Here is a 113,372-nt window from a genome sequence, read left to right as displayed (position 1 = left end):
TTCCCCGGACGCAGGCTCCTGGTCATCCGGTGGAGCGCGAGCCGGGGCATGGCCTTCTCGGCCTCGACGGCGAGTGCCTTGGCGTACTCGGAAACCCGCTCGGAGGACGCCCCGCGCACGGCGGCGAGCAGATGCAACCCCTTCGAGCCGGAGGTCTTGGCGTAGGTCTCGAGGCCGTCGCGCGCGAGCCGCTCCCGCAACCACAGGGCGACCTCACAGCACTGGACGATGCTCGCCGGCGCCCCCGGATCGAGGTCGAACACGATCCGGTCGGCCTCGTCCGGAGTGTCGACGAGCCACTGGTGGGCGTGGAACTCCGTCACGAGGTTCGCCGACCACATCAGGCTCGGCAGATCCTGCACCAGGACCATCCGTGAGGGTCCCTCGACCCGTGGCACCTCGGCGGTGGTGACCCAGTCGGGCGTACCCGGCGGCACGTTCTTCGTGAAGAACACCTGCCCTTCCGGGCCGTCCGGATACCGCAGGAAGGACACCGCCCGATCACGCAGATGGGGCAACAGGACCTCGGCGACGGTCGCGTAGTAGTGCAGCACCTCGCCCTTGGTGAAGCCGGTGGCGGGATACAGCACCTTCTCCAGATTGCTGAGAGCGAGCCGTCGCCCCTCCACCACTGTGATAGGCGCCATACGATAAGAATCCCACGCAAACCATGACGAACACTCCCGAGCGTGACCGGAAGGGTGCTGCACGTGAGATCCATATGGAACGGCGCCATCTCGTTCGGCCTGGTCAGCATTCCGATCAAGCTGGTGAATGCCACCGAGAGCCACTCGATCTCCTTCCGCCAGATCCACACCGAGGACGGCGGCCGCATCCGTTACCGCAAGTTCTGCGAACTGGAGGACCGGGAGGTCACCCAGGGGGAGATCGGCAAGGGTTACGAGGACGCGGACGGCACGATCATCCCGATCACCGAGGAGGACCTGTCGAGCCTGCCGCTCCCCACGGCGAAGACGATCGAGATCGTCGCCTTCGTCCCGGCCGACCGGATCGACCCGCTCCAGATGGACGCCGCGTACTACCTCCAGGCGAGCGGTGCCCCCGCGGCGAAGCCGTACACCCTGCTGCGCGAGGCGCTGAAGCGCAGCAACAAGGTGGCGATCGCCAAGTTCGCCCTGCGCGGCAGGGAACGGCTGGGCATGCTCAGGGTCGTCGGCGAGGCCATCGCCATGCACGGCCTGCTGTGGCCGGACGAGGTCCGCGCGCCCGAGGGCCTGGCCCCCGACACCGACGTGACCGTCCGTGACCAGGAACTGGACCTGGCGGACGCGCTGATGGACACCCTGGGCGAGGTCGACCTGGAGGACCTGCACGACGAGTACCGCGAGGCCGTGGAGGAGGTCATCGCCGCGAAGGCCGCCGGCGAGGCCCCGCCCCAATCCCCGGAACCGGCCACGGGCGGCAAGGTCCTGGACCTGATGGCGGCCCTGGAGAGCAGCGTCCGCGCGGCCCGCGAGTCCCGGGGAGAGGACGCCGAGCACGCCGAGGTCAAGTCGCTCCCACAGCGCAAGACGGCCCGGGCGACCCCCAAGCAGACCGGCGGCAAGAAGTCGACGTCCACGGCGAAGAAGACAGCGGCCAAGAAGACCACGGCGGCGAAGAAGTCGACGGCCAAGTCGGGCCAGGGACAGGGGACTGCGAAGAAGGCGGCGTCGAAGAGCACCGCGAAGAAGACACCGGCGAAGAAGTCGACGTCTCGCAAGCGCTCGGCCTGACATGGAGGGTTGGGAAGCCCGGCGCTGACACGGACCGGCTGGACCGGCGGGAGGCCCCGGCGCTCGTCGAGGGTGCCCTCCACCCCCAGGGGGAGGAGGGCACACCGTACGCTGCCCGCAGCCCCAGGGCTGAGACCAGCTGAAGCAGGTAGCCCTCGGGTCAGGCCACCCGCCTGCCCTCCTGCTGCTCGGACTCGTCCTCCTCCTCGTCCGGCAGATGGACGTCGCCAACGGCGATGTTGACTTCCACGACCTCGAGGCCGGTCATCCGCTCCACCGCGTTGACGACGTTGGTCCGGATGTCCGCGGCGGTGTCGGCGATGGCGGCCCCGTACTCGACGACCACGTCGAGATCGACGGCGGCCTGGCGTTCGCCGACCTCCACCTTCACCCCCTGGGTGACCCCGCCACCCCCGCCCGGCACCCGCTGACGCACAGCCCCGAAGGCCCTGGTCATTCCTCCGCCGAGGGTGTACACCTCGGGAATCTCCCGGGCCGCCATGCCCGCGATCTTCGCGACGACCAGGTCGGCGATGGTGGTGTTCCCACGGGTGCCGGGAGCGCCCTTCCCGCCCTGCGATGTCGCCCTGTCCTGCCTGCCCGCTGTGTTACTGCGCTGAGTGGTCTCCGTCATGACCGTCACCTCGATGATCGGTGAGGGGGTGAGCAGCGTCGTTCTTCTCCACGGTAGAACAATGGTGCGTATGGGGCGAAAGTGGCACTTTCCCCCTTGTCGCGCTTCACCCGTCCCGGGTGAGGCCCACCGCGTCTTGCCGTGGGCACGCTGAGAACGGCAGGGCCCGGCGGGCGGCCACCCTCACCGGACGAGACGGGAACGAGGGGAACGATGGGAACGAGGAGGCCGGCATGACCACCACGCACCCGGGAAGCGCCCGCACGTCCCTGCGGGAATGGGCCACCGGCGTGACCGTCTTCGCGGCCATCATGCTCATGATCGGCGGCATTCTCGACATCATGCGCGGCATCGCGGAGATCGCGGACGACGACATCTTCGTCTCGACGCGGAACTACGTCTTCGAGTTCAACCTCACCGCCTGGGGCTGGATCCACCTGGCCCTGGGCGTACTCGCCTTCGTCGTCAGCTTCGGCCTGTTCATGGCATCGACCTGGGCCCGCGTCCTCGGCGTGGGCATCGCGGGCCTCGTCATCCTCTCCAACTTCCTCTCCCTGCCCTACTACCCGGTCTGGTCGATCGTGATGATCGCCATCTCGGGCTTCATCATCTGGGCGCTGTGTGCGATGCGGAAGGATGACGCCTTCGTCCCGTTCGAGAGCCCGACGAGCAGATGAGGTCCGATCCTTCTTCGCCCGTCCGGGTTACCTGTAGCGGTAGGGGCGCCACTCGGGCCGCTCTGTCTCCAACTCGATTCCGTGCGCACTGATGAATTCCATGACCGCGGCCTCCATCGCCCTGGTGAAGACCATGTCGAACAGCCGGGCGATGAAAGCGCCGAGATAGAGGATCGTGGAGAAGAGGCACCCGAGGAGGGTCGCCACGGCCAGCCAGGCCCCGTCTCCGCCCTCCCGTCTGGCCGACCACTCGAGAAGGGCGAAGATGGTCACCGCCGACAGCAGGGCCACTCCCAGGGAGAGGAAAGCCCGCGTGAGGCGGGCCTTGTTCGCGAGCATCGCCAACAGGAACGGACGCCGGAAGAACTGGTTGAGCCGGTCGAATTCCTCGTCGAGAGTGGGATGGTTGCGGGTCTCGTACTCCGCGTCCCACCAGGCCTCCGCGATCTCGCGCCAGACGTCACGGAAGTCCAGACTGTACTGAAACCTGCTGAAGTGGCGGTTCCTGAGGACGCGATCGGGGATGGTGTACCCGAGATTGATGGCCCGGTCGGAGAACCGGACCACCCGGGCCACTCCCGTATGGATGACGTGACCCAGTTTCACGGAGCGCCCGACATTGTCCGTCGTGATCGCGTAGAACTCCACGAGCGACGCGAGCAGCAGCGCGGCCGCGATGCTGGTGGCGATGGCGGCGTAGTCCTGGCTCATCTGATATCGAGCCGTCGCGGAGGTGAGTGCGTCTCCCAAGCGTGTCCTCCCCCGGACCCAGACGGGAGGCGAAGCCTGAACGCCCACCGGCAACTCGGGCCATTGTGGCAGCCGTTGTCACGCCGCCGACCGCCATCGGCGGCGCTGCGTGGGTACCGCCGGGGCGATGTCGTCCTCGGACCTCAGCATCGCGCGGGCAGCGTCGATGAGGAGGGCCAGCTTCTCGTTCAGTTTCTCCTGGTTCTCCGCCACTTCCGAAGGGAACTGAGGGCGCAGGACATACGCCGTCACGGAGACCGCTTGTGGGACAGTGGCGTTCGTGGCGGCCCGAACGGCCGCCATCGCGTCCGTGAACCGGTCGGGACGTCCGCTCGCATCGACAGCGCGCAAGGCGTCGAGCGCGTTGAGTGCTCGGCCGGCAAGTCTGGATTGATGCCGATTCGGGCTGAGAGCCTGGTTGTTCAAGTCGTCCGTGAAGTACGTTCCCGGCCCGGCGATTTCGGCAAAGGCCGTCATGGAGTCGAGGGTTTCCGCCACTTCCCCCGCTGCGCGTAAGACGGCGAGGGGGACGACCAACTCGATCTCTGCTCGCTTCTGCGCCACGTCCTGCCGTGCCTCGCGCAACTGGACGTCCAGGCCGTCCTCGACAGCGTTCTGCTTGTAGAACATCTCGGACAGGCGCCGCGCTTCACGCACACTCTGGATGAACGCGGCGACCTGAATCTGCCGGACGGTCCACAAGGCGGCCACCCGCTGGGCCTCCGCCGCGATCCGCGCCGCCTCACGGGCTGCCGCAGCCTGATCCCGGCCGCCATTCGCCTGGATCCTCGCGCCGATCACACTGCCGACGAGGCCGCCGACGACAGCGATGCCGGCCACCAAGGCGGCAAAGATCTCGGGATTGCTCTCGAAGTACCGCCTGAACGCATCCACCGGCACATCATGCCGAACCTGCCATCGCGAGATGTTGAACGGCCCGAGGGCGACCCTGTCCTGCCCGGGGTGAAGCGTGTGTGGCTGACGGCGAGATGTCGGACAGGCGTCCGCCTGCACCCCGCCGCCATCACAATGCCGTCGTGCCGTCGGCCAGAGACGGCTGCGACTGCAGGCATGTGACGGGGGTGCGAGAGCCCTCAGGGTCGGGAGGGTGACGTTTCCCGCGCATTCCCCACTCGAGAAGGAATGCGAAGCACCGGGGACCAACCCACGCACAGCCCACGGCACCGAACACACGCCCGCTCCGGGCCGCACACGCCTGCACATACGCGAAGACCCCGTCCCAGCGAAAGCGCTGATGGCGGGGTCTTTGGGCACCTAATCCAAGGTGCCCCCGGCAGGATTCGAACCTGCGCACACGGCTCCGGAGGCCGTTGCTCTATCCCCTGAGCTACGGGGGCGTGTTCGTCGCGTTGCTCGCGGCGACGGGTAGAACACTACCAGCTCCCTCGGTGTGGTCATGAACGGGTTTCCGCTGCCGGGAGCGGGGGTGTGAGTCGCTCGTGCGGGGTGGAAGTGGGGAAAACCCGGACGCGATGGCCGGGGTCGACCTACTCTCGAGTTGTGCCAGGCGTGTCGGGTCGGGTGCTTGTTGTGGACGACAACAAGGTCATCCGGCAGTTGATCAGGGTCAACCTCGAGCTGGAGGGGCTGGAGGTCGTGACCGCGGCCGATGGTGCCGAGTGTCTTGATGTCGTTCATCAGGTGCGGCCCGATGTGGTGACCCTCGACGTCGTCATGCCGCGGCTGGACGGGCTCAGGACCGCCGCCCGGCTGCGGGCCGATCCCCGTACCCGCGACATGCCCCTCGCCATCGTCAGCGCCTGCGGTCATCCCGAGATCGAGGCCGGGCTCGAAGTGGGCGTCGACGCGTTTCTCTCCAAGCCCTTCGAGCCGGCCGAACTGGTGCGGATGGTGCGCCAGTTGGTCGAGCGGGCCCGGGGCGAGGGCCGGGAGCGCGGTGGCAGCCCCGACGCCGGTGGTGATGCCGCCCCGGTGAAGGAAGTGGATCAACCCGCCGTGCCGTAGCCAGCCGTAGCCCGTCGCCCGTTCATGGCCATGGCCGTAGTCATGATGGCCATGCCCGTAGTCATGGGGGAGTGACCCGAGCGCCGGCCCTTGCAGCAGCGCGCCCTCGGCGGGCGCCCTGTCCGCTTCCCGGACCAGCGGTCAGGCCGCCGTTGGTGTAGAGGACCTGCCCGTCGATCCAGCGGGTCGGACCAGCCCCCCCTCAACAGGCGCCGCGACCGCGACCGTATCCCCGGGCAGGCCACCCCCCCCCGTGCGCATCCCGGACCCGCCCGCCCCGAACACGTGCCACGACCGCGACCACGACCGTATCCCCGGACAAGCCACCCCCCGTCCACATCCCGGACCGTACGGAAACCGGCTCGCATACCCACCCCCTCCCTCCCATACGCTTGTCCCGTGACCCCCGTCGAGCTCTCCCGCACCGTGCTGCACGCCGTGCGCCGCGCTGTCGACGAGGGTGAGCTCAGCGTGACCGTTCCGGAGCGGGCCGTGGTCACTCCGCCGCGGCCGGGCGGGTGTGGCGACTACGCCACGAACGTCGCCCTCCAGCTGGCCGCCGCGGCCGGGCAGCCGCCGCGGCGTGTCGCCGAGATCCTGCGTGCCCGGCTCCTCGACGAGCAGCGGTTCACCGACGTCGTCGTCACCGGGCCCGGCTTCCTCAACTTCAGCCTGCGCGGCACCGCCTCCGCCGACCTCGTCGAGGAGGTCCTGCGGCGCGGGTCGCGCTACGGGCACGCGACGACCGGTTTCAGCGGGACCGCCGTAAGGATCTCGTGCCCGGCAGAGGTGCGTGCCGTCGTGGTCGCGGACGCCGTGAGCCGGGTGGTGCGCAGCCAGGGGGACTATGCCCGGGTCGAGTGCGAGGGGCGGCCCGCCCCGGAATGGCAGTCCGTCCTCGGGGCGGACGTCACCACCCGGGGGCCGCGCATCGCCGACACCTACGTCCGTGTCGCCCCCGTCCCCGCTCCCGCCGACCCCCTGCCCCTCGGCCGGGACGCCGCCCGCTGGGCGCTGCTGCACCCCGCCGCCCACGACCGGCCCCGGATCCCCGGCGACCACCTCGTCCAGCGGGAGGGCAACCCCCTCTTCCGCGTCCGGTACGCCCACGCCCGCACCCGGGCGCTCCTGCGCAACGCCGCCGACCTCGGCTTCCACCCCGAGCCCGGTCCCGTGAGCGAAGCCGACGCGCTGACCGCCCTGATCGGCGACCACCCCCGCGTCCTCGCCGCCACCGCCACGCATCACACCCCCGATCGCCTGGCCCGGCACCTCCTCGCCGTCGCCGATGCCGCGATGCCCCTGCTCCCCGCCGTGCTGCCCCTCGGTGAGGAGAAACCCTCGGCCGCCCACCGTGCCCGGCTCGCGCTCGCCGACGCCGCCGGGACGGTGCTGGCCGGCGGCCTGTCCCTGCTCGGCATCGACGCTCCCGACCATCTCTGAGAGACACGAACAGATCATGAGCCGTTCCGCCCACCCCGCCGGGCCCCGTCACGCCGATGTCCTCCCCGAGGGCCACTACTCCGCCCCGCCCGCCGATCTCAACGCGCTGGACCCCAAGGTGTGGGCCCAGACCGTGACGCGTGGCGAGGACGGAGTCGTGACCGTCGGTGGCATCCCCGTCACCCGGATCGCCGAGGAGTACGGCACGCCCGCCTACGTCCTGGACGAGGCCGACTTCCGGGCCCGCGCGCGAGCCTGGCGTACCGCCTTCGGGGCCGAAGCCGACGTCTTCTACGCCGGCAAGGCCTTCCTCTCCCGCGCCGTGGTGCGCTGGCTCGACGAGGAAGGGCTGAACGTCGACGTCTGCTCGGGCGGCGAGCTGGCCACCGCCCTCTCCGCCGGCATGCCCGCCGACCGCATCGCCTTCCACGGCAACAACAAGTCGGTCGACGAGATCACCCGGGCCGTCGAGGCCGGGGTCGGGCACATCGTCCTCGACTCCTTCCAGGAGATCGTCCGCGTCGCCCACATCGCGCAGAGCCTCGGCACGCGGCAGAAGGTCCTCATCCGCATCACCGTCGGCGTCGAGGCCCACACCCACGAGTTCATCGCCACGGCCCACGAGGACCAGAAGTTCGGTATCCCGCTGGCCGGCGGGCAGGCCGCCGAGGCCGTACGCCGGGCGCTGCAGCTCGACGGGCTCGAGCTGGTCGGCATCCACAGCCACATCGGGTCGCAGATCTTCGACATGTCCGGGTTCGAGGTGGCCGCGCACCGGGTCGTCTCGCTGCTGAAGGCCGTCCGCGACGAGCACGGCGTCGAGCTGCCCGAGATCGACCTCGGCGGCGGGCTCGGCATCGCGTACACCAGCGACGACGACCCCCGCGAGCCGCACGAGATCGCCAAGGCGCTCACCGAGATCGTCACGAGGGAGTGCGAGGCCGCCAAGCTGCGCACGCCGCGCATCTCCGTCGAGCCGGGGCGCGCCATCGTCGGCCCGACCGCCTTCACGCTCTACGAGGTCGGCACCATCAAGCCCCTCGACGGGCTGCGGACGTACGTCTCGGTCGACGGCGGCATGTCGGACAACATCCGCACAGCGCTGTACGACGCCGAGTACAGCGTCGCGCTCGTCTCCCGCACCTCCGACGCCGAGCCGATGCTCGCCCGTGTCGTCGGCAAGCACTGCGAGAGCGGGGACATCGTGGTCAAGGACGCCTTCCTGCCGTCCGACCTGGCACCGGGTGACCTCATCGCCGTACCGGCGACGGGTGCCTACTGCCGGTCCATGGCCAGCAACTACAACCACGTGCTCCGCCCGCCGGTCGTCGCCGTCGACGGCGGTGAGGCGCGGGTGATCGTCCGCCGCGAGACGGAGGAGGACCTGCTGCGTCTCGACGTCGGCTGAACGACAAAAGGCCGAAAGCCGAAGCAAGCGGGTGGCGGAAGATCTCCTGTCTGCCGCCCCCGCGAAAATGAAATAGACGTCTCACGATCCGGACCGGGGGCAGAAACTCCCGTCCGGTGAGTGAGACTGGTTCCACCGTAGACGGTAAAGAGGAAACGAGGTCGGATGATGCGTACGCGTCCGCTGAAGGTGGCGCTGCTGGGCTGTGGAGTGGTCGGCTCAGAGGTGGCGCGCATCATGACGACGCACGCCGACGACCTCACGGCCCGGATCGGGGCCCCGGTGGAGCTCGCGGGGGTGGCCGTACGCCGCCCCGACCGGGTGCGCGAGGGCATCGCCCCCGAGCTCGTCACCACCGACGCCACCGCCCTCGTCAAACGCGGCGACATCGACGTGGTGGTCGAGGTCATCGGCGGCATCGAGCCCGCGCGCGGCCTCATCACCACCGCCTTCGAGCACGGCGCCTCCGTCGTCTCCGCCAACAAGGCACTGCTCGCCCAGGACGGGGCGGCCCTGCACGCCGTCGCCGAGCAGCACGGCAAGGACCTCTACTACGAGGCCGCCGTCGCCGGTGCCATCCCGCTGCTGCGGCCGCTGCGCGAGTCCCTCGCCGGCGACAAGATCAACCGGGTGATGGGCATCGTCAACGGCACCACGAACTTCATCCTCGACAAGATGGACTCCACCGGCGCCGGCTACCAGGAGGCCCTCGACGAGGCCACCGCCCTGGGGTATGCGGAGGCCGACCCGACCGCCGACGTCGAGGGCTTCGACGCCGCCGCCAAGGCCGCGATCCTCGCCGGCATCGCCTTCCACACGCGCGTGCGCCTCGACGACGTCTACCGCGAGGGCATGACCGAGGTGACCGCGGCCGACTTCGCCTCCGCGAAGGAGATGGGCTGCACCATCAAGCTGCTCGCCATCTGCGAGCGGGCCGAGGACGGGGCGTCCGTCACCGCGCGCGTGCACCCGGCCATGATCCCGCTGAGCCACCCGCTGGCCTCCGTCCGCGGCGCCTACAACGCCGTGTTCGTCGAGTCCGACGCCGCCGGGCAGCTCATGTTCTACGGCCCCGGAGCGGGCGGTTCCCCCACCGCCTCCGCCGTACTCGGCGACCTCGTCGCCGTCTGCCGCAACCGGATCGGCGGCGCGACCGGACCGGGCGATTCCGCCTACGCCGCGCTGCCGGTGTCCCCGATGGGTGACGTCGTCACGCGGTACCACATCAGCCTCGACGTGGCCGACAAACCGGGCGTTCTCGCCCAGGTCGCGACCGTCTTCGCCGAGCACGGAGTCTCGATCGATACGGTTCGCCAGTCGGGGAAGGACGGCGAGGCCTCCCTCGTCGTCGTCACGCACCGTGCGTCCGACGCGGCCCTCACCGGGACCGTCGAGGCGTTGCGCAAGCTCGACACCGTGCGTGGTGTCGCCAGCATCATGCGGGTTGAAGGAGAGTAACCAGCAATGACCCACCAGTGGCGCGGAATCATCGAGGAGTACCGGGACCGGCTGCCCGTCTCCGACAGCACGCCGGTCGTGACACTCCGCGAGGGCGGTACGCCCCTCGTGCCCGCGCAGGTGCTCTCCGAGCGCACGGGCTGCGAGGTCCACCTCAAGGTGGAGGGCGCGAACCCCACCGGGTCCTTCAAGGACCGCGGCATGACCATGGCCATCACCCGGGCCAAGGAGGAGGGCGCGAAGGCCGTCATCTGCGCCTCCACCGGCAACACGTCGGCCTCCGCCGCCGCGTACGCCGTGCGGGCCGGGATGGTCTGTGCCGTGCTCGTGCCGCAGGGCAAGATCGCGCTCGGCAAGATGGGCCAGGCCCTCGTGCACGGCGCGAAGATCCTCCAGGTCGACGGCAACTTCGACGACTGCCTCACGCTCGCCCGCGGCCTGAGCGACAACTACCCCGTGTCGCTGGTCAATTCGGTCAACCCGGTACGTATCGAGGGTCAGAAGACGGCGGCCTTCGAGATCGTGGACATGCTCGGCGACGCGCCCGACATCCACGTCCTGCCGGTCGGCAACGCGGGCAACATCACGGCCTATTGGAAGGGCTACACGGAGTACGCCGCCGACGGCGTGGCGACCCGGAAGCCGCGGATGTGGGGCTTCCAGGCCTCCGGCAGCGCCCCGATCGTGCGTGGCGAGGTCGTCAAGGACCCCTCGACCATCGCCACGGCCATCCGCATCGGCAACCCGGCCTCCTGGCAGTTCGCGCTCGCCGCGCGGGACGAGTCGGGCGGCTCCATCGACGAGGTGACGGACCGTGAGATCCTGCGCGCCTACCGGCTGTTGGCGTCGCAGGAGGGCGTCTTCGTCGAGCCGGCGTCCGCCGCGTCCGTCGCCGGTCTGCTGAAGGCCGCCGAGCAGGGCAAGGTCGACCCGGGGCAGCGGATCGTGTGCACCGTCACCGGCAACGGGCTGAAGGACCCCGACTGGGCCGTCGCCGGTGCTCCGCAGCCGGTCACCGTGCCCGTCGACGCGGCGGCCGCCGCGGAGCGCCTCGGCCTGGCCTGACCTGCGGCGACGCGTCGAGCGCCGGTGCAACGCCGGACACGGTCCGGCGCAAGACGGCGCTGGCCCTGGGGCGTTCCCTACGGGGGGTGCACAGGGGGCTTACGACACGCATCGTGCGCCTCCTGTGCGCCCTATGTCGCCACAGAACCTTCCTTCGATAGGCTGTACTGAACCCGCCCGCCGCATATGCCTCCGCACGGAGCGCGGTGCCACGCCGTCTCCGCGGCCGGGACAGCGGCCGGCCATCGCGGCCGGCAGCGGCCCCCGGGGTTCTCGTACGCCATCGAATGTCCACTGAACGTCATTCGACAATCACCGCAGCTCAAGGAGAGTCATCGAGCGATGGCCGGTCCAGCGTTCCGCGCCGCCGCCGTCCGGGTGCGCGTCCCCGCCACCAGCGCCAACCTCGGCCCGGGCTTCGACGCCCTCGGCCTCGCGCTGGGCTTGTACGACGACGTGGTCGTCCGGGTGGCCGACTCCGGGCTGCACATCGACATCGCGGGTGAGGGAAGCGAGACGCTCCCGCGCGACGAGCAGCACCTTCTCGTGCGTTCCCTGCGCACCGCCTTCGACCTGCTGGGCGGACAGCCGCGCGGTCTGGAAATCGTCTGCGCCAACCGCATTCCGCACGGCCGGGGCCTCGGCTCCTCCTCGGCCGCCATCTGCGCCGGGATCGTCGCCGCCCGCGCCGTCACCATAGGGGCCGACGCCAAGCTCGACGACACGGCGCTGCTGGAGCTCGCCACCGAGATCGAGGGCCACCCCGACAACGTCGCGGCGTGCCTGCTCGGCGGCTTCACGCTGTCCTGGATGGAGGCCGGCGCCGCCCGCGCGATCAGGATGGACCCCGCCGATTCCATCGTTCCGGTGGTTTTCGTCCCCGGGAAGCCGGTCCTGACCGAGACGGCGCGCGGCCTGCTCCCGCGCACCGTTCCGCACGTCGACGCAGCCACCAACGCGGGCCGGGCCGCCCTGCTCGTCGAAGCCATGACGCGCCGCCCGGAGCTGCTGCTGCCCGCCACCGAGGACCGTCTGCACCAGGAGTACCGCGCACCGGCCATGCCCGAGAGCGCGGCACTGGTGGAGCGGCTGCGGGGCGACGGCATCCCCGCGGTGATCTCCGGGGCCGGACCCACGGTCATGGCCCTGGCCGACGCGGAGACCGCGGACAAGGTCGAGGCCCTGGCGGGCGCGGAATGGGCCGCGAACCGGCTGCGCCTCGATCAGCAGGGCGCGAGCGTGCTGCCGCTCGCCGCCTCCGGTGACATCTGAAACGGCGCGGTTGCCGGATTTCGAGAGGGGGAATGTTTGTTGGATCCGGTAGTGTTAACCTCAAGTCTGCACCCGACCCCACCATGGCGAGGTGCCTTGTGTCCCCGTCCGGGACAGACATTCTTCCGGGAGCCCCCCAAGCCGCACTGTGTTCTGTACGTCGGACCGTACGCCGTACAAGGGCACTGAGCGGGGCGCAGGGCATGCTCCGGAACCGGTGCGACCACGCCGCGTGACACTGACACTGGGTGCCACGGCTCAAGGAAGCGCCATCACCAGATTCCTCCGCCGCTTAGGCGGACCACCGCCCCGGCACGGTTCACACCACACGGACCGAAGTCGGACAGCACAACCGGTCGCCGAGCCAGACAGGCCGACGTCCGCTCCAGGGAAGGACCCTTCGTGAGCGACACCACCGATCTGATGGGCGCACGTGTCGAGGAGACCGCTGCCGCGCCCGCCACGGACGCCTCCGCGCCTGCCACCGGTGCCGGCTCCCGGCGGCGCCGCGGTACCGGCCTCGAGGGCATGGTGCTGGCCGAACTGCAGCAGGTCGCATCCGGCCTCGGCATCAGGGGCACCGCGCGTATGCGCAAGAGCCAGCTGATCGAGGTCATCAAGGAGGCACAGGCGTCCGGCGGCGCCGCTCCGGCAGCGAAGGCCGACGCGCCCGCCGAGACCAAGCCCAAGCGCCGCGCCACCTCGCGGACCCGTACGGGCGACAACGCCGAGAAGGCGGACAAGAAGGCGGACGCGAAGGAGGCCTCCCAGGCCCCCGCGGACAAGGCCGACAAGGCCGTGGCCCAGCAGCAGATCGAGATCCCCGGCCAGCCGGCCGGCGGCCCCTCCCGCGACGGGGGAGACGAGGCGCCCGAGCGCCGCCGTCGCCGGGCCACCGCCGAAGCCGGAGCCCCGGCTTCCGCTGCCGCGGAGACCATCGTCGCCGAGGCGAAGAACGACACCAAGGCCGAGACGTCCGCGCAGTCGCAGCAGCAGTCCCAGGGCAACGACGCCAAGTCCGACGCCGGTGACGGCGGCGAGGGCCGTCGTCGCGACCGCCGTGGCCGGGACCGTGACCGGGACCGCGACCGTGACCGGGACCGTGACCGCCGTGGTGGCAAGGGCGACGATCAGCAGGGCGGCGGCGGCCAGCGCGGCCAGCAGCAGAGTCAGGGCGGCGGCCGCCAGGACCGTGGCCAGCAGCAGCAGGACGACGACGACTTCGAGGGCGGGCGTCGTGGCCGTCGCGGGCGCTACCGCGACCGCCGGGGCCGTCGCGGCCGTGACGACGTCCAGGAGCCGCAGATCACCGAGGACGACGTCCTGATCCCCGTCGCGGGCATCCTGGACATCCTCGACAACTACGCGTTCATCCGCACGTCGGGCTACCTGCCCGGCCCGAACGACGTGTACGTCTCCCTCGCCCAGGTCCGCAAGAACGGCCTGCGCAAGGGTGACCACGTCACCGGTGCCGTGCGCCAGCCCAAGGACGGCGAGCGGCGCGAGAAGTTCAACGCGCTGGTGCGGCTCGACTCCGTCAACGGCATGGCGCCCGAATCGGGCCGCGGGCGGCCGGAGTTCAACAAGCTGACGCCGCTGTACCCGCAGGACCGGCTCCGTCTGGAGACGGACCCGGGCGTCCTCACCACCCGCATCATCGACCTCGTCGCGCCGATCGGTAAGGGCCAGCGTGGTCTGATCGTGGCCCCGCCGAAGACCGGCAAGACCATGATCATGCAGGCGATCGCCAACGCGATCACCCACAACAACCCCGAGTGCCACCTGATGGTCGTCCTCGTCGACGAGCGTCCGGAAGAGGTCACCGACATGCAGCGGTCGGTGAAGGGCGAGGTCATCTCCTCGACCTTCGACCGCCCGGCCGAGGACCACACCACCGTCGCCGAGCTGGCCATCGAGCGCGCCAAGCGCCTGGTGGAGCTGGGGCACGACGTGGTCGTCCTGCTCGACTCGATCACCCGTCTGGGCCGCGCGTACAACCTCGCCGCCCCGGCCTCCGGCCGCATCCTGTCCGGTGGTGTCGACTCGACGGCGCTGTACCCGCCGAAGCGCTTCTTCGGTGCGGCCCGCAACATCGAGGACGGCGGCTCGCTGACGATCCTCGCCACCGCCCTGGTGGACACCGGGTCCCGCATGGACGAGGTGATCTTCGAGGAGTTCAAGGGCACCGGCAACGCCGAGCTGAAGCTCGACCGGAAGCTCGCCGACAAGCGCATCTTCCCGGCGGTGGACGTCGACGCGTCCGGCACCCGCAAGGAAGAGATCCTGCTCGCCCCCGACGAGCTCGCCATCGTCTGGAAGCTGCGCCGGGTGCTGCACGCGCTCGACCAGCAGCAGGCGGTGGAGCTGCTTCTCGACAAGATGAAGCAGACGAAGTCGAACGCCGAGTTCCTGATGCAGATCCAGAAGACCACTCCGACGCCGGGCAACGGCGACTGAGGCAGGTCGACCGAGTAAGCACTGCACAAGAGGGCCGTTCCCCGAACCGGGGGCGGCCCTCTGTGGTGTTCGTGTGCGGGTAGGATCACGCTCTCTTCGAACTTGTGATCCCGAGGGGGGACATACGTGGGTACACCCATGCCCGGGGGCGGTCGGCACAGACGCCGGATACGCATAGCACTGCCCGTCGCCGCGGCCGGTGTCGCCGCCGCCGTGGCCGGCGCGCTGCTGACGACCTCCGCCGGTGCGACCACCCCGCTGCCGGAGCCGAAGGTCAGGCCCGCCGCCGACTCGCCGTCGTCCGCCGAGCTGGAGAAGCGCGTCGCGGGCGCCATGGCCGGTGACGACGTCGCCGGAAAGACGAGCAAGGCCGCGCTCACCGCGGGCACCGTCGCCGGCAGCATCGACCCGAAGGTCATCGGCGGCAACGAGACCACCATCAGCACGGCCCCGTGGATGGCGCAGCTCCTCTACTTCGACGACCGGGGCACCTCCAGCACCGGCGACGACATCGGCTTCTTCTGCGGCGGCGCCGTCGTCGCGCCGACGAAGATCCTCACCGCCGCGCACTGCGTCAAGGGCTACAACTGGAACGCCAACGGCGCCGTCGTCACCGGCACTTCCAAGCTGCCCTCGGACAACGGCACCGACCTGCACGGCGGTACCGCCACGGCGGTCTGGCGGCAGTGGAACCACCCGTCGTACAACCCGACGACCATCGACAACGACATCGCGGTACTGACGCTCGACACACCGGTCAAGGCCACGCCGATCCGGATGACGACGTCCGGTGACACCGCGTCGTACAAGGCCGGGGTCAGCGCCAAGGTCTACGGCTGGGGCCGCACCAGCTCCACCAGCGACGACATCTCCGAGACGCTGAAGACCGCCACGCTGCCCATGCAGTCCGACACGACCTGCTCCGGCGCGTACGGCAGGGACTACGTCAAGGGCCACATGGTCTGCGCGGGCAAGCCCGCCACCGGCAGCGACGCCGGCACCGTCTCGGCGTGCAACGGCGACTCCGGCGGTCCCCTGGTCGTGAACAACCGGATTGTCGGTGTCGTGTCCTGGGGCGTCACCGACTGCGTCGCCAAGGGCGCCTACAGCGTCTTCAGCAAGGTCAGCACGTACGTCGGCGCCGCCTACCCGCGTGTCGACGACGCCAACCTCAGCGGCGACAGCAAGGCCGACCTGTGGGTGCGCAACGCCTCCACCAAGACCGGCTACTCCAAGGACTCCACGGGCACGTCGTTCGCCGCCCGCCAGTCCTGGGGCAACTGGAACGGCGTGAACGTCGTCCTGCAGACGGACCTCGACCGCGACGGTTACCAGGACCTCGTCTACCGGCGCAGCAGTGACGGCGACGTCTTCTGGGCATCCGGCCGTACGGGCACCACCAAGCAGATCGCCGACAACTGGAAGACCCGCACCCGGATCATCACCCCCGGTGACGTCACCGGCGACTACCTGCCCGACCTGCTCTCGGTCGACTCCGCGGGCGTCCTGTGGATCTACCCGGGCAAGGGCAACGGCACCTTCGCGTCCCGCGTGAAGGTCGGCTCCGGCTGGAACCAGTACAACTCCGTGCGCGGCAAGGGCGACTTCAACGGGGACGGCAAGACCGACCTGATCGCCCGCAGCACGTCGGGCAGCTACCTCTACCTCTACAAGGGCACCGGCAAGGCCGGCTCGGGCGCCTTCTCGGCCCGGGTCAAGGTGCGCACGTGGGACGGCTACAACGCCTTCGACGCGCCCGGCGACGTCACCGGCGACGGCAAGGCCGACTTCCTGGCCCGCACCCCCGGGGGCACGCTCTACCTGTACGCGGGCACCGGCAAGGGGACGAGCGAGATCTTTGCCACAAGGAAGTCCGTCGGCACCGATTTCAAGCAGTACGACATCTTCGGCTGAAACCGCAGGTGAGCGAGGCTCACCCCGCTGTGACGAACACGCACTGTGCCCACCGCCGCACGCGGTGGGCACAGTCCGTTGTGCAACCCTTTCCCGAGTTTCCCCGTCTGACCAGGTGGGGCGACGATGGTGCGAGGAAGGGTCTTCTCCGGCCACGCCTGGCACTGACCGCAGGGGGTAACCGACCGTAGAAGAGCTGAGGAGTACATGTCTGCCGAGAGCACACCGGGTCCGGGTATACCGGGCGATACCGGCACCAACGGAGCACGTCACCGCGGCAAGGGCAAGCGCCGCAAGCCCCAGCGGCGACGCAAGGGCTTGATGATCACGGCCTGGACCGCCGCGGGCATCGTCGTGGTGGGCGGCGCCGGCGCCGGGTACCTGTACTTCAAGCTCAACGGCAACCTCAAGAGCGTCGACATCGACCAGGCCCTCGGCACGGACCGGCCCAAGAAGGCCGACAACGGCTCGGAGAACATCCTGGTCCTCGGCTCGGACACCCGCTCCGGCAGCAACAAGAAGCTCGGCGGCGGCACCGACGACGGCAGCGCCCGCTCCGACACGGCGATGATCGTGCACATCTACAAGGGTCACAAGAAGGCCAGCGTGGTCTCGATCCCGCGCGACACCCTCATCGACCGGCCCGCCTGCACGGACACCCAGGGCGACGAGCACCCCGCCGCGCAGAACGCGATGTTCAACTCCGCGTACTCCACCGGCGGGGCCGCCTGCGCCGTGAAGACCGTCGAGTCGATCACCGACCTGCGCATGGACCACTACCTCGAGGTCGACTTCGCGGGCTTCCAGAAACTCATCGACGACCTCGGCGGCGTCGAGATCACCACGACCAAGAGCATCGACGACCCCGACAGTCATCTGAAGCTCAAGGCCGGCACCCACACGCTCGACGGCAAGCAGGCCCTCGGCCTGGTCCGCACCAGACACGGCGTCGGCGACGGCTCCGACCTGGGCCGCATCCAGCTCCAGCAGGCCTTCATCAAGGCCCTGGTCAACCAGATCAAGGACGTCGGCGTCTTCTCGAACCCGAAGAAGCTGCTCGACCTCGCGGAAACCGCGACCAAGACGGTGACGGCCGACTCCGACCTCGGCTCGGTCAACAAGCTCGCGTCCTTCGCGAACGGGCTCAAGGGCATCAGCCCGTCCAACATGCACATGATCACGATGCCGGTGGCCTACGACCCGGCCGACCCCAACCGCGTCCTCCTCCAGAAGAAGAAGGCCGACCAGATCTGGAAGGCCCTGGAGAACGACAGGCCGATCCCGAAGTCGGCGACGTCGGGATCGGCGACAGGTGAGGCCAAGGGGGTCGTGACCGCCCCGTGAGGGGCGGGGCCGGCCCGCGGGGAATAGATCACAACAACCCCCGGTTTTGGGAGTAGGCCCCAGTCCTGGCAGACTGGTACGTCGGCTCCGGTTCACGCTCCCGCACCCCGCGTCAGCGACCCGGCGCCCTCCCGAACCTAGGAGACACCTTGAAGCGCGACATCCACCCCGAGTACGTCGAGACGCAGGTCAGCTGCACCTGTGGCGCGTCGTTCACCACCCGCAGCACCATCGAGTCCGGCACCATCCGCGCCGATGTCTGCTCCGAGTGCCACCCGTTCTACACGGGCAAGCAGAAGATCCTCGACACCGGTGGCCGTGTGGCCCGCTTCGAGGCCCGCTTCGGCAAGGCCGCCGGCTCCAAGAAGTAGCGAGCCTCAATTCGCCGGTCCACGGCCGCGCCCCCTCACCGGGCGCGCCGGGACCGGCGTTTTTGGTCGCCCGCCCTTCACACCCGTCCGTACACAGGAGCCCAAGATGTTCGAGGCCGTCGAGGAACTCGTCGCCGAGCACGCCGACCTGGAGAAGAAGCTCGCCGACCCGTCGGTCCACGCCGACCAGGCCAACGCGCGCAAGCTGAACAAGCGTTACGCCGAGCTCACCCCCATCGTCGCCACCTACCGCTCCTGGACGCAGACGGGCGACGACATCGGGACCGCGCGCGAACTGGCCGCCGACGACCCCGACTTCGCCGCCGAGGTCAAGGAGCTGGAGCAGCAGCGCGAGGAGCTCACGGAGAAGCTGCGTCTCCTGCTCGTCCCGCGCGACCCCAGCGACGACAAGGACGTCATCCTCGAGATCAAGGCGGGCGCGGGCGGCGACGAGTCGGCGCTGTTCGCCGGCGACCTGCTGCGCATGTACCTGCGCTACGCCGAGCGCGTCGGCTGGAAGACCGAGATCATCGACGCCACCGAGTCCGAGCTGGGCGGCTACAAGGACGTCCAGGTCGCCGTGAAGACCAAGGGCGGCCAGGGGGCCACCGAGCCCGGCCAGGGCGTCTGGGCGCGGCTGAAGTACGAGGGCGGCGTGCACCGCGTGCAGCGCGTGCCCGCGACGGAGTCCCAGGGCCGTATCCACACCTCCGCGGCCGGTGTGCTCGTCACGCCCGAGGCCGAGGAGGTCGACGTCGAGATCAACATGAACGACCTGCGGATCGACGTCTACCGCTCCTCCGGACCCGGCGGCCAGTCCGTCAACACCACCGATTCCGCCGTGCGCATCACGCACCTTCCCACCGGAGTCGTCGCCTCCTGCCAGAACGAGAAGAGCCAGCTGCAGAACAAGGAGCAGGCGATGCGTATCCTGCGCTCCAGGCTGCTCGCAGCGGCGCAGGAGGAAGCGGAGCGGGAGGCCGCCGACGCCCGTCGCAGCCAGGTCCGCACCGTCGACCGCTCCGAGAAGATCCGCACGTACAACTTCCCGGAGAACCGCCTCTCGGACCACCGTGTCGGCTTCAAGGCGTACAACCTGGACCAGGTCCTGGACGGCGACCTCGACGCGGTGATCCAGGCCTGCGTCGACGCGGACTCCGCGGCGAAGCTGGCGGCCGCGTAAGGCAGGCACGAGCACGTACGAGTGATCACGTACGAGTAATACGGAGGACTTGCGTGCAGCAGTCATTTGGGGGGCGACCCCCAAGCCCCCGCAGCGTGCTGCTCGCGGAGGTGGCCCAGGCCACCCAGCGGCTCGCCGACGCCGGCGTGCCCTCGCCGCGTACCGACGCGGAGGAGCTCGCCGCGTTCGTGCACGGCGTCAAGCGCGGCGAGCTGCATTCCGTCAAGGACTCCGACTTCGACGCCCGCTACTGGGAGGTCATCGCCCGCCGCGAGGCCCGCGAACCGCTCCAGCACATCACCGGGCGCGCCTACTTCCGCTACCTGGAACTCCAGGTCGGGCCAGGGGTGTTCGTGCCGCGGCCCGAGACGGAGTCCGTGGTCGGCTGGGCCATAGACGCCGTACGGGCCATGGACGTCGTCGAGCCGTGCATCGTCGACCTGTGCACCGGCTCCGGCGCCATCGCGCTGGCCCTCGCCCAGGAGGTGCCGCGCTCGCGCGTGCACGCCGTGGAACTGTCCGAGGACGCCCTGCGGTGGACCCGCAAGAACGTCGAGGGGTCCAGGGTCGACCTGCGGCAGGGCAACGCCCTCACCGCCTTCCCCGACCTGGACGGCCAGGTCGACCTGGTCATCACCAACCCGCCGTACATCCCGCTCACCGAGTGGGAGTACGTCGCCCCCGAGGCACGGGACTACGACCCCGACATGGCCCTCTTCTCCGGCGAGGACGGCCTGGACCTCATCCGCGGCCTGGAACGCACCGCGCACCGGCTGCTGCGCCCGGGCGGTGTGGTCGTCGTCGAGCACGCGGACACCCAGGGCGGCCAGGTGCCGTGGATCTTCACCGAGGAGCGGGGCTGGGCCGACGCGGCCGACCACCCGGACCTCAACAACCGCCCGCGCTTCGCCACGGCCCGCAAGGCGCTGCCGTGAGCACACCGGGCACCCCGCGTTCCTCGCGGACTTCATCCCAGCAGCACGTGTACGAGGAGGCCAGCTAAAGATGGCACGGCGATACGACACCAACGACGCGACCGACCGTGTGACCGGTCTGCGCGAGGCAGCGTCCGCCGTCCGCCGTGGCGAGCTCGTGGTGCTGCCGACGGACACGGTGTACGGCATCGGCGCCGACGCGTTCTCCTCGGAGGCGGTCGCCGACCTGCTGGACGCGAAGGGCCGGGGCCGCAACATGCCCACCCCCGTCCTCATCGGCTCCCCGAACACGCTGCACGGCCTGGTCACGGACTTCTCCGAGCTGGCCTGGGAGCTGGTCGACGCCTTCTGGCCGGGCGCGCTGACGCTCGTCGCCCGGCACCAGCCGTCCCTCCAGTGGGATCTCGGGGACACCCGTGGCACGGTCGCCGTGCGCATGCCGCTGCACCCGGTCGCCATCGAGCTGCTCACCGAGGTCGGCCCCATGGCCGTCTCCTCCGCCAACCTGACCGGCCACCCGGCGCCGGAGGACTGCGACGCCGCGCAGGAGATGCTCGGCGACTCCGTCTCCGTCTACCTCGACGGGGGCCCGACCCCCGGCATCGTGCCGTCGTCGATCGTCGACGTGACCCGTGAGGTGCCGCTGCTGCTGCGCGCGGGTGCCCTCTCGGCGGACGAGCTGCGAAAGGTCGTACCCGACCTCGAGGTGGCGAATTGACGGCCCCTGGATCGGGGCGTGGCATAGGCAACGGGGAAAGCGCGGCGGAGATCACGACGACCTTCGTGGGACTTCCGCGCGACAGCTTCCGCATCCTCCACGTCAGCACCGGCAACGTGTGCCGCTCGCCCATCACCGAGCGGCTGACCCGCCATGCCGTGCGGGAGCGGCTCGGGATCCTGGGCGGCGGGCTGATCGTCGAGAGCGCCGGCACCTGGGGCCACGAGGGCGCGCCCATGGAGTCCCACGCGGAGACCGTCCTGGCCGACTTCGGCGCGGACGCCTCCGGCTTCACCGGGCGCGAGCTCCTCGACGAGCACGTGATCCGCGCCGACCTGGTGCTGACCGCGACCCGGGACCATCGGGCGCAGGTCATCTCCATGGGGCACTCGGCGGGCCTGCGCACCTTCACGCTCAAGGAGTTCACCCGCCTGGTCAAGGCCATCGACCCGGCGACCCTGCCGCCCCTGGAGGAGGGCGTGGTCCTCCGCGCGCGTGCCCTGGTCCGCGCCGCGGCCGCTCTACGCGGGTGGCTGCTCGCTCCCACCGCCGAGGCGGACGAGGTCTACGACCCCTACGGCGCGCCCCTGACGTTCTTCCGTTCCATCGGGGACGAGATACACCAGGCACTCGATCCGGTCGTCACGGCCCTCACCGGCGTCCCCGCAAAGACGTAACAGCCGAGCGCTCCGCAGGCCCCGGGCCTACATTGGTCGTACGTGTCACCGTCGACGCCCGGAGCCCACCATGACGGTCACCCCTGCCATCGAGGCCGACGTCCTGCGCCGCCAGGACCCCGAGCTCGCCGACATCCTGCTCGGGGAGCGGGAGCGGCAGTCGACGACGCTCCAGCTGATCGCCGCCGAGAACTTCACGTCCCCGGCCGTGCTGGCCGCGCTCGGGTCCCCCCTCGCCAACAAGTACGCCGAGGGCTACCCGGGGGCGCGGCACCACGGCGGCTGCGAGATCGTCGACGTCGCCGAACGCGTCGCGGTCGACCGGGCCACGGCACTGTTCGGCGCCGACCACGCCAACGTCCAGGCGCATTCGGGCTCTTCGGCGGTGCTCGCCGCCTACGCCGCCCTGCTCCGCCCCGGCGACACCGTCCTCGCGCTCGGCCTGCCCCACGGCGGGCACCTCACGCACGGTTCGCCCGCCAACTTCTCCGGCCGCTGGTTCGACTTCGTCGGATACGGCGTGGAGGCCGAGTCCGGGTTCATCGACCACGAGCAGGTGCGCACGCTGGCCCGCACGCGCCGGCCCAAGGCGATCGTGTGCGGCTCGATCGCCTACCCCCGGCACATCGACTACGCGTTCTTCCGCGAGGTCGCCGACGAGGTGGGCGCGTACCTCATCGCGGACGCCGCGCACCCCCTCGGCCTCGTCGCCGGGGGAGCGGCCCCGAATCCGGTGCCGTACGCGGACATCGTCTGTGGGACCACCCACAAGGTGCTGCGGGGCCCGCGCGGCGGCATGATCCTGTGCCGCGCGGAGCTCGCCGAGCGGGTCGACCGGGCCGTGTTCCCTTTCACACAGGGTGGTGCGCAGATGCACACCATCGCCGCCAAGGCGGTCGCGTTCGGGGAGGCGGCAACACCGGCGTTCGCCGCGTACGCCCATCAGGTGGTGGCGAACGCGCGGGTTCTGGCGGCCCGGCTGGCCGCGGCGGGCATGGTCGTCACCACGGGCGGCACGGACACCCATCTGATCACCGCCGACCCGGCGCCGCTCGGCGTCGACGGACGCACCGCCCGGGGCCGTCTGGCCGCGGCGGGCCTGGTCATGGACTGTTGTGCGCTGCCGCACGGCGACGCCCGGGGACTCAGGCTCGGCACGGCCGCGATCACCACGCAGGGCATGGGCGAGGCGGAGATGGTCCGGATCGCCGAGCTGCTCACCGGGGTGCTGCGGGGCGTGACGGAGACCTCGAGAGCCCGTGAAGATGTTCGGGAGCTGGCCGGTCGATTTCCGCCGTATCCCGCTTGAGTCGGGGTAAGCGCATCAGGGTGCACAGCCACTCGTGCAACCATCGTCGCTACCCGGAAGTCCCCACTCATATGCGCGCATCGCTAGGGTGTGGGGCTGAGATGGCCAGCGAGACCTGTGGGGAAGCCCGTGCGTGAATACCTCCTGACGCTCTGCATCACGGCCGCGGTGACGTATCTGCTGACAGGGCCGGTACGGAAGTTCGCGATCGTGGCCGGAGCGATGCCGGAGATCCGGGCACGTGACGTGCACCGGGAGCCCACTCCGCGCCTCGGCGGTATCGCGATGTTCTTCGGTCTGTGCGCGGGCCTGCTGGTCGCCGACCACCTGACCAACCTCAACCAGGTCTTCGAGACGTCGAACGAACCCCGGGCGCTGCTGTCCGGAGCGGCCCTGATCTGGTTGATCGGGGTGCTGGACGACAAGTTCGAGATCGACGCCCTGATCAAGCTGGGCGGCCAGATGATCGCCGCGGGCGTGATGGTCGTGCAAGGTCTGACGATCCTGTGGCTGCCGGTCCCGGGCGTCGGCTCGGTCGCGCTCACCCAGTGGCAGGGCACCCTGCTCACGGTCGCGCTGGTCGTCATCACCATCAACGCGGTCAACTTCGTCGACGGCCTGGACGGCCTCGCGGCGGGCATGGTCTGCATCGCGGCCACGGCGTTCTTCCTGTACGCCTACCGCATCTGGTACTCGTACGGCATCGAGGCCGCCGCTCCGGCCACTCTCTTCTCGGCGATCCTGATGGGTATGTGCCTGGGCTTCCTGCCGCACAACATGCACCCGGCGCGGATCTTCATGGGCGACTCGGGCTCGATGCTGATCGGCCTGGTCCTGGCCGCCGGCGCGATCTCCGTCACGGGCCAGGTCGACCCGGACGCGCTCAACCTGTACGTGGGGTCCGAGAAGGAGGCCGTGCACCAGACGGTCCCCGTCTACATCCCGCTGCTGCTGCCGCTGACGATCATCGCGGTGCCGGCCGCCGACCTCATCCTGGCGATCGTGCGCCGCACCTGGCGGGGCCAGTCCCCGTTCGCCGCCGACCGCGGCCACCTGCACCACCGGCTCCTGGAGATCGGCCACTCGCACAGCCGCGCGGTGCTGATCATGTACTTCTGGTCGGCGCTGATCGCCTTCGGCGCGCTCGCCTACTCGGTCAACTCGGCGTCCATGTGGATCGTGCTGGGTGTGGTGTTCCTGAGCGCGATCGGGCTGCTCCTGCTTCTGCTGCCGCGCTTCACGCCGCGCGCCCCGCGCTGGATGGAGCGCTTCGTGCCGCCGCGCTACCGGCGTCGCGGCGCGGTCGCGGCCCTCTCACCCGAGGCCTCCACCCCGGCGTCGACGGCGGACCAGCCCGCTGCGGCCGGGGCCGAGAACCGCACGCCCGTGGTGTCCGGGGTTTCCGGCGTCAACGGGGCGACCGCCATCGGACCCCGTTCGCGTCTGGCCGATCGGCGCAAGGCGGGGACAAGGTAAGAATCTGACTAGAGCATTGCCAAGTCGTGGGGTTGCGATGGGGGTGCGAAGCATCCCAATATCAGACATGTCGGCACTGTTCTCGCTCAGACGCGCAGGTTCACTCTCATGTGTGAGAGTCCGCACACCTTCAGGTAAAGACTGCATCAAATAGTTTGTGATACGGTTCACGAGAACCCCCGGATAGAGCCGAAGGACCGCAGTGCGACGGTCCATTGGTGTGAGGTCTCCACTCAGCCCGGGACTACGCTCGTCCATGACGACACCCCTGCCCCCTGCGAAAGCGGAGTTGCCGCCATGCCGTCCAATGACGCCCGGATCCTGGCCCAGGCTGCCGTCCCCACGGCCGCCGTCGGTGCTGTTGCCGCCGTCGTCAGTGGTGTGGTCGCCGGTGGCAAGGGAGCGATCGGGGCGGTCGTCGCAACACTCATTGTGATCCTCTTCATGGGGATCGGCCTCTATGTCTTGCAGCGCACTGCCAAATCGCTTCCGCACCTGTTCCAGGCGATGGGCCTCATGCTCTACGCGGCGCAGATTCTGCTGCTGTTCATCTTCGTCGCCGCGTTCAAGAACACGACGCTGTTCAACCCCAAGGCCTTTGCCATCACGCTTGTTGTCGGCACCCTCGCTTGGATCGCCGCACAGACGCGTGCCCACATGAAGGCCAAGATCCTTTACGTCGAGCCCGATTCGACGAAGGGCGAGAAGCCCGAAAAGTCGGGGCACTCGTCGTGAGGGATAGGGCCGGGATAAAGAGGCATGAGATCTCCTGCTATCGTCCGGTGCCAACTGCGGCATCGCGGGCGCGGGCATCTGAGCTGACGCCTGCTCCATCGCGAGGCGAGATGCCCCCCAGCCGCCCCCACATCCGTAACACCAGTCCCGTGCCGAACCGCGGCTCCGTGCCGCGCCGACACAACGAGGTTGCCGTACCCATGCGTCACGCCGAAGGAGCCCGTGGTGAGTGCTGACCAGACCCAGCTCGCCTTTGACTGGAGCTGTCGGATCATGTCCGACAACGGGTGTGGTTTTCCGGCTCCGGGCCTGCACTCGTTCCTCTTCAAGCCGATTGGCACCGTCGGGGGGTACGAGTTCAACAAGGTGATGCTGCTCGCCATCATCACCACCATCGTTGTCATCGGCTTCTTCTGGGCGGCCTTCGGCAAGGCCAAGGTGGTGCCGGGCAAGCTGCAGATGGTCGGCGAGGCCGGATACGACTTCGTCCGCCGCGGCATCGTCTACGAGACCCTCGGCAAGAAGGAGGGCGAGAAGTACGTCCCCCTGATGGTCTCGCTGTTCTTCTTCATCTGGATCATGAACATCTGGTCCGTGATCCCGCTCGCGCAGTTCCCGGTGTCGTCGATCATCGCCTACCCGGCCGTCCTGGCCGCGGTGGTGTACGTGACGTGGGTCGGACTGACCTTCAAGCGCCACGGCTTCGTCGGGTTCTTCAAGAACGTCACCGGCTACGACAAGTCGCTCGGCCCGGTGCTGCCGCTCGTGATGGTCATCGAGTTCTTCTCGAACCTGCTCGTCCGCCCGTTCACGCACGCGGTGCGACTGTTCGCCAACATGTTCGCCGGCCACCTGATGCTGGTCATGTTCACCGTCGCGTCCTGGTACCTGCTGAACAGCTGGATGATCCCGGCGGCCGGTGTCTCCTTCGTCATGGCCACGGTCATGATCGTCTTCGAGCTTTTCGTGCAGGCCGTCCAGGCGTACGTCTTCGTACTCCTCGCCTGCACATACGTCCAGGGCGCTCTCGCCGAGCATCACTGAGCCCCCACCACTCTCAGCCCCCAGAACGTCCGGTGGCCAACCCCCATCGGTCCTGAAAGAGAAGGAAGATTCAGCATGGCTGCCCTTGAGACCCTCGCCGCCGTCGAAGGCAACCTCGGCTCCATCGGTTACGGCCTTGCCGCCATCGGCCCCGGCGTCGGCGTCGGCATCATCTTCGGCAACGGCACCCAGGCCCTGGCCCGCCAGCCCGAGGCGGCCGGTCTGATCCGTGCCAACCAGATCCTCGGTTTCGCGTTCTGTGAGGCGCTCGCCCTCATCGGCATCGTCATGCCGTTCGTCTACTAAGAGACGTTCGGGACGATCGAAACCTTTCAACGGAAGGCACTGATGTGATCGCCAACCTGGTGCAGCTGGCGGCCGAGGAGAAGCAGAACCCGCTTATTCCTCCGGGCCCCGAGCTGCTCATCGGCACCATCGCCTTCGCCATCGTGTTCTTCTTCTTCTGGAAGAAGCTGCTTCCGAACATCAACAAGGTTCTGGAGGAGCGCCGCGCGGCGATCGAAGGCGGTATCGAAGAGGCCGAGACCATGAAGGTCGAGGCCCAGAGCGTCCTTGAGCAGTACAAGGCACAGCTCGCCGAGGCCCGGCACGAGGCCGCGCGCCTGCGCCAGGAGGCGCAGGAGCAGGGTGCCACGCTCATCGCCGAGATGCGGGCCGAGGGCCAGCGTCAGCGCGAGGAGATCGTCGCCGCCGGCCACTCCCAGATCGAGGCCGACCGCAAGGCCGCCGCTTCCGCGCTGCGCCAGGACGTCGGCAAGCTCGCCACCGACCTGGCCGGCAAGCTCGTCGGGGAGTCCCTCGAGGACCACGCCCGCCAGAGCCGCGTGATCGACCGGTTCCTCGACGAGCTCGAGGAGAAGGCCGAGGCCGGGCGATGAACGGAGCGAGCCGCGAGGCCCTGGCAGCCGCACGTGAGCGTCTCGACGCGCTGACGGACTCGACGTCCGTGAACGCGGCTTCGCTCGCCGACGAGCTGGCCGCCGTCACCGCGCTGCTCGACCGCGAGGTGTCGCTGCGTCGGGTCCTCACCGACCCGGCGCAGGCCGCAGAGGCCAAGGCAGAGCTGGCCCAGCGCCTGCTCGGCACCCAGGTCAGCGGCCCTGCCGCCGACCTGGTGGCCGGCATGGTGCGCTCCCGCTGGTCGCAGTCGCGCGACCTGGTGGACGCCCTGGAGGTGCTGGCCGACACCGCCGACCTCACCGCCGCGCAGCAGGCCGGCAAGCTCGACGACGTCGAGGACGAGCTGTTCCGGTTCGGCCGGATCGTCTCCGGCAGCACCGAGCTGCGGGCCGCGCTGACCGACCGCAAGGCCACCACCTCGGCCAAGAGCGAGCTGCTGCGCAGCCTGCTCGGCGGCAGGGCCCAGTCGGCCACCGAGCGTCTGGTCACGCGCCTTGTGACCGCGCCGCGGGGACGTAGCCTGGAGACGGGACTCGAGTCCCTGTCCAAGCTCGCCGCCGAACGCCGGGACCGCATGGTCGCCATCGTGACCTCGGCGGTACCGCTGAGCGACCCGCAGAAGCAGCGCCTGGGCGACGCCCTCGCGAAGCTCTACGGCCGCCGGATGCACCTCAACCTGGACGTGGACCCCGAGGTCCTCGGCGGTATCCGGGTGCAGGTCGGTGACGAGGTCATCAACGGCTCCCTCGCGGACCGCATCGAGGACGCCAGCCGCCGGCTCGCCGGCTGAGCAGCAACTCAATAGGCAGTACGTACTTACGACGGCCCTGGTTGGGCCGTGCAGAAGAATCCTGGGGGTCGCCCCCAGACCCCCAAAGTGAAACTTCGGGCCCAACAAGGAGAGCAGGGAACCCAGATGGCGGAGCTCACGATCCGGCCGGAGGAGATCCGGGACGCGCTGGAGAACTTCGTCCAGGCGTACAAGCCGGACGCGGCCTCGCGCGAGGAGGTCGGTACGGTCACCTTCGCCGGTGACGGCATCGCGAAGGTCGAGGGCCTGCCCTCGGTCATGGCCAACGAGCTGCTGAAGTTCGAGGACGGCAGCCTCGGTCTCGCCCTCAACCTCGAGGAGCGCGAGATCGGCTGCGTCGTCCTCGGTGAGTTCAGCGGCATCGAGGAGGGTCAGCCGGTCTCCCGCACCGGTGAGGTTCTCTCCGTCGCGGTGGGCGAGGGCTACCTCGGCCGCGTGGTGGACCCCCTCGGCAACCCGATCGACGGCCTCGGCGAGATCGAGACCGAGGACCGCCGCGCCCTGGAGCTGCAGGCCCCGGGCGTCATGGTCCGCAAGTCGGTGCACGAGCCGATGGAGACGGGCTACAAGGCCGTCGACGCGATGACTCCGATCGGCCGTGGCCAGCGTCAGCTGATCATCGGTGACCGCCAGACCGGCAAGACCGCCCTGGCCGTCGACACGATCATCAACCAGCGCGACAACTGGCGTACGGGCGACCCGAACAAGCAGGTCCGCTGCATCTACGTCGCCATCGGCCAGAAGGGCTCCACGATCGCCGGTGTGCGCGGCGCTCTGGAGGAGGCCGGCGCGCTGGAGTACACGACCATCGTCGCCGCCCCGGCGTCCGACCCGGCCGGCTTCAAGTACCTGGCGCCGTACACCGGTTCGGCCATCGGCCAGCACTGGATGTACCAGGGCAAGCACGTCCTGATCATCTTCGACGACCTGTCGAAGCAGGCCGACGCCTACCGCGCCGTGTCGCTGCTGCTGCGCCGCCCGCCGGGCCGTGAGGCCTACCCGGGTGACGTCTTCTACCTGCACTCCCGTCTGCTGGAGCGCTGCGCCAAGCTCTCCGACGAGATGGGTGCCGGCTCGATGACCGGTCTGCCGATCGTCGAGACGAAGGCCAACGACGTCTCGGCGTTCATCCCGACCAACGTCATCTCCATCACCGACGGCCAGTGCTTCCTGGAGTCGGACCTGTTCAACGCCGGTCAGCGCCCCGCGCTGAACGTCGGTATCTCCGTCTCCCGCGTCGGTGGTTCCGCCCAGCACAAGGCGATGAAGCAGGTCTCCGGCCGTCTGCGCGTGGACCTCGCCCAGTTCCGTGAGCTGGAGGCGTTCGCCGCCTTCGGTTCCGACCTGGACGCCGCGTCCAAGGCGCAGCTGGAGCGTGGTCAGCGCATGGTCGAGCTGCTGAAGCAGGCGCAGTACCAGCCGATGGCCACCGAGGACCAGGTCGTCTCCGTCTGGGCCGGCACCACCGGCAAGATGGACGACGTCCCCGTCGTCGACATCCGCCGCTTCGAGAAGGAGCTGCTGGAGTACCTGCACCGCAAGGAGCAGGGCCTGATGACCTCCATCCGCGAGGGCGGCAAGATGTCCGACGACACCCTCCAGGCCGTCGCCGACGCCATCGTGGAGTTCAAGAAGCAGTTCGAGACCGCCGACGGCAAGCTGCTCGGCGAGGACACCCCGGCTGCCGGTAAGTGACGACGGAAGGGACCTGACTCATGGGAGCCCAGCTCCGGGTCTACAAGCGTCGCATCCGATCCGTCACCGCGACCAAGAAGATCACCAAGGCGATGGAGATGATCGCCGCCTCGCGCGTCGTCAAGGCGCAGCGCAAGGTGGCGGCCTCCACCCCGTACGCGACCGAGCTCACCCGGGCGGTCACGGCGGTCGCCGGCGGATCCAACACCAAGCACCCGCTCACGACTGAGCCGGAGAACCCGACCCGCGCCGCGGTCCTGCTCCTCACGAGCGACCGCGGGCTGGCCGGCGCCTTCAACTCCAACGCCATCAAGGCCGCGGAGAAGCTCACGGCGCAGCTCGAGGCCGAGGGCAAGGAGGTCGTCAGCTACATCGTCGGCCGCCGCGGTGTCGCCCACTACAACTTCCGCGAGCGCAAGATCGCGGAGTCGTTCACGGGCTTCACCGACGAGCCGTCGTACGCGGACGCCAAGAAGGTCGCGGCCCCGCTGATCGAGGCCATCGAGACGGAGACGGCCGAGGGCGGCGTGGACGAGCTCCACATCGTCTACACCGAGTTCGTGTCGATGATGACGCAGACGGCGATCGAGGCGCGGCTGCTGCCGCTCAGCCTCGACGAGGTCGCGGCGGAGGCCAAGCCCAAGGGCGAGATCCTCCCGCTGTTCGACTTCGAGCCCTCGGCGGAGGACGTCCTCGACGCCCTGCTGCCGCGCTACGTCGAGAGCCGCATCTACAACGCGCTGCTCCAGTCGGCCGCCTCCAAGCACGCCGCCACGCGGCGAGCGATGAAGTCGGCCACCGACAACGCCGGAGAGCTCATCGAGACGCTCACCCGGCTTGCCAACCAGGCCCGCCAGGCCGAAATCACCCAGGAAATCAGCGAGATCGTCGGTGGCGCCAGTGCCCTGGCCGACGCGACCGCGGGGAGTGACCGATAAATGACCACCACTGTTGAGACGGCCACGGCGACGGGCCGCGTCGCGCGGGTCATCGGCCCGGTCGTCGACGTGGAGTTCCCCGTCGACGCGATGCCCGAGATCTACAACGCCCTTCACGTCGAGGTCGCCGACCCGGCGCTCGCGGGCGAGAAGAAGACGCTGACCCTGGAGGTCGCCCAGCACCTGGGTGACGGCCTGGTCCGCGCCATCTCCATGCAGCCCACCGACGGTCTGGTCCGCCAGGCCCCGGTGACCGACACGGGCGCGGGCATCACCGTCCCCGTCGGCGACTTCACCAAGGGCAAGGTGTTCAACACCCTCGGTGAGGTGCTGAACAGCGACGAGGTCCACGAGGGCGAGCGCTGGTCCATCCACCGCAAGGCCCCCGCGTTCGACCAGCTCGAGTCGAAGACCGAGATGTTCGAGACGGGCCTGAAGGTCGTCGACCTGCTCACCCCGTACGTCAAGGGCGGCAAGATCGGTCTGTTCGGTGGTGCCGGTGTCGGCAAGACCGTGCTGATCCAGGAAATGATCATGCGTGTCGCCAACCTCCACGAGGGCGTCTCCGTCTTTGCGGGCGTCGGCGAGCGCACCCGTGAGGGCAACGACCTCATCGCGGAGATGGAAGAGTCCGGCGTTCTGGACAAGACCGCCCTGGTCTTCGGCCAGATGGACGAGCCCCCGGGCACCCGTCTGCGCGTGGCCCTGGCCGGCCTGACGATGGCGGAGTACTTCCGTGACGTCCAGAAGCAGGACGTGCTGTTCTTCATCGACAACATCTTCCGCTTCACCCAGGCCGGTTCCGAGGTGTCGACCCTGCTCGGCCGTATGCCCTCCGCGGTGGGCTACCAGCCGAACCTGGCCGACGAGATGGGCACCCTCCAGGAGCGCATCACCTCGACCCGTGGTCACTCGATCACCTCGATGCAGGCGATCTACGTCCCCGCGGACGACCTGACCGACCCGGCCCCGGCCACCACCTTCGCCCACCTCGACGCGACGACGGTTCTCTCCCGTCCGATCTCCGAGAAGGGCATCTACCCGGCCGTGGACCCGCTGGACTCGACGTCCCGCATCCTCGACCCGCGGTACATCACGGCGGAGCACTACAACGCCGCGATGCGCGTGAAGAACATCCTGCAGAAGTACAAGGACCTGCAGGACATCATCGCGATCCTCGGTATCGACGAGCTCGGCGAGGAGGACAAGCTCGTCGTCCACCGTGCCCGTCGCGTGGAGCGCTTCCTGTCCCAGAACACCCACGCCGCCAAGCAGTTCACCGGCGTGGACGGTTCGGACGTGCCGCTGGACGAGTCGATCGCCGCGTTCAACGCGATCTGCGACGGCGAGTACGACCACTTCCCGGAGCAGGCGTTCTTCATGTGCGGTGGTCTCGAGGACCTGAAGAACAACGCCAAGGAGCTCGGCGTCTCCTGAGCCCCGTGCTCGTCGGAGGGGGCGGGGTTCGTCCCGCCCCCTCTGTCACGCCTACTAGACTTGTAACCAACACCCGGCACTCCCGCCGGGTGGTGACCCGAGGAGCCACCCTTGGCTGCTGAGCTGCACGTCGCGTTGGTCGCGGCCGACCGTGAGGTCTGGTCCGGCCAGGCCACCCTGGTCGTCGCGCGCACCACGTCCGGCGACATCGGCGTCATGCCCGGTCACCAGCCGCTGCTCGGTGTGCTGGAGTCGGGCCCGGTGACCATCCGTACGAGCGAGGGCGGGACGGTCGTCGCCGCTGTGCACGGCGGATTCATCTCGTTCGCGGACGACAAGCTCTCCCTCCTGGCGGAGGTCGCCGAGCTGTCGGACGAGATCGATGTCCAGCGCGCGGAGCAGGAGCTCGAGCGCGCGAAGGCGGAGGACGACGCGGACGCCCAGCGCCGCGCGGACGTCCGTCTGCGGGCTGCCACGGCGGCGCGCTGACCCCGTCCGCCGTGTGATGACGTCACTCAGCCGCGGCTGGGTACCGGAGAGATCCGGACCCAGCCGCGGCTGAGGCGGATGTGGGTGATTTTTACGTTCCGTTACCTAGGAGACGAGGAGGTCGGTGTCGATGGTCCTCGCTCTGACTGTGTGCGGAATCGTGGTGGCCCTCGTGGTGGTGGGCCTGTTCGTCTTCGGCCTGCGCCGCCGGCTGATCCAGCGGTCGGGCGGCACGTTCGACGCCAGCCTGCGCTGGGACGCCCCGGCCGAGGGTGACACCAACGGCAAGGGCTGGGCGTACGGGGTGGCCCGCTACAACGGCGACCGGGTCGAGTGGTATCGCGTCTTCTCGTACTCGCCGCGTCCGCGCCGCGTCCTGGAGCGTTCCGCGATCGAGGTGGCCGGCCGCCGCGTCCCGGAGGGCGAGGAGGAGCTGGCGCTGCTCTCCGACCATGTGATCCTGGCCTGTCTGCACCGGGGCACGCGTCTCGAGCTCGCGATGAGCGAAGACGCGCTGACCGGTTTCCTCGCGTGGCTTGAGGCAGCCCCGCCCGGTCAGCGCGTCAATGTGGCCTAGGGTCTACGACCCTTCGAACTTTTCTTTGATCCGGCCTACTTCAGGCCGCTGTCGATGGCGTTCGCCAGCTCTCCGTTCGCGGTGTCACCGCTGAACTCCCAGAAGAACGCGCCGCCCAGGCCCTGGTTCTTGGCCCAGCTCATCTTGCCCGCGATCGTGGCCGGGGTGTCGTACGACCACCAGTTGCTGCCACAGTGCGCGTACGCCGTGCCGGCGATGGTGCCGGTGGCCGGGCAGGAGTTCTTCAGGACCTTGTAGTCCTCGATGCCCGCCTCGTACGTGCCCGGAGCCGCGCCGGTCGCCGATCCGCCCGGGGCGGACTGGGTGACGCCGGTCCAGCCGCGGCCGTAGAAGCCGATACCGAGCAGCAGCTTCTTCGCGGGGACGCCCTTCGCCTTCAGCTTGGCGATCGCGTCGGCCGAGTTGAAGCCCTCCTGCGGGATCCCCGGGTAGGACGTGAGCGGGGAGTGCGGGGCGGTCGGGCCGTCCTTGTCGAAGGCGCCGAAGTAGTCGTACGTCATCACGTTGTACCAGTCGAGGTGCTGGGCGGCGCCACCGTAGTCGGCCGCGTCGATCTTGCCGCCGGAGGAGCCGTCGGCGGTGATGGCCGCGGTGACGAGGTAGTTCGGGCCGAACTCGGTGCGCAGCGCCGACATCAGGTTCCTGAAGGCGGCGGGGCCGGAGGTGTCGCAGCTCAGACCGCAGGCGTTCGGGTACTCCCAGTCGATGTCGATGCCGTCGAAGACGTCGGCCCAGCGCGGGTCCTCCACGACGGCCTTGCAGGACTTGGCGAACGCGGCGGCGTTGGCCGCGGCCTGGCCGAAGCCGCCGGAGTAGGTCCAGCCGCCGAAGGAGTACAGCACCTTGATGTGCGGGTACTTGGCCTTCAGCTGGCGCAGCTGGTTGAAGTTTCCGCGCAGCGGCTGGTCCCAGGTGTCGGCGGTGCCGCTGACGGACTGGTCGGCCGTGTAGGCCTTGTCGTAGGCGGCGTAGGTGTCGTCGACGGTGCACTGCCCGTTCTTGACGTTGCCGAAGGCGTAGTTGATGTGGGTGATCTTCGACGCCGTGCCCGAGGTCACCAGGTTCTTGACGTGGTAGTTGCGGCCGTAGACGCCCCACTCGGTGAAGTAGCCGAGCTTGACCTTGTCGCCGGTGGGCGGCTCGGTGGTGCCGCCGGTGGTGCGGACCCGGACGGCGCCGCTGACCGGGCCGGTCTGGTCGGCGGTGTCACGGGCCTGGACGGAGTAGGAGTAGTCGGTGCCGGCGGTGAGGCCGGTGTTGGTGTACGAGGTGCCCGTCACGGTCGCGACCTTGGTGCCGTCGCGCAGGACGTCGTAGTTCTTGACGCCCTTGTCGTCGGTGGCGGCGGACCAGGACAGCTTCACCGAGGTGTTGGTGATGTCCGAGGCGGTCGGGGTGCCCGGGGCGCTCGGCGCGCTGTCGCCGGGTTCCGTGGTGCCGCCGTCGCAACTGCCGCCGTTGAGCTTGCAGTTCGCGGGGGAGCCGGTGCCGCTGCCGTTGAAGCCGAAGGAGATGGAGGCGCCGGGGGCGAGGGTGCCGTTCCAGGACTTGTTCTTCGCGGTCCAGTGGGTGCCGGAGGAGGTGACGTCGGCGTCCCAGGCGGAGGTGACGGAGGTACCGGAGGGGAAGTCCCACTCGACGGTCCAGGAACTGAGGGCCGTGGTGCCGGTGTTCTTCACCGTCCACTTGCCCTCGAAGCCGGAGCCCCAGTCCTGGGTCTTGGCGTAGGAAGCGGTGGCGGACGTCGCGGCCTGGGCCGGGCTCGCCAGGCCGACGAGGCCGGCCAGCGGGAGCAACAGGGTCGCGAACCCTGCCGCGGCTCTGTGTCTGAAGCGCATGCTGCGCCTCCTTGATGGAGTTGTGGGGGCGTGACTGAGCCTCACGCCCACTCATGGTGCGGTGAGAATAGAAAGGTCTGGACCACCGGTCAATAGGTCTGGACCACCATGCCCCGGGATCGGTTCAGATCCCCAACTCCTGAGCCAGCACCGCCGCTTGCACGCGACTGCGCAGCTCCAGCTTCCCCAGCAACCGGCTGACATGGGTCTTCACGGTCGCCTCGGCCATGTCCAGCCGCTCCGCGATGCCCGCGTTGGACAGGCCCTCGCCCAGGCAGGCCAGCACCTCGCGTTCGCGCCGGGTGAGCCGGTCCAGCACGGCCGGATCGGCCGCCGGCTCGCGGGCCGGCTTCGCGGCGAACTCCGCGATCAGCCGCCGCGTGACCGCCGGGGCGATCAGCCCCTCCCCGCGCGCGACCGTCCGCACCGCCTCCAGCAGCTCCCTCGCCTCGGTGTTCTTCAGCAGGAAACCGGACGCGCCCGCCCGCAGCGCCCCGAAGACGTACTCGTCGAGGTCGAAGGTGGTCAGCACCAGCACGTCGGCGAGCCGCTCCGCGACGACCTGCCGGGTCGCCGACACCCCGTCCAGGCGCGGCATCTGAACGTCCATCAGCACCAGGTCCGGCCGCAGCTCCCGGGCCAGCGCCACCGCCTGCTCGCCGTCCGCGGCCTCGCCGACCACCTCGATGTCGGGCGCGCTGCCCAGGATCAGGACCAGGCCGGCGCGGACGGCGGACTGATCCTCGGCGACCAGGACGCGGATCATGCGGTGTCTCCTTCGACGGTGTCGTGCACGGGGAGGGTGGCGCGTACCGCCCAGATCTTGCCGTCGGGCGAGTCCTCGGGGCCCGCCTCGAAGGTGCCGTCGAGCAACGCGGCGCGCTCCCGCATGCCGACGAGACCGGCCCCCGAGCCGGGGGCGCTCGGCCCGTCCCGGTCGCCGTAGGGACTGGTGATCCGGACGGTCAGCACGCCGTCGCGGCGGCCGAGGGACACGGCGACGCGGCCGGGGCCGGCGTGCTTGAGGGCGTTCGTCAGGGACTCCTGGACGATGCGGTAGGCGGCGAGCTCGACCGGCGCCGGAACCTTGCCCTGTCCGGCTTCGAGGGTCACGTCCAGGCCGTTGGTGCGCGCGCTGTCGACCAGGGCGCCCAGTCCGTCGAGGGTGGGCGCGGCGACGGGCTCGGTGTCGCCGCTGTCGTCGCGGAGGATCCCGATCAGCCGCCGCATCTCCGCGAGCCCCGCCACGCTGTTCTCACGGATGACCACCAGAGCCTCCTGGGAGGTCTTCGGATCCTCCAGGGAGAGGGCGGCGGTGGAGTGGATGGCGATCGCGGACAGGTGGTTGGCGACCATGTCGTGCAGCTCGCGCGCCATCCGGGCCCGTTCGGCGGTGACGGCCTGGGTGCGGTCCATCTCGGCGAGCAGCGCGGTCTGTTCGGCGCGCAGCCGGGCCGCCACGGCGGCGTCGCGATGATTGCGGACGATCAGTCCGGTGGCGGCCGGCCCGAACGCCACGATGCCGGTGACCACGCCGATCAGCAGCGCCTCGGGCTCACGCCAGACCGCGAACGGCACCACGGTCCCGGCGACCGCCAGCAGGCCGGTGATCCGGGGGATGCGGTGGGCCGAGGCGGGCGGGCCGTACAGGACGGCCGCGTACATCAGGTCCGTGTACATCAGGATCGTGACCAGGTTGCCCTGGGTGAGGACGTCCAGGACGATCGCGGCGGTGCCGATCAGCAGGGCGGTGCGCGGGGCGCTTCGCCGCAGCAGCTCGCAGCCGGCCATGACGAACAGCGGCAGCAGCACCGGCCAGCGGCCGGGCAGCAGCACGTACACCTCGGTGGCCGGACGGGTGGCCAGACCGAGCGCCCACAGCAGCAGCCCGCCGAGCAGACTGCCCAGGGCGATGTACACGTCGAAACGGCGTGGGCGGGGGAGTCGTACGGCCATGCCACCATCCAACACGGCCGCCACCCGCATCGCGTGATCCCCGCGTAGGGTCCCCGACTGCATCTTTCGATGTACCGCGGGTTCGTCAGTGGCGACGACGATCCGGGCCGCGCCGACCGGGAGCCTTGAAGGGTGACCGAGAGGAGCGAACCGTGATCGTCGCCTTGATCGCCGCCTGCGAGATCGGCTTCTGGGTGCTGCTGGCCGCCGGACTGGCCACCCGCTACCTGCTGAAGATGCCGCGCACCGGCCTGGCGCTGCTGTTGTGCGAGCCGCTGCTGGAGGTCGTCCTGCTGGTCGCCACCGCGCTGGACCTGAAGAACGGAGCCGAGCCGAACTGGACGCACGGCTTGGCCGCGCTGTACATCGGCTACACCGTCGGGCACGGCCACCGCACCGTGAAGTGGCTCGACGGCCACGCGGCCCACCGGCTCGGCGGCGCCCCGCCCCCGCCCAAGCCCCCGGGCTACGGCATGGCCCGGGCGCGCCACGAGGGCGCGGTGTGGCTGGGCACGCTGACCGGCGCCGTCGTCGCGACCGTGCTGCTCCAGCTGGCCATCTGGTACGTCGACGACCCGAGCCGCGTCACCTCCCTGGAGAGCTGGCGCTGGGTGGCCTGGCGCACGGCCGGGATCCACGGCCTGATCGCGCTGAGCTATGCGATCTGGCCGCGGCGGGCTCCCGCGGGGGAGTCCGAGGTGTCACCGGAGAAGGAGAAGGAAGGGGTGCGCCGATGAGCCGCGCGCGCCGGAATCTCCAGGAGGGCATCGTCACCTTCGCGGCGGGCCTGGGGCTGTGGCTGTTCGCCGGTGACGTGGACGTGCCCCTGGTGACCCTCACGAAGACGGGGGTGGTGCTGATGTGCGTGGGCGGTGCGCTCGCCGCGGCGGGTCTGTGGCAGGCGGCGCGCCGGGGGTCCTGAGTACCGCCTGCCGCGTGCAGGTCCGTCGTGGCCGGTCGCGCCCACGCGGCGGAGCCGCATATCGAATCAGCCCCGCGCCCCCTCCGGGGCGCTTCTACCGCTCCCCGCCCGGCACCCACAGCACGTCCCCGACCTCCTTGTTCGCCGTCCTCGCGAGGATGAAGAGGAGGTCGGACAGGCGGTTGAGGTAGGTCGCCGTCAGGGGGTTCATCACCTCGGCGTGGACCTCCAGCGCCGCCCACGTCGAGCGTTCGGCCCGGCGTACGACCGTGCAGGCCTGGTGGAGCAGGGCCGCGCCGGGGGTGCCGCCGGGGAGGATGAAGGAGCGGAGCTTCTCGACCTCGGCCAGGAAGCGGTCGCAGTCCGCCTCCAGCTTGTCGATGTAGAACTGCTCGACCCGCAGGGGCGGGAACTCGGGGTTCTCCACCACCGGCGTCGACAGGTCCGCGCCCACGTCGAAGAGGTCGTTCTGGACGCGGGTGAGGACCGTGACGATCTCCTCGTCCAGGCCGCCCAGCGCGATGGCCGTGCCGATCGCCGCGTTCGCCTCGTTGGCGTCGGCGTACGCGGAGATCCGCAGGTCGGTCTTGGCGACCCGGCTCATGTCGCCGAGGGCGGTGGTGCCCTGGTCGCCGGTCCTGGTGTAGATGCGCGTCAGATTGACCATGTGGCCAGCGTAGTTAGGCTCAGGCCGTTCGGAACACGCGTGTGCCCACTGTCACGGACAGCGCCGTGAGGCCGGCGGCCACCAGCGCGCCGTAGAGCATGTGGGATGTGGCGTAGTCGCCGACGTACGCGTCCCGCACCGCGTCCACCAGATAGCGGAACGGCATGAGATGCGAGAGGGCGTCCAGCCAGGCCGGTCCCAGGGTCATCGGCAGCATCAGGCCCGACAGCAGCATGGACGGCATGGTCAGCGCGTTGATCGCCGGGCCGAAGCTCTGCGGGGTGTCCATCCTCATCGCCAGCGCGTACGACAGGGCGGCCAGCGAGAGCGTGAGCAGGGCGACGAAGGCGAAGCCGATCAGCACCCCGGCCAGGGGTGCCCGCAGGCCCATCGCCACCGCGGCCAGCACCAGCAGCACGGCCTGGAAGACGAACACCGTGGCGTCCCGCAGCACCCGGCCGAGCAGCAGGGCCAGCCGGCTGACCGGGGTGACGCGCATGCGCTCGACCACGCCGTGGCCCTTCTCGATGATGATCGAGAAGCCCGCGAAGGACGCCCCGAACAGGCCGAGTTGGAGCAGCAGACCGGGGACGAGCACCTGCCAGGAGCTGCCTCCCGCGCCGAGCGGCAGGTCCGTGAGCAGCGGGCCGAAGAACAGCAGGTACAGCAGCGGCATGAGCACGCCGAAGAGCAGCGCGAAGCGCGAGCGGAGGGATTGCCGGAGGTAGCGCCCGTAGACGAGGGCGGTGTCGTGCAGCAGCATCGTGAGTCCTCTGAATGAGCTGGGTCCTAGACGGCGACCGGGGTCTGGTCGGCCGGCGCGGCGCTGCGGCCTGTGATGGCGAGGAACGTCTCCTGGAGCGAGGCGTCGAGCGAGCCGCCGTGGCGCAGCTTCAGCGCGCTCGGGGTGCCCTCGGCGACGACCACGCCGTGGTCCACGACGACCAGCCGGTCGGAGAGGGCGTCGGCCTCGTCGAGGTAGTGCGTGGTCAGGAACACCGTCGTGCCGTGCTCGTCGCGCAGCCGGCGCACCAGGTCCCACAGGTCGGCACGGCTGCCGGGGTCGAGACCGGTCGTCGGCTCGTCCAGGAACAGCACCTTCGGGCGGTGGGTGAGCGCCATCGCGATGTCCAGCCGCCGCCGCTGACCGCCGGAGAGCGCGCCGCACTTGCGGTCGAGGAGCCCGGTGAGGTCCAGGTCGCGGGCCAGTTCCCCGGCGCGCTCGACGGCCTGCCCCCTGGTCAGCCGGTACAGCCGCCCCTGGGTGACCAGTTCCTCCCGCACGCTGATCTGCGGATCGACCCCGCCGGACTGCGCCACGTAGCCGCAGGCCCGCCGCACCCCGGTCGCGTCCGTCGCCAGGTCGCACCCCGCGACGGTGGCGGCGCCGCCGGTCGGTGCCAGCAGGGTCGTCAGCATCCGCAGGGTCGTCGTCTTGCCGGCCCCGTTCGGGCCGAGGAAGCCGAGGATCTCGCCCTCGCGGACGGTCAGGTCGATCGAGCGCACGGCCTCCACGGGGCCGTTCTTGGTCAGGAAGGTACGGGCCAGCCCGGCCGTACTGATGATTGCCATGACCCAAGAAAAACAGAGTCTCTTAAAGTTTGCAATGACCCCAAGTTTTCAGCGCCCCCAGGGAAGCTAGGATTCGGACATGGCTGAGGGGCTCAGGGAACGGAAGAAGCGCGAGACCAGGCAGCGCATCTCGGACATCGCCACCGGGCTCTTCCTGGAGCACGGGTTCGTGACGGTGACGATCGCCGACGTGGCGGAAGCGGCCGACGTCTCCGTGAACACCGTCTACAACTACTTCCCGGCCAAGGAGGACCTCTTCTTCGACCGGTCCCAGGGCGTCGTCGACCGGCTCTCGCGCTGGGTGCGCGGCCGGGACGCGGGGGAGTCGGCCACCCGGGCGGTGCTGCGCGAGCTGCGCGCCGAGATCGAGGCCGTCTCGCCCCGTATGGGCCTCATCGAGGGCTACGACCGTTTCATGCGCTGCATCGAAGAGGCACCACCGCTGCGCTCCCGGCTGTGGAGCATGCAGCAGGAGCTCCAGGACCACCTGGAGGCGACCCTCCGCGAGGAGACCGGCGCCACCGCCGGCGACCCATTGCCCGGCCTGATCGCCGGTCAGATCTGCTGGGTCCACGGCACCCTTTTCGTCGCGATCGGCCGCGAGATGGTCAAGGGGCGCAACCCGGACGAAGTGTCACGGGAGATGCTCGTCGTTCTCGACGACATCGAGGAGCTGTTGGGCGAGAAGGTGCTCAACTACGCCGTACGTGGCGCCGCGTGACCCCTCCTGGTGTGATGTCCGTCATGTGAGACGTGACGCGCATTACTTACTGGTCACACAGCCCCTCACGAGCGCTAGTGTCCGGCCGAGAAGCAGACATAAGCAGCGCGTCAGGGGAGTCGCACAGTGGCACGGAAGCTCGCCGTCATCGGAGCCGGCCTCATGGGATCCGGCATCGCCCAGGTCTCCGCACAGGCGGGCTGGGAGGTGGTCCTGCGGGACGTCACCGACGAGGCACTGACGCGGGGCACCGACGGCATCAAGGCGTCGTACGACAAGTTCGTCGCCAAGGGCAAGCTGGAGGCGCACGACGCCGACGCCGCCCTGGCCCGCATCACCGCGACCACCGACCTGGACGCCGCGGCCGACGCGGACGTCGTCGTCGAGGCCGTCTTCGAGAAGCTCGAGGTCAAGCACGAGATCTTCCGTGCGCTCGACAAGATCGTGAAGGACGACGCGGTCCTCGCCTCCAACACCTCCGCCATCCCGATCACCAAGATCGCGGCGGCGACGGAGCGCCCGGAGCGGGTCGTCGGCACGCACTTCTTCTCGCCGGTGCCGATGATGCAGCTGTGCGAACTCGTCCGCGGCTACAAGACCAGCGACGAAACCCTCGCCACGGCCCGGGAGTTCGCCGAGTCGGTCGGCAAGACCTGCATCGTCGTCAACCGCGACGTCGCCGGGTTCGTGACGACCCGCCTCATCTGCGCCCTGGTCGTCGAGGCCGCGAAGCTGCAGGAGTCGGGCGTGGCGAGCGCCGAGGACATCGACCTCGCCTGCAAGCTGGGCTTCGGTCACGCCATGGGCCCGCTGGCGACGGCGGACCTGACGGGCGTCGACATCCTGCTGCACGCCACGAACAACATCTACACCGAGTCCCAGGACGAGAAGTTCGCGGCTCCCGAGTCGATGCGCCGGATGGTTGACGCCGGTGACATCGGACGCAAGAGCGGGCAGGGCTTCTACAAGCACTGAAACCGCACATGCCCAGGGCCCGTCACACGCCAGGGTGAATTCGGTATCGGTTCGCTTACAAGAAGCAACCTCTGACACCTCCACACAGTCAGAGGTTGCATCACCCACATCGGAACGCGGAGCACGATTCGCACGCACGGGGAGCGCATATGTACATCAGGGGCGACCACGCCGAGCTGGTCGTCGGGGGCCGCCTCGACGTCCGGAGCGCGGCGGACGCCCGTACGGTCCTGCACTCGGCCGTCGACGACGGAGTCGGAGACCTGGTGCTGGACCTGTCCGAACTGGACTCCTGGGACGCCACCGGACTGGGCGTGATCATGGGAGCCCACCGGCGGGCCGGCCGCTGCGGCCGGCGCCTGGTGCTGCGCGGAGTACCGCCGCAGATGCAGCGCCTGCTGGTGGCCACCCGCCTGCACCGGATCCTGGCGATCGAGGGCGGCATCGGGGTGGAGACCCTTCCCCGCGTGTGACGCCTCCCGCGGGTGTGAGCCGGGCGACCGGGGAGACCCGGACGCACGTCGTCGAATCGTGCGACGCGCACAATCCTCACGAGACCGTGACGTTACGGACGGCGCGGTACCCCGGACTGTCGTAGATACTGTGCGAAGGTTTAGGGTTCGGCTGCCCGCTGCCTTGACACCCTTCGAGCGGGACCGGACCAGAAGCGACAGCGCGGTGTGCAGCAAGGCCGGGAGGGGCTTTTCCAAGCACACACACGCTTTTGGGGGGCTTGACCTATGGATCCTGACAACCAGGGACCCGAGGAGTACGGCCACGACGGTGACGGCCCCGCGCCGCGCCAGCGCCCTCCCAGGGAATCCCTCACACCCGACTTCGCGCAGCACGCGCCGGCGCTCGCCCGCACCGTGCAGCTCGTCTCCGGCGACTTCCTGCTGACCGTCAACCCCGTCGACGGCAGCGAGATAGAGGCCTGCCCGCCCACCGAACGGCCCTCCCGGCCCGTCAAGCTCACCGAGGCCGAACGCGCCGAGGCCGAGCGCGCGGCCCGCCCGCCCGTTCCGCCCGGCCCCGCGCTGCCGGCCCTGCCGCTGCTGGCCCGCCAGGACGAACGCGAGCGCCTGGTGCGCCTCCTCGCCCGCGGCCGCTCCACACGCCTCACCGGCGCGCCCGGCTCCGGCCGCACCCGCCTGCTCGACCTCGTCGCCGAGGACTGCTCCGACCTCGCCCCCGACGGCGTCGTCCGCCTCAACGGCTTCGGACGCACCTCCGGCGACCTGCTGTACGACCTGTTCCACGCGGTGTACAGCGCCCCCCTGCACCGCCCGGACCGGGACGAGCTCCTCACCCATGTGCGGGAGATCGGCGCGGTCGTCGTCCTCGACGACCTGGAGTTCGGCGGCGCCGCGCTCGACGAGCTGCTGGAGGCCACCCCCGAGTGCGCCTTCCTGCTCGGCGCCACCCCGGACGTGCCGGCCCCCTCCGCCGACGCCGGCGTCGAGGAGGTCCTCCTCGGCGGACTGGAGCGCGCGGCCGGCCTCGACCTGCTGGAACACGCCGTCGGCCGGACCCTCACCGAGGACGAGTCGAACTGGGCGGGCGACCTCTGGTTCGAGTCCGAGGGCCTGCCGCTGCGCTTCGTCCAGGCCGGTGCCCTGCTCCGGCAGCGCGACCGGCTGCGCGCCGGCACCGGCGCCGTCGACGAGTTCGGCGTCTTCGCGGACGCGCCCCCGGCCGACCCCGCCGAGGCCTACGACCTCGGCGACGACGTGCCGCTGCCCGCGCTCGGCGAGGCCGCCGCGCCCGCCCCGCTGCTCGCGTCCCGGCTGAGCGCCTCCGCCCGCGCCACCCTGCGGTTCGCCGTCGCCCTCGGCGGCGAGGTCCCGCACCAGGCGCATCTGCCCGCCCTGGTCGGCGACACCCACGCGGACGCCGCACTCGGTGAACTGGCCGCCTGCGGCCTGGTCTCCCCGGTCGGCTCCCGCTACCGCCTCGCGGCCGGCGTTCCGGCCCAGCTGGAGGCCGCCGGGTACGCCGACGAGGCCGAGGCCGGCGCCCGCAGCGCCGCCCAGCACTACTCCTGGTGGGCCGGGCACCCCTCGGTCACCCCCGAGCGGGTGTGCGCCGAGGCCGACGCCGTCCTCGCCGCCCTGGCCCTCATCGGACCCGCCACCCGGCCGCCCGCCGAGGGCGAGGAGAGCGCGGCCGTGCACCTGGCCCGCACCGCCGCCCCCGCGTTCGCCGCCGGACTGCACTGGAGCGCGTGGGAACGCGCCCTGCGCTCCGGCGCCGAGGCCGCCCGGCTCGCCGGGGACGTCGGCGAAGAGGCCTACTTCCACCACGAGCTCGGCGTCCTCGCCCTGTGCGGGGGCCAGCTCGACCGGGCCCGTGCCGAACTGGAGGCCTCCATCGGCCTGCGCGGCGCTCTCGCCGACAAGCGGGGCACCGTCGCCGGCCGTCGCGCCCTCGCTCTGGTCGCCGACCGCTCGGGCACACCCATCGGGCTCGGGCCGACCGCGGGGGAGGAGGTGCCCGACACCCGTGACGAGGAGTCGGCGTCGCCGCCCGGCGGGGTTCCGGCGGCCTTCCCGACGCTCCAGAAGCCGGCCTCCCCGACCCTGGTCACCCACCGCAGTTCGCCCGCGCCCTCGCGGGGGGCCCGCGGCGGCCTCAAGGGGCTCGCCCGGCGCAACCTCGTGGCCGCCGGCGCCGGTGCCCTGCTCGTGGCCGTCCTGGGCACGGTGGTGACGCTCGGCGCGACCTCCGACAACGACGCGAACCCGCCGTCCGACCAGGTCGGCGTCAACCCTTCGGCCAGCCAGGACATCAACGACGGCAGCCTCGGCGCGGACCGGCCGGCGAACGACGGTGACGGTGACAACGGCGAGCCGGCCCCGCGCCCGACGGACCCGGGCCCCGACGGCACACTCGGGACGTCGGACGACCCGACGCCGACGGACTCGCCGAGCGGTTCGCAGGACCCGAGCGATTCGGCGTCGCCGTCGAAGCCGCCGACGTCCTCGAAGCCGCCCACGTCCAAGCCGCCGGTGACGTCGAAGCCGCCGACCTCCAAGCCGCCGACGTCGAAGCCGCCGACGTCCGAGCCGCCCACCTCGCAGCCGCCGACCTCCGAGCCGCCCACCTCGGAGCCACCGACGACCAGCCCGTCCACCTCCGACTCGGCCAGCGGCCCGGCGCCCAGCGCTCCCACGAGCACCTCGGCGAGCGCGCCGCAGAGCAGCACCGGCACGCCGAGCAGCCCGGAGACGGTGATCTGACACCCGTACACACGCACAGGGCCGGGTCCGCGGAACGGACCCGGCCCTGTGCGTCGTCGTAGGGCTGTCAGAACAGCCGCAGCTTGTCGTCCTCGATGCCCCGCAGCGCGTCGTAGTCGAGGACCTGGCAGCCGATGCCGCGGTCGGTCGCGAGGACGCGGGCCTGGGGCTTGATCTCCTGGGCCGCGAAGACACCGCGCACCGGGGCGAGATGGGGATCGCGGTTCAGCAGCTCCAGATAGCGCGTGAGCTGCTCCACGCCGTCGATCTCACCGCGCCGCTTGATCTCCACCGCGACGGTCTTGCCGTCGGCGTCCCGGCACAGGATGTCGACCGGCCCGATGGCCGTCGGGTACTCGCGGCGGATCAGCGTGTAGCCGTCGCCGAGTGTCTCGATGCGGTCGGCGAGCAGCTCCTGGAGGTGCGCTTCCACGCCGTCCTTGATCAGGCCGGGATCGACACCCAGTTCGTGCGAGGAGTCGTGGAGGACTTCCTCCATCGTGATGATGAGCTTCTCTCCCGCCTTGTTGACGACGGTCCAGACGCCCTCCTCCTCGCCGGTGCCCTCCTTCAACGTGCAGGGCGGCGACATCCAGTTCAGAGGCTTGTAGGCCCGGTCGTCGGCGTGGATCGAGACGCTGCCGTCCGCCTTCACCAGGATCAGGCGCGGGGCCGAGGGAAGGTGGGCGGTGAGCCGCCCGGCGTAGTCCACGGAGCAGCGGGCAATGACGAGACGCATGGTCGGCAACGCTACTCGACGGGCACCTGTCCACGCGATTCGCCCTGGAAAACACGTGTTCGGTAATGGCCGATTGTGTGCATGGTGTGCTCATCGGGAGTGTCTCATCTGCGCATTTTCCTGGTGCGGTCACCGTACGTTGCTTACCGTATGAACGGGAGGTCGCGGTGCGTGTACGCAGCGTGTCCGGCGTCGCGAACTCCCCTATCTGTCCGGCAACCCCTGCTCGTCGGGGGTGCGAGAGGAGAACTCATGTCGCTCGACGTCTCACCGGCCCTACTCGAACAGGCCGAGCGAGGCGAGGTCGACGAAGCGGAATTCGTCGACTGCGTCCGGACCTCCCTGCCTTATGCGTGGGAGATGATCAGCTCACTGGTGGCCCAGCTGAAGGTGGACGGCGGCGCGTTCGCCGACAACCAGACGCCCCCGCCGGACGAGCAGGCACGCGGTCAGCTGCTGCGTGCGCTTGCGAGTGACGCGATACGCGGCGCGCTGCAACGGCACTTCGGTGTGCGCCTTGCCTTCCAGAACTGCCACCGGGTGGCCGTGTTCCCGCTTGACTCCTCGGTCGACGAGAAGCTGGACCGCTTCACCTCGGTCCGCAGTCAGGTGCTGAACCAGTCACCCGAGTTCAGGGACTGCTGACGCGGCGCCACTGCTTGCCGCTCCGTACGCGGGAGGTGCAGTTCTGTACCGGAGCGGCAAGCCCCCAGGAATCCACCACGCTCTCAGACGAGTTGGGGGAGCACCTCGACGCCCAGCCGCCGCACGTTCTCCTCGGTCGCCGCCAGGTCCCCGGAGCCCTCGACGAGCAGCGCGAAGCGGGAGATGCCCGTCCGCTCGCTGGTCGCCGCCAGCCGGTCCGCGCACAGCCGCGGCGTGCCCACCGGGTGCAGCCCGCAGAGCAGTTCGGTGTACGCCAGCGGGTCGCGCATCCGGCGCGTGCGCCCGTCGACCGTGACATGCGCCTCCAGGCCCTGCTTCAGCCAGCCCGGCATCGCCTTCATCAGCGTCTCCGCCGCGTCGACCCGCCGGTCCGCGATCTGGCAGACGCCGGCCGAGACATGGGACGCGCCCAGGATCTCCTCCGGCGACCGGCCGCTGGCCCGCGCGTGCTGCCGCCACAGCGCGACCATCTCAGCCTTCTCCTCGTCGCCCACGTGCATCCCGAGCAGCATCGACAGACCCCGCTCGGCGGCGAGCCGCACGCTCGCCGGCGAGGTGCAGGCCACGACGACCTCGGGCCCCGCGGCCTCCGTCAGGGCCTCCGACGGCCGCGGCACCACCGGGACTTCACGGAAGCGGAAGCGCTCCCCGTCGGCCGCCACGGACGACTCGCGCAGCCACCGCACCAGAAGCTCCAGGGACTCCGGGAACCCCTTGTCGTACGCCTCCAGACCCGCGCCGAACACCTCCAGGTCGACCCAGGGGCCGCCGCGCCCGACGCCGAGCGTGAAACGGCCGCCGCTCGTGTGGTGCAGCAGCGCGGCCTGTTCGCCGAGGGCCACGGGATGGACGGTGGGCAGCACACTGACCGCCGTGCCGACCCGGATGCGGCGGGTGCGGCCCAGCAGGAAGGCGGCCAGGGTGATGGCCGACGGACATGTGCCGTACGGCACGAAGTGGTGCTCGGCCAGCCAGACCGTGTCGAGCCCGGCCTCCTCGGCCACCTCGGCCGAGCGGACCGCGCGGTGCAGCGCCTCTCCCTCGCCCTGACCGGGGAACTGGGCCGCCAACACGAAACTTCCAACGCGCATTGCTTTCCTGCTTCCTTGGCTCCGACACGGAGCTCCCCCACAGCGCATAACCGTCTGACACGTGCCGAGGACACGGCCGGGCGGAGCATTTTGCGGATTGTCTGCAGAATCGGGCGTTCCGCCGGGAGCCCGGGGGAGAGCACCCGGGGTGAGCGCGCCGCGCCCGCGAGGGACATATGGCGATTGGTGCCGTACGCGTACCCCTGTGCGCGCCGCGTAGGCTTGATGCGGCCCGTGCTTCCTGTATAGCCCCGAGAGGTGTCCCGTGTCCCCGCGTCGCAACCGACCCAAGGGCGCCGCTGAGTCCGGCCGGAGCGTCGAGGACGACCGTCCCGGCCGCTACGGCGGCTGGCAGTCCTCGGAGAACTGGCAGGGCGAGAACTGGAGCGTGCGGCACGTGGCCGGCGCGAGCGCGCAGGGCAAGTCGTACCGCTGCCCCGGCTGCGACCAGTTGATCCCCGACGGGGTGCCGCACGTGGTGGCCTGGGCCGAGCACACGGGCGTCGACGATCGCAGACACTGGCACAAGGCCTGCTGGAACGCGCGGGACCGCCGCACCCCGGGGGTGCAGCGGTCCCGTAACGCGCCGAAGTTCTGACCGGACCAGGGCCTGCCGTTCGGATCAGGTCGCAGACGCGGGGCCTGGCACGCGCATCTGCGGCGTTGTCGTCAGTCGCCGACTCCCCCGAGCTCTCGACTCCGCTCGAGCAGGGGGGACCCCCACCGCGTCGACTCCTTCCTCCGCCTTGCAGCTACACGCACCAGGCCCCGCTCACCGGCATCGAGAAGCACCGCCGATTCCCTGCGACCTGATCCAAACGACAGGCCCTAGACGTCCCGCTTCTCCTGCAGCGCGAAGGCGCCGGCGAACGCGACGGCCGTGGCGCCGAGGATGATCCACAGCGGGTCCCAGCCGGACGGGCCGGACTGGCTCGCCGTGTTGAGGGAGTTGGCGTAGAAGACGCTCAGCTGGCTCGGGATCGAGTACTCGAACAGGGCGTCGCGCACGCCCTGCAGCGACTCCGAGAACATGAACAGCGCGATCACCAGCGGGGCCAGCACGGTGCCGATCATGATGGTGATGGCGCCGGCCGAGTGCCGGATGATCGAGCCGATGAGGAGCGAGAGCAGGCCGAGCAGCGCGATGTAGAGCGAGATGCCGACCGTGCTCTTCAGCCACTCGCCGCCCGAGGGTTCCTTGGCGCCGTTGCCGTCGAGCATGGCCACGTGCAGGAACGCGACGAGGGAGGCGGCCACCAGCGTCACCACGAACGCGACCAGGAAGAACACGATGGCCTTCGCCGCCAGCACGCGTCCGCGGCTCGGGCACGCGACCATCGTGGTGCGGATCATGCCCGTGCCGTACTCCGAGGCCGTGGTCAGCACGCCCAGCGTGATGATGCACATGCTGCCGAGCAGCAGACCGAAGAAGCCGAGGGACAGCGCGTTCTCGCCGGACAGGTCCGAGGAGGAGCTCGACACCACGATGCCGGTCAGCAGACCGATGCCGACGACGAGCAGGACGAACACCCCGAGCGTCCACATCGTGGAGCGCACCGACCTGATCTTCGTCCACTCGGATGCGATGGCGTTCCCGAGGTGCGTGCGCACGACCGGGATCGGCGAGGTGTAGCCGGGGCCGCCGGGGTGCGGGGCGGATCCGGGAGCCGCCTGCCAGGCGGGCGCGGCCTGCGGCATCTGGGGCTGGGGGCTGCTCATCGGGCGTCCTCGGGCTTGGTCAGGTCGGAGGTCGGGGCGGCGGGCTGGGCGGCGGGGGCCGCGGGCGCCTGCGGTGCGGGCGCGGCGGGCGCCGGGGCGGCCTGGCCCGGGGAGGGCTGCGGCGCGGGCTGGGCGGTGCCCTGGGGGGCCTGGGGCGCGGGCTGGGCGTACGGGTTGGGCGTCCCCGCGCCGGGGACGCCAGGGGAGCTCGGAGTGGCACCGGGGGCGCCCGGCGCGCCGTGAGCCCCCGGGGCGCCGTACGGGCCCGCCTGAGCCTCGCCCGGAGCGCCGCCGGGTACCCCCTGCGGCACAGCCTGGAGCGGCCCGCCGCCCTGCTGGGGCGGCGGCGGGGCGTACCAGCCCGGCTGGCCCTGTCCGGGCACCGGCATCGGCGGCTGCGCGCCGGGCGGCAGCGGCTGCTGGAGCCCTTCCTTCTGGTCGATCGTCGAGCGGTAGTCGACGGCGCCCTGCGTCATCCGCATGTACGCCTCCTCCAGGGAGGCCTGGTGCGGCGACAGCTCCCACAGCCGAACCTCGTGGTCGTGCGCGATGTCGCTGATGCGGGGGAGCGGCAGCCCGGTCACGCGCAGCGCGCCGTCCTGCTCGGGCATGACGTGTCCGCCCGACTCGGTGAGCGCGGCCGACAGCTTCTCGCGCTGCTGCGGCTCGCTGTCCGGCGTCCGCACGCGCGCGAAGTCCGCGGAGTTCGCCGAGATGAACGCGGTCACGCTCATGTCGGCGAGCAGCTGACCGCGCCCGATGACGATGAGGTGGTCGGCGGTCAGCGCCATCTCGCTCATCAGGTGAGAGGAGACGAAGACCGTACGGCCCTCCGCCGCCAGCGCCTTCATCAGGTTGCGGACCCAGAGGATGCCCTCGGGGTCGAGGCCGTTGACCGGCTCGTCGAACAGCAGCACCTGCGGGTCGCCGAGCAGCGCCGCGGCGATGCCGAGCCGCTGCCCCATGCCGAGGGAGAAGCCCTTGGACCGCTTCTTGGCCACGTCCTGCAGACCGACGACCCCGAGCACCTCGTCCACCCGCCGGGCCGGGATGCCCGACAGCTGGGCGAGGGACAGCAGGTGGTTGCGGGCGGAACGGCCGCCGTGCACCGCCTTGGCGTCCAGCAGGGCGCCGACCTGGCGGGCGGCGTTGGGCAGCCTGCGGTACGGATAACCGCCGATCGTCACCTGCCCGGCCGTCGGATTGTCCAGGCCGAGGATCATCCGCATCGTCGTCGACTTGCCCGAACCGTTCGGCCCGAGGAAGCCGGTGACGGCTCCGGGCCGCACCTGGAAGGAAAGGTTGTACACAGCGGTCTTGTCGCCGTAGCGCTTCGTCAGGCCGACTGCTTCGATCATGCTCCGCACCCATCGCAAGGTTCAGGACAGCGGGGCACACGCCCCCGTAAGGGTTAGGAGGATATCGAGGCGCTGACGGTTCCTTCCAAGAGGAGGTAAAAGGTCGGCCGCGTCCGTGGTCCCCCTAGGCGTCGCGCTTCTTCAGCAGCACATAGCCGCCGATCAGCGCCGCCAGCACCCACAGCCCCATGATCCCGAGGCCGCCCCACGGTCCGTACGGGGTGTCGTCGTCGATCGGCGTGACCACCTGCATGATCTTGCTGCCGGCCTGGTCGGGAAGAAACCGGCCGACCTTCTTCGTCGCGTCGACGTTGCCCAGGATGTTGGAGATCAGGAAGAAGAACGGCATCAGGATGCCCAGCGACAGCATCGGCGAGCGCAGCATCGCGGCGACGCCCATGGAGAACATCGCGATCAGCGCCATGTAGAGGCCCCCGCCGAGCACGGCCCGCAGCACCCCGGGGTCGCCGATCTCCGCCCGGTGCGAGCCCAGCATCGCCTGCCCCAGGAAGAAGGCGGCGAAGCTGGTGACGAGACCGACCAGCAGGGCCAGCCCAGTGGCGACCGCGATCTTGCTGAACAGGAAGGAGCCGCGCTGTGGCACCGCGGCCAGCGAGGTGCGGATCATGCCGGTGCTGTACTCGTTCGACACGACCAGCACACCGAAGACGATCATCGCGAGCTGACCGAGACTCATCCCCGCGAAACTGATGAACGTCGGGTCGAACTCCGCCCGGTCCTGCGCGTTCATCGAGTCGAACTCGCTCTTCGACAGCGCCGAGATCAGCATGCCGAGAGCGACCGTCACGACCACCACCAGCGAGAGCGTCCACACCGTGGACGCCACCGACCGGATCTTGGTCCACTCCGACCGTACGACCTGTGTCACCGCCATGCTCAGCCCCTCTTCCAGCCGTCGCCCCACTGCTGCCGCGGCGGCTCGGGGCTCGCCGGACTCGTTCCGCTGTGTGCGTGGTACTCCACCGACTCCGCCGTCAGCTGCATGAACGCCTCCTCCAGCGAGGCCTGTTGCGGACTCAGCTCGTGCAGCGTGATGCGATGCTGGGCCGCCAGCTCACCGATGTGCTCGGCCTTGCCACCGTCCACCTCCAGCACCCCGTCGCCGCTCTCCACGGCCACGATGCCGGCCTGGTGCAGCACATCGAGCAGCCGCTCCCGCTGCGGACTGCGAACCCGGACGTACGAACGTGAGTTGCGGTCGATGAAGTCCGCCATGGAGGTGTCCGCGAGGAGCCGGCCCTGCCCGATGACGACGAGGTGTTCGGCCGTCAGGGCCATCTCGCTCATCAGGTGGGAGGAGACGAACACGGTCCGGCCCTGCGAGGCGAGCGACTTCATCAGGGTGCGGATCCAGTGGATGCCCTCGGGGTCGAGGCCGTTGACCGGCTCGTCGAACATCAGGATCCGCGGATCGCCGAGCAGCGCGGCCGCGATGCCGAGCCGCTGCCCCATGCCCATCGAGAAGCCCTTGGTCTTCTTCTTCGCGACCGCCGTCAGCCCGACCGTCTCCAGCACGTCCCGCACCCGGCTGCGCGGAATGCCGTTGCTCTGCGCGAGGCACAGCAGATGGTTGTAGGCGGTGCGCCCACCGTGCCAGGCCTTGGCCTCCAGCAGGGCGCCGATGTACGTCAGCGGGTCCTTGAGCTGCTGGTAGTGCTTGCCGTCGATACGGACGTCGCCGGCGGTCGGATGGTCGAGCCCCAGAATCATCCGCATGGTCGTGGACTTGCCCGCGCCGTTGGGTCCGAGGAAGCCGGTGACGATGCCCGGTCTGACGGTGAAGGACAGGTTGTTGACCGCCACCTTCTCGCCGTACCGCTTGGTCAGCCCCTCGAGCTCAATCATGCCGCCACGCTAGAACGTGACAAAGCCCTCTGCCACCCGAGCGGCAGAGGGCTTTGCCGGAGATTCAGACTCCGTGCACCGGGCTGTTACCGGGACTGCTGCGCCGGGACCCCACGGGAGATCGGCTCGTCCTCGGCCGGCGTACCGGCGGCGGCCACCGCGGCGCCCGTGAGCGTCGCGAGCATCTCGCGGACGTTCGTCAGCTGGGCGTTGATGCTGTCGCGGCGGTTGGTGAGGGCCGCGAGCTCCCGCTCGGATTCCGAACGGATGCGGTCGGCCTTGGCGTTGGCGTCGGCCACGATGTCCTCGGCCTGGCGCTGGGCCGTCTCCACCGTCTGGCGGGCGCGGCGCTCGGCGTCCGTGCGCAGCTTCTCGGCCTCCAGGCGCAGCTGCTCGGCGCGGTGCTCGATCTCGGCCAGGCGCTTCTCGGCCTTGGCCTGACGGGAGGCCAGGTCGCGCTCGGACTGCTCGCGGCGCTTGGCGAGGTTCGTCTCGAAGTCGGCGGCGGCCTGCGCGGCCTTCGCACGGGTCTCCTCGAAGAGAGCGTCCGCCTCCTCGCGCTTGGACTGCGCGTCCTTCTGCGCCTCGGCACGCAGCTGGGAGGCGTCACTCTTGGCCTTCTCGACGATCCGCAGGCCCTCGTCCTCGGCCTTCGCCTTGCGCTCCGCCGAGTACGACTCGGCGTCGTTGCGCACCTGCTGGGCCGCCGACTCGGCGAGCTCGCGGTGCTGCTCGGCCGCGCGCCGGGCCTCCTCGCGCAGGTCCTTCGCCTCTTCCTCGGCGAGGCGGAGGATCTTCTCCACGCGCGCACCGAGACCCGCGTACGACGGCTCGGCGTCGGTGATCTGGGCCTGGGCGTTCTGCGTCTCGAGGTGGAGCTCTTCGATGCGCTTTTCCAGAGCGGTGATGCGGGCGAGAGCGCTGTCACGGTCGGAGACGAGCTTGGAGATACGTTCGTCCACCTGAGCGCGGTCGTACCCACGCCGCACAAGCTCGAAGCCGTAGGGGGAAGTGTCGCTCATGGGGTTCCTGTCGAATGAGACCGGTGAGGTGATAGGTGGAATCCTAGGGGCCGAAACGGTGTGTCATCGAGCGGATGCGCGTTTGATCTGGAAAATGACACCCCTTTTGAGTGGCTATCCCCGGGACCGCTTGCCAAAGACTTGGCCAAAGGCCCCAGCACACACCGGATTCGCCCCGTTTCGCTAGCTATCCGAGGACTTGCCACCCGAACGGGGTGCGCCGACCGTCGCGCCGGCCTTGACTCCGTTGTCCTTGCCCGCGGAGGGGGCCTCGAAGGACTCCAACGCCTCCAGGACGTCCTGGACACGGGAGATCTCGGCGTTGATGTCCTCGCGGCGACGGACCAGGACCTCCAGCTCGCGCTTGCCCTCCTCGACCGTGCGCTTGGCCTCGCGGATCGCCTCGGCCTTGAGCTCCTCGGCCTCCCGGACCAGCGTGGACTTCTTCTGCTCGGCCTCCTTGAGCAGCCCCTCCGCCTTCTTCACCGCGGCGATACGGACCTTGCCCGCCTCGGAGTTGGCCTCCGAAACGATCTCCTTGGCCTTCGCCTGCGCCTTCGCCAGCTGCTCCTCGGCCGCCTTGACGAGCGCGTCGCAGCGGTCGCCCGCCGACTTCATCGTCTCGGCCGACTCACGGCGGGCCCGCTCGTGCAGCTCCTCGATCTCGGAGGTGATGCGGTCGCGCAGCTCCTCGGCGCGCTCCCTTATCTGCGTGGCGTCCCGGCGCGCGCCGACGAGCAGCTCGTCCGCGTCCGTACGGGCCTTCTCCACCAGGGAGTTGCCCTCGACCGTCGCCTCGGACACCAGCCGGTCGGCCTCGGTGCGGGCCGCGCCGACCATCGTGTCGGCCTGCGACTCGGCCTCCGCGGTGGTCTTGTGCGCCTGCTGCTGCGCCTCGGTCAGCAGCTTGTCCGCCTCGGCCGTGGTCTCCGTGATGAGCTTGTCGACCTGCTCGGCCGCCTCGGAGCGCCGCTTGTTGGCGTCCTTGCGGGCCTCGTCCAGCGTGCGGTCGGCCTCCTCGCGCGCGCCGGTGACGAGCCGCTCCGCCTCCGCCTCCGCGTCGGTCTTGACGCGCGCGGCCTCGTTGCGGACCCGCTCCGCGTGCTGCTGTGCCGAACCGACCGTCTCGGCGGCCTCGGCCCGCAGCCGCTCCGCCTCGCCGGTGGCGTCCCCGACCAGCTGCTCGGCCTTGGCGACCGACTCCGCGCGCACCCGCTCGGCCTCCGTGGCCGCCTCGGAGCGGACCCGCTCGGCCTCGGAGATCGCCTCCGTACGGACCCGCTCGGCCTCGGCGACCGTGTCCATGCGCAGCCGGTCGGTCTCCTGGACCGTCTCCGTCGTGAGCCGCTCCGCCTCGTTGCGCGCCTCGGTGATGAGGGTGTCCGCCTGCGTCGCCGCGTCCGACCGGATGCGGTTGGCGTCCTCCCGGGCGTCCGCCCGGGTGCGCGAGGCGGCCTGCTCGGCCTCGGCGATCGCGTCCGACGCCTCCGTGCGCACCCGCTGGGCGTGCTCGGCGACGTCCGTGCGGATCCGCTCCGCCTCCGAGATCGCCTCGGACATCGTCCGCTCGGCGAGCGCCTTGGCGGCCTCGGTCTCCTCGTGCGCCTCGCGCCGCAGCCGGCCCGCGTCCTCGCTCGCCCGCTCCCGCTCGGCGTAGGCGTCGGAGCGGACCCGGTCCGCCTCCTCCTGGGCCTCCCGGCGCGTACGGTCCGCCGCGTGCTCGGCGGCGCTGCGCAGGCCGGTGATCTCCTCCTGGGCCTGCTCGTGCAGCCCCGCGACGGAGTCCCGGACCTGCTGGGCGTGCTGCTCGGCCGCCGACACCATCTCCGTGGCGCGCCGGTCGGCCTCCTCGACCAGCCGTACGGCCTCGGTCTGCGCGTCCTCCACGCGCTTGCGCGCCGAGGCCAGCAGCTCCTCGCTCTGCTCGCGGGCCCGCTCGCGCTCCTGGTCGGCCTCCTGCCGGGCGCTGCCGAGGAGTTCCTCGGCCTCGCGGCGGCGCCGGTTGGCCTCCTCCTGGGCGGCGGCCAGCGTCTCCGAGGCCTCCGTACCGAGCCGCTCGGCAGCGGCCTGCGCCTCCGCGCGCATCCGGTCGGCGCTCTCCTGCGCCTCCGACTTCAGCCGCTCGGCCTCGTTCGCCGCCTCCGAGCGCAGCCGTACGGCGACGGCCTCGCCCTCGGCGCGCGACGCGGACGCGTCCGACGCGGCCTCGTCGCGCAGCCGCTCGGCCTCCGCCTCGGCCTGCTGCTGGAGCGTACGGATCCGCTCCGCGGCCTCGGCGCGCAGCCGTTCGTTCTCCTCGGCGGCCTCCCGGCGGAGCCGCGCGGCCTCCTCACGGGCGTCCGACAGCGCCTGCTCGGCGACCGTCAGCCGCTCCTCGGCCTCTCGCTGGAGCCGTGTCAGCTCCTCGGCGGCCTCCGCCCGACGGGCCTCTATGGCCCGCTCGGTCTCCTCGTGCAGTTCCCGCGCCGCGCGCTCGGCGTCCTCCTTGAGCGCCTCGGCCTGCTCGACGACCTCCTCGCGGTGCCGCTCGGCCTCCTGCCGGGTGCGCTGAAGGGTCTCCTCGGCCTGCCGGCGCAGAGTCGTCGCCCGCTCGATGGCCTCGGTGCGGACCTTCTCGCTGTCCGCCTGGGCCGTCGTGCGCAGCTCGTCGGCGTCCGCCTTGGCCTTGGCGAGCAGCTCCTCGGCGGACTTCGCCGCCTCCTCGATCTGCGCCACGGCCTCCTTGCGGGCCTCGGCGCGGATCTTCTCGCCCTCGTCGACCGCGTCCGCCCGCAGCTGCTCGGCCTCGCCGCGCAGCCGGCGGGCCTCCTCCTGCAGCTCGACCGTCTTGGCGCGGTACTCCTTGGTGTCGTCCTTCGCCGCGCCCTTGAGCTGCTCGGCGATGTCGTGCGCCTCGGCCCGCAGCCGGTCCGCCTCGGCCTCGGCCTCCGAGCGGATCCGCTCGGCCTCCTCGGCCGCGGCCCTGGTGGTCTTCTTGGCGTCCTCCGACGCCTTGTCGAGGACCTCCTCGGCGGTCCTGGCCGCCTTGGACAGCTGGGTCGCGGTCTCCTCGGCGGTGAGCGTGCGAGCCTTCTCGGAGGCCTCCGCGACGATCTTCTCCGCCTCGGCCTTGGCGTCCGCGACGATCTGCTCGGCCTCGGACTTGGTGTTCTCGGCCTCCTTGGTGGCCTCCTCGACCAGCCGGGCGACCTGCTCCTTGGCGGTGCGCGTCCGCGTCTCGTTCGCGGACTCGGCGCTCGCCAGGGCCTTGGCGGCGGCCTCCTCGGCCTCCGTGACCAGTTTCTCCGACTCGGTCTGCGCCTTGCGCAGCGCCTCCTCGGCCTCGGCCATCCGCTGCTCGGCGGCCTTGCTCAGCTCCTGGGCCTCACGGCGGGCGGACTCCGACTCCGTGACCGTGGACGTGCGCAGCTGCTCGGCGTGGTCGGTGGCCTCCTGGGCCTGCGTGGAGGCGGCGTTGAGCAGGCGCTCGGCGTCCGTGCGGGCGCGGCGCAGGATCTGCTCGGCCTCCGCCCGGGCCTCCTCGGCCGCGCTCGTCAGCCGCTGCCTGGCCTCCGTGGCGAGCCGCTCGGCCTCCGCGCGGGCGGTGGCCAGGGACTGCTCGGCCTCGGCCCGGGACTCCTCCAGCAGCCGGCGGGCCTGCTGCTCGGTACGCGCCCGCAGCTGCTCGGCCCAGGCCACGTTCTCGTTGACGTGCGACTCGACCGTCTGGCGGCGCTCGGACAGCTCCTGGTCCAGCTGCTGGCGGCGGGTCACGGCCTCCTGGTGCAGCTCGGCCTGGAGCCGGGCCGCCTGCTCGGCGTGCTCCTGGAGGATCCGCTGGGTCTGGGCCCGGGCCTCGCTCAGCTCCCGGTCGGCGTCCGCGCGGATCTGGTCGGCCTGCACCTGCGCGTTGCGGAGCAACTGCTCGGCCTGCCAGCCGATGTCGCCCCCGTCGAAGGAGGGCCGGGTCATGATGGTGCGCCGCGCCTCGTGCAGCTTGGCGCGCAGCACCTCGACCTGGTAGCCGAGGTCCTCGGCGTGCTGGATCGCCTTTTCCCGCTCGGTCTTCAGCCGCTTCATCTCGGCTTCGAACCGAGAGAGGTGGTCGACGTCAGCCGCCGGCTCTCGCTCCTGGCTCTCGTAGCCCCGCACTGCGCGGTCCCATCCGTCCCCTGGTCGCAACTCTTACCGAACGAGCTCCGTCCATACGCCGAACGGGGCCCCCGGGGAATGGTGTCAGATCATCGGCGGAGCAGAGGCTGCTGCCCCGACGCTCGTCCCCCGAAACCCGGACCCCGGTGGTCCTGCCGTCGCACGGCGGGACCGCGGTCACCCTGGACTGAGCGGCGACCGCCCCCAACCCTACCGGCCCCTATGTACGAGGGTCAGTGCTCAGGTGACTCAACAGGCGCCGAAGTGACCAGTTCTGTCAGTACGCCATGACAGTCCTTGGGGTGCAGGAAGGTGATCCGTGACCCCATGGAACCGACTCGGGGCTCTTCGTACAGCACGCGTACGCCCTTGCCCTTGATCTCCTCGGCGTCACCGTCGACATCTGCCGTACCGAAAGCGATGTGGTGGACGCCCTCGCCGTTCTTCGCCAGCCACTTCGCGACGGTGGAGTCCTCCCGGGTCGGCTCCAGGAGCTGCAGGTAGGAGGCGCCGCCGTCGGACGTTTCGTTGATCTTGAGCATGGCCTCGCGCACGCCCTGCTCCTCGTTGACCTCGGAGTGGAACACCTCGAAGCCGTAGGTGGCACGGTAGAACTCGACGGTCTTGTCGAGGTCGAAACAGGCGATTCCGATGTGGTCGATTCGCGTCAGCATGGATTCAGTGCAGCGCCCCCGAGGTGGTTACGCAACGTGCGCGCGATCACACCGACGGCCCGATGACGGCACGGAGTGCCACTCAGTACATTCGAAGTAAACCCTCGTTCACTCCTCGGCTGTGCAGCCGGTAAGGGGATCGCAGCTCATGTCTTCTGGAACTTCCGAAGCGAACAGCTCGGTGATCGTCGCGGGCGCGCGTACGCCCATGGGCCGGTTGCTCGGTTCGCTCAAGTCCTTCTCCGGAGCCGACCTCGGCGGCTTCGCGATCAAGGCCGCCCTCGACCGTGCGGGGATCGGCGGCGACCAGGTGCAGTACGTGATCATGGGCCAGGTGCTCCAGGCCGGGGCGGGGCAGATCCCGGCCCGCCAGGCCGCGGTCAAGGCCGGCATCCCGATGAACGTGCCGGCGCTGACCATCAACAAGGTGTGTCTGTCGGGCCTCGACGCCATCGCGCTCGCCGACCAGCTCATCCGTGCGGGTGAGTTCGACGTGGTCGTCGCCGGTGGCCAGGAGTCCATGACCAACGCGCCGCACCTGCTGCCGAAGTCCCGCGAGGGCTACAAGTACGGTGCCGTCGAGATGATCGACGCCATGGCGTACGACGGTCTGACCGACTCCTTCGACGGCGTCGCCATGGGCGAGTCCACGGAGAAGCACAACACCCGCCTGGGCATCGCCCGGCCCGAGCAGGACGAGATCGCCGCGCTGTCGCACCAGCGGGCCGCGGCGGCACAGAAGAACGGCCTGTTCGAGGCCGAGATCACGCCCGTCGAGATCCCGCAGCGCAAGGGCGACCCGGTGCTGTTCAGCAAGGACGAGGGGATCCGCGGTGACACGACCGCGGAGTCGCTCGGGAAGCTGCGTCCGGCGTTCGCCAAGGACGGCACGATCACGGCCGGTTCCGCCTCGCAGATCTCCGACGGTGCCGCCGCCGTCGTCGTGATGAGCAAGGCCAAGGCGCAGGAGCTCGGCCTGGAGTGGATCGCCGAGATCGGCTCGCACGGGAACGTGGCCGGGCCGGACAACTCGCTGCAGTCGCAGCCGTCCAACGCGATCCTGCACGCGCTGAAGAAGGAGGGCCTGGAGGTCTCGGACCTCGACCTCATCGAGATCAACGAGGCGTTCGCCGCTGTGGCCGTGCAGTCCATGAAGGACCTCGGGGTGTCCACCGAAAAGGTGAATGTCAACGGTGGTGCGATTGCCCTGGGTCACCCGATCGGGATGTCCGGTGCGCGTCTCGTGCTGCACCTCGCGCTGGAGCTGAGGCGGCGTGGCGGTGGCGTGGGTGCGGCCGCGCTGTGCGGTGGTGGTGGGCAGGGTGACGCGCTGATCGTGCGCGTGCCCAAGGCCTGAGTCCCGGTATGTCCCTTCTCGGTACGTCCCTTATCTGAACGGAGCTGTGAGCTGTGATGCAGGACGTCTCCACCCTGGTGGCCCAGGCCAGGGAAGGCCGGCCGCGGGCCGTGGCCCGGCTGATCTCCCTGGTGGAGGGGGCGTCCCCGCAGCTGCGGGAGGTCATGGCGGCGCTGGCGCCGCTGACGGGCGGGGCGTACGTGGTGGGACTGACCGGGTCGCCCGGGGTCGGCAAGTCGACGTCGACCTCGGCGCTGGTCTCCGCGTACCGCAAGCAGGACAAGCGGGTCGGCGTGCTCGCCGTCGACCCGTCGTCCCCGTTCTCGGGCGGTGCGCTGCTCGGGGACCGGGTGCGGATGTCGGAGCACGCGTCCGACCCGGGTGTGTACATCAGGTCGATGGCCACGCGCGGGCATCTGGGCGGGCTGGCCTGGTCGGCTCCGCAGGCGATCCGGGTGCTGGACGCCGCCGGCTGCGACGTGATCCTGGTCGAGACGGTGGGGGTGGGGCAGTCGGAGGTGGAGATCGCCTCCCAGGCGGACACGTCCGTCGTGCTGCTCGCGCCGGGGATGGGGGACGGGATCCAGGCGGCCAAGGCCGGAATCCTGGAGATCGGCGACGTGTACGTCGTGAACAAGGCGGACCGGGACGGGGCGGACGCGACGGCTCGCGAGCTGAACCACATGCTGGGGCTGGGGGAGTCCCGGGGGCCGGGCGACTGGCGTCCGCCGATCGTGAAGACGGTCGCCGCGCGGGGCGAGGGCGTCGACGAGGTCGTCGAGGCGCTGGAGAAGCACCGGGCCTGGATGGAGGAGCGGGGTGTGCTCGCGGAGCGGCGGCTCTCCCGGGCGTCGCGGGAGGTCGAGACGATCGCGGTGACGGCGCTGCGGGAGCGGATCGGGGACCTGCACGGGGACCGGCGCCTCGGGGCGCTGGCGGAGCGGATCATCGCGGGCGAACTGGACCCCTACCGGGCGGCTGACGAGCTGGTGGCCGGGTTGACGGAGGGCTGAGACGGCTTCGGCCTTTTCGCCTGGCGGTGGGTGGGGGTGCGCGTTCGTCTCGCCTTCGCGTGGGGTGTGGGTCGGGGCCGCGCCGGGGGGTGTCCGTCCTCGGAACGGCGCGATGGACCTTTTTACCGACTGACTGTCCGTTGACGCGCCAACCGCTGCGGGCGGACACCCCCCGACACGACCCCTTCTCGCCGTACGCGGGTGCGGGAGCGCGTAGCGGCACCCCGCTCCGCCGGGCTGCGGCCCCACCCGCCCCCAGCACCAACGCAGCGGCACCTTGGGACACCGGGGACCCACCCGGCCCACCCGGCCTCGGCACCAACGCAGCGGCACCCCGAAGACGCCGGGTCGCGGACCCACCCGGCCCCGGCGTCCGTGTGGGGACGCCGGGGCCGTGAAGAGGGGCAGCTGCTGATCAGTCCTGGTCGTCAGCGTCGTCCGCGTCGTCGTCCTGCGCGTCGGCGCGGTCCGCCGTGACCTTGCCCGAGGTGAGGTCGATCTTCCAGTCCTGCTCGGCGCCGCCGGACTTGCGCGTCTCGGCCTCCCAGGACTTGTTCTTGCCGTCGTCGTCGAGGTCCACGGACGTCACCACGCCCTTGCCGGCGGCAGCCTTCGCCGCCTCCTCGGCCGTCACCGACGAGCCCTTCAGCGCCGCCCGCACCTGCGCCGTGTCGTCCTCGTCGTCGGTGTGCGAGCCGAGGACCTTGCCGTTCGCCGGGTCGACGCTCACGCTGTGCCAGGTGTTGTCGCCCGACAGGACGTCGACCGTCCAGACGACCTTGCCGCTGTCGTCCTCGTCGTCCAGCTCGGCGGAGACCACCGTGCCCGACGTGTGCTTCAGCGCGGAGGCGATCGCCTCGGACGCCGTCACGTCCGCCGACACCGCCTTCTCGGCGTCGTCCCGGTCGCCGTCGTCGTCCCGGTCGTCCCGGACGTCGTCGTTCGACAGCTGAGTGGTGGCCGCCTGCCGCGCCGAGCCCTGGTCGTCTCCCGTGGTCGCGAGGGCCGTGGCCGTCCCGCCTCCGATCAGAGCGGCGGCGGTCACAGCGGCGATCACGATGTTGCGCTTCATGCGGATTCCTCCCGAGTCGTTTTGTTTTCGACGTCTTCGACTCTGGCTGACGGAGGCTGAGAGGAACCTGAAGCCCCCTGAAGGGATCTTCAGGTTCCCTTTGCCACTCTTTACCCATGCGCCTGTTGATCGTGGAGGACGAGAAGCGGCTGGCCCTGTCGCTCGCCAGGGGCCTGACGGCCGAGGGATACGCCGTGGACGTCGTCCACGACGGACGGGAGGGGCTGTACCAGGCCTCGGAGGGCACGTACGACCTGGTCATCCTCGACATCATGCTGCCCGGCCTCAACGGCTACCGGGTCTGCGCGGCCCTGCGCGCCGCCGGGCACGACGTGCCGATCCTGATGCTGACCGCCAAGGACGGCGAGTACGACGAGGCCGAGGGGCTCGACACCGGTGCGGACGACTATCTGACCAAGCCGTTCTCGTACGTCGTGCTCGTCGCCCGGGTCAAGGCGCTGCTGCGGCGGCGCGGGCAGGGCGCGGGGGCCTCGCCCGTGCATGTGCACGGGGATCTGAAGGTGGACACCGCGGCCCGGCGGGTCTTCCTGGGCGAGAACGAGATCACCCTCACCACCAAGGAGTTCTCCGTGCTGGAGCAGCTCGTGCTGCGGGCCGGCGAGGTGGTGTCCAAGTCCGAGATCCTGGAGCACGTCTGGGACTTCGCGTACGAGGGCGATCCGAACATCGTCGAGGTGTACGTCAGCACGCTGCGGCGGAAGCTGCGGGCGGGGCTGATCCGGACCGTGCGCGGGGCCGGCTACCGGCTGGAGACGTCGCCGTGAGGCGGCTGTTCGGGTCCGTCCGGGCGCGGGCCACGCTGGGGGCGACGCTGGTCGTCGCGGTGGCGCTCGTCGCCGCCGGGGCCGCCGTGCTGCTGTCCCTGCGGTCCAACCTGATCGGCGAGGCCGGTACGCAGGCGGAGCGCTCCGCGCGGGCGGTCGCCTCCGAGCTCGCCGCCGGGACGCCGTACGACAAGCTCTCGGGGCTGGACGGCGACGACGGGCCCGTCCAGGTCCTGGACGAGCACGGGCGGCTGGTCGCGGCCAGTGAGGATCTGGAGAAGATCAGCGGCACCGACAGCGGGCAGGTGAAGCCGCGGCCGGCGGTGAAGCCCACCGGGGATGACGATGACGACTCCGACGACGCGGGCGAGCCCCTCGAAGCCGGTGAGATCTCGGGGGAGAGCGTCTTCAGCAACGGGTCGGCCACCATCGACGGGGACGCGGAGGACTACCGGTTCGCCGCCGTCGAGGTGGAGACCCACGACCGGGGGCACCTCAAGGTCTACGCCGGTTCCCCGCTGGCCGCCGAACACGGGGCCGTACGGTCCGCGCTGACGGTGATGCTGATCGGGTTCCCGCTGCTGCTCGGTGTCGTCGCGGCCGTGACCTGGCTGGTCACCCGGCGGGCCCTGCGGCCCGTGGAGGGGATCCGGCGCGAGATGGCCGCGATCACCCAGTCCGAGGACCTCGCGCGGCGCGTTCCGGAGCCGGACACGCACGACGAGATCGCCCGGCTCGCCAGCACCACCAACGAGACGCTCGCGGCGCTGGAGACGTCCGTGGAGCGGCAGCGGCGGTTCGTCGCCGACGCCTCCCATGAGCTGCGCAGCCCCATCGCCTCGCTGCGGACGCAGTTGGAGGTGGCCGCCGCGCATCCCGAGCTGCTGGATCTGGACGGGGCCGTGGAGGACACCGTCCGGCTTCAGCGGCTGGCCGCCGACCTGCTGCTGCTCGCCCGGCTGGACGCGGGGGAGCGGCCCAACGACGCAAAGGTGGACCTCGCCCGGCTGGCCCGGGAGGCGGTCGAGGGGCGGACGGGTGTGACCGTGGACGCGGAGCCGGTGGAGGTGGCCGGGTCGCGGGGGCAGTTGGGGAGGGTGCTCGCCAATCTGCTCGACAACGCCCAGCGGCACGCCCGGTCGGCCGTGACCGTGAACGTGCGGCGCGAGGGCGACCGGGCCGTGATCGGGGTGGCCGACGACGGTGACGGGGTGCCCGAGGACGACCGGGAGCGGATCTTCGAACGGTTCGTCCGGCTGGACGCGGCCCGCAGCCGCGACGACGGCGGAGCCGGGTTGGGGCTCGCCATCGCCCGCGACGTGGCCGTCCGGCACGGCGGCACGCTCACGGCCGGACGGGGGCCCGCAGGCGGAGCCCTGTTCGAACTCCGCCTGCCGCTCGTCTAGCGGGGGCTGCGGTCAGGGGCGCCCGCGCTGGCCGCGCAGGTGCTCCGCGATGGGCTTGAGGGCCTTGTCGAGCTCGGTCAGGGCCTCGGGGGACAGCAGGTCGATGAAGTGCCTGCGCACGGACGCCACATGGTGGGGCGCGACCTTCTGCATCGTCGTCATCCCGTGGTCGGTCAGGACCGCGTAGAGCCCCCGGCGGTCCGACTCGCAGTTCTCCCGCCGGACCAGGTTCCCGTTCTCCATGCGCGTGATCTGGTGCGAGAGGCGGCTCTTGGACTGGAGGGTGGCGGAAGCGAGGTCGCTCATCCGCATCCTCTGGCCCTCGGACTCGGAGAGATTCACCAGGATCTCGTAGTCGTTCATTGTCAGGCCGAACGGCTGCAGGTCCTTCTCGAGCTGGTACGTCAACAGCCTGTTGACCTCCAGGTGGGTGCGCCAAGCGCACTGCTCCGCATCGGTCAGCCAGCGGGTGGCCGTCTCGGTCTCCATGAATGAAGTCTACCTAAAATGTTGAAAGGCGAACTAGTGAGGGGTGGCGTGTGACCGCGCACGCCTGGCGAACACCAGTGCGCAGACGTTCGATGTCACACTCCGCAGACTACCGCTCACAGCCCGAAGCGACGCTGGAGGTCCCCCAGCTGTCCGGGAAGGCGCGGTACCCCGGACTGCCCCGTCTGTGGGCTGTGCGTCCCGCCGCCGGGCACGCCGGCCTGGTGCGGAACGGTCCCCGTGGCCTGCTCGGCCATCAGGGTCTCGGACGACTGGAGCAGCACCGTCCCGGCACCCACGAACTCGAACTGGTGCTCCTCGCCGGAGGCCCCGCCCAGGCCCGTCAGTGCACGTAGACCGCCCATGACGCCGGTCATGTAACCGTGGTCGTAGTGGTGGCACGGAGAGGGGCAGTCGGCCCAGCCGACCAGGGCCTGGGGGTCGACCCTGATCGGGGGTTCCATGAACACCACCGGTCCGTTCGACGCGGCCACGAACTTTCCGGTTCCGATGAGGGTCAGAAAACCCGGCACGATTGATTGCTTCAGTGACAGAGTTGGCTGAAAAGCAAGCAGGTTGCCGGAGCGAATGGTCAGGTTGCCGTCCTCGAGGTCGTACGAATTGACGTCGAAGGCCCGGTCGGCGAGGAGCATCCTGCCCGAGCCCTCCGCCACGACCCAGTCGCTCGCGTGCAGTGGCGAATGGAACGACGTGCGGACGAGACGGTCCAGCCGGCCGTGTCCGACGCCGTTGAAGTCGATCGACCCGTAGTAGGCGATCATCTTCCCCTTCTGCAGGAACCACTGGCTCCCCTTGAGCTCCACGCAGAAGGTGTACGCGTTGACGTTGTCGTCCGCCGGCAGCGTCGCCGGGTCGAGGACCACGGGGCCGGCGCCCGGGGTTCCGTAGGTGCTCACAGCTTCTCCTCCGACGCCTGGACGTACACCACACCGCTTCCGCTGAGCTCCAGCTGGAAGGCCTCGCCCGAGCCGCGGCCCACCATGTCCCGCCAGCCGAGCGCCGTGGACAGCTTGTTGCGGACGTCACCGTGGTGGGCGACGTAGGCCTGCGGGTCCACATGGACCGGCCGCTGCGGGCTGATCGGGATCTCGATGACGCCGCCGTGCGCCATGACCGCGACGGCCCCGTGGCCCTGCAGCGTCGTCGTGAACAGCCCCTGGCCGCTGACCTGGCCCCGCACCATGCCCATGACGCCGCCCTGCGCACCCAGGAACATCGTGCCCTGCTGGAGCGTGCCCTCGAAGGCCAGGAGGCGGTCCGCCTCCACGTACAGCGTGTCGCCGGAGAGCCGGATCACCTGGATGTGGTGCCCGCCGTGCCCGAAGAGGACCGTGCCGCTGCCCTCGACGGACATCAGGGGCGTGTCCTCGTTCGCCACCCGGCGGCCGATCATCGACATGATCCCGCCCTGGCCGCCCGCCATGTTGGGCGTGAACGACACCTCGCCCTTGTACGCGAGCATCGCGCCGCGCTGACTGAACAGCCGCTGCCCCGGCGCGACCGTCGCCTCGACCATCTTCCCGTTGATCTCCCGGAAGGCCATCTCACACGTCTCCCGCGATCGTGTTCCGCTCGCTCGGCTGCACGTACACCAGCCCGTCCCCTTCGAACCGCATCTGGAAGGCCTCGCCGCCGCCCTCACCGAGCAGTGTGCGGAACGTCACACCGGACTGGAACGACTGCCGCAGATTCCCCTGGTGCGCCACGTACGCCCCCGGGTCGACGGTCAGCGGGTACTGCGCGCTCACCCGCAGCACCACCGCCGGGCCGTCCGACATGATCGCCGCCTGGCCGTGGCCCTCGACGGACGTCGTGAACAGCCCGTTGCCCTGCGAGGCGCCGCGCAGGCCCGTGAACTCCGTGCCCGTGCGCAGCCCGCCGTCGGTCGCGAGCAGGTTGCTCGACTCGACGTACAGCTTGTCGCCCTGGATGCTGACCAGGTTGATCTCGGAGGCGCGGTCCGCGAACCAGCAGGTCCCGCGCCCCTTCACCTCCATCAACGTCATCTGCTCACCGGTCAGCCGCCGGGTCACCATGCCCCGGATGCCCTCGCCGCCGCCGCTGAGCTTCTTGAAGGCCATCTCCCCGTCGTACGCGACCATCGAGCCGTTCTTCGCCTTCACGGCATCCCCGGTCATGTCGACGGCGAGCACCTTGCTGCTCTGAAGTCGGAACATCGCCACGACTGGAAGGTAGCCGCAGGCCGGGCCCCTGGGACAGGGCCCGTGGGTGGAGAACGTCCCTGACCGCACCCCTAGGGGCCGGGTGCCGAGTCGGTTTGCCACAATGGGCGGGACGCTTGTGCGCGTGTTCACAAACTGTTTCTCTCCCACCGAAGGTGACCCGTGGACCTCAAGACCGCCACCGCCATCCGCCGCCTCCGCCTGGTCTCGGCCCCCGAGGCGATCTCCTTCCTCCTCCTGCTGGTCTGCTCGGTGCTGAAGCGGACCACGGACTTCAACGCCGTGCCGGTGATGGGCATGGTGCATGGGGTGCTGTTCGTCTTGTACGTCATCTTCTGGGCCGACGCGTGGAACCGGGCGAAGTGGTCGCTGAAGACTGCCGCGCTGTACTTCGTCCTCTCGGTGCTGCCGGCCGGCGGGTTCTTCGCCGAGCGCATGCTGCGGCGTGAGGCCGAGGACGCGGTCATCGCGTCCCGCGCCCGTAAGGAAGGCGTGGTGGGCGCGTGATCGTCGCCTTTTCCGTGACGCCCCTCGGGGTCGGTGAGGACGTGGGGGAGTACGTCGCCGACGCCGTGCGGGTGGTGCGCGAGTCGGGGCTGCCGAACCGAACGGACGCGATGTTCACGTCCGTCGAGGGAGAGTGGGACGAGGTCATGGACGTCGTCCGGCGCGCGGTCGCCGCGGTCGAGCGCCGGGCCCCCCGGGTCTCCCTCGTCCTCAAGGCGGACATTCGCCCCGGCGTGACGGACGGCCTCACGTCCAAGGTGGAGACGGTGGAGCGGCACCTCGCCGAGTAGATGACGAGAGCGGCCCCGTCGCAGCGTCCCCGTGGTGTCCCGCCCGAAGGGCGAGACAAGGCTGACCGCCATGTGACCGGCCGGTAAGGTCGGGTTCGTGCCGAAGCCGCTCAGTCTCTCCTTCGATCCGATCGCGCGCGCCGACGAACGCTGGAAGCAGCGCTGGGGAAACGTGCCGTCCATGGCCGCGATCACCTCGATCATGCGCGCCCAGCAGATCCTGCTGGGCGAGGTCGACGCGGTGGTCAGGCCGTACGGGCTGACGTTCGCGCGCTACGAGGCGCTGGTGCTGCTCACCTTCTCCAAGTCCGGCGAGCTGCCGATGTCCAAGATCGGTGAGCGGCTCATGGTGCACCCCACGTCCGTGACGAACACCGTGGACCGGCTGGTGAGGTCGGGTCTGGTCGCCAAGCGGCCCAATCCGAACGACGGCCGCGGCACCCTCGCCAGCATCACCGACAAGGGCCGCGAGGTCGTCGAGTCGGCCACCCGCGATCTGATGGCGATGGACTTCGGGCTCGGGACGTACGACGCCGAGGAGTGCGCGGAGATCTTCGCGATGCTGCGGCCGCTGCGTGTCTCGGCGGGTGACTTCGAGGAGGAGTGACCCGGGGCAAGATCCCCCGGAACGGGTCGTTACGCTCGACGGCATGAAGAAGAGCGTGCTGACCCGCTACCGGGTCATGGCCTACGTCACCGGTGTGCTGCTCGTCGCGCTGACCCTCGGCATGATCGGCAAGTACGTCCTCGATCTGGGCGGCGCGGCTGACTTCACGCAGGTGGTCAGCATCGCGCACGGCTGGTTGTACGTCGTGTACCTGATTTTCGCCTTCGATCTCGGCTCCAAGGCGAAGTGGCCGGTCAAGAAGCAGCTGTGGGTGCTGCTGGCCGGCACGATCCCCACGGCCGCGTTCTTCGTGGAGCGCAGGATCAGCCACGAGCTGGAGGGCAAGCTCGCCGAGGACGCGCCCGCGCCCGTCAAGGCCTAGGTGCGTTCCGGGGCCGCCGCACGCGTGCGTGCGGCGGTCGTTCTCACCCGTTCGCCAGGTCACTCCCGTCAGCCATCGACATTTACTAGGACGTCCAAGTAAATTCGAAGGTATGGACGCTGACGCCATCGAGGAGGGCCGCCGCCGCTGGCAGGCCCGGTACGACGCCGCACGCAAGCGCGAGGCCGACTTCACCACGCTCTCCGGCGACCCCGTGGAGCCGGTGTACGGGCCCCGGCCCGGTGACACCTACGACGGGTTCGACCGGATCGGCTGGCCCGGGGAGTACCCCTTCACCCGCGGCCTGTACGCGACCGGCTACCGAGGGCGGACGTGGACCATCCGGCAGTTCGCCGGGTTCGGCAACGCCGAGCAGACCAACGAGCGCTACAAGATGATCCTCCGCAACGGCGGAGGCGGGCTCTCCGTCGCCTTCGACATGCCGACGCTCATGGGCCGCGACTCCGACGACCCGCGCTCGCTCGGCGAGGTCGGGCACTGCGGCGTCGCCATCGACTCCGCGGCCGACATGGAGGTCCTGTTCAAGGACATCCCGCTGGGCGACGTCACGACGTCGATGACCATCAGCGGCCCGGCCGTCCCCGTCTTCTGCATGTACCTGGTCGCCGCCGAACGGCAGGGCGTCGACCCGTCCGTCCTCAACGGCACGCTCCAGACGGACATCTTCAAGGAGTACATCGCCCAGAAGGAGTGGCTCTTCCAGCCCGAGCCGCACCTGCGGCTCATCGGCGACCTCATGGAGCACTGCGCGGCCGGCATCCCCGCGTACAAGCCGCTGTCCGTCTCCGGCTACCACATCCGCGAGGCCGGGGCGACGGCCGCGCAGGAGCTGGCGTACACGCTGGCGGACGGCTTCGGGTACGTCGAGCTGGGCCTGTCGCGCGGGCTGGACGTGGACGTCTTCGCCCCCGGCCTGTCCTTCTTCTTCGACGCGCACGTCGACTTCTTCGAGGAGATCGCCAAATTCCGCGCGGCCCGGCGCATCTGGGCCCGCTGGATGCGCGACGTCTACGGCGCGAAGTCCGAGAAGGCCCAGTGGCTCCGCTTCCACACGCAGACCGCGGGGGTCTCCCTCACCGCGCAGCAGCCGTACAACAACGTCGTACGGACGGCCGTGGAGGCGCTGGCGGCCGTACTCGGCGGGACGAACTCGCTGCACACCAACGCCCTCGACGAGACCCTCGCCCTGCCGAGCGAGCAGGCGGCGGAGATCGCGCTGCGCACCCAGCAGGTGCTGATGGAGGAGACCGGCGTCGCCAACGTGGCCGACCCGCTGGGCGGCTCCTGGTACATCGAGCAACTGACCGACCGGATCGAGGCGGACGCGGAGAAGATCTTCGAGCAGATCAAGGAGCGCGGGCTGCGGGCGCACCCCGACGGGCAGCACCCCATCGGCCCGATCACCTCCGGGATCCTGCGCGGGATCGAGGACGGCTGGTTCACCGGGGAGATCGCCGAGTCGGCGTTCCGGTACCAGCGGGCCCTCGAGAAGGGCGACAAGCGGGTCGTCGGCGTGAACTGTCACGACGGATCGGTCACCGGGGACCTGGAGATCCTGCGGGTCAGCCACGAGGTGGAGCGCGAGCAGGTCCGGACGCTGGGCGGGCGCAAGGCGGCCCGTGACGACGCCGCGGTGCGCACCGCGCTCGACGCCATGCTGGCCGCCGCCCGCAGCGGCGCCAACATGATCGAGCCGATGCTGGACGCGGTACGGGCGGAGGCGACGCTCGGCGAGATCTGCGGAGTGCTGCGGGACGAGTGGGGGGTCTACACCGAGCCCGCCGGGTTCTGACCCGCGCGCCCGTCCACCCGGCGGGCGCTGGTCGCCCAGCCCGTCCGGCCGGCGCTAGTCGCCCAACCCGTGCAGCAGCACCCTGGTGAAGCCGCGGACCCATTCCTCGTCCGCCGGTTCCGCGCTCACCAGGGTGCGGTGGACCACCGCACCCGCCACCATGTCGAAGATCAGGTCCACCGTGCGGGCGGACGAGGCGGGGTCCGGCTCCGGGGGGAGTTCACCCCGGGCCTGGGCCCGCGCGCGGCCCTCCAGGACCAGGCGCTTCTGGCGGTCGACGACCGATGCCCTGATGCGCTCCCGCAGGGCGTCGTCGCGGGTGGCTTCCGCCACCACCGCCATCAGGCCGCTCTTCGCCTCCGGCAGAGCCAGGATCGTGGCGAACTGCAGGACCACACCCTCGATGTCGGCGGCCAGGGAGCCGCGGTCGGGGAGTTCCAGCGCGTCGAAGAGTTCCGCGACGGCGTCGACGACCAGTTCGTTCTTTCCCGCCCAGCGGCGGTAGAGCGTGGTTTTCGCAACCCCGGCCCGCGTCGCGACGTCTCCCAGGGTGAGCTTGGACCAGCCCAGTTCCACGAGAGCCTCACGCGTCGCGGCCAGGATCGCGGCGTCCGCCGTCGCGCTGCGCGGACGCCCGGTGCGGCTGGCTGGGCTGCGGCTCTGCATCTCACGACCATAAACCGGCGGTTCCTGTGTGGCCGTGAGGGAGATCACCGGGGGGTGGTGTCCCGGCACCCCGGCGTGGCATTACGCTACGACTCGTAGCGAAAGCCCGTGATGGACGTACACGGGCCTCGCACACCCGGCGTGGGGTGGGGACCCGGCGCCGAAGGGCACGGACCGGCCCGGCTTTCACACCGTTTTTCACACGCGCGCGCAGGACGGGGGAGGATAGGCGCATGCAGCCACGGAACATGTCCATGAGCGGAGTCGTCGACCTCGCCGCGGTGAAGGCGGCCCAGGAGGCCAAGGCGAAGGCGGAGCAGGCGCGCGCGCAAGCAGCCCGGGAGGGCGGGACGGGGGCGATCTCCCCGGCCGATCTCGTCATCGACGTCGACGAGGCGGGGTTCGAGAGGGACGTCCTGCAGCGTTCCGCCGAAGTACCCGTCGTCATCGACTTCTGGGCCGAGTGGTGTGAGCCCTGCAAGCAGCTCAGCCCGGTCCTGGAGCGGCTGGCCGTCGAGTACAACGGCCGTTTCCTGCTCGCCAAGGTCGACGTCGACGCCAACCAGATGCTGATGCAGCAGTTCGGCATCCAGGGAATCCCCGCGGTGTTCGCGGTCGTCGCGGGGCAGGCGCTGCCGCTCTTCCAGGGGGCGGCGGGCGAGGCGCAGATCCGCCAGACCCTCGACCAGCTGGTGCAGGTCGGCGAGCAGCGCTTCGGTCTGACCGGTCTCACCGTCGACCCCGAGGCCGTGCCGGGCGGCGCCCCGGCGGCGGCTCCCGCGCAGCCGACCGGTCCGCACGACGGGCTCCTCGAGGCCGCCGTGCAGGCGCTGGACTCGGGCGACCTGTCCGGTGCCGTCCAGGCGTACAAGAACGTGCTGAACGAGGACCCGGGCAACGAGGAGGCCAAACTGGGTCTCGCGCAGGCCGAGTTGCTCCAGCGGGTGCAGGGCGTCGACCCGCAGCAGGTGCGCCGGGACGCGGCCGACAAACCGGCCGACGTACAGGCACAGATCGCCGCCGCCGACCTGGATCTGGTGGGCGGCCATGTGGAGGACGCCTTCGGTCGGCTCATCGAGACCGTGCAGCGCACGGTGGGTGACGACCGGGACACCCTGCGGATGCGGCTGGTGGAGCTGTTCGAGGTCGTCGGGCCCGACGATCCCCGCGTGATCGCGGCACGCAGGGCCCTGGCGCGCGCCCTGTTCTGACCAGTCGTTAAACGCGCGGGCTTGTGGTGCCCGCGTGAAAAGTTTGCCCACGGAGGGTCACTGCGGCCGCGCTTTACCAAAACTTGGTAATCGCGGCCGCTGTTACTGCGAGTAAGTCATGGGCGTTGATCTGTCGGATTCTGTCCATCGATCAACAGCTTTGTACCGCCCCCCGGCACCACCCTGTGTGGCCGACCGAGACCGATGGGTCGTTGTTCGGTTATCCGGCCGTTACTAGCGAGTAACGAACCCCCTTGTGCGGGCGGCGAGAATGCACCACGATCGGCCACGCTCGGTCCATTCCCGTACCCCGGCAGCCGGTTGGGTCACGGGGCAATCTGGGTCCCCACCGAGCAGAGCCGGCGGCAGTGGCGCCGGCTCTTGGACAGGGGGGTCTTCGCCCTTCCGGCGAAGCCTGTCCAGCAGGGTTGTGCGTGATGCGTGTCAGGCGCGACCAGTGGTTGTCGCTCGGGGGTGATCGCCGGTGATTCGGGCGCAGTTGCGCCGCCGAGTGCAGGCGCTCTCCTTCCCGAGGACGTAGCACTTCTCCCATCCCTGCCCGGCTGAGCGCCAATCGGGGCGAGCCAGGACAGGAGATGTACGTCCGAGAAGGAGGAAATATGGAGTCCCAGGTGCGTGGCGGGACCAGATGGAAGCGGTTCGCTGTGGTCATGGTGCCCAGCGTCGCCGCCACGGCTGCGATAGGTGTCGCCCTCGCGCAGGGCGCTCTCGCCGCGTCGTTCAGTGTCTCCGGGCAGTCGTTCAAGGTCACGACCGACCAGCTCGTCGGCACGGGCTTCTCGCAGTACGGCGCCCTCGATGAGGGATACACGATGGACGGCAAGAAGGCCGTCCACCCGGTCGCCGTCTCGTCGTTCAAGCAGGCGACGATCAAGAACCTGTGCCAGTCGGTCGTCACCCCGAACATTCCGGTGCTCGGGAACGTCAGCCTGATCCTGCGTGCGGGTCAGGGTGCGAAGCCGGTGGAGGCCCAGAACCTCTACATCGACGTCGCCGACCTCAGCGCCGATGCGACGTTCGAGAACATCGACATCGGTGTGGCGGCCAAGGACGCCACCAAGGGTCCGGCCATGCGGAAGGGCGAGACGTCCAACCCGTACGGCTTCGCCCAGCAGGCGGACAAGGCGACCCTGACCGACGTGAAGCAGACGGCGTGGGCGACCACCGCCGGAACCTTCAAGCTCAGCGGCCTGAAGATGTCGCTGTCGACGGGTGTCAAGGAGTGCTACTAAGCACTCGATGACGGGCGGGGGAGCCGGTGGCGCCCCCGCCCGTCCACCTTCCGGCCGCGCCTTCACGCGGGGCCCACATCACCACCACAGCAACGCTGTACCAGGGAGCTGTTTTTCCATGAGCGCCGAGACTCCTGCCGCCACCGGCCAGTTCACCGTCCGGAGGCAGCAGTTCCGCGCCTGGCGGGGTGAGCGGCCGTTCTGGGCCGGGCTGTTCGTCCTCCTCAGTGGACTGCCCATCGCCTACTTCCCGTACGCGAACCTCCAGATCGGTCACCTGACGCTGGCGATGGCGACCACCGCGGGTGCCGGGTCCCTGATCATCGGCGTGCTGCTCGTCGTGCTGGGCGTCAGCCTCTGGTTCCAGAAGCACGTACGGGTCTTCGCGGGAGTCGCGGCGATCCTGCTGGCGCTGGTGTCCATCCCCGTGTCCAACCTCGGCGGCTTCCTCATCGGCTTCCTCCTCGCCCTCGTGGGCGGGGCGATGGCCGTGGCCTGGGCGCCGGGCGCACGTCCCGCGGGACAGTCCGCCGCCATGGCCAGCACGGGCACGGGCGGGACTCCCGAGGCAACGGACCACGAGACCACGGTGCTGCGGCCCGTGGGCGGGGTGGACGAGCCGAACGATCTGTCAGGAACGAACCCGGCCAACGGGGCGAACGGGAGGCACAGTGCCGGCTGACGAGGTGACCCACGGGGCTGATGTGGAGGCGTCCCGTGTGAGAACCGGGCCGCGCCACGCGGCACCCAAGAAGCCGCTGTTCACGAGGTTCAACAGGCCGGCCGGCAAGGCGATGGCCATGGCGGCGATGCCGACGGCCGTGCTCATGGGCATGGGCTTCACGTCGACGCTCGCCATAGCCGACAGCGACACCCCGGCGGCGCCGACCTCCAAGAGCCTGACGGCCGACGAGTACAAGGACTGTGTGGCGGCCCTGGAGGACTCCGACAAGGACTCCAAGGACGACGACGCGTCCGCCTCGCCCACGCCGTCCCCCTCGGCGAGCGACGGCGCGACGGACGAGAAGGACGACCAGGGCGACACCGCCCCGAAGCCGTCCCCCTCGGGTGGCACGGAGGCGAACAACGGCGGTTCCTCTTCGTCGGATTCAGGTTCCGACGACAAGGCCGAGCCGAAGCCGACCCCGTCCACGAGCGCGCCCGCCACCGGCGGCGACGACGCGGCCGCCACCCCGTCCCCCTCGCCGTCCGAGAGCGGCGGCAACATCCTGGAGGACATCGGCGACGCGATCGGCGGCATCTTCAACGGCGGGAAGGACGGGGCCAGTCCCAGCCCGACCCCGTCCGCGTCGGCGTCGCAGAGCACCGAGAAGCCGGCCGAGGACGCCTCCGGTACCGAGGACACGGCCGACAAGGCCACCGGCACGGTCGAGGACACCGTCAAGGACACCACCGACAAGGCGTCCGACACGGTGAAGGACACCGGCAAGACGGTCGAGGACACCACCAAGGCCGTCGAGAAGGCGGCCGAGGACGCGGCGGAGAAGGCGAAGGAGGCCACCGCCTCGCCCAGCCCCTCCCCGAGCGCCACCACGGACGCCGACGACTGCCCGGCCGCCACCGACGCCGAGGGCGGCGTCGACAACAAGGTGCCGCTGCCGGACGACCCGTGGTTCCTCAACGCCAGCTCGCTGACGCTGAAGGGCGCCGACTACAAGGGCGTCGTCGAGGTGCGGACCGCCAACGGCACCGTCAAGAAGGTGCTGAAGTACGTCATATCCGGCGGCACCGACATCGGCGACCTGCACCAGACCGTCCAGGACAAGCAGTCCGGCAAGACCTACCACGTGCAGGCGGCCAAGGGTTCGACGTCCACGATCCGCGACGGCGACACCGTGATGTACACGGAGAGCATCTCCGGCAACCTGCTCGGGCTGATACCGATCACGTTCGACCCGGAGCACCCGCCGCCGCTGAACATCCCGCTGATCTACTTCACCAACGTGAAGGTCCAGCAGGCCGGCCAGTTCGGCGGGACCCTGCACGTGCCGGGGCTGCACAACTTCGTCACCGGCTGAGCGCCCCTCAGAGCCCGTTCGGGAGCCGCACACACCGAGGGCCGCCCCCCTGGAATCCAGGGGGGCGGCCCTCGGTGCCGTCCAGGGGCCTTCACGGCCCCTGACGGATCAGCCCTTGGCCTCGCCCAGGTGGTGGACCCGCACCATGTTGGTGGTGCCGGGCACGCCGGGGGGCGAACCGGCGGTGATGACCACGATGTCGCCGTCGTTGAAGCGGTTCAGCTTCACCAGCTCCTGCTCGACGAGGTCGACCATCTCGTCGGTGCTGTTCACGAACGGCACCACGTACGGCTCCACGCCCCAGCTCAGCGCCATCTGGTTGCGGGTGCCCTCGTCGGTGGTGAAGGCGATGATCGGCTGCACCGCGCGGTAGCGCGAGAGACGGCGGGCGGTGTCGCCGGACTGCGTGAAGGCCACCAGGCCCCGGCCGCCGAGGAAGTCGGCGATCTCGCACGCGGCCCGGGCCACCGAACCGCCCTGTGTGCGCGGCTTCTTGCCCGGCACCAGCGGCTGCAGGCCCTTGGACATCAGCTCCTGCTCGGCCGCGGCGACGATCTTCGACATCGTCTTCACGGTCTCGATCGGGTACGCGCCCACGCTCGACTCGGCGGACAGCATGACCGCGTCGGCGCCGTCCAGGATCGCGTTGGCCACGTCGGAGGCCTCGGCGCGGGTCGGACGGGAGTTGGTGATCATCGACTCCATCATCTGGGTCGCCACGATCACCGGCTTGGCGTTGCGCCGGCACAGCTCGATCAGGCGCTTCTGCACCATGGGGACCTTCTCGAGCGGGTACTCGACGGCGAGGTCACCGCGGGCGACCATCACACCGTCGAACGCCATCACGACGTCCTCCATGTTCTGCACCGCCTGCGGCTTCTCCACCTTGGCGATGACGGGGACGCGGCGGCCCTCCTCGTCCATGATGCGGTGCACGTCCTGGACGTCCTTGGCGTCCCGGACGAAGGACAGCGCGACCAGGTCGCAGCCCATCCGGAGGGCGAAGCGGAGGTCCTCGATGTCCTTCTCGGACAGGGCGGGCACGTTGACGGCCGCGCCGGGCAGGTTGATGCCCTTGTGGTCGGAGATGACGCCGCCCTCGATGACGATCGTCTTGACCTTGGGGCCCTCGACCTCGGTGACCTTCAGCTCGACGTTGCCGTCGTTGATGAGGATCTGGTCGCCCTTGGTGACATCGCCGGGCAGACCCTTGTAGGTCGTCCCGCAGATCGTCTTGTCGCCCGGGACGTCCTCGGTGGTGATGGTGAACTCGTCACCGCGCACCAGCTCCACGGGACCCTCGGCGAAGGTCTCCAGGCGGATCTTCGGGCCCTGGAGGTCGGCGAGGACACCGATGGCCCGGCCGGTCTCCTTGGCGGCGGCACGGACCCGGTCGTACCGGCCCTGGTGCTCGGCGTGGCTGCCGTGGCTGAAGTTGAAGCGGGCCACGTTCATGCCGGCTTCGATCAACGCGACAAGCTGATCGTGGGAGTCGACCGCAGGGCCGAGAGTACAGACGATTTTCGAACGGCGCATGGGGGCGATCCTATCGGTTTGTTTCGCAACGGAATATTCCGTCTGGCGGAAAATACAAAAGGGCGGGATGCCGCTCAGGTGTGATTCCCCGAACCAATTACCAGCGCGTAGGTCTGTGTCGCGATCTCCAATTCCTCGTCAGTAGGTACCACGGCCACCGCGACCCGGGCGCCCTCGGGCGAGATCAACCGCGCCTCCTCGCCGCGGACGGCGTTGCGCTCGCCGTCCACCGCCAGGCCCAGCTCCTCCAGCCCCGCCAGGGCGGCCGCCCGCACCGGAGCCGCGTTCTCGCCGACACCGGCCGTGAAGGCCACCGCGTCCACCCGCCCGAGTACGGCGTAATAGGCGCCGATGTACTTCTTCAGCCGGTGAATGTAGATGTCGAACGCCAGCTCCGCCTGCTCGTCGCCCTCGTCGACGCGGCGGCGGATCTCCCTCATGTCGTTGTCACCGCACAGACCGATCAGACCGCTCTTCTTGTTGAGAAGAGTGTCGATCTCGTCGGCGGACATTCCACCAACACGCATCAAATGGAAGATGACGGCCGGGTCCATGTCTCCGGAGCGCGTACCCATCACGAGCCCCTCCAAAGGCGTCAGCCCCATGGAGGTGTCGACGCAGCGACCGCCCCGCACGGCCGACGCGGACGCCCCGTTGCCCAGGTGCAGCACGATCACGTTCGTCTCGGACGGGTCCTTGCCCAGCAGCTCGGCGGTGGCCCGGGAGACATACGCGTGCGAGGTGCCGTGGAAGCCGTAGCGCCGGATGCGGTGCTCGTCGGCGGTCTTGACGTCGATCGCGTAGCGGGCGGCCGACTCCGGCATGGTGGTGTGGAACGCCGTGTCGAAGACGGCGACCTGCGGCAGGTCCGGCCGCAGCGCCTGGGCGGTGCGTATGCCGGTGAGGTTGGCCGGGTTGTGCAGCGGGGCCACCGGGATGAGCCGCTCGATCTCGGCGAGCACGGCGTCGTCGATGACGGTCGGCTCGGTGAAGAACTTCCCGCCGTGCACCACCCGGTGCCCGATCGCGGCCAGTTCGGGCGAGTCCAGGCCCAGGCCGTCCTTGGCGAGCTCCTCGGCGACGGCCTTCAGGGCGGCGTCGTGGTCGGCGATCGCAGCGCCGCGCTCCCGGCTCTCGCCGCCGGCCGGGGTGTGCTTCAGCCGGGACGTCTGCTCGCCGATGCGCTCGACCAGGCCCACCGCGAGCCGGCTGCTGTCGCGCATGTCGAGCAGCTGGTACTTCACCGACGAGGAGCCGGAGTTGAGGACGAGGACACGGGTGGGGCTCACTGGGCGGTCGCCTTCTCGCTCGGGGACGGGGCGGGCATCTGGGCCTGGATCGCGGTGATCGCGACGGTGTTCACGATGTCGGAGACCAGGGCGCCCCGGGACAGGTCGTTGACCGGCTTGCGCAGACCCTGCAGCACGGGGCCGACGGCGATCGCGCCGGCCGAGCGCTGCACGGCCTTGTAGGTGTTGTTGCCGGTGTTCAGGTCGGGGAAGATCAGCACGCTCGCCTGCCCGGCGACCTCGGAGCCGGGCAGCTTGGTCGCCGCGACCGACGGCTCCACCGCGGCGTCGTACTGGATCGGGCCCTCGATCTTCAGGTCGGGCCGACGCGCGCGCACCAGCTCGGTGGCCTCGCGCACCTTGTCGACGTCGGCGCCGGAACCCGAGGTGCCGGTGGAGTACGACAGCATCGCGATCCGCGGCTCCACGCCGAACTGCTCGGCCGTGGTCGCCGACTGGATGGCGATGTCCGCGAGCTGCTCGGCGTTCGGGTCCGGGTTGACCGCGCAGTCGCCGTAGACGAGGACCTTGTCGGCCAGGCACATGAAGAAGACGGACGAGACGATGTCGGCGTCCGGCTTGGTCTTGATGATCTCGAACGCCGGGCGGATGGTCGCCGCCGTGGAGTGCACCGAGCCCGACACCATGCCGTCGGCGAGGCCCTCCTGGACCATCAGCGTGCCGAAGTAGTTCACGTCGGAGACGACGTCGTACGCCAGCTCCACGGTGACGCCCCGGTGGGCGCGCAGGTCCGCGTACTTCTCGGCGAAGGTGTCGCGCAGTTCGGAGGCGGCCGGGTCGATCAGCTGGGACTCGCCGAGGTCGACGCCGAGATCGGCGGCCTTCTTGCGGATCAGGTCGACCGGGCCGAGCAGCGTCAGTTCGCACACGCCCCGGCGCAGCAGCACCTCGGCGGCGTGCAGCACGCGTTCCTCGGTGCCCTCGGGCAGGACGACCCGGCGCAGGTCGGAGCGGGCCTGCTCCAGCAGCTTGTGCTCGAACATCATCGGCGTGACGCGGTCGCTGCTCGGCGCGGAGACGCGGCGCGCGAGGTCCACGGTGTCGGCGTAGCGCTCGAACAGGCCGAGGGCCCGCTCGGCCTTGCGCGGGGTGGCCGCGTTCAGCTTGCCCTCCAGGGAGAACAGCTGCTCGGCGGTGGGGAAGCTGGTGCCGGCCACCGACAGCACCGGGGTGCCGGGGGCGAGGCGGTCGGCGAGGGTGAGGATGTGGTCGCCGGGCACCTCGTCCAGGGTGAGCAGCACACCCGCTATCGGCGGGGTGCCGGCGCTGTGCGCGGCGAGCGAGCCGACGACCAGGTCGGCGCGGTCGCCCGGGGTGACCACGAGGCAGCCCGGGGTCAGGGCGCCCAGGAAGTTCGGCAGCATGGCGCCGCCGAAGACGAAGCCGAGCACGTCCCGGGCGAGCCCGGAGTCGTCGCCCAGCACCACCTTGGCGCCGAGGGCGTGGCCGATCTGCGAGACGGTCGGCGCGGACAGCGCGGGCTCGTCGGGCAGGACGTAACAGGGCACGGGCAGCCGGGAGTCGAGCTGGCCGGCGATCTCGTCGCGGTCCTCGCGGGCCACCCGGTTGGCGACCATGGCCAGGACGTCGCAGCCCAGGGTGTCGTAGGCGCGGTAGGCGTTGCGCGTCTCGGCGAGCACGGCCTCGACGGTCTGCTTGCGGCCGCCGACGACCGGGATCACGGACGCGCCGAACTCGTTCGCCAGCCGGGCGTTGAGCGACAGCTCGTCCGGCAGCTGCGTGTCGGCGTAGTCGGTGCCGAGGACCAGGACGACGTCGTAGTCCCGCGCGACCAGGTGGAAGCGATCGACGAGGGTGGACACCAGCTCGTCGGTCCCGGCCTCGGCCTGGAGGGCGGACGCCTCGTGGTAGTCCATGCCGTAGACGGTCGCCGGGTCCTGGGTGAGCCGGTAGCGGGCGCGCAGCAGCTCGAAGAGGCGGTCGGGTCCGTCGTGGACCAGGGGACGGAACACACCGACCCGGTCGACCTGCCGGGTGAGGAGCTCCATGACCCCCAGTTCGACGACCTGGCGTCCGTCGCCGCGGTCGATGCCGGTCACGTACACGCTGCGGGTCACGCGCGCTCTCCGTTTCGTCTCGATTGGGGGGCAGGCCTCACACCCACTGCTTTCCAGTCAGGGGCACAAAAATCGCCCACCGAGGTGAGCAGAACCCTCTTGACAATACCTCTGCCGCTGGGTAAGGCGCCCGTCAGATCAGGGGTTCCGCGGCGGGCTGTGGAGCGTGAAACAATCGGCAGTGGCTCACCGGTGTCAACAGCGAGCAGGAGACACAGCACGATGCGTATCGGAGTTCTCACCGCAGGCGGCGACTGCCCCGGCCTGAACGCCGTGATCCGGTCGGTCGTGCACCGGGCGGTCGACAACTACGGCGACGAGGTCATCGGCTTCGAGGACGGCTACGCCGGCCTGCTCGACGGCCGCTACCGCAGCCTCGACCTGGAGTCCGTCAGCGGCATCCTCGCTCGCGGCGGCACCATCCTCGGGTCGTCCCGGCTGGAGCGTGACCGGCTGCGCGAGGCCTGCGAGAACGCCTCCGACATGATCCACGAGTTCGGCATCGACGCGCTCATCCCGATCGGCGGCGAGGGCACGCTGACGGCCGCGCGCATGCTGAGCGACGCCGGCCTGCCCGTCGTGGGTGTCCCGAAGACGATCGACAACGACATCTCCTCCACGGACCGCACCTTCGGCTTCGACACCGCCGTGGGCGTCGCCACCGAGGCGATGGACCGGCTGAAGACCACCGCCGAGTCCCACCAGCGGGTGATGGTGGTGGAGGTCATGGGCCGGCACGCGGGCTGGATCGCCCTGGAGTCCGGCATGGCGGCCGGCGCGCACGGCATCTGTCTGCCGGAGCGGCCGTTCGACCCGGCCGACCTCGTGAAGATGGTCGAGGAGCGGTTCTCCCGCGGCAAGAAGTTCGCGGTGGTCTGCGTCGCCGAGGGCGCCCACCCCGCCGACGGCTCCATGGACTACGTCAAGGGCGCCATAGACAAGTTCGGCCACGAGCGCTTCCAGGGCATCGGCACCGCCCTCGCCCACGAGCTGGAGCGGCGCCTCGGCAAGGAGGCCAAGCCGGTCATCCTCGGCCACGTCCAGCGCGGTGGCGTGCCGACCGCCTACGACCGGGTGCTCGCCACGCGGTTCGGCTGGCACGCGGTGGAGGCCGCGCACCAGGAGCAGTTCGGCAGGATGACCGCCCTGCGCGGGACGGACATCGTGATGGTCCCGCTCGCGGAGGCCGTGACCGAGCTGAAGACGGTGCCGAAGGACCGCATGGACGAGGCCGAGTCGGTCTTCTAGGGGCTTCCGGGGGCTTCCAGGGATCGGTCTTCTATCCGGCCTCCAGGTCGGTGTCGTCCTGGAGCTTCGTCCAGAAGTGCTCCACGATCCGGTCGAGGAAGTCCTGGCCGGCACCGCCCGCGTCACCGCTGCCGCCGCCCCAGCTCAGGGTGGCCGCCATGTGCCCCTGGTAGTCCTCGTGCAGGCCCTGCAGGGCGTCCTCCAGGAACCGCCGGTCCAGGGGCACGAGTTTGGCCACGGGGCGGACGTAGGCCTGCCAGCGGGTGGTGGCGGCGCTGCGCAGCAGATCGCCGAGTCTGCCGTCGCGGCCCGTGACCGTGACGAAGTCGGGCAGGCCGAGCCCGAGCAGATCGGCCAGGGCGGCGGACTGGCGGTCCGTGCCGCGCCAGGAGTCGGTCTCCTCCATGCGCAGATACGCGAGCACGTCGTGCCCCACGGCACGGGCCACGTCCTCCGGGGCGAGGCAGCGGGCTATGCGGTGTTCGCGCAGGGTGCGCGGTCTGCCGATGAGTTCGGCGGGCGAGCACCACAGCACGCCCGCGAGCGCGGTGAGTTCGGAGTTGGTCGGGGCGGCTGCCCCGCGTTCCCAGGCCATCACGTGGTCCGGGGTGACGTGGGGGTGTCCGTACGAGACGCGCATGCCGTGGGCGACGTGCTCGGGGGCCATGCCGAGGCCCGCGCGCAGCCGGCGGGCGGCGGGGGCGTTGAAGGGCGGGGTCGTGGGGGCGGACCGGGGTGGAGGAGGGGGCAGGGGCTGGCTCGGGCGGGCTGAAGGTCGGCGCACGGCCCACAAGCTAGGGCGGCGGGAGTGGGCTGACTACGGTCTGTTCGGCCAGGATCACGGATTGTACGAACCTACGGCTACCGGCGGGTTCGACCGGGGCTGAAGATCGTCTGTCGGCGGCGGCACGGGCGGGGCGAGGATGGCGCCGGGTCCGATGATCACGGGCCCGGAAAGGCAGTGACTCACGTGAACGGCAAGCTCAACGGGCATATTCGCGAGCGTCTCCTCGCGCCGAACTTCTGGCATCTCGCGACGGTGGGGGTGGACGGGGCGCCCCAGGTGTCGCCCATGTGGGCGGACATCGAAGGGGAGTACGTCATGGTCAACACCTCGATGGGGCGGGTGAAGGAGGAGAACCTGCGGCGCAATCCGTACGTTTCGCTGTCGCACCACGACCCCGCGAACCCGTACGACCGCGCCGAGATCCGCGGGAAGGTCGTGCGGTTCGTGGAGGGGGAGGTCGCGGAGCGGGCGATGGACCGGCTGGCGCGGAAGTACCTCGGTGAGGACCGGTACCCGTGGCTGCTGCCCGGCGAGCGCCGGGTGATGCTGCTGATCGAGCCGACGCGGGTGCGGAGGCTGGAGGGGGTCGAGCCGTTCCGGGCCGGGGTTCTGCCGGAGGGGGCGGGCGGCTGACCCCCTCGGGAAGATGGGACCGGCGGAACGGAGCGCCCGGCGAGCAGGTCTCGCCGGGCGCTCCGGTGTGTGCGGCTAGCGGGGCCTCACCCGGGGCTCGGGTGTGTGCGGCTAGCGGGGCCTCACCCGGGGCTCCGGTGTGTGCGGCGAGCGGGGCCTCACCCGGCGCCCGGGTGCGGTGAACCTGTCGAGGTGTGATCGTCCGACCCATTGACCCTGATCCGTTCACCCACTTAGCCTCCATCTTCATACGTGGACGCCATCTCCATAGAGAGACGGCGTCCAGGGATGGGTCATCGGTTCAAAGGGGAACTGCCTTGCCTCTGCTCGTCGTCGGGATCAGCGTCCTGATCCTCCTGCTCCTCATGACCAGGCTGCGACTGAACGGCTTCGCGGCCCTGCTGCTCGTTGCGGTGGGGGTCGCGCTCGTGCAGGGCATCCCCGTGGCGACCATCCCGGACGTCCTCTCCGAGGGCATCGGGGACCAGATCGGCGACACCATGCTGACCATCGGGCTCGGCGCGATGGTGGGCCGTGTGATGGGGGACTCGGGCGCCGCCCAGCGCATAGCCGGCAAGCTCCTCGACGCCTTCGGGCCGCGCTGGGTCCAGGTCGCCATGGTGGTCACGTCCATGCTGATCGGCGTGACCATGTTCTACGAGGTCGCGTTCATCATCATCGTGCCCATCGCGTTCACGCTGGTCAGGGTCACCGGGGCGAAGCTGCTGTGGGTCGGCCTGCCGATGTCCATCGCGCTGTCCACCATGCACAGCTTCCTCCCGCCGCACCCCGGCCCCACCGCCGTCGCCGCGACCTTCCACGCCTCCGTCGGACTGACCCTGTTCTACGGCCTGTTCATCGCCGTGCCCGTCGGCGCGCTCATCGCCCTGACCTGGCCCCGGCTGCCGTTCGTCGCGCGGCTGGACCCGTCCATACCCAAGGGCCTGGTCAGCGAACGCGAGTTCACCGACGAGGAGATGCCCGGCCTCGGCTGGTCCCTGTTCGTGGCGCTCTTCCCCGTCGTGCTGATCGTGGCCGCCGCGGTGACCGACATGGCCACGTCGGGCGAGAGCCCCCTGCTGCACGCCGTCGCGTTCATCGGGTCGGCGCCGATCGCGCTGCTGCTGACGCTGTGCCTGGCGGTGTGGGCGTTCGGGCCGCGGATCGGGCGCAGCCTGAGCGACGTGGGAGCGTCCTGTACGTCGGCGGCCCAGGCGATGGCGATGATCCTGCTGGTCATCGGCGCGGGCGGCGCGTTCAAGAACGTCCTGGTCGAGGGCGGGATCTCCGACTACATCAAGGACGCCACGGACGGCTGGTCCATCTCGCCGATCGTCCTCGCCTGGCTCGCCGCGGTCATCCTGCGCATCGCGCTCGGCTCGGCGACGGTGGCGGTCGTCACCGCCTCCGGTGTCGCGCTGCCGCTGCTCGCCGGGAGCGGGGTCCACCCGGAGGTGATGGTGCTGGCCGTCGCCTGCGGCTCCATCGCGTTCTCGCACGTGAACGACCCCGGGTTCTGGCTGTTCAAGGAGTACTTCAACCTGTCGGTCATCGAGGCGATCAAGGTGCGGACGTCCTATACGACGGTGCTGGCCGTGCTCGGACTGGGCGGGGTGCTGGTCGTCGAGTGGGTGCTCGACGTGCTGAGTCTGTGAACCGGATCTTCGAGAAGAGGCAGTCGATGAGGCGGCAGTCGATGAAAAGGCAGTCGATGAGGAGGCAGTCGATGAGGAGGGGCAGTTGATGAGCATCGGGCAGCAGCCGACCGTCACGGCGTTCGCCGTCTATCCCGTTGCCGGGCGGGACAGCATGGAGCTGAATCTCTCCGGCGCGCACGGACCGTACTTCACCCGCAACGTCGTCGTGCTCACGGACTCCGAGGGGCGGACCGGGCTGGGGGAGGTGCCCGGCGGGGAGAAGATCACGCGAACGCTGCGGGACGCGGAGCCTCTCGTCGTCGGGGCGAAGGTCGGCGACTACAAGCGGGTGCTGCGCGAGATCGGGGAGCGGTTCGGCGACCGGGACGCGGGCGGGCGGGGTGCGCAGACGTTCGACCTGCGGACCACGGTGCACACGGTGACGGCGGTCGAGTCGGCGCTGCTGGACCTGCTGGGGCAGCACCTCGACGTGCCGGTGGCGGCGCTGCTGGGGGACGGGCAGCAGCGGGACTCCGTGCGGGTGCTGGGCTATCTGTTCTACGTGGGAGACCCGGACCGGACGGATCTGGAGTACGTGCGGGAGCCCGGCTCTTCCGTGGAGTGGTACCGGGTGCGGCACGAGGAGGCGTTGTCGGCCGAGGCGATCGTGCGGCAGGCCGAGGCGGCGTACGCGCTGTACGGGTTCCGGGACTTCAAGCTCAAGGGGGGTGTGCTGGAGGGGGCCGAGGAGGTCGCGGCGGTCCGGGCGCTGAAGCGGCGCTTCCCGGAGGCTCGGGTCACGCTCGATCCGAACGGGGCGTGGTCGCTGCGGGAGGCTGTCGAGTTGTGCCGGCCGTTGGTGGGGACGCTCGCGTATGCCGAGGATCCGTGCGGGGCGGAGGGCGGGTACTCGGGGCGGGAGGTGCTGGCGGAGTTCCGGCGGGCCACGGGGTTGCCGACCGCGACGAACATGATCGCGACGGACTGGCGTCAGCTGGCTCATGCGCTGGCTCTGCAGTCGGTGTCCATTCCGCTGGCCGATCCGCACTTCTGGACGATGCAGGGGTCGGTGCGGGTGGCGCAGTTGTGTGAGGCGATGGGGCTGACGTGGGGGTGTCACTCCAACAACCACTTCGACATCTCGCTGGCGATGGTGACGCACTGTGGTGCGGCGGCGCCGGGGGAGTACAACGCGCTGGACACGCACTGGATCTGGCAGGAGGGGCTGGAGCGGCTGACCGTCGACCCGCCGCGGATCGTGGGGGGTGAGGTCGCGGTTCCGGACGCGGCGGGGCTGGGGGTGCGGGTGGATATGGAGCGGTTGCTGGCGGCGCATGAGCTGTACCGGGAGAAGGCGTTGGGGGCGCGGGATGATGCGGTGGGGATGCGGTATCTCGTGCCGGGGTGGTCGTTCGACGCGAAGCGGCCGTGTCTGGTGCGGTGACGCCTGCGGCGGGCTGTGGGGGTGTGCGTGCGCTTCGCCTTCTCGCCGGTGGTGGGTCGGGGCCGCGCCGGGGGGGTGTCCGTCCTCGGAACGGCGCGATGGGGTCGGACGCCGACTGACTGTCCGTTGACGCGCCAACCGCTGCGGGCGGACACCCCCCGACACGGCCCCTTGCGTACGACGGCGGGTGCGGGTCCGCTCAGCTGCGGGCATGCGTGCCGCCAGGGGTGGCACGGGGGGCGCAGCGGCACCCCGCTACGCCGGGCTGCGGGCCCACCCGGCCTCGGCAACTGTGGGGTTCAGCCCTTGACCGCGCCTCCCAGGGCGAAGCCTCCTCCCAGGCGGCGGGCTATCAGGACGTACAGGAGGATCACCGGGGTCGAGTAGACGATGGAGAACGCTGCCAGCTGGCCGTACGCCACCATGCCGCGGTTGCCGAAGAAGTCGTTGATGCTGACCGAGGCCGGCATCTGGTCGGGGGTGAGCAGGAGCATGAAGGGGACGAAGAAGTTGCCCCACATCATGACGAAGGAGAAGACCGTCACGACGGACACGCCCGGGCCCATGAGGGGGAGGACGATGCGGAGCAGGGACTGGAACGCCGAGGCGCCGTCGGTCCAGGCGGCCTCCTCCAGTTCCTTCGGTACGCCGTCCATGAAGTTCTTCATCAGCCAGATGGCGAAGGGGAGTTGGGACGCGGCGAAGAAAAAGATCGTGCCCTGCATGGTGTCGATCAGATCCACCTGCACGAAGAGCGCGTAGACCGGAACCATGATGGCGGTGATGGGCAGGCTCGTGGCGAAGAGGATCGTGAGGAGGAAGGGGCGGTTGAAGCGGGAGCGGAAGCGCGAGAGCGGGTAGGCGGCCAGGGCCGCGCAGACCACCGTCAGCAGGGTCGCGCCGCCGCACAGGATCAGGCTGTTGAGGAGCGGCGTGAAGGTGATCTCGGGGGTGAGGATCGCGTCGAAGTTGTCGAGGGTCAGGCCGTCGGGGGTCTTCACCCTCAGGTTCGCGTGGGGGTCCAGGGCCGAGAGGATCACCCAGGCGAGAGGGAGGACGAAGGCTGCCGCGACCACGAGGAGGCCCGCGTCCGCGGCCAGGCGGCGTGTCGTGCGGCGGGATGCCATGCGCGTCAGACCTCCGTTCGCAGCAGGCGCAGGTAGATGAGGGAGAAGAGCGAGCCGACCAGGAGCAGGAGCAGGGCGACCGCCGTGCCGTAGCCGATCAGGCTGTTCTGGAAGGCCTGTTCGTACATGAAGAGCGGCAGGGTCTGGGACCTGCCACCCGGGCCGCCCCTCGTCATCACCCAGATCAGGCCGAAGACGGAGAGGGTCTGGAGGGTGTTGAGCATCAGGTTCGTGCCGATGGAGCGGCGGATCATGGGGAGCGTGATGTGCCACATGCGGCGCCAGCCCCCGGCCCCGTCGACCTCCGCCGCCTCGGTGATCTCCTTGGGGATCTCGTTCAGCGCGGCCGAGTAGACCAGCATGGAGAAGGCCGTACCGCGCCAGACGTTGGCGAAGGACACCGCCAGGATGGGGAGGGTGAACAGCCAGTTCTGGGAGGGCAGGTGAAGCCAGTCCAGGATGGCGTTCAGGGTGCCCTCGCGGCGGAAGAAGGCGTAGAGGAGGAAGCCGGCGACGACCTCCGGCAGGACCCACGCCGTGACCACGATGCCGCCGGTGAGGGTGCGGACCGGTTTCGACGCGCGCTGCATCAGTGCCGCCAGGGCGAGGCCGAGCGTGTTCTGTCCGATCAGGGAGGACAGGACGGTGAACACCAGGGTCAGCCATACGGCGTTCAGGAACGCCTCGTCGCCGAAGGCCCGGGTGAAGTTGTCGAAGCCGACGAACGACTCCTGTGCCTGGCCGGTGAGCTGGAGGTCGGTGAAGGCGATGTAGACGCAGTAGGCGATGGGGCCCGCGAGGAAGAGGAGCAGGAGGACGATCGCGGGGGTGAGGGGGAGGATCCGCACCGGCAGGCGGGGGCCGCGTGCCGGGTGCTCGGCGTCGGGGGTCTTGGTCGGCCGGGGGTGGGGCGCCGTGGTGGTCATGCCCGGAGGTCCTCGCTCACCGCTCGACCACCTGGTTGTCCGTCGCGTCCTTCAGCGCGTCCGTGTACGAGCCCGTCGCCTCCTCCACCGACGTGTCTCCCGTGGTCACTCCCTCCATCGCCTCCTGGATGGCCGTGGAGACCTTGGGGTAGGCCGGGTAGGCGGGGCGGTAGTGCGTCGTCGACACCAGGTCCGTGAAGAACTTGATGCCGGGCTGGGCGTCGACGTAGGCGGGGTCCTCGGCGACGTCCTCGCGGACCGCGATGCCCGAGTTGGCGACGTACCACTTCTGCGCGTTGGCCTTGGTCTGCATCGTCTTGACGAACTCGAAGGCCAGGTCCGGGTTGCCCGCCTTGGCCGGGATCGACCAGGTCCAGCCGCCGGACATGCTCACCTTGCCGGGCGCCTGCCCGTTCTGCGTGGGCATGGCCGCCAGGCCCAGTGTCTTCGACCACTCGGGCCACTCGTGGCCGCTGCCGGGCAGCCAGTCCTGGGGGAGCCAGGAGCCGTCGAGGGCGATGGCCAGCTTGCCCTGCGGGAGCCACTCGCCGCGGACCCGGGTCATGACGTTCGGGTCGAGGGCGTCCGAGACGTCCGGGCCGAGCTTCTCCTTGTAGACCGTCTCGACGAAGGAGAGGGCGTCCTCGAAGCCCTTGCCGCCGGCGATCCACTTCTTGGAGGTCTTGTCGTAGAGGGGATCCGTGCCGCCGTCGCCCGTGCCGTAGAGCAGCATCTCGAAGGTCTGCATGGTGGCCGCCTCACCGACCGGTTTGCCGGTGTAGGCGTTGAGCGGGATGACGTCGGGGACCTTCTTCTTGATGGTGCGGGCGGCGGTGAGGACGTCGTTCCAGGTCTTCGGCTGCCAGTCGGCGGGCAGGCCGGCCTTCGCGAAGATGTCCTTGTTGAACCACAGGCCGCGGGTGTCGGTGCCGTCGGGGACGCCGTACGTCTTGCCGTCCTCGCCCTTGGCCGCCGCCTTCGCCGTGTCGATGAACTTGTTCCAGTCCGGCCACTTGGCGAGGTAGGGGTCGAGGGGCTTCAGATAGCCGCTGGTGATGTCCGAGTTGATGAGGAACGTGTCCTCGTAGACCAGGTCGGGGGCGGTCTTGGGGGAGCGGAGCATCTGCTGGAGCTTGGTGTAGTACTCCGAGTCCGGGGCCTTGATCGGGACGAGTTCGACCTTCTTGCCGGGATGGGCCTTCTCGAACTGCTTCTTGATGTCCGCGAGATAGGTGTCCATCACCTTGATGGAGTTGTCCGTGGACTGTTTGAAGGAGACCTTCACGGTGTCCGGGTCGCTGCCGGATCCGCCCCCGCAGGCGGTGAGCGTGGTTGCGGCGAGGGCCAGGGCGACGAGGGGTGTGAGGGCGGCGGTGGGGCGCACGGCAACGACCTCCTACGGGCGCACTTCGTTGTGGCCGGGACGGCTGCGTCGTGAACCTAAGTTGAGTGGTCTAGTCAGGTCAATGCGTGTGCGGGGGTTTGACCGGTGACTGATGAACCGTCACTGGCCCGTGACCCAGCGGTACTGCAACTCCGGCCGCCCCACCGTGCCGTACTGCGGGCGGCGCGCCGCCCGGCCCGCGTCGACCAGATGCTCCAGGTAACGGCGGGCCGTGATGCGGGAGATGCCCACGGTTTCCGCGACGCCGGCGGCCGTGAGGCCCTCCGCGCTGTCGCGCAGGGCGACCGTCACCCGCTCCAGCGTCGGTGCGCTGAGGCCCTTGGGCAGCGCGGCCGGGCCCGGCGCGCGCAGGGCCGCGAGCGCCCGGTCCACCTCGTCCTGGCCGCTCGCCTCGCCGACCGCCGCGTGGAACTCGGCGTAGCGCACGAGGCGGTCGCGCAGGGTCGCGAAGGTGAACGGCTTCAGGACGTACTGCACGACCCCGAGCGAGACGCCCTCGCGTACGACGGCCAGGTCGCGGGCCGACGTCACCGCTATGACGTCCGCGTGATGGCCGGCCGTCCTGAGGGACCGGGCCAGTTGCAGCCCGTGCACGTCCGGCAGGTGCAGGTCGAGCAGGAGGAGGTCCACCGGGGTGCGTTCCAGGGCCCGGCGGGCCTCCGCGCCCGTGTGCGCCTTGCCCACGGCCACGAATCCCGGCACCCGGCCGACGTACAGGACGTGCGCGTCTGCGGCGACCGGATCGTCCTCCACGACCAGGACGCGGATGGCCTTCTCGCTGCTCGTCATGCGTCGCCTCCAGCGCCTCTGGCCGCCGGGGCCCCGGAGGGCATGCCCCCGGCCACCGTGTCCGGCTCCCGCAACGGCAGCCGTACCTCGAACTCCGCCCCGCCCCCGTCGGCCTCCGTCACCGTCAGGGAGCCCTCGTGCCGCTGGGCCGCCTGCCGGACCAGCGCCAGCCCGAGACCCCGGCCGCCCGGGCCCGCCGGTTTCGTCGAGAAGCCGCGCTGGAAGACCGCCTCGGCGTGCTCGGGGTCCACGCCCGGGCCCGTGTCCGAGACCCGCAGCACCAGCTCCGGTGCGTCGCCGGAGTTCCTGGTGTACGCGGCTACCGTCACCCGCGCCCGGGCGCTGCCCTGCGCCGCGTCCACGGCGTTGTCGATCAGGTTGCCGAGGATGGTCACCAGGTCCCGCGCCGGCAGGGTCTCGGGCAGCAGGCCGTCGTCCAGGCTGCTGTCCTCCGACACCATCAGCTCCACGCCCCGCTCGTTCGCCTGGGCCGTCTTGCCCAGCAGCAGCGCCGCCAGTACCGGCTCGCTCACCGCCGCCACGACCTGGTCGGTCAGCGCCTGCGCCAGCTCCAGCTCGGCCGTCGCGAACTCCACCGCTTCCTCCGCCCGGCCCAGCTCGATCAGCGAGACGACCGTGTGCAGCCGGTTCGCCGCCTCGTGCGCCTGTGAGCGCAGCGCCTGTGTGAAACCCCGCTCGGAGTCCAACTCGCCCATCAGCGATTGCAGTTCGGTGACATCGCGCAGGGTGACGACCGTACCGCGCCGTTCACCGCCCGACACCGGCGAGGTGTTGATCACCAGGACCCGGGACGCCGTCAGATGCACCTCGTCGACCCGGGGCTCGGAGGCGAGGAGCGCACCCGTCAGCGGGGCCGGCAGCCCCAGCTCCGCCACCGACCTGCCCACCACGTCCCCGGTCGCGCCGAGCAACTCCCGACCTCCGTCGTTGATCAACGCCACACGGTACTGCCCGTCCAGCATCAGCAGTCCCTCGCGCACGGCGTGCAGGGCGGCCTGATGGTAGTCGTGCATCCGGCTGAGCTCGGTCGCGTTCATGCCGTGGGTGTGGCGACGCAGCCGGGCGTTGACGACGTACGTGCCGACCGCGCCCAGCACCAGCGCGCCGGCCGCGACGCCGAGCAGGGCCGTCAGCTGGTCCTGGACCCGCTGGGTGATCTGCTCGACCCGGATCCCCGCGCTGACCAGGCCGACCACCCTGCTGCCGTCCTGGATCGGGGTGACGGCGCGGACGGACGGGCCGAGCGTGCCGGTGTACGTCTCGGTGAAGGTCTCGCCCTTCAGGGCCCGCTCGGTGTGCCCCTGGAAGGTCTGGCCGATCTGCCGGGGGTCGGGGTGTGTCCAGCGGATGCCCCGGGGATCCATGATCGTGATGAAGTCGACCTCGGCGTCCCGCATCACCTTCAGCGCGTACGGCTGGAGCTCGGCGGTCGGGTCGTCGGCGCGGGTCGCGGCCAGCACGGACGGGGAATCGGCCACCGAGCGCGCCACCGCCCTGGCCTGGCGCCTCGCGGCCTCCTCGGCCTGGCTGCGGTCGCTGACGTAGGTGAACAGCGCGTATCCGGCCACGACGACCGCTATCAGGACGGCCTGCATGGCGAAGAGCTGGCCAGCCAGGCTGCGGGGACCGGGGACGGTGAGGCGCATGTCGTCAGTCTGCACCGTGGCCGATTGTGAACTAAATGAACGGAAGGGTGACCGCGCTCACAGAGCAGGACATAGTCACGGCATTCCCCATAACGCATCTCCGGGAGCCCCGCTCCGAGATTCCCGGAGTCTCCCCGGACGTGAGCCGCACGCCGGTGATGCCGACGACGTCGTCAAGGAGGGCCGCCGTGACCAGCGCAGCCGATACGGCACCTGCCGCACGCAAACCCAAGCGGGACCGCACGCACTACCTCTACATCGCGGTGATCATCGCGGTCGCCGCCGGTATCGCGGTGGGTCTGGCCGCACCGGAATTCGCGCAAGAGCTGAAGCCGATCGGCACGGGGTTCGTGGCCCTGATCAAGATGATGATCTCGCCGATCATCTTCTGCACGATCGTGCTGGGCATCGGCTCGGTACGGAAGGCCGCCAAGGTCGGTGCCGTCGGCGGTATCGCCCTGGGCTACTTCATGGTGATGTCCCTGGTCGCGCTGGGCATCGGCCTGGTCGTCGGCAACATCCTGGAGCCGGGCACCGGCCTCGCGGTGACCGACGCGGTCAAGGACGCCGGTCACGCGCAGATCGACGCCGAGGCGAAGAACACCACGGAGTTCCTGCTCGGCATCATCCCGACCACGATCGTGTCGGCGTTCACCAACGAGTCGGTCCTGCAGACCCTGCTGATCGCGCTCCTCGCGGGCTTCGCCCTGCAGGGCATGGGCTCGGCCGGCCAGCCGATCCTGCGCGGCATCGAGCACATCCAGCGGCTCGTCTTCCGCATCCTCGCGATGGTCATGTGGGCCGCCCCGATCGGTGCCTTCGGCGCCATCGCCGCCGTCACCGGCTCCGCGGGCCTGGAAGCGCTCAAGAGCCTCGCCGTGCTGATGCTCGGCTTCTACGTGACCTGTTTCCTCTTCGTCTTCATCGTGCTCGGCGCCCTGCTGCGCGCCATCTCCGGCCTGAACATCTTCACGCTGTTCAAGTACCTGGGCCGGGAGTTCCTGCTGATCCTTTCCACGTCCTCGTCCGAGTCCGCGCTGCCGCGGCTCATCGCGAAGATGGAGCACCTGGGCGTCAGCAAGCCGGTGGTCGGCATCACCGTCCCGACCGGCTACTCGTTCAACCTCGACGGCACCATGATCTACATGACCATGGCCTCGCTGTTCATCGCCGACGCCATGGGCACGCCGATGTCGCTCGGTGAGCAGATCCCGCTGCTGCTCTTCCTGCTGGTCGCCTCCAAGGGCGCCGCCGGTGTCACCGGTGCGGGTCTGGCCACGCTGGCCGGCGGTCTGCAGTCGCACAAGCCGGCCCTGGTGGACGGCATCGGCCTCATCGTCGGCATCGACCGCTTCATGAGCGAGGCCCGCGCCCTGACCAACTTCGCGGGCAACGCCGTCGCCACGGTGCTGATCGGCACCTGGACCAAGGAGATCGACAAGGACCGCGTGAACCAGGTCCTCGCCGGTCAGCTGCCCTTCGACGAGAAGACCCTGCTGGACGACGACCACGACGGCCCGTCCGAGGACCACGTCGAGGTTCCCGAGCAGGGCGGCGAGAAGGAGCTGGCGAAGGCCTGAGGCCGCGCCGCCCCCCATGGAATCCGGGCGGCTGGGTGTCCCCCCGTCGCTCAGCCGCCCGGTTCACAGCACACAGACGGATCAAGCGTTCAGCTTCGCCACCAGCTCGGTGGCCTTCGAGGCGGGCACGCCCGCCGCGGTCAGTACGGTGACCGCGGCGCAGCGGCCCGCCTCTCGCGCTGCCAGCAGGCCGTCGTTCACCGCCTCCATCACCGCGAACAGCATCTGCTCGTGCACGTACGCCAGGGCCGGCGCCGGCAGCGGTGAGCTGAAGACGTCCTCGTCCAGCCCGCGCTGCAGCAGCCCGATGCTCGCCTGGCGGACCGGGGCGAGCCGCTCCCGGATGCCCTGCATGGTGACCGTGCGCTGGGCGAGCGCGACCAGCAGCCGGTAGCGGTCGGCGATCGCCCACACCGCCAGCACCGAGCGCGCCACCGCCTCCGCCGGGTCCCGCACGTCCTCGCGGCCCGCCGCGTGCGCGGCCGACAGCGCCTCCACGGCCTCGTCGACGAGCGTGCTGATCAGCGCCTCGCGGCTCGGGAAGTGCCCGTACACCGTCCGCCGTACGACGCCCGCGGCCCGTGCGATCTGGTCCATGGACGCGTCGGGGTCGCGCAGCAGCTCGGCGAGGGCGACGTCGAGGATGCGGCGGCGGTTGGCGTCGGCGCGGCTGGTACCCGTGGTCATGGACGTCATTGTGCCCCTCCCGGATTGAGTTGCACAGCGCTGTGCAACGGCGTAGATTGCACATCGTTGTGTAAATGCACAGCCATGTGCAACTCAAGCCGGGAAGGCAACCCCTGCCATGCGACTCGTCATGAACGAACCGACCGAGAGGATGGACCGCCCCTACGCACGCCGCTGGTGGGCGCTCCTCGTGCTCTGCCTCAGCCTGCTGATCATCGTGATGGCCAACACCGCCCTCACCGTCGCCGCGCCCGACATGACCGCGGACCTCGGTTTGAACAGCGCCGACCTGCAGTGGGTGATCGACGGCTACACCGTCCCCTACGCCGCGCTGATGCTGCTGCTCGGCGCGATAGGCGACAAGTACAGCCGCCGGGGCGCGCTCGTCCTCGGGCTGGCCGTGTTCGCGGGCGGCTCCGTCTTCGGGTACCTCGCCGACAGCTCCACGACGGTCATCGCCGCACGGGCCGTGATGGGCGCCGGCGCCGCGATGATCATGCCCGCCACACTGTCCCTCCTCGCCTCGACCTTCCCGCGCGCCGAACGGGCCAAGGCCATCACCCTGTGGACCGCCACGGCCGGCCTCGCCATCGCGGCCGGACCGCTCGTCGCCGGCGCGCTGCTGGCGGACCACGGCTGGTCCTCGACGTTCCTCATCAACGTCCCCATCGCGATCCTCGCCATCCTCGGCGCCTTCGTCCTCGTACCGCCGTCCAAGGCCGCGGACCGCGGGCGCATCGACTACGGCGGCGGACTGCTGTCGGTGGTGTGGATCGCCGCGCTGGTCTACATGATCATCGAAGGGCCGCACTTCGGCTGGGGCGTCAAGGCCGTCACGGCGGCGGTCGTCGCCGGAGCCGGGCTCGTCGCGTTCGTCCTCTGGGAGCTGCGCCACCCGCGCCCGCTGCTCGACGTCCGCCGCTTCACGAACCGCGGCTTCGCCGGCTCCAACCTCGCCGTCGCCCTGTTCTTCCTGGCGGTCTTCGGCGCCTTCTACTACCTGACGCAGCACCTCCAGTTCGTCCTCGGCTACGACGCCCTGGACACGGGCCTGCGCATGCTGCCGCTGGCGGGAGCGGTGTTCGTGGGGTCGGCCCTCACCGGCTTCCTCACGCCCCGGGTCGGCATGAAGTGGACCGTCACGGCGGGCATGGTCGGCGGCACGGCGGCCCTGGCGCTGCTCACCCAGGTCGACGCCGGTTCGTCGTACGGCGACTTCGTCGCGCCCCTGGTCGTCCTCGGCCTCTCGATCGGACTCGCGCTCTCGCCCTGCACGGACGCGATCATGGGGGCGTTCCCGGAGTCGGAGCTGGGCGTCGGCGGCGCGGTGAACGACACGTCGCTGGAGCTCGGCGGTTCGCTGGGCATCGCCATCCTCGGCTCGCTGCTGGCGACGTCGTACTCCGGCCACCTCTCGGACGCCACGGCCGGCAGCAAGCTCCCCGCCTCCTCCCTGTCCACCGCCCAGGACTCCGTCGGGGCCGGGTACGCCGTCGCCCAGGGCATCGGCGACAAGGCCCGGCAGCTCGCCGAGCAGGCCGCGCACACCGGCGACCCCCAGCAGGCCGAGCGGCTCCGCGCCCAGGCCGAGCAACTCGGCGGCGGCGCCCGGCAGATGGCCGACGCGGTCGGATCCTCGTTCTCCGACGCGGTCGCCCACACCAGCCTGATCGGGGCCGTGATCCTGGGCATCGGCACGGTGGTGGTGGCGCTGCTCCTGCCGAGCAAGGAGAAGACGCTGGAGGAGCCTGCGGACGAGAGCAAGGAACTGGAGTCCGCCGGGTCCCGCTAGGCCGTGTCCACCGTGTCCACGAAGTCCCGCCGTTCGCCTCCGGGCAGGCGGGACTTCGTGGACACGGCGGCCCATGCCCGTCACGAGAACGGCGCCACCGCCGATGCGCGGCAGGCGCCGCATGCGCGCCCGGTGCCGGCGTGGTCCGGCCCGGCCGAGTCGTCCATCCGGCCGCGTCGTCCAGCCGGACACGTCCGCCGCGTTGGCCGAGGCCGTGACTGTCTGCGGCCCGCCGCCTCCGGAGTCGGGAGGACGGCCTCTTGGTGACCGGCGGGGCGCGCACAGGCCCGGCCGCTTCGCTTCGGCGGACCCGGCCGCGTCGTCCAGCCGGACGCGTCCGCCGTGTTGGCCGTGTCCGTGGCGGTTGGCGGCCGCTCGCCCATCCGGCAGTCGTGACGACGGCGCGCTGGTGACCGGCGCTGGGCGCGCCCCACCGTCCGCGTCGTCCAGCCGGACACGTCCGCCGCGTTGGCCGTGTCCGTGGCGGTTGGCGGCCGCTCGCCCATCCGGCAGTCGGGACGACGGCGCGCTGGTGACCGGCGCTGGGCGCGCCCCACCGTCCGCGTCGTCCAGCCGGACACGTCCGCCGCGTTGGCCATGTCCGTGGCGGTTGGCGGCCGCTCGCCGCCCCCCCCCGCAGTAGGGACGACTACGCCTTCGTGACCGGCGCCGGACGCGCACCACCCCCGGTCGCCTCGTCCAGCCGGGCCGTGTCCTCCGCGGTGAGCAGCAGGTCCGCCGCGGCTGCCGAGTCCCTGATCGTGTGCGGTCGGCTCGCCCCCGGGATCGGGACGATCGTGGGGGATCGGGCCAGCAGCCAGGCCAGGGCGACCTGTTGGGGGCTGACGCCGTGCTCCGCCGCCACCGCGTGGAACGCGGCGAAGCGCTCCGCCCCCTCCGTGCGCGACGGCCCGTCCAGGGAGCTGCGGGACAGTCCGCCCAGCGGGCTCCACGGCAGGAATGCCAGCCCCAGGTCCGCACACAGCCGCAGCTCCGGCTCACTGTCCCGGGCGGCGGGGGAGTACCGGTTCTGCACCGACACCAGCCGGTCGCCGAGGATCTCGCGCGCCCGGCGGATCTGATCCGCGTCCGCGTTGGACACACCGGCCAGCCGGATCGTGCCCGCGTCGAGCAGCTCGCGCAGCGCGCCGACCGACTCCTCGAAGGGCACCGCGGGGTCGGGCTTGTGCAGTTGGTAGAGGCCGATCGCCTCCACGCCCAGCCGCTCGCGCGACGCCTCGGCGGCGGCCTTGAGGTGGCGGGGGGAGCCGTTCACCGTCCAGTCGCCGCCGGGCGGGCGGCCGCGGCCGCCCTTCGTCGCCACCAGGACATCGGAGGTGTCACCGCCGTAGGTCTCCAGGGCGCGGGCCACCAGGCGTTCGTTGTGCCCGGGCTCCGCGCCCGGCAGATGGTACGAGTCGGCCGTGTCCAGCAGGGTCACCCCCGCGTCGAGGGCGGCGTGCACGGTGGCCAGGGCGCGTTCCTCGTCCGGCCGGCCCTCGATGGACAGCGGCATCGCGCCGAGCCCGACCGCGCTCACCCGCAGCCCGCCGAGTGTCCTGTAACGCATGTCAGCCGGCCTTCCCGAGCGTCTCGGCGACGGCACGCGGCAGCCACTGCCGGGCCTCGCCGAAGGCGAAGCCGAGCCGGGCGGCCCGGGTGTTGTCCATGCCGTAGGAGCGGCGGAAGGAGAACGGCGAGACCTCGCCGACCTCCACGGGCCGGAACTCGGCTCGGCCGCCCGGTACATGAGCGGCCACCGCAGCGCACAGCTCCTCGGTGCTCAGCGCCCCGGAGGAGGCCGCGTTCACCGGGCCGGTGAAGTCCTCGCCCGCCGCCCAGGCCAGGAAGCCCGCGATCTCCTCGACGTACACGTAGGTGGCCGGCCGGTTCACCGCCGGCACGGCGATCGGCTCACCGGTGCGTATCCGCTCGGCGTAGTGGGCCAGCCTGCCCGTGAAGTCGTCGTCCCCGCCCAGCACATGGGCCACCCGCACCGCCGTGTACGGCAGCGCCGCGCCCCCGGCGGCGAAGACCGCCTCGGCCTGCCGCTTGCCCTCCCCGTAGTGGGCCTCCAGGAACGCGGTGTCGCCCCAGGGGAGTTCGAGGTCGACGGTGACCGTGGCCGGGTCGACGGCCTCCTCGCGCACGAGGGCGGGGGAGTCCTCGTACTCGTACACCTCGACCGTCGAGGTCATCACATAGCGGCGGGTGCGCCCGGAGAAGACGCGGTGGGCGATCGCGGCCTGGCGCGGGGTGTAGCAGACCTGGTCGACGACGACGTCGAAGACCCGCGAGCCGAGCGCGCCGGTCAGCGACCTTTCGTCGTCCCGGTCGGCGCGCAGGTGTTCCACCCCGGCGGGCGGCGGGGAGGACCCCCGGTTCAGCACGGTGACGCGGTGCCCCGCGGCGAGCAGCCGTGCGAGCAGACGCTTACCGACGTAACGGTTCCCGCCGATGACCAGGACTTCCAGGGCCTTTTCCATGGTCATAATTCTCCCGGCGTACATCCGCGCTCTGAAGGGGGATTCATGGGAGTTCAGGCGTCCGCGCCGAAGGAACCACGGCAGTCGCGCACCGCCGCCGACGAAACATCGGCGGCCTTCGACGCGCTGGACCGGCAGATCCTCCAGCTGCTGCAGACCGACGGCCGGATCAAGCTCAGCGAGCTCGGCCGTCGGGTCAGACTCAGCCCCGCGGCCGTCACCGAGCGGGTGCGGCGACTGGAGGCGGCGGGCGTGATCAGCGGCTACGGCGCGCACGTCGTGCCGGCCCGGCTCGGCTACGGCATCCAGGCGTTCATCCGCGTGAACCCGCACGGCGGCTACACCCTCAAGCACCCCAGGACCCTGGAGCTGATCGAGCGCCCCGAGATCACCGAGGTGCACCACGTGGTCGGGGAGGACTGCTGGATCCTCAAGGTCGCCGTCCGCGACACCGTCCACCTGGAGGACGTCCTGGAGGGCGTGTCCGTGCTCGGCCGCACCACGACGTCGATCGTGCTGACCTCCCCGGTGGAGCGGAAACCGCTGTTGCCTTGACGCCGGGGTCAAGGATTACGTTCGACCGCATGCGAATCGGCGAGCTGGCCGCACGGGCCGGGACCACGACGCGAACGCTGCGGTACTACGAGTCGCGGGGACTGCTGCCCGCGCGGCGCACGGGAAACGGATACCGGACCTACGACGAGAGCGACCTGCGGCTGCTGCGGCAGATCAGGACGCTCCAGGACTTCGGATTCGATCTGGAGGAGACGCGGCCCTTCGTGGAGTGCCTGCGTGCCGGGCATCCCGAGGGCGACTCCTGCCCGGCGTCGCTCGCGGTCTACCGGCGCAAGCTGGGCGAGCTGGACTCCCTGATCGGTGAGCTGACCACCGTCCGGGACACGGTCGCGCGGCAGCTGGCCCGGGCCGAGCTGGCCGCCGAGGCGGAGGTTCCGGGCGGTCCGGAACCCGTGTGCGAGCTGGGAGGGGACCCATGGTGACCGGCGTGATGGATGTGACGGACGCGGACTTCGAGGCGGAGGTGATCGGCGCGGAGCTGCCGGTACTGGTGGAGTTCACCGCCGACTGGTGCCCGCCCTGCCGGCAGATGGGCCCGGTGCTCAAGGCCCTCGCCTCCGAGGAGGGCGACCGGCTGAAGGTCGTGCAGCTGGACGTCGACTCCAACCCGATGACGACCAACGCCTACAGGGTCCTGTCCATGCCGACCTTCATGGTGTTCCGCGGCGGCGAGCCCGTGAAGTCGATGGTGGGAGCGCGGGCGAAGCGACGGCTGCTGGAGGAGCTCGGCGACGTGCTGTGAGCGGCGGCCCGAGCGCGGCCCGGATACAGGAAATCCCCCGAGCAATTGCGCTCGGGGGATTTCCCTGCGTATATTTGTTTGTTCGTGACTTCAAGCGGATTGAAGTGCGTTGAAGTCACAGTGAAGTTCAGTGAGCATAGTATATCCGGGCGGGAGCGGAATTGTCAAACACCGAATTTCCGGACGATGAATTGCGACAGGAACAGGAATTCATCGACGGGTTGTACGCGCGCGTGGACGCGCTGCGCGGCGACGCCGAGACCTCCGTCACGGACGCGCTCGCGCAGGGCAACACCCCCATGCAGGCCAGACTCGAGCGGGACATCCTCGTGGCCGAGCGCTCCGGGCTGCTCGCCGCGCTGAACGCGGTGGACGGCTCCCTGTGCTTCGGCCGGATCGACCTCACCTCGGGCGTCACCCATCGCATCGGCCGCATCGGCCTGCGCACCGACGACGCGGAGCGCACGCCCGTCCTCATCGACTGGCGCGCCGACGTGGCCCGCCCCTTCTACCTGGCCACCGGCCACACCCCGATGGGCCTCAGGCGCCGGCGGCACATCGCCACCGACGGCCGCCGGGTCACCCATCTGCACGACGAGATCCTCGACCTCGGCGACGCGACCCGCACCGGCCACGAGGACCCGACGGGCGACGCCGTGCTGCTCGCCGCCCTCAACTCCGCGCGCACCGGCCGCATGAGCGACATCGTGCAGACCATCCAGGCCGACCAGGACCGCATCATCCGCGCCCCGCACCGCGGCGTCATGGTCGTGGAGGGCGGCCCGGGCACCGGCAAGACGGCGGTCGCCCTGCACCGCGCCGCCTACCTGCTCTACGAGCACCGGGAACTGCTCGCCAAGCGGGCCGTGCTGATCGTCGGGCCCAACCCGGCGTTCCTCGGCTACATCGGCGAGGTGCTGCCCTCCCTCGGCGAGACCGGTGTGCTCCTCGCGACCGTGGGCGAGCTGTTCCCCGGGGTGAAGGCGAGCGCGACCGACACGCCGGAGGCCGCGGCGGTGAAGGGCCGGGCCGACATGGCCGACGTCCTCGCCGAGGTCGTCCGCGGCCGGCAGGCGCTGCCCGACCCGGTGATCGCCATCGAGCACGACCGCGAGGTCCTCATGCTCGACGACGGCCTGGTCGGTGTCGCCCGCGAGCGCACCCGCGCCGCCAAGCTGCCGCACAACGCCGCCCGCGAACACTTCGAGGGCCACATCCTCAACGCCCTGACCGACCTGTACGCCGAGCGGATCGGCACCGACCCCTTCGACGGGTCCAGCCTGCTCGACCCCAGCGACATCACCCAGATCCGCGACGACCTCGCCGAGAACCCCGACGTCTGGTCCGCGATCGACCAGCTGTGGCCGGTGCTCACCCCGCAGCGGCTCGTCGCCGACTTCCTCGCCGCGCCCGAGGAGTTCCTCTCCGCCGAGGACGCCGAGGCCGTACGCCGCCCGGTGACGCGGCGCTGGACGGTCGCGGACGTGCCGCTGCTCGACGAGGCCGCCGAACTCCTCGGCGACGACGACCGGCTGGCCCGGGAGCGCGCCGCACGCGAGCGTCAGGAGCAGATCGCCTACGCGCAGGGCGTGCTGGAGGTGTCGTACGCGTCCCGGACCTACGAGTTCGAGGACAAGGAGGAGGGCGACCCCGAGGGCTCCGAGGTGCTGTCCGCGCACGACATCATCGACGCCGAGCGGTTCGCCGAGCGGCACGAGGAGGACGACCACCGCAGCGCCGCCGAACGCGCCGCCGCCGACCGCACCTGGGCGTTCGGGCACATCATCGTCGACGAGGCGCAGGAACTGTCGCCGATGGCGTGGCGGCTGCTGATGCGGCGCAGCCCGACCCGCTCGATGACCCTGGTCGGCGACCCGGCCCAGACGGCGGAGGCGGCCGGGGTCGGTTCCTGGTCGGGCATCCTCGCGCCGTACGTCGAGGACCGCTGGGAGCACACCCGGCTGGGCGTGAACTACCGCACCCCGGCCGAGATCATGGACGTCGCGGCGGCCGTGGTGCGCGCCGAACACCCGGAGTTCGAGCCGCCCAGCTCGGTCCGCTCCACGGGCGTACGGCCCTGGGCACGCGCCACCGACGACCTTCCGGGCGCCGTCGCCAAGGCGGTCGGGGAGCTCACCCCGGCCGAGGGGCGGCTCGCGGTGATCGCGCCGCGCGACCTCCACCGCTCCCTCGCGGCCCGCCTGGACGGTGTGACGGCGGGCGCCGAACCCGACCTCACCCAGACGGTGGTCCTGCTCGACCCGCGCCAGGCCAAGGGCCTGGAGTTCGACTCCGTCCTCGTGGTCGAACCCGGCCGGTACGGCACCAGCGATCTGTACGTGGCCCTGACCCGGGCCACCCAGCGGCTGGGCGTGCTCCACACCGGCGAGCTGCCGAAGCCCCTGGCGGACGCCTTCGCGTAGCGGAGCGGCCCCGTACCCGGCCGGGTACGGGGCCCGCCTACCGCAGGAGCGACCGGGGATCCCGCAGGGCGTGCCACAGCCCGGCCGCGAGCGGTACGACCGTCATGGCGAAGAACACCCAGAACAGGAACTCCGCCCCGGGCGCGAGCTCGTAGACGGTGCCGTCCTCCCAGGCGCAGTAGGCCCGCGGCGGAAACGGGGTGGAGACCCCCGTCACTTTCCCGTCCCCGATGACGCCCTGCTGATACGGCTCCCTGGGGCAGGGGGCGGTCTCCGGGAACAGGACGGGATCGTCCGCCGCCATGATGAACAACCAGGTGGCCGCGGTGAGCGGCACCACCCAGAAGACCGACGTCTTCACCCACAGCGGCAGCAGCGGATGCACCAGCAGCCCGCGCAGCGCGACCCAGCCGACGACCAGCCCGGCGAAGACGGGGAGCAGCGTCATGACGTCACGGCAGCCTTGAGGGCGCGCAGTTCGGTCGCGTAGCCCGCGCCGATGAACAGCAGGGCGGCGGACAGGGCGAGTGCGGCGCTCGTCCCGTTCATCCAGCCGTAGTCGGGGTTACTGGAGTACACGGAGCCGTCGTCGCGGACGCAGTCGAAGCGCAGGGGCAGGTACGAGGACCGGTGATGGGACAGCCCCTCCCGCGTGGCCTCGTCGAAGCCGTCGCGGCAGGCCGGGGCCGGGATCGAGTCCGCACCGTCACCGAACGCGTGCTCCGACGCCAGCACGCCGAAGAGGCCCAGCGAGTACACGGCCGCCGCCGCCCACGCGGCCGTCGCCCCCGCGCGGCGCATCAGCTGGTCCGGCCACGGCTCGGGCCGCCCGGGAAACGCCATCGCCACGACACCCAGTCCGGCGATGAGCGCGCCGACGGCACAGGCCACCGAGACCACACTCATCAGCACGGCGGGACCTGCGAGGTGAGCGCGATGGCATCCATGCCGCCATCCCACCAGGACCCCGCCGTGCGGGCTGTGGCGGAGGCCACTCCTCCGGCCACAGCCGTGTCACAGGAGGCAGGGCTCAACCCGGTCTGTCCGCAGTTCGGTTGCCGGGGGGTTCGGGCAGCCAGTCGCGCGTCGGGTCGTACTCCAGCCATCGGCTCCGCCCCGCCTGCGCGGCGAAGGCGGTGGTGAGGGTGTGCAGCCCCGGGTGCCCGCTGCCGGTGCGCCACAGCAGAGACCAGGCGTAGAGCGGCGTGGGGTCGACCAGCGGGACGCCGCGCAGGCCCGGCACGTCCGGCAGGGGGACGTCGGCGGGCAGCAGCGAGAACCGTCGCGGGTCCGCCACCACCTCGGCGAGGAAGTGGGCGAGGCCCAGGTTGAGGGTCGTGGCCGTGGTGGGGATGCCGAAGCGGTGGGCGAACCGGTGCAGGAAGTCGAGCCGGTCCAGAGCACCGGGCGCCCACAGCACACTGCCGGCCAACTGGTCGGGCCGGAGCGCCGGTTCGGAGGCGAGCGGATGGTCCGCGCCGAGCACCGCGTCCACCGGCTCCAGTCGCACCAGCCGGTGGGCCAGCCCGGCGTGCAGCGGGGGATGGACCCGGCCGAAGGCCGCGTCGATGTCGCCGCGCAGCAGGGCCGCCGTCACCGACGGCAGATCGCGTCCGTGCCCCGGCGTCAGCTCCCCGGCATGCTCTGCGACCTGGGCCAGGGTCCGCATCGGCGCGTAGAGATGCCCCCAGACGTCCAGCCGCAGGGGGCGGTCCGGTCCGACGGCGGCAGCGATCGCCGACTCGGCCGCGGCCAGGGCCTGCCGGGCCGGGGCGAGGAAACGCCGCCCCGCCTCCGTGAGGCCGACCGCCCCGCCCCCGCGCCGGAACAACGCGGTGCCGAGCAGCGATTCGAGCCGCGCGATCCGCTTCGACAACGCCTGCTGGGAAAGGCCGAGCGTGCCGGCGGCCCGTCCGAAGTGCAGTTCCTCGGCGGCGCGTACGAAGGCCCGTACCTGCGCCATGTCGAGATCCATGGCTCCCCACCCTAGGCGACAACCAAAAGTTGTCAGCCCTGCTCGTTCGTTGTTGGATCACCGGGCGGCCGCCGGGGTTGCATGGCCGGCATGCGAAGACTGATTCCCACGGGGGAGGCGGCCCGCCCGGTCGCCTTCGCCGAGGTTCCCCCGCCCGTCCCGGCACCGGACGAGGCACTGGTCAAGGTCGAGGCGTTCGCACCGAACCGGGGCGAGACGTTCCTCCTCGAACACCCCCGCCCGGGGCTGCTCCCCGGCAAGGACGTCGCGGGACTCGTGGTGCAGGCCGCGGCCGACGGGTCGGGCCCCGCCATCGGCACCCGCGTGGCCGGACACCCGCCGCACGGCGGCTGGGCCGAGTACGCGGCGGTGCCCACGCACTCCCTCGCGCCGCTCCCGGACGGCGTCGACAGCGTCCGGGCGGCGGCCCTGCCCCTCGCCGGCCTCACCGCGGTGCGCCTGCTGCGCACCGCGGGCCCCCTGGCCGGCACGCGGGTGCTGCTGACCGGCGCCTCGGGCGGGGTCGGTCACTACGTCACCGAACTGGCCGTCGCCGCCGGGGCCGAGCCGACCGTGGTGACGGCCACACCGGAGCGCGGCGAACGGCTGGCCGAACTGGGCGCCGAGGTGGTGCACGAGGTGGCGGCGGCCCAGGGACCGTTCGACGTCGTACTGGAATCCACCGGCGGACCGGATCTGCCCGTGGCCCTCTCCAAGGCCCGCCCGGGCGGCCTGGTCGTCTGGTTCGGCCAGGCGAGCCGCACCCCCGCGACCCTCGACTTCTTCGAACTCCTCGCCGGGCCCGAGCGCGTCACCCTCCAGCACTTCCACTACGCGGGCGCCCCCTACGGTCCCGACCTCAGGACATTGGTGCGCCTGGTGGAACGGGAGCGGCTGCACCCGGAGATCGGCCGGATCGCCGACTGGACGGACACCGCCGACACCCTGGTCGACCTGCGCGAGCGCCGGATCCGCGGCAAGGCCGTCCTGCTGACGGGAGGAACCCGATGAACGCCACCGAGTTCGTGGCCGCCCAGTGGACGCGCGCCACCGGCGCGGGCGTCGACCCCCACGAGTACCGGCGCGTCACCGCCGGCCTCACCTCCGTCGCCGACTGGGGACCGTCCCTCTCCCGCGCCGGAGACGCCTGCGTCGAGCGCGCCGAGCGGGCCGGATCGTCCGTCTCCGCGGGTGAACACCTCCTGATGGCGGCCCGGTGGTACCACCTCGCCACGCTCGCGCCGCAGACGGAGGTGGGCGGTGCCGCCGCCCGGGCGGACCGGGCCCTGAGCCGGGCGCTGACCGTCCTGGAGCCCGATGCGCGGCGCGTCGACGGCGAGGGCTTCACCGGCTGGCTGCGCGGCCCCGCGGACGCCCCCGGCACGGTCGTCGTCGTGCCCGGCCTGGACTCGGCCAAGGAGGAGTTCCTCGGCCTGGCGTCCGCGCTGCTGGCCAGGGGGCTCGCGGTCTACGCGATGGACGGCCCCGGGCAGGGCGCTCTCACGGCCACGACCACCCTCACGCCGGACTACGAGCAGGTCGTCGGCCGGGTCCTCGACGCCCTCGGTGTCGCCCGCGTCGGCCTCGTCGGTCTCAGCCTGGGCGGCTACTACGCGGCGCGGACGGCGGCACTGGAGCCGCGCGTGGCGGCCGTGGCCACCGTCAGCGGTCCCTTCCGCCTCGACTGGACCGAACTGCCCCGGCCCGTGAGGGACATCATGACCGAGCGGGCCGGAGGGGCCGACGCCTCCCGCGCCTTCGCCCGCCGGGTGGACCTGACCGACCTGGCACCGCGCATCACGGCACCCCTGCTGGTCGTGGACGGCGGCCGGGACGTCATCCCCGGCGTGGCCAACGGCGAGCCGCTCGCCCGCCTGGCACCGCACGGCACCCATCTGTCGGTGCCGCACGGCGACCACCTGCTCGGCAACGCACGGGGCGACTGGCTGTTCCCGCTCGCCGACCATCTCGCGCACGCGCTGACGGGGGCGGCGGCATGAGCCGCTCCCGAAAACGCCCTCGAAGCTCTCTCCCGAAGCTCCCTTCTAGGCCGGCCGCAGCCACACCGTCGCCAGGGGCGGCAGGGTCAGGCGGATGCTGGCCGGGCGGCCGTGCCAGGACTGGGGTTCGGGCTTGACCGGATCGGGGTTGATGACGTCGCTGCCGCCGTAGCGGGCCGCGTCGGTGTTGAGCGCCTCGTGCCAGGCGGGGACGTCGTCGGGAACGCCCAGGCGGTAGTCCTGGCGGGTGACCGGCGCGAAGTTGGACACCGCCAGCACCGGGACGCCCTCCGGGTCCAGCCGCAGGAACGCGAGGACGTTGTCGTCGGCGGCGTCCCCGACGATCCACTCGAAACCGGCCGGGTCCGTGTCCAGCCGCCACAGCGCCGGGGTCGCCCGGTAGACGGTGTTCAGGTCGCGGACCAGGTCCCGCACACCCCGGTGGTCGGGCTCCGCCCCGTACCCCGGGTCCAGCAGCCACCAGTCCGGTCCGTGCGCCTCCGACCACTCGGCTCCCTGCGCGAACTCCTGTCCCATGAACAGCAGTTGCTTGCCAGGATGGGCCCACATGAAGCCGAGGTAGGACCGCACCCCGGCACGCTGCTGCCACCAGTCGCCCGGCATCTTCGACACCAGGGACCGCTTGCCGTGCACGACCTCGTCGTGGGAGATCGGCAGCACGTAGTTCTCGCTGTACGCGTACACCATCGAGAACGTCATCTCGCCGTGGTGGTACTTGCGGTGCACCGGCTCGTGACTCATGTACTGCAACGAGTCGTGCATCCAGCCCATGTTCCACTTCAGCCCGAAACCGAGCCCGCCGAAGCCGCTCGGGCCTTTGTGGTGGGTGGCGCGGGTGACACCGTCCCAGGCGGTGGACTCCTCGGCGATGGTGACCACGCCGGGCACCCTGCGGTAGACCGTCGCGTTCATCTCCTGGAGGAACGCCACCGCGTCCAGGTTCTCCCGCCCGCCGTGCTCGTTGGGCGTCCACTGGCCCGGCTCACGCGAGTAGTCCAGGTAGAGCATGGAGGCGACGGCGTCCACGCGCAGGCCGTCGATGTGGAACTCCTCGCACCAGTACACGGCGTTGGCCACGAGGAAGTTGCGCACCTCGTTGCGCCCGAAGTCGAACTCCAGCGTGCCCCAGTCGGGGTGTGCGGCCCGCAGCGGATCCTCGTGCTCGTACAGGGGCTTGCCGTCGAACTCGGCCAGTGCCCAGTCGTCGCGCGGGAAGTGCGCGGGCACCCAGTCCATGAGGACGCCGATGCCGGCCCGGTGCAGCGAGTCGACCAGGTACCGGAAGTCGTCCGGCGTGCCCAGCCGGGCCGTCGGCGCGTAGAAGCCGGTCACCTGATAGCCCCAGGAGCCGCCGAACGGATGCTCCGCGACCGGCATCAGTTCGACGTGCGTGAAGCCCAGGTTCTTCACGTACCCCGGGAGCTGCTCGGCGAGCTGACGGTACGTCAATCCAGGTCGCCAGGAGGGCAGATGGATCTCGTACACCGAGAACGGCGCCTCGTGCGCCGGGGCCCCGGCGCGCCGGGCCAGCCACTCGGCGTCGCCCCACTCGTACTCCGAGGAGGTGATGACCGACGAGGTCGCGGGCGGCACCTCCGTGCGGCGGGCCAGCGGGTCGGCGCGCAGCGTCTTCGAGCCGTCGGGGCGCGTGATCTCGAACTTGTACAGCTCGCCCTCGCCGACGTCCGGCAGGAACAGCTCCCACACCCCGGACGAGCCCAGCGACCGCATGACGTGCCCGGTGCCGTCCCAGAAGTTGAAGGTGCCGGTCACGCGCACACCGCGTGCGTTCGGCGCCCACACCGCGAACCGGGTGCCGGTCACGCCCTCGTGGGTCATCGGGTGGGCGCCCAGCGCCGTCCACAGCTCCTCGTGCCGGCCCTCGCCGATCAGGTGCAGGTCGAGGTCGCCCAGCGTGGGCAGGAAGCGGTACGCGTCCTCGGTCTCCAGGACCGTCCCCTCGTACTCCACGACCAGCCGGTAGGCCGGGACCTCCCGCAGCGGCAGCAGCCCCGAGAAGAACCCCTCCCCGTCGTTGTGCAGCTCGGCCCGCAGTTCCCCGGAGACGACGGTCACCGACAGGGCGTACGGACGGAACGCCCGGAAGGCGATACCGCCGGGCACGGGGTGCGCGCCGAGCACGGAGTGCGGGGCGTGGTGCGTGCCGGCGAGCAGCCGCTCCCGGTCCACCGCGTCGACGGCGGGCGAGACGGCGACCTCCATCTCCGGCGGAACGAGCTGGGCGGAACCGGCTCCCCCGGCGGGGGCCTGCCCGGCGGGGGCCTTCCGAGCAGGGGCTTTTCGGGCCGGGGCGTTCTTGACCGCGCTCTTCTTCGCGACGGCCTCGCCCGCGGGCGCCCTGCCGGCGGTGGTCTTCTTCGCGGGGCGCTTGGCGACCGTGCTCGTGGCGGGGGCGGTCTTCCTGGCAGTGGCGGCCTTCTTCGCGGCGGCCTTCTTGGCGGTGGCCTTGGCGGGGGTGGCCTTCTTCGCGACGGCCTCGGCGGCCGTGGTCGTGGCAGCGGCGCGTTCGGCGGTGCCGGCCTTCTTGGCCGGGGTCTTCTTCGCGGTGGTCTTCGCGGCCGCCGCCTTGCCGGCGACGGTTTCCGTGGCCGTGGACTTCGAGGCAGCGGCCTTCACGGCAGTGGTCTTGGCCGCCGTCGCCTTGACCGTCGTGGCCTTCTTGGCGGCCGACTTCTTGGCGGCCGTCTTCTTCGCGGTGGTCTTCTTCGCCGTCGCCGTACCGGCCGCGGGCTGCTCGACCGCCGTCTTCTCGGCCGCGGCCTTCCTCGTCGCCGCCTTCTTGGCCACCGTCTTGCCGACGGTGGTCTTCGCGGCGGCGGCCTTCTTGGCGGGGGCCGCCTTCTTCGCCGCTGCCTGTTTGGGCACCGCCGTCTTCTTCGCGGCGCTCTTCTGCTGGGCGGCCGTGGGCTGCTCGGGGATCTTCTCCCCGGCGGTCCCCTTGGGACGCGAACCGCTGGACTCAGGGCGGGGGGTCACGGGCGGAGCCTCCAGGGCGAGGGGTGGTCGGTCAGGTCAGGTGGCCGGTCGAGGCGAGCCGGTCTATGGCGGCCAGCGGCACCGGCAGCCAGTCGGGGCGGTGCCGGGCCTCGTACACCACCTCGTAGATCGCCTTGTCGGTCTCGTAGGCCCGCAGCAGCACCGGGTCGGTGCGCGGATCGCGGCCGGAGGCCTCCGCGTACCCGGCGCAGTACGCGGAGCGGCAGGTCTCGGCCCAGTGCGGCTGGGGCGGATCGACCGAACGCGCCGCGTAGTCGAACGACCGCAGCATGCCGGCGACGTCCCGCACGGCGGGCTGCGGCATGCGCCGCTCGGCCAGCGGCCGGGCCGGCTCGCCCTCGAAGTCGATCAGCCACCACTCGCCGGACGGCGAACGCAGGCACTGCCCGAGGTGCAGATCGCCGTGCACCCGCTGCGCGGTCCATGTGCGGCCCTCGGCGGCCAGATCGCCCAGCGCCGTGAACGCGGAGCGCAGCCCGTCGGCGTACGGCCGCAGCGCGGCCACCGCCTGGACGGCCGCGTCCAGCCGCTCGATCATGCCGGCGACCATGAACTGGAGCTGCATATGACCGAGCGTGACGGTCGGCAACGCCCGGGCCAGCGCGGTGTGCACCTCGGCGGTGGCCCGCCCCAGTGCACGCGCCGCGGCGCCGAAGTCCTCGCCCTTGGCCAGCTCGCGCAGCGCCAGTTCCCAGCCGTCGGAGGCGCCCTGCAGGAACGGCTGCAGCACCCCCAGGACGTACGGCTGGCCCGCCGGGTCCGCCGAACCCGACGGGACGACCGGGTCCGCCGTGGGGGAGATGTCCGCGACCAGCCAGGCCGTCGGCGCGGGCACCCTGGGGCAGCCCTCGCCGGCCAGCGCGAGCGGCAGTTCCAGATCGGGGTTGACCCCGGGCACGATCCGCCGAAGCAGCTTCAGGATGAACGTATCTCCGTAGACGATCGACGAGTTGGACTGCTCGGCGGTCACCACGCGCGGCACGAGACCGGAGCGGATGTCCTGGCCGGGGTCCCGCTCGAAGCGGAGCCTGCCGACCCGGGCCTGGGTGCGCAGCGCCTCCAGGAGCAGCTCGGACGGCCTGGTGTCGTGCAGGGCGTCGTAGACCGTCCGGCCGGCCAGCGGCCCCGTCGGCACGTGTCCGATGAGCGCGGGCGCCAGCCGAGGCGGCAGCGCCTCGCGCACGCCTATCAGCAGCTGGTAGCAGTCACCGGGGTGGCCGGGCGCCCCGTGGGACGGCACGGCGGGCTGATGGGCGCGGACGAGCAGGTGGTACAGGCCCAGATTGGAGGTGGCCGGGAGCAGCTCGGTGGCCTCGACCAGCGTGAACCCGGTGACCGCCCGCCCCTTGCCCGCGAACCAGCGCTGCCGCGGCAGCCACTCCCGCAGCAACGGGTCGAGGGAGGCAAGGAGGCCGGGCGGGGTGGTGACGGTGCGTGTGACGGCTTCCGACATGGCGTCGCGTCCTTTCACCCATTCTTGGTGCGCCTCCGGGTGCCTGCAGGCGGCCCCGGACGGCGCCCCTCCGGCTCACGCGGGTGGGCGGGGTGTTACTGATGCGTGCCCCGGGCGGGGCGGAGGAAACGCCCCGCCGCCGGGGTTTGCGGCCCGCCCCGCGGGTCAGGCCTCAACAGGCCTTCTCAGGCCTCACATGGTCTCCTTGCGGAGCCTGAACCAGTAGAACCCGTGGCCCCCGAGGGTCAGCAGGTACGGCAGCTCGCCGATGGCGGGGAAGCGCACCCCTCCGAACAGCTCCACCGGGTGCCGCCCCTCGAAGGCGCTCAGGTCCAGCTCCGTGGGCTGCGCGAACCGCGAGAAGTTGTTCACGCACAGCACCAGGTCGTCCCCTCCTTCCCCGGAAACGGGGGCCTCGCGCAGGAACGCCAGCACCGCCGGGTTCGTCGACGGCAGCTCGGTGTACGAGCCGAGCCCGAAGGCCGGGTTCTGCTTGCGGATCTCGATCATGCGGCGGGTCCAGTGCAGCAGCGAGGACGGCGAGGCCATGGACGCCTCGACGCTCGTGACCTGGTAGCCGTAGACCGGGTCCATGATCGTGGGCAGGAACAGCCGTCCCGGGTCGCACGAGGAGAACCCCGCGTTGCGGTCGGGTGTCCACTGCATCGGCGTGCGCACCGCGTCCCGGTCGCCGAGCCAGATGTTGTCGCCCATGCCGATCTCGTCGCCGTAGTACAGGATCGGTGAGCCCGGCAGCGACAGCAGCAGGGCCGTGAACAGCTCGATCTGGTTGCGGTCGTTGTCCAGCAGGGGAGCGAGCCTGCGGCGGATGCCGATGTTGGCGCGCATGCGGGGGTCCTTGGCGTACTCGGCCCACATGTAGTCGCGCTCTTCGTCCGTGACCATCTCGAGCGTCAGCTCGTCGTGGTTGCGCAGGAAGATGCCCCACTGGCAGTTCGACGGGATCGCCGGGGTCTTGGCCAGGATCTCGGAGACCGGGTAGCGCGATTCCCGCCGCACCGCCATGAAGATGCGCGGCATGACCGGGAAGTGGAACGCCATGTGGCACTCGTCGCCGCCACTCGGGTAGTCGCCGAAGTAGTCGACGACGTCCTCGGGCCACTGGTTGGCCTCCGCCAGCAGCACCGTGTCCGGGTACTGCGCGTCGATCTCCTTGCGCACCCGCTTCAGGAAGTCGTGCGTCTCCGGCAGGTTCTCGCAGTTCGTGCCCTCCTGCTGGTACAGGTACGGCACCGCGTCCAGCCGGAACCCGTCGATGCCCAGGTCCAGCCAGAACTTCAGGGCGGAGATCATCTCCTCCTGCACGGCCGGGTTCTCGTAGTTGAGGTCCGGCTGGTGGGAGAAGAAGCGGTGCCAGTAGTACTGCTTACGGACCGGGTCGTAGGTCCAGTTGGAGGCCTCGGTGTCGACGAAGATGATCCGCGCGTCCTGGAACTGCTTGTCGTCGTCCGCCCACACGTAGTAGTCGCCGTAGGGCCCGTCGGGGTCCTTGCGCGACTCCTGGAACCAGGGGTGCTGGTCGCTGGTGTGGTTCATGACGAAGTCGATGATCACGCGCATGCCGCGCTGGTGGGCGGCGTCGACGAACTCCACGAAGTCGGCCAGGTCGCCGAACTCCGGCAGCACGGCCGTGTAGTCGGAGACGTCGTAGCCGCCGTCGCGCAGGGGGGACTTGAAGAACGGCGGCAGCCACAGGCAGTCGACGCCGAGCCACTGGAGGTAGTCCAGCTTCGCGGTCAGGCCCTTGAGGTCGCCGACGCCGTCGCCGTTGCTGTCCTGGAAAGAACGGACGAGCACCTCGTAGAAGACCGCGCGCTTGAACCACTCCGGGTCACGGTCCCTGGCAGGAGTGTCCTCGAAGGTGTCCGGAACGGGTTCGTTGACGATCATGTTGTGGGTGACCCTCCGATCTCCGGGGTGGACGGTCGCAGGACCGTGAAGACGTGCGCGGGCCGGTGGCCCGGTTCGAGGCGCACATAGTTGGCCCTGCCCCAGTGGTAGGTCTCGCCGGTGAGCTCGTCGCGCACCGGCACCGACTCGTGCCAGTCCAGGCCGAGTTGCGGCATGTCCAACGAGACCGTGGCCTCCTGGGTGTGGTGGGGGTCGAGGTTGGCGACCACCAGAACCGTGTTCGAACCCTTCCGCTTCGAGTAGGCGATCACCGCCTCCTGGTCGGCGTGGTGGAAGTGGAGGTCGCGCAGCTGCTGTAGGGCGGGGTTCTCCCGCCGGATGGTGTTGAGGCGGGTGAGCAGCGGGGCGATGGTGCGGCCCTCGCGTTCG

At 70.6% G+C, this 113,372-nt stretch carries 105 protein-coding genes and 1 tRNA gene (1 of these 106 running past the window's edge); 61 read left to right on the top strand and 45 right to left on the bottom strand.

All coding sequences use genetic code 11. The features are described from left to right. A protein-coding gene (gene ligD, locus IE153_RS30550) for a non-homologous end-joining DNA ligase (RefSeq protein ID WP_189592987.1) crosses the window boundary here: on the bottom strand, nt 1–647 show its 5' portion. Its footprint begins 235 nt before the window's first position; the window shows 647 of its 882 coding nt (coding positions 1–647); the start codon lies at nt 645–647; the stop codon falls past the left edge of the window. 63 nt (nt 648–710) lie between these two features. Between ligD and ku the strand changes: the two genes are divergently transcribed. Next, nucleotides 711–1,736, top strand: a complete 1,026-nt coding sequence (gene ku, locus IE153_RS30545) for a non-homologous end joining protein Ku (protein ID WP_494402946.1) — start codon at nt 711–713, stop codon at nt 1,734–1,736. Nucleotides 1,737–1,896: 160 nt separating this feature from the next. Here the strand turns inward: ku and IE153_RS30540 are convergent, their stop codons facing one another. After that, on the bottom strand, nt 1,897–2,370 hold the full coding sequence (locus IE153_RS30540; protein ID WP_189592986.1) for an Asp23/Gls24 family envelope stress response protein: 474 nt from the start codon (nt 2,368–2,370) through the stop codon (nt 1,897–1,899). A 233-nt stretch (nt 2,371–2,603) separates the two neighbouring features. Here IE153_RS30540 and IE153_RS30535 point away from each other — a divergent pair, with 233 nt between their 5' ends. Next, nucleotides 2,604–3,047: a DUF7144 family membrane protein gene (locus IE153_RS30535; protein ID WP_189592985.1), complete on the top strand. Its 444-nt coding sequence runs from the start codon at nt 2,604–2,606 to the stop codon at nt 3,045–3,047. A 27-nt stretch (nt 3,048–3,074) separates the two neighbouring features. On the opposite strand, the gene IE153_RS30530 is transcribed toward IE153_RS30535, so the two are convergent. The 3 genes from IE153_RS30530 to IE153_RS30520 form a co-directional block, all read right to left on the bottom strand. Beyond that, nucleotides 3,075–3,797 (bottom strand): hypothetical protein, encoded by a 723-nt coding sequence (locus IE153_RS30530; protein WP_189592984.1) that lies wholly within the window; start codon nt 3,795–3,797, stop codon nt 3,075–3,077. A gap of 78 nt (nt 3,798–3,875) precedes the next feature. Then, nucleotides 3,876–4,691 (bottom strand): hypothetical protein, encoded by an 816-nt coding sequence (locus IE153_RS30525; protein WP_189592983.1) that lies wholly within the window; start codon nt 4,689–4,691, stop codon nt 3,876–3,878. A 392-nt stretch (nt 4,692–5,083) separates the two neighbouring features. Then, nucleotides 5,084–5,155, bottom strand: a tRNA-Arg gene (locus IE153_RS30520). Nucleotides 5,156–5,270: 115 nt separating this feature from the next. Here IE153_RS30520 and IE153_RS30515 point away from each other — a divergent pair. The 26 genes from IE153_RS30515 to IE153_RS30390 all read left to right on the top strand — a co-directional run bounded on the left by IE153_RS30515 (nt 5,271) and on the right by IE153_RS30390 (nt 33,460). Continuing rightward, nucleotides 5,271–5,783, top strand: a complete 513-nt coding sequence (locus IE153_RS30515) for a response regulator (RefSeq protein ID WP_189593062.1) — start codon at nt 5,271–5,273, stop codon at nt 5,781–5,783. A 399-nt stretch (nt 5,784–6,182) separates the two neighbouring features. Further along, nucleotides 6,183–7,226 carry an ArgS-related anticodon-binding protein NrtL gene (gene nrtL, locus IE153_RS30510; protein WP_189592982.1) on the top strand — a complete coding sequence of 348 codons (1,044 nt, stop codon included), beginning with the start codon at nt 6,183–6,185 and terminating at the stop codon, nt 7,224–7,226. Nucleotides 7,227–7,242: 16 nt separating this feature from the next. Then, nucleotides 7,243–8,634, top strand: a complete 1,392-nt coding sequence (gene lysA, locus IE153_RS30505) for a diaminopimelate decarboxylase (protein WP_189592981.1) — start codon at nt 7,243–7,245, stop codon at nt 8,632–8,634. A gap of 165 nt (nt 8,635–8,799) precedes the next feature. Then, nucleotides 8,800–10,092: a homoserine dehydrogenase gene (locus IE153_RS30500; protein WP_189592980.1), complete on the top strand. Its 1,293-nt coding sequence runs from the start codon at nt 8,800–8,802 to the stop codon at nt 10,090–10,092. 6 nt (nt 10,093–10,098) lie between these two features. Continuing rightward, nucleotides 10,099–11,157 (top strand): threonine synthase, encoded by a 1,059-nt coding sequence (gene thrC, locus IE153_RS30495; RefSeq protein WP_189592979.1) that lies wholly within the window; start codon nt 10,099–10,101, stop codon nt 11,155–11,157. Between the two features lie 342 nt (nt 11,158–11,499). Further along, complete coding sequence (thrB, locus tag IE153_RS30490; protein ID WP_031104185.1) at nt 11,500–12,429, top strand: homoserine kinase; 930 nt, start codon at nt 11,500–11,502, stop codon at nt 12,427–12,429. 402 nt (nt 12,430–12,831) lie between these two features. Further along, on the top strand, nt 12,832–14,886 hold the full coding sequence (gene rho / locus IE153_RS30485) for a transcription termination factor Rho (RefSeq protein ID WP_189592978.1): 2,055 nt from the start codon (nt 12,832–12,834) through the stop codon (nt 14,884–14,886). Nucleotides 14,887–15,024: 138 nt separating this feature from the next. Beyond that, nucleotides 15,025–16,800: a trypsin-like serine protease gene (locus IE153_RS30480; RefSeq protein ID WP_189593061.1), complete on the top strand. Its 1,776-nt coding sequence runs from the start codon at nt 15,025–15,027 to the stop codon at nt 16,798–16,800. 207 nt (nt 16,801–17,007) lie between these two features. Next, on the top strand, nt 17,008–18,144 hold the full coding sequence (locus IE153_RS30475; protein WP_189592977.1) for an LCP family protein: 1,137 nt from the start codon (nt 17,008–17,010) through the stop codon (nt 18,142–18,144). A 149-nt stretch (nt 18,145–18,293) separates the two neighbouring features. Continuing rightward, on the top strand, nt 18,294–18,515 hold the full coding sequence (rpmE, locus tag IE153_RS30470) for a 50S ribosomal protein L31 (RefSeq protein ID WP_003992975.1): 222 nt from the start codon (nt 18,294–18,296) through the stop codon (nt 18,513–18,515). A gap of 106 nt (nt 18,516–18,621) precedes the next feature. Beyond that, nucleotides 18,622–19,698, top strand: a complete 1,077-nt coding sequence (gene prfA, locus IE153_RS30465; RefSeq protein WP_189592976.1) for a peptide chain release factor 1 — start codon at nt 18,622–18,624, stop codon at nt 19,696–19,698. A gap of 95 nt (nt 19,699–19,793) precedes the next feature. Then, nucleotides 19,794–20,633 (top strand): peptide chain release factor N(5)-glutamine methyltransferase, encoded by an 840-nt coding sequence (gene prmC, locus IE153_RS30460; RefSeq protein WP_189592975.1) that lies wholly within the window; start codon nt 19,794–19,796, stop codon nt 20,631–20,633. Nucleotides 20,634–20,703: 70 nt separating this feature from the next. Continuing rightward, nucleotides 20,704–21,351, top strand: a complete 648-nt coding sequence (locus IE153_RS30455; protein ID WP_189592974.1) for an L-threonylcarbamoyladenylate synthase — start codon at nt 20,704–20,706, stop codon at nt 21,349–21,351. Further along, a complete protein-coding gene (locus tag IE153_RS30450) occupies nt 21,348–22,028 on the top strand; it encodes an arsenate reductase/protein-tyrosine-phosphatase family protein (protein WP_031104192.1) in 681 nt (226 codons plus the stop codon). The genes IE153_RS30455 and IE153_RS30450 overlap by 4 nt, the downstream gene beginning before the upstream one ends. A 70-nt stretch (nt 22,029–22,098) precedes the next feature. Next, nucleotides 22,099–23,337: a serine hydroxymethyltransferase gene (gene glyA, locus IE153_RS30445; protein ID WP_189592973.1), complete on the top strand. Its 1,239-nt coding sequence runs from the start codon at nt 22,099–22,101 to the stop codon at nt 23,335–23,337. Between the two features lie 129 nt (nt 23,338–23,466). After that, on the top strand, nt 23,467–24,813 hold the full coding sequence (locus IE153_RS30440) for an MraY family glycosyltransferase (protein WP_189592972.1): 1,347 nt from the start codon (nt 23,467–23,469) through the stop codon (nt 24,811–24,813). 297 nt (nt 24,814–25,110) lie between these two features. Then, a complete protein-coding gene (locus IE153_RS30435) occupies nt 25,111–25,548 on the top strand; it encodes a Cg1360 family ATP-synthase-associated protein (RefSeq protein WP_185013181.1) in 438 nt (145 codons plus the stop codon). A 225-nt stretch (nt 25,549–25,773) separates the two neighbouring features. Further along, nucleotides 25,774–26,592 carry a F0F1 ATP synthase subunit A gene (gene atpB, locus IE153_RS30430; RefSeq protein ID WP_491586110.1) on the top strand — a complete coding sequence of 273 codons (819 nt, stop codon included), beginning with the start codon at nt 25,774–25,776 and terminating at the stop codon, nt 26,590–26,592. A gap of 75 nt (nt 26,593–26,667) precedes the next feature. Continuing rightward, complete coding sequence (gene atpE / locus IE153_RS30425) at nt 26,668–26,898, top strand: ATP synthase F0 subunit C (protein ID WP_030049631.1); 231 nt, start codon at nt 26,668–26,670, stop codon at nt 26,896–26,898. Nucleotides 26,899–26,942: 44 nt separating this feature from the next. Further along, nucleotides 26,943–27,491 (top strand): F0F1 ATP synthase subunit B, encoded by a 549-nt coding sequence (locus IE153_RS30420; protein ID WP_097220595.1) that lies wholly within the window; start codon nt 26,943–26,945, stop codon nt 27,489–27,491. Then, nucleotides 27,488–28,303, top strand: a complete 816-nt coding sequence (locus tag IE153_RS30415) for a F0F1 ATP synthase subunit delta (protein ID WP_189592971.1) — start codon at nt 27,488–27,490, stop codon at nt 28,301–28,303. The genes IE153_RS30420 and IE153_RS30415 overlap by 4 nt, the downstream gene beginning before the upstream one ends. A 126-nt stretch (nt 28,304–28,429) precedes the next feature. Continuing rightward, nucleotides 28,430–30,019: a F0F1 ATP synthase subunit alpha gene (gene atpA / locus IE153_RS30410; RefSeq protein ID WP_030854219.1), complete on the top strand. Its 1,590-nt coding sequence runs from the start codon at nt 28,430–28,432 to the stop codon at nt 30,017–30,019. 20 nt (nt 30,020–30,039) lie between these two features. Further along, a complete protein-coding gene (locus IE153_RS30405; protein WP_189592970.1) occupies nt 30,040–30,957 on the top strand; it encodes a F0F1 ATP synthase subunit gamma in 918 nt (305 codons plus the stop codon). Further along, a complete protein-coding gene (gene atpD / locus IE153_RS30400; RefSeq protein ID WP_031104204.1) occupies nt 30,958–32,394 on the top strand; it encodes a F0F1 ATP synthase subunit beta in 1,437 nt (478 codons plus the stop codon). A 111-nt stretch (nt 32,395–32,505) separates the two neighbouring features. Continuing rightward, nucleotides 32,506–32,883 carry a F0F1 ATP synthase subunit epsilon gene (locus IE153_RS30395; protein WP_031104205.1) on the top strand — a complete coding sequence of 126 codons (378 nt, stop codon included), beginning with the start codon at nt 32,506–32,508 and terminating at the stop codon, nt 32,881–32,883. Nucleotides 32,884–33,013: 130 nt separating this feature from the next. Continuing rightward, a complete protein-coding gene (locus tag IE153_RS30390; RefSeq protein ID WP_189592969.1) occupies nt 33,014–33,460 on the top strand; it encodes a DUF2550 domain-containing protein in 447 nt (148 codons plus the stop codon). Nucleotides 33,461–33,495: 35 nt separating this feature from the next. Here IE153_RS30390 and IE153_RS30385 read toward each other — a convergent pair whose 3' ends face one another. The 3 genes from IE153_RS30385 to IE153_RS30375 form a co-directional block, all read right to left on the bottom strand. Next, nucleotides 33,496–35,319 (bottom strand): glycoside hydrolase family 18 chitinase, encoded by a 1,824-nt coding sequence (locus IE153_RS30385; protein WP_189592968.1) that lies wholly within the window; start codon nt 35,317–35,319, stop codon nt 33,496–33,498. Nucleotides 35,320–35,443: 124 nt separating this feature from the next. Continuing rightward, nucleotides 35,444–36,085 (bottom strand): response regulator, encoded by a 642-nt coding sequence (locus tag IE153_RS30380; RefSeq protein WP_189592967.1) that lies wholly within the window; start codon nt 36,083–36,085, stop codon nt 35,444–35,446. Beyond that, nucleotides 36,082–37,275 (bottom strand): sensor histidine kinase, encoded by a 1,194-nt coding sequence (locus IE153_RS30375; protein ID WP_189592966.1) that lies wholly within the window; start codon nt 37,273–37,275, stop codon nt 36,082–36,084. Before IE153_RS30375 ends, IE153_RS30380 begins: the two co-directional genes overlap by 4 nt. Nucleotides 37,276–37,427: 152 nt before the next feature. Here IE153_RS30375 and IE153_RS30370 point away from each other — a divergent pair, with 152 nt between their 5' ends. Both IE153_RS30370 and IE153_RS30365 read left to right on the top strand, forming a co-directional pair. Then, nucleotides 37,428–38,012 carry a hypothetical protein gene (locus IE153_RS30370; protein WP_189592965.1) on the top strand — a complete coding sequence of 195 codons (585 nt, stop codon included), beginning with the start codon at nt 37,428–37,430 and terminating at the stop codon, nt 38,010–38,012. Next, the gene (locus IE153_RS30365) at nt 38,009–38,197 is read left to right on the top strand and encodes a DUF5708 family protein (RefSeq protein WP_189592964.1); all 189 of its coding nucleotides are present in this window, start codon (nt 38,009–38,011) and stop codon (nt 38,195–38,197) included. The genes IE153_RS30370 and IE153_RS30365 overlap by 4 nt, the downstream gene beginning before the upstream one ends. Before the next feature lie 94 nt (nt 38,198–38,291). On the opposite strand, the gene IE153_RS30360 is transcribed toward IE153_RS30365, so the two are convergent. Genes IE153_RS30360 through IE153_RS30350 form a run of 3 tightly spaced genes read right to left on the bottom strand, consistent with a single transcriptional unit; the run spans nt 38,292 to nt 40,436 of the window. Then, nucleotides 38,292–38,864 (bottom strand): cob(I)yrinic acid a,c-diamide adenosyltransferase, encoded by a 573-nt coding sequence (locus IE153_RS30360; protein WP_184908653.1) that lies wholly within the window; start codon nt 38,862–38,864, stop codon nt 38,292–38,294. A 19-nt stretch (nt 38,865–38,883) separates the two neighbouring features. After that, entirely contained in the window at nt 38,884–39,627 is a 744-nt protein-coding gene (locus IE153_RS30355; RefSeq protein WP_189592963.1) for an ABC transporter permease, read from the bottom strand. Nucleotides 39,628–39,653: 26 nt separating this feature from the next. After that, nucleotides 39,654–40,436, bottom strand: coding sequence for an ABC transporter ATP-binding protein (locus IE153_RS30350; protein WP_189592962.1), 783 nt, complete (start codon nt 40,434–40,436; stop codon nt 39,654–39,656). A 79-nt stretch (nt 40,437–40,515) separates the two neighbouring features. Between IE153_RS30350 and IE153_RS30345 the strand changes: the two genes are divergently transcribed. The 4 genes from IE153_RS30345 (at nt 40,516) to IE153_RS30330 (ending at nt 45,371) form a co-directional block, all read left to right on the top strand. Then, nucleotides 40,516–41,157, top strand: a complete 642-nt coding sequence (locus IE153_RS30345) for a TetR/AcrR family transcriptional regulator (RefSeq protein WP_189592961.1) — start codon at nt 40,516–40,518, stop codon at nt 41,155–41,157. 126 nt (nt 41,158–41,283) lie between these two features. Beyond that, on the top strand, nt 41,284–42,132 hold the full coding sequence (locus tag IE153_RS30340; protein ID WP_184908649.1) for a 3-hydroxyacyl-CoA dehydrogenase family protein: 849 nt from the start codon (nt 41,284–41,286) through the stop codon (nt 42,130–42,132). Nucleotides 42,133–42,281: 149 nt separating this feature from the next. Then, complete coding sequence (locus IE153_RS30335; RefSeq protein WP_030246483.1) at nt 42,282–42,605, top strand: STAS domain-containing protein; 324 nt, start codon at nt 42,282–42,284, stop codon at nt 42,603–42,605. Nucleotides 42,606–42,872: 267 nt separating this feature from the next. Next, the gene (locus IE153_RS30330; RefSeq protein WP_189592960.1) at nt 42,873–45,371 is read left to right on the top strand and encodes an ATP-binding protein; all 2,499 of its coding nucleotides are present in this window, start codon (nt 42,873–42,875) and stop codon (nt 45,369–45,371) included. A gap of 67 nt (nt 45,372–45,438) precedes the next feature. Here the strand turns inward: IE153_RS30330 and nucS are convergent, their stop codons facing one another. After that, nucleotides 45,439–46,110: an endonuclease NucS gene (gene nucS / locus IE153_RS30325; RefSeq protein WP_030854272.1), complete on the bottom strand. Its 672-nt coding sequence runs from the start codon at nt 46,108–46,110 to the stop codon at nt 45,439–45,441. Between the two features lie 252 nt (nt 46,111–46,362). On the opposite strand from nucS, the gene IE153_RS30320 reads away from it, so the two are divergent. Then, complete coding sequence (locus IE153_RS30320) at nt 46,363–46,755, top strand: SCO5389 family protein (RefSeq protein WP_003993005.1); 393 nt, start codon at nt 46,363–46,365, stop codon at nt 46,753–46,755. An 83-nt stretch (nt 46,756–46,838) separates the two neighbouring features. Here the strand turns inward: IE153_RS30320 and IE153_RS30315 are convergent, their stop codons facing one another. Then, entirely contained in the window at nt 46,839–47,867 is a 1,029-nt protein-coding gene (locus IE153_RS30315) for an LLM class flavin-dependent oxidoreductase (protein ID WP_189592959.1), read from the bottom strand. A gap of 265 nt (nt 47,868–48,132) precedes the next feature. Here IE153_RS30315 and IE153_RS30310 point away from each other — a divergent pair, with 265 nt between their 5' ends. Next, the gene (locus IE153_RS30310; RefSeq protein WP_185013193.1) at nt 48,133–48,465 is read left to right on the top strand and encodes an Rv1322 family protein; all 333 of its coding nucleotides are present in this window, start codon (nt 48,133–48,135) and stop codon (nt 48,463–48,465) included. Nucleotides 48,466–48,695: 230 nt separating this feature from the next. Here the strand turns inward: IE153_RS30310 and IE153_RS30305 are convergent, their stop codons facing one another. The 7 genes from IE153_RS30305 to mce all read right to left on the bottom strand — a co-directional run bounded on the left by IE153_RS30305 (nt 48,696) and on the right by mce (nt 58,637). Beyond that, a complete protein-coding gene (locus IE153_RS30305; protein WP_189592958.1) occupies nt 48,696–49,586 on the bottom strand; it encodes an ABC transporter permease subunit in 891 nt (296 codons plus the stop codon). Further along, entirely contained in the window at nt 49,583–50,944 is a 1,362-nt protein-coding gene (locus IE153_RS30300) for an ABC transporter ATP-binding protein (RefSeq protein ID WP_189592957.1), read from the bottom strand. The genes IE153_RS30305 and IE153_RS30300 overlap by 4 nt, the downstream gene beginning before the upstream one ends. Nucleotides 50,945–51,068: 124 nt before the next feature. Then, nucleotides 51,069–51,839 carry an ABC transporter permease gene (locus tag IE153_RS30295; RefSeq protein WP_189592956.1) on the bottom strand — a complete coding sequence of 257 codons (771 nt, stop codon included), beginning with the start codon at nt 51,837–51,839 and terminating at the stop codon, nt 51,069–51,071. 2 nt (nt 51,840–51,841) lie between these two features. After that, nucleotides 51,842–52,810: an ABC transporter ATP-binding protein gene (locus IE153_RS30290; RefSeq protein ID WP_031107950.1), complete on the bottom strand. Its 969-nt coding sequence runs from the start codon at nt 52,808–52,810 to the stop codon at nt 51,842–51,844. Between the two features lie 86 nt (nt 52,811–52,896). Next, nucleotides 52,897–53,832: a coiled-coil domain-containing protein gene (locus IE153_RS30285; protein WP_031107949.1), complete on the bottom strand. Its 936-nt coding sequence runs from the start codon at nt 53,830–53,832 to the stop codon at nt 52,897–52,899. 183 nt (nt 53,833–54,015) lie between these two features. Beyond that, nucleotides 54,016–57,963: a polarized growth protein Scy gene (scy, locus tag IE153_RS30280; RefSeq protein ID WP_189592955.1), complete on the bottom strand. Its 3,948-nt coding sequence runs from the start codon at nt 57,961–57,963 to the stop codon at nt 54,016–54,018. A 233-nt stretch (nt 57,964–58,196) separates the two neighbouring features. Further along, nucleotides 58,197–58,637, bottom strand: a complete 441-nt coding sequence (mce, locus tag IE153_RS30275; RefSeq protein WP_031107947.1) for a methylmalonyl-CoA epimerase — start codon at nt 58,635–58,637, stop codon at nt 58,197–58,199. Nucleotides 58,638–58,785: 148 nt separating this feature from the next. On the opposite strand from mce, the gene IE153_RS30270 reads away from it, so the two are divergent. Together IE153_RS30270 and meaB are read left to right on the top strand one after the other, a co-directional pair. Then, entirely contained in the window at nt 58,786–59,994 is a 1,209-nt protein-coding gene (locus IE153_RS30270; protein WP_189592954.1) for an acetyl-CoA C-acetyltransferase, read from the top strand. 56 nt (nt 59,995–60,050) lie between these two features. Next, the gene (gene meaB, locus IE153_RS30265) at nt 60,051–61,007 is read left to right on the top strand and encodes a methylmalonyl Co-A mutase-associated GTPase MeaB (RefSeq protein ID WP_030854298.1); all 957 of its coding nucleotides are present in this window, start codon (nt 60,051–60,053) and stop codon (nt 61,005–61,007) included. A 415-nt stretch (nt 61,008–61,422) separates the two neighbouring features. Here the strand turns inward: meaB and IE153_RS30260 are convergent, their stop codons facing one another. Beyond that, nucleotides 61,423–62,079 carry a PepSY domain-containing protein gene (locus IE153_RS30260; protein WP_189592953.1) on the bottom strand — a complete coding sequence of 219 codons (657 nt, stop codon included), beginning with the start codon at nt 62,077–62,079 and terminating at the stop codon, nt 61,423–61,425. Between the two features lie 116 nt (nt 62,080–62,195). Here IE153_RS30260 and IE153_RS30255 point away from each other — a divergent pair, with 116 nt between their 5' ends. Both IE153_RS30255 and IE153_RS30250 read left to right on the top strand, forming a co-directional pair. Continuing rightward, nucleotides 62,196–62,864 carry a response regulator transcription factor gene (locus tag IE153_RS30255; RefSeq protein ID WP_189592952.1) on the top strand — a complete coding sequence of 223 codons (669 nt, stop codon included), beginning with the start codon at nt 62,196–62,198 and terminating at the stop codon, nt 62,862–62,864. Next, complete coding sequence (locus tag IE153_RS30250; protein WP_189592951.1) at nt 62,861–64,270, top strand: sensor histidine kinase; 1,410 nt, start codon at nt 62,861–62,863, stop codon at nt 64,268–64,270. The genes IE153_RS30255 and IE153_RS30250 overlap by 4 nt, the downstream gene beginning before the upstream one ends. A 12-nt stretch (nt 64,271–64,282) precedes the next feature. On the opposite strand, the gene IE153_RS30245 is transcribed toward IE153_RS30250, so the two are convergent. The 4 genes from IE153_RS30245 to IE153_RS30230 all read right to left on the bottom strand — a co-directional run bounded on the left by IE153_RS30245 (nt 64,283) and on the right by IE153_RS30230 (nt 66,957). Further along, on the bottom strand, nt 64,283–64,759 hold the full coding sequence (locus IE153_RS30245; protein ID WP_097220667.1) for a MarR family winged helix-turn-helix transcriptional regulator: 477 nt from the start codon (nt 64,757–64,759) through the stop codon (nt 64,283–64,285). Between the two features lie 116 nt (nt 64,760–64,875). After that, nucleotides 64,876–65,676 carry an AIM24 family protein gene (locus IE153_RS30240; RefSeq protein WP_189592950.1) on the bottom strand — a complete coding sequence of 267 codons (801 nt, stop codon included), beginning with the start codon at nt 65,674–65,676 and terminating at the stop codon, nt 64,876–64,878. Then, complete coding sequence (locus IE153_RS30235; protein ID WP_189592949.1) at nt 65,673–66,323, bottom strand: AIM24 family protein; 651 nt, start codon at nt 66,321–66,323, stop codon at nt 65,673–65,675. Before IE153_RS30235 ends, IE153_RS30240 begins: the two co-directional genes overlap by 4 nt. A gap of 1 nt (nt 66,324) precedes the next feature. Next, nucleotides 66,325–66,957 (bottom strand): AIM24 family protein, encoded by a 633-nt coding sequence (locus tag IE153_RS30230; RefSeq protein WP_189593060.1) that lies wholly within the window; start codon nt 66,955–66,957, stop codon nt 66,325–66,327. A 168-nt stretch (nt 66,958–67,125) separates the two neighbouring features. Between IE153_RS30230 and IE153_RS30225 the strand changes: the two genes are divergently transcribed. The 5 genes from IE153_RS30225 (at nt 67,126) to icmA (ending at nt 70,562) form a co-directional block, all read left to right on the top strand. Next, a complete protein-coding gene (locus tag IE153_RS30225) occupies nt 67,126–67,470 on the top strand; it encodes a DUF3817 domain-containing protein (protein ID WP_189592948.1) in 345 nt (114 codons plus the stop codon). Next, the gene (locus IE153_RS30220; RefSeq protein WP_030854324.1) at nt 67,467–67,760 is read left to right on the top strand and encodes an MTH1187 family thiamine-binding protein; all 294 of its coding nucleotides are present in this window, start codon (nt 67,467–67,469) and stop codon (nt 67,758–67,760) included. The genes IE153_RS30225 and IE153_RS30220 overlap by 4 nt, the downstream gene beginning before the upstream one ends. A 97-nt stretch (nt 67,761–67,857) precedes the next feature. Then, nucleotides 67,858–68,367: a MarR family winged helix-turn-helix transcriptional regulator gene (locus IE153_RS30215; RefSeq protein ID WP_097220677.1), complete on the top strand. Its 510-nt coding sequence runs from the start codon at nt 67,858–67,860 to the stop codon at nt 68,365–68,367. 43 nt (nt 68,368–68,410) lie between these two features. Continuing rightward, the gene (locus IE153_RS30210) at nt 68,411–68,749 is read left to right on the top strand and encodes a DUF3817 domain-containing protein (protein WP_053670546.1); all 339 of its coding nucleotides are present in this window, start codon (nt 68,411–68,413) and stop codon (nt 68,747–68,749) included. Between the two features lie 112 nt (nt 68,750–68,861). Continuing rightward, complete coding sequence (gene icmA, locus IE153_RS30205) at nt 68,862–70,562, top strand: coenzyme B12-dependent isobutyryl-CoA mutase large subunit (protein WP_189592947.1); 1,701 nt, start codon at nt 68,862–68,864, stop codon at nt 70,560–70,562. A 54-nt stretch (nt 70,563–70,616) separates the two neighbouring features. Here icmA and IE153_RS30200 read toward each other — a convergent pair whose 3' ends face one another. Continuing rightward, nucleotides 70,617–71,228, bottom strand: a complete 612-nt coding sequence (locus IE153_RS30200) for a TetR/AcrR family transcriptional regulator (protein ID WP_189592946.1) — start codon at nt 71,226–71,228, stop codon at nt 70,617–70,619. 233 nt (nt 71,229–71,461) lie between these two features. Between IE153_RS30200 and IE153_RS30195 the strand changes: the two genes are divergently transcribed. The 4 genes from IE153_RS30195 (at nt 71,462) to IE153_RS30180 (ending at nt 75,731) form a co-directional block, all read left to right on the top strand. Further along, a complete protein-coding gene (locus IE153_RS30195; RefSeq protein ID WP_189592945.1) occupies nt 71,462–72,439 on the top strand; it encodes a tetratricopeptide repeat protein in 978 nt (325 codons plus the stop codon). 620 nt (nt 72,440–73,059) lie between these two features. Beyond that, nucleotides 73,060–73,692, top strand: coding sequence for a DUF6230 family protein (locus IE153_RS30190; protein WP_189592944.1), 633 nt, complete (start codon nt 73,060–73,062; stop codon nt 73,690–73,692). A gap of 118 nt (nt 73,693–73,810) precedes the next feature. Then, entirely contained in the window at nt 73,811–74,374 is a 564-nt protein-coding gene (locus IE153_RS30185; RefSeq protein ID WP_189592943.1) for a DUF6114 domain-containing protein, read from the top strand. After that, entirely contained in the window at nt 74,364–75,731 is a 1,368-nt protein-coding gene (locus IE153_RS30180; protein WP_189592942.1) for a hypothetical protein, read from the top strand. The genes IE153_RS30185 and IE153_RS30180 overlap by 11 nt, the downstream gene beginning before the upstream one ends. Nucleotides 75,732–75,839: 108 nt before the next feature. On the opposite strand, the gene pyk is transcribed toward IE153_RS30180, so the two are convergent. From pyk to pta, 3 genes are all read right to left on the bottom strand, one after another. Next, nucleotides 75,840–77,267, bottom strand: coding sequence for a pyruvate kinase (pyk, locus tag IE153_RS30175; protein WP_189592941.1), 1,428 nt, complete (start codon nt 77,265–77,267; stop codon nt 75,840–75,842). A gap of 74 nt (nt 77,268–77,341) precedes the next feature. After that, nucleotides 77,342–78,556, bottom strand: a complete 1,215-nt coding sequence (locus IE153_RS30170; protein ID WP_189592940.1) for an acetate kinase — start codon at nt 78,554–78,556, stop codon at nt 77,342–77,344. Continuing rightward, entirely contained in the window at nt 78,553–80,655 is a 2,103-nt protein-coding gene (gene pta / locus IE153_RS30165; RefSeq protein WP_189592939.1) for a phosphate acetyltransferase, read from the bottom strand. Before pta ends, IE153_RS30170 begins: the two co-directional genes overlap by 4 nt. 222 nt (nt 80,656–80,877) lie before the next feature. Between pta and IE153_RS30160 the strand changes: the two genes are divergently transcribed. After that, nucleotides 80,878–81,903 carry an ATP-dependent 6-phosphofructokinase gene (locus IE153_RS30160; protein WP_031105025.1) on the top strand — a complete coding sequence of 342 codons (1,026 nt, stop codon included), beginning with the start codon at nt 80,878–80,880 and terminating at the stop codon, nt 81,901–81,903. Between the two features lie 31 nt (nt 81,904–81,934). On the opposite strand, the gene IE153_RS30155 is transcribed toward IE153_RS30160, so the two are convergent. Next, nucleotides 81,935–82,687 (bottom strand): helix-turn-helix domain-containing protein, encoded by a 753-nt coding sequence (locus IE153_RS30155; RefSeq protein WP_435811849.1) that lies wholly within the window; start codon nt 82,685–82,687, stop codon nt 81,935–81,937. 177 nt (nt 82,688–82,864) lie between these two features. Between IE153_RS30155 and IE153_RS30150 the strand changes: the two genes are divergently transcribed. From IE153_RS30150 to IE153_RS30140, 3 genes are all read left to right on the top strand, one after another. Continuing rightward, the gene (locus IE153_RS30150; RefSeq protein WP_189592938.1) at nt 82,865–83,323 is read left to right on the top strand and encodes a PPOX class F420-dependent oxidoreductase; all 459 of its coding nucleotides are present in this window, start codon (nt 82,865–82,867) and stop codon (nt 83,321–83,323) included. Nucleotides 83,324–83,640: 317 nt separating this feature from the next. Further along, nucleotides 83,641–84,978: a gluconate:H+ symporter gene (locus tag IE153_RS30145; RefSeq protein WP_189592937.1), complete on the top strand. Its 1,338-nt coding sequence runs from the start codon at nt 83,641–83,643 to the stop codon at nt 84,976–84,978. Between the two features lie 88 nt (nt 84,979–85,066). After that, on the top strand, nt 85,067–86,404 hold the full coding sequence (locus tag IE153_RS30140; protein WP_189592936.1) for an enolase C-terminal domain-like protein: 1,338 nt from the start codon (nt 85,067–85,069) through the stop codon (nt 86,402–86,404). Nucleotides 86,405–86,703: 299 nt separating this feature from the next. On the opposite strand, the gene IE153_RS30135 is transcribed toward IE153_RS30140, so the two are convergent. The 5 genes from IE153_RS30135 to IE153_RS30115 form a co-directional block, all read right to left on the bottom strand. Then, nucleotides 86,704–87,531, bottom strand: a complete 828-nt coding sequence (locus IE153_RS30135) for a carbohydrate ABC transporter permease (protein WP_189592935.1) — start codon at nt 87,529–87,531, stop codon at nt 86,704–86,706. Nucleotides 87,532–87,536: 5 nt separating this feature from the next. Next, complete coding sequence (locus IE153_RS30130; protein WP_189592934.1) at nt 87,537–88,457, bottom strand: carbohydrate ABC transporter permease; 921 nt, start codon at nt 88,455–88,457, stop codon at nt 87,537–87,539. A 16-nt stretch (nt 88,458–88,473) separates the two neighbouring features. Next, nucleotides 88,474–89,841, bottom strand: coding sequence for an extracellular solute-binding protein (locus IE153_RS30125; RefSeq protein ID WP_189592933.1), 1,368 nt, complete (start codon nt 89,839–89,841; stop codon nt 88,474–88,476). A gap of 120 nt (nt 89,842–89,961) precedes the next feature. Beyond that, nucleotides 89,962–90,651 (bottom strand): response regulator, encoded by a 690-nt coding sequence (locus tag IE153_RS30120; RefSeq protein WP_031108811.1) that lies wholly within the window; start codon nt 90,649–90,651, stop codon nt 89,962–89,964. Further along, the gene (locus IE153_RS30115; protein WP_189593058.1) at nt 90,648–92,318 is read right to left on the bottom strand and encodes a sensor histidine kinase; all 1,671 of its coding nucleotides are present in this window, start codon (nt 92,316–92,318) and stop codon (nt 90,648–90,650) included. The genes IE153_RS30120 and IE153_RS30115 overlap by 4 nt, the downstream gene beginning before the upstream one ends. Before the next feature lie 188 nt (nt 92,319–92,506). Here IE153_RS30115 and IE153_RS30110 point away from each other — a divergent pair, with 188 nt between their 5' ends. Further along, on the top strand, nt 92,507–93,898 hold the full coding sequence (locus IE153_RS30110; protein WP_189592932.1) for a cation:dicarboxylate symporter family transporter: 1,392 nt from the start codon (nt 92,507–92,509) through the stop codon (nt 93,896–93,898). A gap of 81 nt (nt 93,899–93,979) precedes the next feature. Here the strand turns inward: IE153_RS30110 and IE153_RS30105 are convergent, their stop codons facing one another. After that, nucleotides 93,980–94,594 (bottom strand): TetR/AcrR family transcriptional regulator, encoded by a 615-nt coding sequence (locus tag IE153_RS30105; RefSeq protein ID WP_031105898.1) that lies wholly within the window; start codon nt 94,592–94,594, stop codon nt 93,980–93,982. 109 nt (nt 94,595–94,703) lie between these two features. On the opposite strand from IE153_RS30105, the gene IE153_RS30100 reads away from it, so the two are divergent. Beyond that, complete coding sequence (locus tag IE153_RS30100) at nt 94,704–96,377, top strand: DHA2 family efflux MFS transporter permease subunit (RefSeq protein ID WP_189592931.1); 1,674 nt, start codon at nt 94,704–94,706, stop codon at nt 96,375–96,377. Between the two features lie 649 nt (nt 96,378–97,026). Here IE153_RS30100 and IE153_RS30095 read toward each other — a convergent pair. After that, nucleotides 97,027–97,947, bottom strand: coding sequence for an aldo/keto reductase (locus IE153_RS30095; protein ID WP_189592930.1), 921 nt, complete (start codon nt 97,945–97,947; stop codon nt 97,027–97,029). A gap of 1 nt (nt 97,948) precedes the next feature. Continuing rightward, complete coding sequence (locus IE153_RS30090) at nt 97,949–98,863, bottom strand: NAD-dependent epimerase/dehydratase family protein (RefSeq protein ID WP_189592929.1); 915 nt, start codon at nt 98,861–98,863, stop codon at nt 97,949–97,951. A 45-nt stretch (nt 98,864–98,908) separates the two neighbouring features. Between IE153_RS30090 and IE153_RS30085 the strand changes: the two genes are divergently transcribed. The 4 genes from IE153_RS30085 (at nt 98,909) to IE153_RS30070 (ending at nt 102,604) form a co-directional block, all read left to right on the top strand. After that, on the top strand, nt 98,909–99,418 hold the full coding sequence (locus IE153_RS30085) for an Lrp/AsnC family transcriptional regulator (protein WP_189592928.1): 510 nt from the start codon (nt 98,909–98,911) through the stop codon (nt 99,416–99,418). A gap of 29 nt (nt 99,419–99,447) precedes the next feature. Beyond that, nucleotides 99,448–99,861, top strand: coding sequence for a MerR family transcriptional regulator (locus tag IE153_RS30080; RefSeq protein WP_062929145.1), 414 nt, complete (start codon nt 99,448–99,450; stop codon nt 99,859–99,861). Continuing rightward, complete coding sequence (locus IE153_RS30075) at nt 99,855–100,181, top strand: thioredoxin family protein (RefSeq protein ID WP_308432217.1); 327 nt, start codon at nt 99,855–99,857, stop codon at nt 100,179–100,181. The genes IE153_RS30080 and IE153_RS30075 overlap by 7 nt, the downstream gene beginning before the upstream one ends. A gap of 191 nt (nt 100,182–100,372) precedes the next feature. Continuing rightward, nucleotides 100,373–102,604 carry a HelD family protein gene (locus tag IE153_RS30070; protein WP_189592927.1) on the top strand — a complete coding sequence of 744 codons (2,232 nt, stop codon included), beginning with the start codon at nt 100,373–100,375 and terminating at the stop codon, nt 102,602–102,604. A gap of 37 nt (nt 102,605–102,641) precedes the next feature. On the opposite strand, the gene IE153_RS30065 is transcribed toward IE153_RS30070, so the two are convergent. From IE153_RS30065 to IE153_RS30055, 3 genes are all read right to left on the bottom strand, one after another. Next, nucleotides 102,642–103,052: a hypothetical protein gene (locus IE153_RS30065; protein WP_189592926.1), complete on the bottom strand. Its 411-nt coding sequence runs from the start codon at nt 103,050–103,052 to the stop codon at nt 102,642–102,644. Then, complete coding sequence (locus IE153_RS30060; RefSeq protein ID WP_189592925.1) at nt 103,049–103,510, bottom strand: hypothetical protein; 462 nt, start codon at nt 103,508–103,510, stop codon at nt 103,049–103,051. Before IE153_RS30060 ends, IE153_RS30065 begins: the two co-directional genes overlap by 4 nt. A 124-nt stretch (nt 103,511–103,634) precedes the next feature. Continuing rightward, nucleotides 103,635–104,579, bottom strand: coding sequence for a LysR family transcriptional regulator (locus IE153_RS30055; protein ID WP_189592924.1), 945 nt, complete (start codon nt 104,577–104,579; stop codon nt 103,635–103,637). A gap of 90 nt (nt 104,580–104,669) precedes the next feature. Between IE153_RS30055 and IE153_RS30050 the strand changes: the two genes are divergently transcribed. Both IE153_RS30050 and IE153_RS30045 read left to right on the top strand, forming a co-directional pair. Next, nucleotides 104,670–105,590 carry a zinc-binding dehydrogenase gene (locus tag IE153_RS30050; RefSeq protein WP_189592923.1) on the top strand — a complete coding sequence of 307 codons (921 nt, stop codon included), beginning with the start codon at nt 104,670–104,672 and terminating at the stop codon, nt 105,588–105,590. Then, the gene (locus tag IE153_RS30045; protein WP_189592922.1) at nt 105,587–106,579 is read left to right on the top strand and encodes an alpha/beta fold hydrolase; all 993 of its coding nucleotides are present in this window, start codon (nt 105,587–105,589) and stop codon (nt 106,577–106,579) included. Before IE153_RS30050 ends, IE153_RS30045 begins: the two co-directional genes overlap by 4 nt. Before the next feature lie 45 nt (nt 106,580–106,624). Here the strand turns inward: IE153_RS30045 and glgB are convergent, their stop codons facing one another. The 4 genes from glgB to IE153_RS30025 all read right to left on the bottom strand — a co-directional run. Further along, complete coding sequence (gene glgB, locus IE153_RS30040) at nt 106,625–109,597, bottom strand: 1,4-alpha-glucan branching enzyme (protein ID WP_189592921.1); 2,973 nt, start codon at nt 109,595–109,597, stop codon at nt 106,625–106,627. A gap of 31 nt (nt 109,598–109,628) precedes the next feature. After that, the gene (locus tag IE153_RS30035; protein WP_189592920.1) at nt 109,629–111,071 is read right to left on the bottom strand and encodes a maltokinase N-terminal cap-like domain-containing protein; all 1,443 of its coding nucleotides are present in this window, start codon (nt 111,069–111,071) and stop codon (nt 109,629–109,631) included. 192 nt (nt 111,072–111,263) lie between these two features. Further along, on the bottom strand, nt 111,264–112,982 hold the full coding sequence (treS, locus tag IE153_RS30030) for a maltose alpha-D-glucosyltransferase (protein ID WP_189592919.1): 1,719 nt from the start codon (nt 112,980–112,982) through the stop codon (nt 111,264–111,266). Further along, nucleotides 112,979–113,372: alpha-glucosidase C-terminal domain-containing protein (locus IE153_RS30025; RefSeq protein WP_189592918.1), on the bottom strand; the 394-nt coding region annotated here is incomplete at its 5' end. The genes IE153_RS30025 and treS, both read right to left, overlap by 4 nt.

This window comes from Streptomyces massasporeus (genome assembly GCF_014648995.1).
GTDB lineage: Bacteria > Actinomycetota > Actinomycetes > Streptomycetales > Streptomycetaceae > Streptomyces > Streptomyces massasporeus.
The sequence above is the reverse complement of the archived record's forward strand: the minus strand, read 5'-3'. Positions and strand labels throughout refer to the sequence as shown.

What these genes read in the sequence shown, in the direction of transcription:
- IE153_RS30380 (WP_189592967.1), bottom strand. Translation starts at nt 36,085, where the DNA reads ATGATCCGCGTCCTGGTCGCCGAGGATCAGTCCGCCGTCCGCGCCGGC.
- IE153_RS30375 (WP_189592966.1), bottom strand. Translation starts at nt 37,275, where the DNA reads ATGGCCGTACGACTCCCCCGCCCACGCCGTTTCGACGTGTACATCGCC.
- thrC (WP_189592979.1), top strand. Translation starts at nt 10,099, where the DNA reads ATGACCCACCAGTGGCGCGGAATCATCGAGGAGTACCGGGACCGGCTG.
- IE153_RS30035 (WP_189592920.1), bottom strand. Translation starts at nt 111,071, where the DNA reads ATGTCGGAAGCCGTCACACGCACCGTCACCACCCCGCCCGGCCTCCTT.
- IE153_RS30315 (WP_189592959.1), bottom strand. Translation starts at nt 47,867, where the DNA reads ATGCGCGTTGGAAGTTTCGTGTTGGCGGCCCAGTTCCCCGGTCAGGGC.
- glyA (WP_189592973.1), top strand. Translation starts at nt 22,099, where the DNA reads ATGACGGTCACCCCTGCCATCGAGGCCGACGTCCTGCGCCGCCAGGAC.
- IE153_RS30285 (WP_031107949.1), bottom strand. Translation starts at nt 53,832, where the DNA reads ATGAGCGACACTTCCCCCTACGGCTTCGAGCTTGTGCGGCGTGGGTAC.
- IE153_RS30455 (WP_189592974.1), top strand. Translation starts at nt 20,704, where the DNA reads ATGGCACGGCGATACGACACCAACGACGCGACCGACCGTGTGACCGGT.
- IE153_RS30320 (WP_003993005.1), top strand. Translation starts at nt 46,363, where the DNA reads ATGTCGCTCGACGTCTCACCGGCCCTACTCGAACAGGCCGAGCGAGGC.
- IE153_RS30095 (WP_189592930.1), bottom strand. Translation starts at nt 97,947, where the DNA reads ATGCGTTACAGGACACTCGGCGGGCTGCGGGTGAGCGCGGTCGGGCTC.
- IE153_RS30255 (WP_189592952.1), top strand. Translation starts at nt 62,196, where the DNA reads ATGCGCCTGTTGATCGTGGAGGACGAGAAGCGGCTGGCCCTGTCGCTC.
- lysA (WP_189592981.1), top strand. Translation starts at nt 7,243, where the DNA reads ATGAGCCGTTCCGCCCACCCCGCCGGGCCCCGTCACGCCGATGTCCTC.
- IE153_RS30290 (WP_031107950.1), bottom strand. Translation starts at nt 52,810, where the DNA reads ATGATTGAGCTCGAGGGGCTGACCAAGCGGTACGGCGAGAAGGTGGCG.
- IE153_RS30045 (WP_189592922.1), top strand. Translation starts at nt 105,587, where the DNA reads ATGAACGCCACCGAGTTCGTGGCCGCCCAGTGGACGCGCGCCACCGGC.
- IE153_RS30210 (WP_053670546.1), top strand. Translation starts at nt 68,411, where the DNA reads ATGAAGAAGAGCGTGCTGACCCGCTACCGGGTCATGGCCTACGTCACC.
- IE153_RS30360 (WP_184908653.1), bottom strand. Translation starts at nt 38,864, where the DNA reads ATGGTCAATCTGACGCGCATCTACACCAGGACCGGCGACCAGGGCACC.
- IE153_RS30185 (WP_189592943.1), top strand. Translation starts at nt 73,811, where the DNA reads ATGAGCGCCGAGACTCCTGCCGCCACCGGCCAGTTCACCGTCCGGAGG.
- IE153_RS30135 (WP_189592935.1), bottom strand. Translation starts at nt 87,531, where the DNA reads ATGGCATCCCGCCGCACGACACGCCGCCTGGCCGCGGACGCGGGCCTC.
- IE153_RS30065 (WP_189592926.1), bottom strand. Translation starts at nt 103,052, where the DNA reads ATGACGCTGCTCCCCGTCTTCGCCGGGCTGGTCGTCGGCTGGGTCGCG.
- IE153_RS30055 (WP_189592924.1), bottom strand. Translation starts at nt 104,579, where the DNA reads ATGGATCTCGACATGGCGCAGGTACGGGCCTTCGTACGCGCCGCCGAG.
- IE153_RS30050 (WP_189592923.1), top strand. Translation starts at nt 104,670, where the DNA reads ATGCGAAGACTGATTCCCACGGGGGAGGCGGCCCGCCCGGTCGCCTTC.
- IE153_RS30405 (WP_189592970.1), top strand. Translation starts at nt 30,040, where the DNA reads ATGGGAGCCCAGCTCCGGGTCTACAAGCGTCGCATCCGATCCGTCACC.
- IE153_RS30435 (WP_185013181.1), top strand. Translation starts at nt 25,111, where the DNA reads ATGCCGTCCAATGACGCCCGGATCCTGGCCCAGGCTGCCGTCCCCACG.
- IE153_RS30120 (WP_031108811.1), bottom strand. Translation starts at nt 90,651, where the DNA reads ATGACGAGCAGCGAGAAGGCCATCCGCGTCCTGGTCGTGGAGGACGAT.
- IE153_RS30060 (WP_189592925.1), bottom strand. Translation starts at nt 103,510, where the DNA reads ATGAGTGTGGTCTCGGTGGCCTGTGCCGTCGGCGCGCTCATCGCCGGA.
- prfA (WP_189592976.1), top strand. Translation starts at nt 18,622, where the DNA reads ATGTTCGAGGCCGTCGAGGAACTCGTCGCCGAGCACGCCGACCTGGAG.
- IE153_RS30115 (WP_189593058.1), bottom strand. Translation starts at nt 92,318, where the DNA reads ATGCGCCTCACCGTCCCCGGTCCCCGCAGCCTGGCTGGCCAGCTCTTC.
- IE153_RS30140 (WP_189592936.1), top strand. Translation starts at nt 85,067, where the DNA reads ATGAGCATCGGGCAGCAGCCGACCGTCACGGCGTTCGCCGTCTATCCC.
- IE153_RS30080 (WP_062929145.1), top strand. Translation starts at nt 99,448, where the DNA reads ATGCGAATCGGCGAGCTGGCCGCACGGGCCGGGACCACGACGCGAACG.
- IE153_RS30230 (WP_189593060.1), bottom strand. Translation starts at nt 66,957, where the DNA reads ATGTTCCGACTTCAGAGCAGCAAGGTGCTCGCCGTCGACATGACCGGG.
- IE153_RS30345 (WP_189592961.1), top strand. Translation starts at nt 40,516, where the DNA reads ATGGCTGAGGGGCTCAGGGAACGGAAGAAGCGCGAGACCAGGCAGCGC.
- IE153_RS30415 (WP_189592971.1), top strand. Translation starts at nt 27,488, where the DNA reads ATGAACGGAGCGAGCCGCGAGGCCCTGGCAGCCGCACGTGAGCGTCTC.
- IE153_RS30330 (WP_189592960.1), top strand. Translation starts at nt 42,873, where the DNA reads ATGGATCCTGACAACCAGGGACCCGAGGAGTACGGCCACGACGGTGAC.
- IE153_RS30085 (WP_189592928.1), top strand. Translation starts at nt 98,909, where the DNA reads ATGGGAGTTCAGGCGTCCGCGCCGAAGGAACCACGGCAGTCGCGCACC.
- IE153_RS30200 (WP_189592946.1), bottom strand. Translation starts at nt 71,228, where the DNA reads ATGCAGAGCCGCAGCCCAGCCAGCCGCACCGGGCGTCCGCGCAGCGCG.
- IE153_RS30365 (WP_189592964.1), top strand. Translation starts at nt 38,009, where the DNA reads ATGAGCCGCGCGCGCCGGAATCTCCAGGAGGGCATCGTCACCTTCGCG.
- IE153_RS30385 (WP_189592968.1), bottom strand. Translation starts at nt 35,319, where the DNA reads ATGCGCTTCAGACACAGAGCCGCGGCAGGGTTCGCGACCCTGTTGCTC.
- IE153_RS30190 (WP_189592944.1), top strand. Translation starts at nt 73,060, where the DNA reads ATGGAGTCCCAGGTGCGTGGCGGGACCAGATGGAAGCGGTTCGCTGTG.
- IE153_RS30100 (WP_189592931.1), top strand. Translation starts at nt 94,704, where the DNA reads ATGCGACTCGTCATGAACGAACCGACCGAGAGGATGGACCGCCCCTAC.
- nucS (WP_030854272.1), bottom strand. Translation starts at nt 46,110, where the DNA reads ATGCGTCTCGTCATTGCCCGCTGCTCCGTGGACTACGCCGGGCGGCTC.
- IE153_RS30355 (WP_189592963.1), bottom strand. Translation starts at nt 39,627, where the DNA reads ATGCTGCTGCACGACACCGCCCTCGTCTACGGGCGCTACCTCCGGCAA.
- IE153_RS30350 (WP_189592962.1), bottom strand. Translation starts at nt 40,436, where the DNA reads ATGGCAATCATCAGTACGGCCGGGCTGGCCCGTACCTTCCTGACCAAG.
- IE153_RS30105 (WP_031105898.1), bottom strand. Translation starts at nt 94,594, where the DNA reads ATGACGTCCATGACCACGGGTACCAGCCGCGCCGACGCCAACCGCCGC.
- IE153_RS30475 (WP_189592977.1), top strand. Translation starts at nt 17,008, where the DNA reads ATGTCTGCCGAGAGCACACCGGGTCCGGGTATACCGGGCGATACCGGC.
- IE153_RS30075 (WP_308432217.1), top strand. Translation starts at nt 99,855, where the DNA reads ATGGTGACCGGCGTGATGGATGTGACGGACGCGGACTTCGAGGCGGAG.
- treS (WP_189592919.1), bottom strand. Translation starts at nt 112,982, where the DNA reads ATGATCGTCAACGAACCCGTTCCGGACACCTTCGAGGACACTCCTGCC.
- IE153_RS30130 (WP_189592934.1), bottom strand. Translation starts at nt 88,457, where the DNA reads ATGACCACCACGGCGCCCCACCCCCGGCCGACCAAGACCCCCGACGCC.
- IE153_RS30295 (WP_189592956.1), bottom strand. Translation starts at nt 51,839, where the DNA reads ATGGCGGTGACACAGGTCGTACGGTCGGAGTGGACCAAGATCCGGTCG.
- IE153_RS30480 (WP_189593061.1), top strand. Translation starts at nt 15,025, where the DNA reads ATGCCCGGGGGCGGTCGGCACAGACGCCGGATACGCATAGCACTGCCC.
- IE153_RS30335 (WP_030246483.1), top strand. Translation starts at nt 42,282, where the DNA reads ATGTACATCAGGGGCGACCACGCCGAGCTGGTCGTCGGGGGCCGCCTC.
- IE153_RS30270 (WP_189592954.1), top strand. Translation starts at nt 58,786, where the DNA reads ATGTCTTCTGGAACTTCCGAAGCGAACAGCTCGGTGATCGTCGCGGGC.
- IE153_RS30090 (WP_189592929.1), bottom strand. Translation starts at nt 98,863, where the DNA reads ATGGAAAAGGCCCTGGAAGTCCTGGTCATCGGCGGGAACCGTTACGTC.
- thrB (WP_031104185.1), top strand. Translation starts at nt 11,500, where the DNA reads ATGGCCGGTCCAGCGTTCCGCGCCGCCGCCGTCCGGGTGCGCGTCCCC.
- mce (WP_031107947.1), bottom strand. Translation starts at nt 58,637, where the DNA reads ATGCTGACGCGAATCGACCACATCGGAATCGCCTGTTTCGACCTCGAC.
- icmA (WP_189592947.1), top strand. Translation starts at nt 68,862, where the DNA reads ATGGACGCTGACGCCATCGAGGAGGGCCGCCGCCGCTGGCAGGCCCGG.
- IE153_RS30500 (WP_189592980.1), top strand. Translation starts at nt 8,800, where the DNA reads ATGATGCGTACGCGTCCGCTGAAGGTGGCGCTGCTGGGCTGTGGAGTG.
- atpE (WP_030049631.1), top strand. Translation starts at nt 26,668, where the DNA reads ATGGCTGCCCTTGAGACCCTCGCCGCCGTCGAAGGCAACCTCGGCTCC.
- IE153_RS30390 (WP_189592969.1), top strand. Translation starts at nt 33,014, where the DNA reads ATGGTCCTCGCTCTGACTGTGTGCGGAATCGTGGTGGCCCTCGTGGTG.
- IE153_RS30535 (WP_189592985.1), top strand. Translation starts at nt 2,604, where the DNA reads ATGACCACCACGCACCCGGGAAGCGCCCGCACGTCCCTGCGGGAATGG.
- atpA (WP_030854219.1), top strand. Translation starts at nt 28,430, where the DNA reads ATGGCGGAGCTCACGATCCGGCCGGAGGAGATCCGGGACGCGCTGGAG.
- meaB (WP_030854298.1), top strand. Translation starts at nt 60,051, where the DNA reads ATGCAGGACGTCTCCACCCTGGTGGCCCAGGCCAGGGAAGGCCGGCCG.
- IE153_RS30160 (WP_031105025.1), top strand. Translation starts at nt 80,878, where the DNA reads ATGCGTATCGGAGTTCTCACCGCAGGCGGCGACTGCCCCGGCCTGAAC.
- IE153_RS30235 (WP_189592949.1), bottom strand. Translation starts at nt 66,323, where the DNA reads ATGGCCTTCCGGGAGATCAACGGGAAGATGGTCGAGGCGACGGTCGCG.
- IE153_RS30195 (WP_189592945.1), top strand. Translation starts at nt 71,462, where the DNA reads ATGCAGCCACGGAACATGTCCATGAGCGGAGTCGTCGACCTCGCCGCG.
- pyk (WP_189592941.1), bottom strand. Translation starts at nt 77,267, where the DNA reads ATGCGCCGTTCGAAAATCGTCTGTACTCTCGGCCCTGCGGTCGACTCC.
- IE153_RS30300 (WP_189592957.1), bottom strand. Translation starts at nt 50,944, where the DNA reads ATGATCGAAGCAGTCGGCCTGACGAAGCGCTACGGCGACAAGACCGCT.
- IE153_RS30305 (WP_189592958.1), bottom strand. Translation starts at nt 49,586, where the DNA reads ATGAGCAGCCCCCAGCCCCAGATGCCGCAGGCCGCGCCCGCCTGGCAG.
- IE153_RS30245 (WP_097220667.1), bottom strand. Translation starts at nt 64,759, where the DNA reads ATGGAGACCGAGACGGCCACCCGCTGGCTGACCGATGCGGAGCAGTGC.
- IE153_RS30260 (WP_189592953.1), bottom strand. Translation starts at nt 62,079, where the DNA reads ATGAAGCGCAACATCGTGATCGCCGCTGTGACCGCCGCCGCTCTGATC.
- IE153_RS30540 (WP_189592986.1), bottom strand. Translation starts at nt 2,370, where the DNA reads ATGACGGAGACCACTCAGCGCAGTAACACAGCGGGCAGGCAGGACAGG.
- atpD (WP_031104204.1), top strand. Translation starts at nt 30,958, where the DNA reads ATGACCACCACTGTTGAGACGGCCACGGCGACGGGCCGCGTCGCGCGG.